Genomic DNA, 108,430 nt, shown 5'->3' with positions numbered 1-108,430 from the left:
ACCGTCGACGGCGCCAGCGACTCCGCGGTGCTCTCGCGGACCGCGGCGAGTTCGTTCACCCCTTCGACGCCACCGATGACCAGCAGGGCGGCCGCGACGACGTACGTGATGAGCGTCACACGGCCCGTATATAGCCCCGAGCGCACGCGCTCGACGCCGGCGTCCACGGTCGATTCGAGGCCGAGGCCGCGGAACAGCGCGTACAGTCCGACCGCTGCCGAGGAGACGCCGAGGACGGCGCCCGGAAGTCCGAGCACGTCCGCGAGCACCGCCAGCGGGTAGATGAGCAACAGGATTCCCAGCGGCACCAGCAGCGTCCCGCGGGTCTCGGGGTCGTTCATCACCTGCTTGAGCGTGTAGTACATCGATTCGAGGTCCTGGGCCTGCCGCACGACGACGCGCTTGACGGCGTCGATGGGCACGCGCGAGCGGATGACCGGGACGACGGACTCGTCCTGCGCGCCGTCCGTGACGACCACCGCGCGGACGGGGTCGTCGCTCTGGACGCTCGCGAGCACCTCGTCGACTTCGCGGCCGACCTTACGGTTCGCGGCGACGTCGCCGCGTTCGAGGCCGGTGACGGCGGCGACCTCCACGTCTTCGTCGGTGCTGTACTTGTCGTGGAGGTGGACGCCCTCGAAGAGGACGTTCACGTCGCTGTCCTCGGGGTCGGCTTCCGCCAGCGACACCGCGGCGTGCTCGACCTCGTTGCGACCGACCACGGGCGTCGGCACGCCGGTCTTGCGACCGAGGTCGTCGTCGAGGTCCACGCACAGCACGAGCAGCATTCGGTGGAGGGTACGTGTGGGCGGTATAACTGTTTTCGGGACACCTCAGCCGAGCGGACGTTCGTCCACCCCGATTCGCACAGTTTTTCAGCCTTCGGGGAGTAGACGCGTTTCAACGAATGATTTCGAAGGGCTGCGAGCAGTGCGCGAAGGGCGGCAAGATGGTGCTCTTCGTCTACGGGTACTGCGACCAGCGTGACTGCTTCTACTGCCCGTTGGGCGAGAACCGGAAGAACGTCCAGCAGGTGTACGCCAACGAGCGTCCCGTCGAGGACGACGAGGACATCGTGCAGGAAGCGAAGCTGATGGACGCGCTCGGCACCTCGATCACGGGCGGTGAGCCGCAGGAAGTGCTGGACCGCACGTGTCGGTACCTCCGCCTCTTGAAGGACGAGTTCGGAGAGGACCACCACACGCACCTCTACACGGGCATCACGGGCGGCCGCGAGAACATGCGCCGCCTCTCGGAGGCCGGTCTCGACGAGATTCGCTTCCACCCGCCGTACGAGCAGTGGGGCGACCTCCACGGCACCGAGTGGGAGGAGATTCTGTACATCGCGCGCGAGGAGGGCCTGACCCCCGCGTTCGAGATTCCCGGCATCCGCGCCGAGCAGGAGTTCTTGGACTTCCTCGACGAGGGCGCCGCTGACTTCTGCAACGTCAACGAGTTCGAGATGAGCGACGGCAACTACGAGCGCATGCAGGACGCCGGCTACGAGCTCCAAGAGGACCACATGAGCGCCGTCGACGGCTCGAAGGACGCCATCCTCGAGGAGATGGCCGACCACGAGAAGGTGTACTTCTGCACGAGCGTCTTCAAGGACGCCGCCCAGCACCGCTCGCGCCTGAAGCGCATGGCGCGGAACGTCCGCCGGGAGTTCGACGACGTCACCGAGGACGGCACGCTCGTCTACGGGAAAACGACCGTCAGCCCCCAGCGCATCCGGGAACTCGGCGTTCCCGACGAGTTCTACACGGTGAAGTCCGACCACGTCGAGGTGGCGTGGTGGCTCCTCGAAGAGATGGTCGAGGACGGCGACGTCGACAGCGGCGAAATCGTCGAGCAGTACCCGACGTACGACGGGCAAGTGGTCGAGCGGACGCCGCTGGCGTAGCTACGACCGTTCTTTTCTTCGACAGCAGCCGGGAAGTAGGGTGGCTGGGCCGCGTCAGGTCGAGATTGCGTCACGGTGCCAGCCGGGGTCGTGGCCCGTGCGCTCGATGCGCTCCGAGCGGCAGGCCGGACAGAAGTCGGGGGTTCCCGAGGCGCCTCGGGGGACGTACACCGCGCCGCCACACTCCACGCACGCGTCGTCGACGACCGTGACACAGTCGGCGCAGACGTTGAAGTCGTCGACTGTGAGGTCACGCAGGGGTTCGAGTTCTTTGTCCAAGATGTACTCGTCGATGACCGCCTGACAGTTTTGGCACGGTTTCATAGCGATGCGTCTTGGTCCATGTGACCGAGTAACAAGTACCTGTCCCTGTCGGCGAAACGGCGGTTGCTCGTGAGCCACTACATCAACGAAGAACAGCATCCGCGAGCCGAGCGGTCTGAAAGACCCGAGGCGAGCGGTTCACTCGCGGCGAAGCCGCGAGGCCGACGAGCGACCGTAGGGAGCGAGGAGTGCTTTTTCCGCAAGTTTTTGCCAGCGAGCGGCGCGTAGCGCCGCTCGCGCAGCAAAAAGTGCTTTTACACGCCCGTGCCGTAGCGCAGCAGCCCGGCAATCCCACCGAAGGCGGTGAGCAGTTGTTCGCCTTTCTCGAAGTCGGTGGAGATGAAGTGGGTGTCGGTGCCGCGCTGGTCGGCAATCTCCATGAGGTGGTCGATGGCGTCGTCTCGTTCGGCGTTCTCGGCGTCTTCGCCGCACTCCGAGCAGGTGTGTTCGGGGGTGTCGGCGCGCTGGCTGATGAGTTCGCGTTCTTCGTGGCCGTTGGGGCACTCGTAGGTGACGACGTCCTTGCGGAGGTCTTCGGAGATGAGCAGTGTCTCGACGGAGCCCATGACGAGGTTCTTCCGCGTGGGTTCGAAGCCGTAGGTGGCGAGGTCGCCGCCGTTGAGCTCTTTGAAGAACTCCTCCATGTCGGACTTGTCGTCCATCAGGTCGGCTTCCGCGAGCGTTTCCTGCGCGCGGTCGACCAGTTCCTTCAGGCCGGACTCGTCGGTGTAGGAGACGTCGAACTTCCCGAGGACCGTGTCTTGGAGCTCGTGGTGGAGGTAGTCGCCGTCGAGGAACTCGTCTTTCGTCGGGGAGGGGCCGCCGACGAGGATGCCGTCGATTTCGTGGCGCCGCGGGACGAAGAGGTCGTCGGCCATTCCGGCGACCTCCTGGTAGAAGTTGTCGATGGCTTCCAGTCGGAGGCGGGCGAACCGCTGTGCGGACTGTCCGCCTTTGCGCTGTTTGCCGGGGACGAGGCTGGACGCGGACTTGACGGCCTCGATGCGTTTGCCCTTCAGCCAGCCGACGTTGGCTTCGCGGCGGTCGAGGACGATGAGGCCGTAGAGGCCCTTGTCCCCGAGCATCTCTTCGAGGGGTTCGGTGAGGAACGCGTCGTCGCAGTGGTAGCGGAACGACTCGATTGGCTGGGGTGGTGACTCCAGCACTTCTGTCACCATGTCGGTGCGGCCGCCGCCGCTGTCGATGGCGCCGGAGAAGACGACGAGGCCGTTGTCCGGCGGGAACGTGTCGTAGTACCGCAGTCGGTCCTTGATGGACTTGAGTGCGTCCTGGACGTTCGTTCGGGTCTGCTTTGACTTGATGTTGGAGGCTTCGGAGTGTTCCTGCGTGACGTGGGCGACGACGTCCGAAATCTGCTTGTCCGGGGGGATGTAGATGGTCACCAGTTGGGTGCCGCTCCCGGTGTAGTCCTTGAGGTCCTCGATGACCTTCTGGAACTCGTACTTTCGGCGGTCCTCGGACGGTGCGCCCTCCTGCTCGCTCATTACCCCGAGATAGCCGTCGTGCGCGTAAGTAACCTTTGACCTCCGGGGTGGCGTCGCGCTCGGTGGGTTCTCGGCCGGTCGCGCCCCAAATCCCGCCCAACGCTTTAAGGGCCACTCTACGTACGCCGGAGTATGACTGGACGCGTGTTCGCCGTCGCATCCGGGAAGGGCGGCGTCGGCAAGACGACGACCGCCGTGAATCTCGCGGCGGTGATGGCCGAAGCCGACCGCTCGGTCGTCCTCGTGGACTACGACCTCGGGATGGCGAACGTCGGCGCCGTCCTTGATGTCGAACCTGCGGAGGCGACGCTGCACGACGTGCTCGCGGGCGAGGCGGACACGCTGGACGCCGTCGGGGCGGCGCCCGGGGAGTTCGACGTGATGGTCGGCGGCACGCACATCGAGGACTTCGGACGCGCGGACCCCTCGAAGCTCCGCGAGGTCGCCGAAGACCTCCGCGCGGAGTACGACGTCACTATCGTGGACACGGGCGGCGGCCTCAGCCACGACACGACCGTGCCACTCGGGCTCGCCGACGACGTGTTGCTCGTGTCGACGCCGCAGGTCGCCGCGCTCGAAAACACCGCGAAGACCCTCGACCTCGCCGAGCGCGTCGGCGGCGAGGTCACGGGGCTGATTCTGACGCGCGTGGGCGGGTCCGCAGTGGACGTCGACGAGGCCGTCGACCGAATCGACGCGCCGCTGCTCGGGTCGATTCCCGAGGACGGCGCGGTCCCCGATAGCGAGGAGGCCGGGGAGCCGCTGGTCGTCTTCGCGCCCGAGAACCCCGCGGCGCAGTCGTACCGCGAACTCGGCTACGAGCTACTCGGTGAGTCGCCGCCGGTGTCGTTCCGGGACGGCGAGGCCGACGGCGAGGTGTCGGCGGGCGCGGCGTTCGCGGAAGTCGCGGACGACGAGACGGACGCCAAGAATCGGTCGCTGCTGTCGCGGCTGACGGGCGGTCGCCTCGGCTGAACGGGAACAATTAAGCGAGTACGGCCGCCGAGTGTCGACTATGGCAAACGAGAACTCCGTCTCGACCGGCTGGCTGCTGGTCTACGTCGTCGTCGCACTGCTCATCGCCTACGGGTCGCTGGTGTTCGTCGGCGCGCTGTAGCTGTTCTTCCGGCCTACATCGACTCCGGCGCTTCGATGCCGAGTACGTCCAGCGCGTTCGCCAGCGTGTGCCGCGCGGCGTTCACGAGCGCGAGGCGGGCGGCCGCCACGTCGTCGTCGACGTCCTCGCTGAGGACGTGCCGGGTGCGGTAGAACGCGTTGAACGTGTCTACGAACTCGCGGGCGAACGTCGCGACCTGGTGAGGTTCGCGGTCCGCCGCGGCTTCCTCGACGACGCCCGGGAACCGCGCAATCGCCTTCAGGAGGTCGCGCTCCTCGGGCGTGTCCAGCAGGCCGGCGTCCAACTCGGCGTCGAGGCCGTCGGCTTCCGCCGCGATGCCGCAAGCCCGGGCGTGCGCGTACTGGATGTAGGGCGCACTCTGCCCCTCGAAGTCGAGGGCGTCCTCCCAGTCGAACGTGATCGCTTTCGTGGGCTGCTTGGAGACGATGTCGTAGCGCACCGCGCCGATGCCGACCTGCCGCGCGATGCGTTCGACGTCCTCCTCGGTGAGGTCGTCGCCGCGGATGCGGTCGTCCAGCCGGGAGCGCACGGCTTCCTCGGCACGTGCGACCGCTTCGTCGAGCAGGTCGTCCATGTCCACGCCCGTGCCCTGCCGCGTACTCATCGACTCGCCGCCCGGGAGGTTCACCCACGCGTAGAACACCTCTTCGAGTTGGTCGGTGTCGTTGCCGAGGATGTCCAGCGCGGCGTTGAGCTTGTTCGCGTGCAGTTCCTGGTCCTCGCCCAGCACCGTGATGGCTTGGTCGAAGGTGTCGAACTTCCACTCGTGGTGCGCGAGGTCGCGGGTGGTGTAGAGGGTGGTGTCGTCCGAGCGCAGGAAGACGAACGACTGCTCGATGTCCCAGTCGTCGAGGTCGAGTTGCCACGCGTCCTCCTCCTCGAAGGCGTACTCCGAGTCCTGGAGGCGTTCGACGACGTCGTGCGTGGCGCTGTCCCGGAGGAACCGCGTCTCCTTGACGAACTCGTCGAAGGTCGCGGGGAGGCGGTCGAGGGTCTGCTTCATCCCGCCGAGCACCTGGTCGACGACCTCGCCGACGCGCTCGTAGGTGTCCTCGTCGCCGGCGTCAAGTCCCTCGATGATGGACGCGATTTCGGCTTCGGCGTCCTCGACGGCTTCGGGGTCGCCGTCTTCGAGGAATGCGTTGCCCTTCCGGTAGTAGCGCACGAGTTCGTAGTCGTCCTTCTCGCGCCCGGGTTCGGGGAGGTCGCTCTCGTCGAAGGTCTCGTACGCCCACGTGAACACCGCCATCTGTCGGCCGGCGTCGTTGACGTAGTACTCGCGGGTGACGTCGTAGCCGGCGTAGTCGAGGACGCGAGCGAGCGCGTCGCCGAGAATCGGGTTGCGGGCGCGCCCGACGTGGACCGGCCCCGTGGGGTTCGCGCTCGTGTGCTCGACGACGACGGAGGTGTCGGTGTCGGGGAGTCGACCCCACTCGGTCTCCTGTGCGTCAGCGAGCGTCCCCTCGAAGTACGCTTCGCTGGGCGTGAAGTTCACGTACGGGCCCTGCGTGGACACGCTGGCGACGTACTCCGCGTCGGAGAGGTCGATGGCGTCGGCGATTTCGGCGGCGACTTCCGGCGGCGGCGCCTGCGCCTCGCCGGCGAGTCGGAACGCCACGCTGGACGCGAGCACGGCGGGCACGTCCGCTGGCGGTTCCTCGATGCCGAGGTCCTCGGTCGGGTAGCCGAGGTCGTCGAGCGCGGCGTCGAGCGCCGCCTCGACTTCCCGGCGGAAAGCGATGAACATGCTCGCCCGTTCGACGCGACGGCTAAAGGGATTTCCGAAGCGGGCGAGCGGCGCGGCCGCGGGGAACCGCGTCGGTGGGGCGTAGCGCCACGTTTTTCCACGCGCTCGCCGAATCCCGGGGTATGCCCAAGCAGGTGGACGACCCGGACTACCACCACGACAACCACACCGCCGCGCAGACGTGTGGCTGGACGGCGAACTCCCTGCGCGGCGAGGGCACCTGTTACAAGCACGCGTTCTACGGCATCCGCTCGCACCGCTGCATCCAGATGACGCCCGTGGTGCGCTGCAACGAGCGCTGCGTGTTCTGCTGGCGCGACCACGCTGGCCACACGTACGAGCTGGACGGCGTGGAGTGGGACGACCCGGAGGCGGTGGTGGACGCCTCCATCGAACTCCAGAAGAAACTGCTCTCGGGGTTCGGCGGCAACGACGAGGTGCCCCGCGAGCGCTTCGAGGAGGCGATGGACCCGCGCCACGTCGCCATCTCGCTGGACGGCGAACCGACGCTGTACCCCTACCTCCCGGAGCTACTGGAGGAGTTCCACGACCGCGGACTGACGACGTTCCTCGTCTCGAACGGCACGCGGCCCGACGTGTTGGCGGAGTGCGACCCGACGCAGTTGTACGTCTCCGTGGACGCTCCCGAGCGCGCGACGTTCGACGACGTGGTGGGCGCGACGGAGGACGACGCGTGGGAGAAGCTCGTGGACACGATGGACGTGCTCCACGACAAAGACGACACGCGGACGGTCCTGCGGACGACGCTGGTCGGCGGCGAGAACATGCAGAACCCGGACTGGTACGCGGGCTTCTTCGAGCGCGCGGACCCCGACTTCGTGGAGCTGAAGGCGTACATGCACGTCGGGGACTCGCGGGACCGCCTCGACCGGGACGCGATGCCGAATCACGAGGACGTCCTCGAATTCGCCCGCGAGGTGCAAGCGCACATGCCCGAGCACACGGTGTTGCGCGACCAAGAGGTCTCGCGGGTGGCGCTGCTCGCCCGCGAGCAGGACACGTGGGTGCCGAAGCTCCGCGCGGACTCGGAGTTCTGGGCGGGCTCGACGGCGGACTGACCATCCCTCACACTTTCGGGACGCGTTCCACTTCCGGTATTCTTATGCGGCGCGCGCCCGAATCTCGTGGTATGTCGCAAGCAACGGGCACGAGCGAGGTCGGGTTCGACGAGCTCGCCGTGCTGAAGCTGCTCGCGCTCGACGGCGCGCGCCGCGGCGAAGTCAAGGTCTCCTGCGGGGACCTCGCGGGCCGCCTCGACGCCTCCAACCAGACCGCCTCCCGGCGCCTCCAAGCGCTGGAGGACGCGGGCCTCGTCCGGCGGGATCTCGTCAACGACGGCCAGTGGGTCGCCATCACCGACGACGGCGAGCGCACGCTCGAACGCGAGTACGAGGACTACCGCCGCATCTTCGAGGACGCCGGCGAACTCGCCCTGGAAGGGACCGTCACCAGCGGGATGGGCGAGGGCCGCCACTACATCAGCCTCCCCGGCTACATGCGCCAGTTCGAGGAGAAGCTCGGCTACGAGCCGTACCTCGGCACGCTCAACGTCGACCTCAGCGCGGAGAGCCAACGCGCCCGCTCCGCGCTGGAAGCGATGGACGGCGTCCGCATCGAGGGCTGGGAGGACGAGGAGCGCACCTACGGCCCGGCGACGTGCTACCACGCCACCGTCGAGAGCGACGACGGCACGTTCTCGCCCGCGCACGTCATCGTCCCGGACCGCACCCACCACGACGAGACGCAGGTCGAACTCATCGCGCCGGAGAAGCTCCGCGAGGAACTCGGCCTGCTCGACGACGACGAGGTGACTGTCCGTGTCGAAGAGCAGTAACGCCTCCCGCGTCGAAGCGGCGGTCGCGGCGTTCCGCGCCGGCGAGCCTGTGCTCGTCCACGACGCCGCCGACCGCGAGGGCGAAGTCGACCTCGTCTACCCCGCGGCGGCGGTCACGCCCGCGGACGTCGCGCGCCTCCGAAACGACGCCGGCGGCCTCATCTGCGTCGCCGTCGACGACGCCGCGGCGGACGCCTTCGACCTCCCGTTCCTCGGCGACGTCATCGACCACCCCGCAGCGGACCACGGCCACCTCGGGTACGACGACCGCTCGTCGTTCTCGCTGCCCGTGAACCAGCGCGACACGTACACGGGCATCACCGACGACGACCGCGCGCTCACCATCACGGAACTCGCCGACGCGGCCGCCGACCCCGCGAGCGTCGACTTCGCGGCGGAGTTCCGCGCGCCCGGCCACGTCCACGTCCTCCGCTCGGCGCCGTCGCTGTCCCACCGGAAGGGCCACACGGAACTCGCGGTCGCGCTCGCCGAGGAAGCCGGCGTCGCGCCCGCCGCGGTCGTCTGCGAGATGCTCGACGACGAGACGGGCGAAGCGCTCTCGGTCGCGGACGCGAAGGCGTACGCCGACCGCGAGGGCCTCGTCTACGTCGAGGGCAGCGACCTGCTGGCGGCGTTCGAGAACTGAACTCGCACTCTTCTCCCCGCTGTTCGCGCTCGTCGCTCTCTACCCGAACCCTTCCGAGAGAATTCGCTCCGGCGGGACGCCGAGTTTCTCCGCCGCGGTCACGAGGCTGTGGACCATCGCGTTGATGCCGCAGGCGTACACCTCCGCGTCGTTCGGGTCCAGTCGCTTCGACACGCCCGACCGGGGCTCCTCGCGGAGCCAGGCTTCCAGGCGCTCACCCAGCGGCGCGGTGACAGTGGCCGGGTCGGTGTGTTTCAGGAGCGCGTGCTGGACGTAGTCCGTCTCGCCGTCCCACTCCGAGAGCGTGAGCTCGCGACTCAGACAGGGGACGAAGTGGAAGTTGTCGCGGGTGCGGTCGCGCTCCCGGAACGCCTCGCGGAACGGCAGGTCGTCGGCCCACGCGGCGCCGAGGAACAGCCAGACGTCGCGCTGCTCGCCGCCGTACTCGTCGCGCCCGGTCTCGAACACGTAGTCTATCATGCTCTTCAGCGGCGTGACGCCGGTGCCCGTCGCGAGGAAGACGAGGTCGCGCGGAGAGTGGTCCTGGAGCACCAGGTCGCCGTACGGCCCGCGGACGGTCACCTCGTCGCCGACCGAGAGGTCGTCGCAGATGAGCGGCGAGAGCCGGCCGCCCGGTACCCGCCGGACGCAGATTTCGAGTTCGTCCTCGGTCGGCGAGTTCGAGAGCGAGTACGCGCGGGAGGTGCCGTCGTACCGGAGGCCGACGTACTGGCCGGCGACGAAGTCGACGTCGTCGTCGGTGGCGAAGCGGGCGCGGGCGAGCATCGGTTTCGGGCGGTCGTAGCGCTCGGCGAGCGACGCGACCCGGCGCGCGAGGTCCGCCGGCCCGTCTCTGGAGAGTCGTTTCCGAACCGCGGCGAGGTCGCCGTCGCGCTCGACGGCGCCGTACTCGTCGAGGAGGCCGTACTCGTCGAGCCAGTCGGTGACGGCGGCGCGGACGGCGGGGCGGCGGTCCTGGTCCATCGTCTCCACCTCGGTCACGCGAGCGGAGCGCGTGATGAGCGGGAGGTCCGCGATGGCGTCGTGCTGGGACGCGTGCTCGCGAACGACGGTGTTGGACATACGGGAAAGGGGGCCGCCAGCCGCTTCACCCTGTCGGGGCGAGGCGGCAACAGTGCGTGCGCCGTGTCAGTCGTCCGCGGCGGGCGCGGCGTCGCCGCGGTCGGGGTTCCGCGTGTAGCCGTGGCCGGTCAGCGCCATCGCGAACAGCACGAGCGGCGAGAGGATGCCGAAGAAGTAGAACGGCACCCACAGCCAAGAGATGGCGCCCGCGGTGTTCGGGTAGAGCTGACTCGTCATGAAGACGGCGCCGGCGTGCCACGGGAAGAACGGCCCGGTCGGCGTGCCGGCGGCCTCGACGGCCCGCGAGAGGTCCGTCTCGGGGAGGTCGTACTCGTCGTAGAGGTTCCGGAGGCTCATCCCGGGGACGACGATGCTCATGTACTGCTGGGCGGAGAAGGCGTTGGTCACGATGGCCGCGACGCCGGTGCCGGCGACCAGCGACCCCGGCGACCAGACGGCCCGCGTGAGGTAGTGGGCGAGCGTCGCGAGGATGCCCGTGCGTTCGAGCAGGCCGCCGAGGGACAGCGCGGCGACGACGACGGAGATGGTCCACGCCGACCCCGAGATCCCCTCGACGTCGAGCAGCCCATTCACGAGTTTGCTCCCCGTGGCGGGGTTGGTGCCGTTGAGGAAGATGTTCCACGCGGCGGTGAAGCCGACGCCCTGCGCGACGACGGTGGTGAGCACGCCCGCGAAGATACCCGCAATCAGCGAGGGAAGCGGCGGGTAGCCGCGGAGCGCGAGGCCGAAGGTCACCACGAGCGGCAGGAACACGAGCGGGCCGAGCGCGTACGAGTCAGCCAGCGGCCCGCTGATGGCCGCGATGTCGGTGGTGCCGCCCTCGATGAAGTAGACGCCGAGGACGGCGTACGCGAGCACGGAGAGGCCGAACGCGATGGCGGTGCCGTTGCGCATCGCCTTGATGTGGTCGTAGAGGTCGGCGTTCGTGACGGCGGCCGCGAGGTTCGTGGTGTCAGAGAGGGGGCTCTGCTTGTCGCCGGCGTACGCGCCGGAGACGATGGCGCCCGCGGTCATCGCCAGCGGGACACCGAGTCCCTCGCCGATGCCGACGAACGCGACGCCGAGCGTCCCCACGGTCGTCCACGAGGAGCCGATGGCGAACGCGACGATGGCGGCGAGCACGGCGGTCACAGGTAGGAAGACCACGGGCGTCAGGGTGCCGAGCCCGTAGTACATCAGGCCGGGGATGGTGCCGGCGCTGATCCACGTGGCGATGAGCCCGTAGATGACGAACAGGATGAGAATCGCCTGCAGCCCCATCTTGAGGCCGGAGGCGGCGGCGTCGTAGACGCCGTCCCAGTCGTAGCCGAGCCGGTAGCGCGCGAACAGGCCGGTGAATGCGATACTCCAGAGGAGCGGCGCGTGCGGTGCGAGGCCGAGGTAGCCCGAACCGACGCCGAGCGAGACGACGACGGCCGCGATGGGCACGAGCGCCTCGACGAGGCTGGGGCGGCGGGCCTCGTCGATGTCCTCGTACGTGAGGGATTCGGTGTCGCTCATCGTCCCATTGTAATTCTCTACAGTAATTAAACACCTCGGTTGAATTATTGCGGGACATTCACAATGTATATCGGACTGACAACAAACCACTACCGGTGGCCGGCACTCGTGGTTTTATGATACGGCCCGTCCTTCCCGGGAGTATGAGCGGCTTCGAAGACATGGACGTCGACACCATCTGGATGAACGGCGACTTCGTGGACTGGGACGACGCCCAAGTCCACGTGCTCACGCACGCGCTCCACTACGGCAGCGGCGTCTTCGAGGGCGTCCGCGCGTACGACACCGACAACGGCCCCGCGCTGTTCCGCTGGGAGGAGCACCTAGACCGGCTGTTCGCGTCCGCGAAACCGTACGACCTCGAAATCGACTTTACCCGCGAGGAACTCACCGAAGCCACCGTCGAACTGCTCGACCGGCAGGACCTCGCGTCGTGTTACGTCCGCCCCATCGCGTACTTCGGCTACGACTCGCTGGGCGTCTCCCCGAAGGACTGCCCGACAGACGTCACCATCGCCGCGTGGCCGTGGGGGACGTACCTCGGCGAGGAAGCGCTCGAAGAGGGCGTCGAAGTGATGGTCTCCTCGTGGCGCAAGCACGCCTCCAGCCAGATTCCGACCAACGCCAAGACCACCGGCCTCTACGTCAACTCCATGCTCGCCGGCGAGGAAGCCCGCCGCAACGGCTACACGGAAGCCATCGTTCTCAACAAGGAGGGCAACGTCGCGGAAGGCCCCGGCGAGAACCTCTTCCTCGTGCGCGACGGCGAAATCTTCACGCCCGGGCTCTCCGAGAGCATCCTCGACGGCATCACCCGCGACACCGTCATCACGCTCGCCGAGGAGCGCGGCTACACCGTCCACGACGACGTCTCCATCTCGCGGGGCGAACTCAACACCGCCGACGAACTGTTCTTCACCGGCTCCGCCGCGGAAGTCACGCCCATCCGGCAGGTCGACAACGTCGAAATCGGCGCCGGCACCCGCGGCCCCGTCACCGAGGAGCTACAGCAGGCGTTCTTCGACGCCGTCGAGACCGGCGACCGCGAAGAGTGGTTCCACTACGTCTAACTACTCGTCGTCCTCGCCCGTGAACGGCTCGGGGACGTCGCGCTCGTTCTCCCCGAACCCCGCCGACAGCACTCGCGTGAGCGCGTCCTCCGTGGACTCGTCGGCGTCCTCGATGTCCTCGGGTTCGAGCTCCATCACGAACCCCGAAGTGATGTTCGGCGCGGTCGGCATGAACACCACCTCGCGGCCGTCCGGGGTCGTCTTCCCCGTCTTGAACGCGGTCAGGCGCATCCCGTCCCACGGCTCGACTTTCACGGGCTTCTGGAACTCCGCCTCGTTGCCCGACAGCACCGTCTCGACGGCCATCTTCGAGGCGTTGTAGACGATTCGCAGCCCCGGCAGTCGGTTGACGAGGCTGTCCAACACTTCCTCCGCGAACGTCCCCAGCGCGGTCCGCATCAGGTAGCCCACGGAGAACACCAGCAACACGAAAATGACGACGGTCAGACTGACCGCCACGACGGGATCGTCGACGTTCGTCGCGAGCAGCGAGAACCGCGCGATGAGCGAGAACAGCCAGTAGAGGACGTACAGCGTGACCAGAATCGGGGCGAGTACCACGAGCCCGCTCGCGAAGTCCCGCTTCCACGAGGTCATACTGGCTTCCACTGAGCGCCGACGTATAGGGATTTCGAGACGACCGGCCTACCGCCCCAGAACCGCCCGCAGCGCGAACAACAGGTTCTCCTTGCGCTCCATCGCGCGCCGGTAGAAGTACGAGACCCACTTGCCGCCGTAGGGCACGTACTGGTAGACGTCGACGCCGTCGGCCGCGAGGTCGAACTGCGCGTCGCCGCGCACGCCCATCAGCATCTGGACCTCGTAGTCCGTGCCGTACTCGTCGTGGAGGTCGCGGGCGTACGCTATCATTTCGGGGTCGTGGCTGCCCACCGCGACGCCGCCGTCGAACTCCCGGAACGCGTATTCGAGGTAGTCCCGGTACGCCTCGTTCACGCGCTCCTTGCGCTTGTACGCAAGCGACTTCGGCTCGTCGTAGGCGCCCTTCACGAGTCGCACTTTCCCCGGGAGGTCAGCGAGCCGTTTCAAGTCGTCCTCCGTGCGCTTGAGGTTCGCCTGGATGCAGAGACCGACACCGCCCCCGTACTCCGTCGTCAAGTCCTCGTACGCGTCCAGCGTCGCGTCCGTCGTCTCGTGGTCCTCCATGTCCACCCACGTGAACACGTCGTGTTCGTCCGCGACCTCGACGATGCCCGCGAGGTTCTCCCGGAAGACGTCCTCGCCGACGTCCAGCCCGATTTGGGAGGGCTTCACCGACACGCAGGCGTCGACGCCGCTCTTCGAGACGTCGCGCACGAGCGCCTCGTAGGCCGCGGCGTCCTCGTCGGCCGGCGGCCGGCGCTCGTAGTGTTCGCCCAGCAGATTCAGGATTGCCTTCACGCCGCGAGCGTTCAACGACTCGGCGTACTCGATGGCTTCCGCGGGCGTCTCCCCCGCGACGAAGTTGCTCGCGATGGGCGGGATCATACCCGAATCTGCGGCGTCGCGCCCCATAAACGACGCGCCTCCCCCGGCGGAACCCGCGGGTTTTTCCGCCGGCCGCGTCCACCCCCACGCATGGGTCTCGTAGCGACGGTCGCGACTGCGGTGTGGGTGATGCTGCCCGCGTACGTGCCGAACAACGCCGCGGTGCTGGCGGGCGGCGGCCGCCCCATCGACGGCGGCCGCACGTGGGGCGGCAAACGCGTGCTCGGCGACGGGAAGACGTGGCGCGGCACCGCCGTCGGCGTGCTCGCCGGCGTCGCGCTCGCCGCCGTCCTGAACGCCATCGGACCGTCTGTCAGCGACGCCATCGGCGTCGCACTCCCGTCGTTCCCGGCCGCCGCGATGGTCGCGCTCCCGCTCGGTGCGATGCTCGGCGACATCCTCGCCTCGTTCCTCAAGCGCCGCACCGGCCGCGAACGCGGCGCCGCCTTCCCCCTCCTCGACCAACTCGACTTCGTCGTCGTCGCGCTCGCCCTCGCCGCTCTCGCCGCCCCCGCCTGGTTCGGCGCCACCTTCACCCTCGACGTCGTCGTCGCCATCCTCGTGCTCACGCCGCTGCTCCACGTCCTCACCAACGGTATCGCCTATCTGCTCGGCCTGAAGAACGAGCCATACTAACGCACTTTTTGCGCTGCGCGAGGCGCGCTCCGCGCGCCTCGCTCGGCAAAACCTGCACTAAAAGCACTCCTCCCTCCCTACGGTCGGTCGTCGGCCCGCGCTCACTCCGTTCGCGCGGTGAACCGCTCGCGCCTCGCGGCGCTCGCGGATGCTCGTCTCGGCTCGGTAATCGCACCGCTTTTGGTCGGGTGGCCCGCCAACTCTGGTAATGACCGACGACCTCGTCCAGCTGCTCCGCGACGCGGACGCCGTCAAATTCGGGGAGTTCGAGCTCTCCCACGGCGGCACCTCCGAATACTACGTGGACAAGTACCTCTTCGAGACGGACCCCGACTGCCTGCGCGCCATCGCCGAAGCGTTCGCCGAGCGCCTCGACGCGGACGCGAAACTCGGCGGCGTCGCGCTCGGCGGCGTGCCGCTCGCGGCCGCGACGTCCGTCGAAGCCGACGTGCCGTACGTCATCGCGCGCAAGCAAGCCAAGGAGTACGGCACCGGCAACCGCATCGAGGGCCGTCTCGAAGACGGCGAGGAGGTCGTCGTCGTGGAGGACATCGCCACCACCGGGCAGTCCGCCGTCGACGCCGTGGAGGCGCTGCGGGACGCGGGCGCGGAAGTGAATCGCGCGCTGCTCGTGGTCGACCGCGAGGAGGGCGGCCGCGAACTGCTCGCCGAGCACGGCGTCGAGATGGAGGCGCTCGTGACGGCGACCGACCTGCTGGACGCCGAGTAATCCGGGACGCAGCCCTCGAAATGGGCGCGTTTGTGATTTCTTCGCACGCCGACGGTTCCGGGATATTCAAGTTTGTGGAAACTTGTGGGTCTATATGAACCGAGCAGAGAAGGCCGCCCTCCAGTTGCGGGCCGTCGACGTGCTGCGCACGCTCAAGGAGACCCGGACGTACGACGAACTCTCCACGGAAACCGGGCTCCCCGCCGGCGACCTCAACCGCTACGTGAACGGCCACGTTCTCCCGAGCGCTGAGCGCGCCCGCGAAGTCGTCGAAGAGGCCGGCGCCGGCCTCCTCCGTGAGGAACTGGAAGCCCGCGTCCGCCTCGACGACGAGGGCTACGTCGACAACTCCGGCGTCGTCTTCGACCAGTCGTTCCTCGACCTGGTCGCGCCGGTCGCCGCCGAGACGTTCGACTTCGAGCGCCCCGACGTCGTGCTCACCGCCGCCACCGACGGCATCACGCTCGCGGCGTCGCTGGCCTCCTACTACGGCGCGCGTTGCGCGTACGCCAAGAAGTCCAAGGAGACCGCCGTCGAGGAGTTCATCGAGGCGCGCAAGCGCTTCGCGTCGGGCATCGAACTCACGTACTACCTCCCCGCCTCGGCCATCGAGGCCGGCGACACCGTCCTCGTCGTCGACGACCTCATCCGGTCGGGCGAGACCCAGGAGATTCTGCTGGACATCGCCGGCGCGGCGGACGCTGACGTCACCGGCGTGTTCACGCTCATCGCGGTCGGCGACGACGGCGTCGAGCGCGCCCGCGAACTCACCGACGCCCCCGTCGGCGCGCTCGCGAACCTCGAATAGCGGTCGAGACGCCCGATTTTGGGCACGTACGTGAGTATCCTTGCCGATTCTTCACCGGTAGCGGGCACGGACTACCAACGTGCATAACAACGCTTAAGCGGGCGGTGTAGTTATGCCCGAACGTGCATCGTTAATGGGGCTCGCTGACTACTTCGCACTCGACGAACACGACACGGACGTCCGAACGGAAGTGCTCGCGGGCGTAACGACCTTCTTTGCGATGTCGTACATCGTGCTGGTCAACCCCGCGACGCTCGGCCAAGCAATCTCCATCCCGGGGTACAGCGGCGACCAGGTCCAGCAGATGCTGGCGGTCGTCACCATCCTCTCGGCGTTCGTCGCGACGACGGTGATGGCGCTGTACGCCAACCGACCGTTCGCGCAAGCGCCCGGTCTCGGCCTCAACGCGTTCTTCGCGTACACCGTCGTCATCGGCCTCGGCATCCCGTGGCAGGTCGCGCTCGCCGCGGTGTTCGTCGAAGGCATCATCTTCATCCTGCTGACCGCCGCCGGCGCGCGCAAAGCCATCATCCGCGCGTTCCCCGAACCCGTCAAGCTCGCGGTCGGGGCGGGTATCGGCGGCTTCCTCGCGCTCATCGGCCTCCAGGAGATGGGCGTCGTCGCCGCCGACCAGGCGACGATGGTCACGCTCGGCCAAATCGCGACCGACCCCGCCGCCACGCTCGCTGTCGCCGGCCTCTTCTTCACGCTCGCGCTGTACGCCCGCGGAACACCGGGCTCTATCGTCGTCGGCATCCTCGGCACGACAGTCGCCGCCTACGTCATCGAGTGGCTGGGCGTCGTCGCGCCGGGCACGCTCACCACGTCGATTACGGGCGCGCAGTACGACATCACGCCGCTGGCGGGCGCGTTCGTCGACGGCCTCGTCGGCACGCCCGCTCAAGGCATCGACGTGTTCGCGTTCGCGCTCATCGTGTTCACGTTCTTCTTCGTGGACTTCTTCGACACCGCCGGCACGCTCGTCGGCGTCGGGCAGGTCGCAGGGTTCCTCGACAAGGACGGCAACTTCCCGGACATCGACAAGCCGCTGATGGCCGACGCAATCGGCACCACCGTCGGCAGCATGCTCGGGACGTCGACGGTCACCACGTACATCGAGTCCGCGACGGGCGTCGAGGAGGGCGGCCGCACCGGCCTCACCGCGCTCGTCGTCGCCGTTCTGTTCCTCGCGAGCCTCGCAGTCGTCCCGCTGGCAGCCATCGTCCCGCTGTACGCCAGCCACATCGCGCTCGTCGTCGTCGGCGTCATCATGCTCGCGAACGTCACCGACGTCGCGTGGGACGACACCACGTACGCGATTCCCGCCGGCCTCACCGTCTTCGTGATGCCGTTCACGTACAACATCGGCTACGGCATCGCCGCCGGCATCATCTCCTACCCGGTCGTGAAAATCGCGGTCGGCGAGTACGACGACGTCTCCGCGGGCCAGTGGCTGCTCGCGCTCGCGTTCGTCGTCTACTTCTACGTCCGCACCAGCGGCACGCTCGCGGCCGCGGTCTGAGCGCCGCCCGCCGCATCCACCGCTTCTTTGCGTCGTCGGCGCCTACGTCCCGGTGTGACACTCGAACTGTACAAGCTTCCGGGCTGCCCGTACTGCGCGAAAGTCGAGACGAAACTCGACGAACTCGGCCTCGACTACGTCGAACACGAGGTTCCGAGTTCGCACGACCAGCGCGACGAAGTCCAGGAAGTCAGCGGACAGACCGGCGTCCCGGTCCTCGTCGACACCGACCACGGCATCGACGGGATGCCCGAGAGCGACGACATCGTGGAGTACCTCGAAGAGACGTACGGCGGGTAAGGCGTTTTTTGGTCCAGGTTTTGCCGCGAGGAGCGCGGTGTGCGACGAGCGGGAAAAGGTGGGCGACCTGACATCGTGGAGTACCTCGAAGAGACGTACGGCGGGTAACGGTTCTCTCCGTTCAACTGACGGTGTAGTTGTCGGGGTCGTCCTGGGTGATAACGTGCCCACAGCGCAGGCAGCGCCACGCGTCCGAACCGATGCGCTGGTGGCCGTCCCGGAGGCGCGGCCCGTGCCAGGTCGCCCAGTCGAGCGAGCAGTCCGGACACGACGCCGGGAGGCCGCGGACCGCGGGGCCGGGACCGCGTCTGGCGTCGGCGGCGAGGTCCGCGAGGCGCTCCTGTCGATTCTTGATTGCGTCGATGTCCTCGTGGTCGAGTCGGCCGCGGAGCCGCGAGAGGGACTCACCCATCACCTGCTGGGCGCGGCGGAGGCGTTCGAGGCGCGCGTCCTCGGGGTCGTCGACCTGGAGTTCGCGGCTGCGAGCGGCGGCCCCGATTTTGTAGAACCGTTCGAGGGTGACCGAGTAGTACGCGCGGACGTAGAGCCGTTCGACGAGCGCGAGGAACTTGTCGTGGGCGACGGGCGTGCGGACTTCTTCGTCGCGGGGGACCTCACAGTCCCGGAGGCGCTCGCTCGTGGACGCGAGCAGGCAGATTCGAGCGGGCGGGGACGCCGCGACGGTGCGCTTGACCGTCTCGCGGAGGCGGTCGTCGTCGACGGCCGTCGAGAGCAACGCGACGGCGACGTTCCCGGAGACGGCGCCGTCGAACGCTCCGGCGCTGGTGAACGTCCGCACGTCGAGGGCGTCGGGGAGGGCGGCGGCGATGGACGCGTTCCGGGACGCGCCGGCGAGGACGAACACGCTGCCTTGGAGCGACAGGCCCGGGTCGCGGTCCCGGCGCTCGTCGGTCGACGAGTCGCGGTCGACGGCCGAATTCTCCCACGGCGTGGCCATACTCGCGCGTTCGACCGCCAACGGTTAAGCGTTCACCCGCGAGTATCAGTCGCGAGAAGAGTTCACACGGTCAGGCTTCCTGCGGAGCGCCGCGGTCCGTGAGCAGGTCTCGGAGGTCGTCGGAGTCCTCGACGTCTTCGAGTTCCTCGCGCTCGACGATGGCGGTGTCGTCGACGGACTCGCGGGACGCCTCGTCGACGACGTAGACGGCGCGGGTGTGCGTAATCTCGCCGAGCGAACTCATGATGCGGGCGCGTTTGACCGCGGCGTCGGTAAAGGAGGAGTGCCCGGTGAGCAGGCGGTCGGCGCGCGAGGCGTCCTCGCTGACGGCCTTGAACGGCGCGCGGTCCGTCGGGTGGACCTCGAAGCCGACGCGCGCGAGCACGGAGAGCACGGGCACGTCTTCGGGGTCGGCTTCCGGGTCGTCCGGCGTCGGTTCGGCGTCCCGGACTTCCTCGGCGCCGTCCATCACGGAGACGGGCGAGGTGAGGTCGCCGCCGAAGAGGTCTTCGAGTTCCATCGCGACCTCGATGCTTGCGTTCATGCCGTCCTCGTACTTCGAGACGGTGCGCCGGGAAACGCCGAGTTGGCTCGCGAGTTGGCCGAGGCTGAGGTCCTCGTTCTGCCGGCGGTCCGCGAGGATGTCGCCATCGATGTTCACGTAGAGGCCGCCCGGCGCCGCGTAGATGAGCGGCGGGACGCCCTCGACGAAGAACTCCATCGCTGTGTCGGGGCTGAACACGGGGACGCCGTGCCGGAAGTAGACGACGCCGGGCTTGAGCTCCTTGTCGCGGGTGCGCAGGCCGATGACCATCGGCGTGGCGTCGAGGTGGGTGCCGAGGCGCCGCATCTCCGCGCCGGTGGGCGCGTCGAAGGCGTCGATGTTGCCGAGAATCTTCACGAGGATGACGTCTCGCTCGCGGCGAGCGGCCACGTCGAAGCTCTTGGGTCGCGTCGCACAGCGGTCGCTCACCGTGAACCCCGCGTCCGCGAGCATGGCGGTGACGTTCTCGATGAGTACCGACCGTGACATACTCCGTGATAAGCCGGTGGCGACATATATGCGTTTTGCCGATACGGCGCCGCTTCCCGGCGGTTTCGGTCATTCGACCGCCACTATCCGTCGGCCGCCGACCGGAAGCGCGAAAAGCGTCGGCCGCCTACCCGCGAGGCGATGACGGTCGTCGCCCTCGACGACACGGACTCCCGCGAGCGCGGGATGTGTACGACGTACGCCGCGCACCTCGTCGCCGAGCGACTGCGCGACCGCGGCGCGAGCGTCGAGCGCGTGCTGCTCGTGCGCTTGAATCCCGCCGTCGAGTACAAGACTCGCGGGAACGCCGCGCTCGCGGTCCACGCCGACGTCGACCCCGCTGTCGGACTCGCCGTCGCGGAGGACGTCGTCGGGGAGGCCGCCGAGACCGACGACCCAAGAACGAACCCGGGTGTGGTGGTCGCGCCCGAAAAGAACACCCCAGAACCAGTCGCCGCCTTCGCGGAGCGCGCGATGCGCGAACATCTCGACCCCGGCGAGGCGGAGTCGCTGGCGGCCGCGCACGGCTACGAGACCGCGCAGTGGGAGAACGGCCGCGGCGTCGTCGGCGCGCTCGCCGCCGTGGGCGCGTGGAACGCCTTCGAGGACTGGACGTACGAGCGCATCGACTACCGCGAACCGGAGCGCTGGGGGACCGAGCGCGACGTGGACGCGGAGAGCGTGTTCGCCGCCGCGGACGCCGCCTACCCCGACGCGTGGGACACGGTGGACCGCGCGGAGGACGAGTTGGTCTGCGTGCCGCACACGCCCGGCCCAATCCTCTACGGGATTCGCGGCGACGACGCCGAGACGGTCACCGACATCGCGGCCGCAATCGACAGCGAATCCGTCCACGCCAGCGAACTGTTCGTCACGAATCAGGGGACGGACGCGCACCTCCGCGCGGCCGACCTCGCGGCCCTCGAAGACGGCCGCGCGTACTGCACCGACGCGACGGTCGTCGGGGAGCCCGAGACGCGGCGCGGCGGCCACGTCTTCGTCCCCGTCGAGGACGACGGCGTTCGCGTGGAGTGCGCGGCGTTCGAGCCGACCAAGCGGTTCCGCGACCGCGTGCGGGCGCTCCGGCCCGGCGACCGCCTCACCGTCTGCGGGGAGGTCGCGGACGGCACGCTCAAACTGGAGAAGTTCGCGGTGCGCGACCTCGACGAGACGAAGCGAGCGACCCCGCGGTGCCCGGACTGCGGCGCGGCGATGGAGAGCGCCGGCGCGAATCAGGGCTACCGCTGCCGGGACTGTGGCACGTCCGCACCCGGGAAGGTCGAGCGCCCTGTCGACCGCGATCTCGATGTCGGCTGGTACGAGGTGCCGCCCTGCGCGCGGCGCCACGTCGCCAAACCCCTAATTCGGGGCGACTGGGACGCTTCCGTCCACCCCGAGCGGTAGTCAGGAGTTCCCGAAGCCGTCGGTTTCGGTGGTTGTCACTCCATGACATGCAGCCGCAACACTTTATTCCAGTGCGCGCCGTAATTGGAACCATGCGCCCCGACCGCCGCACCCCCGACGAGGTTGGCGTCGCCAGCGAGACGACCGACAGCGACACCGCTGCGGGACGACTCGCTGCGCACGTCGAAGTGCAGGACGGCGAGCGGGCGTGCACGCTGTTCCCCGCGAACGCGGACGGCGACGAACTCGTCACCACGTGGGTGACCGCCGAGGACGACGCGTTCGTCTCGCTGGCCGACTGGCGGTAGCCTACTTCTTCAGTCCGCTGCCGGTCAGCCCGACGACCACGTCGTCGTGCGCGTCGAGGACGCCGCGCTCGCGGTACGCTTCTAGGCCGGCGACGCCGACGGCGCTCGTCGGCTCGACGTAGAGTCCGCGCTCGTGGAGCGCGTCCAGTGCGTCCTCGGTCGCTTCGGCGTCGCACGCGATGGCGTCGCCGTCGGTCGCGTCGATGGCGTCCAGCAGTTGGTTCTGGCGCGCTGGTTCGCGAATCTGGATGCCGTCCGCCACGTCGTTCGTCCCCGCTTCTTCGGAGCCGTGGAGTGCCTCGACGACTGGCGCGACGCCCGCCGCCTGCACGCCGAGCAACTGCGGGACTGAGTCCGTCCAGCCCGCCGCCTCGAGCGCCGCAAAGCCGCGGTACGCGCCGAGAAACAGGGTGCCGTGACCGAGCGGGAGCACCACCGCGTCCGGGACGGTCCAGTCGCGTTGCGCCGCGAGTTCGAGCGCGAACGTCGACGTCCCCGCGTAGAACGCCGGGTTCCACGCGTGACTCGCGTACCACGCATTGCCACCGACTGCTTCGTCTCGCGGCTCGTCGCCGCTCGACCGTTCCGTGGAGCGTCGTTCCACGCGCTCCACGCAGGCGTCGGTCACGTCCTGCCGGCTCCCTTCGACGCGGACCGCCGTCGCGCCCGCGGCCTCGATGGCGTCGAGTTTCGACTGCTTGGCGTCCGCCGGCACGTAGATGTCGGCGTCGATGCCGGCGCGCGCGGCGTACTGCGCGATGGCCGCGCCGGCGTTCCCCGAGGAGTCCTCGACGACGCGCTCGACACCCAACTCCGCCGCCCGAGAGAGCGTCAGCGCCGCGCCGCGGTCCTTGTAGCTCCCCGACGGAAACACGTAGTCCAGTTTGAACTCGGCGTCCCAGTGGGGCGCGTCCGCCAGCGGCGTCCACCCCTCGCCGAGTGTCACTTCCTCGCCAATCGGGAGGAACTCAGAGAACGCCCACAGGCCATCGCGGGGGTCGACGTCCGGCTCGTCGCTGTCCGGCAGCGGCCGCTCGGCGAAGTCGAGCGCGTGCCCGCACTCGCAGCGCCACGGCTCCTCGGGCCCGGACTCGTGGGTTCGACCGCAGGAACGGCATTCGAGCATACTCCCGAGAACGAGGACGGGCTACCTGAGCGTGGCGATGAACGAGTATTCGCGCGAGCGAAGCGAGCGCGATTCACTCGCGGCGCAGCCGCGAGGCCGACGACCGACTAACGCGAACGAAGTGAGCGGCAGTCACGTGAGTGAAGCGAACGTGACCTCGGCAGAGCTCCGCTCTGCCGGCAGGAGCGAGGAGTGCTTTTTCCGCAAGTTTTTGCCAGGGAGCGGCCGCAGGCCGCTCCCACAGCAAAAAGTGCGTGTTTAGTATTTGTCGACGTCCGTGCCGACCGAGCAGACGTACTCGCCGGTGGCGACCTGCGGGAGGCGGCGGGAGCGCCAGAAGACGCCGCTGTTGTCCGCGGTGACGGTGGCCTTGAGGGTGCCGAACACGTCGGTGACTTCGAAGAGGGTGTCACCGGCGCGCACCTCGTCGCCGAGGTCCTGTTTGTACTCGACGATGCCACCTACGGGGGAGCCGTAGCGGTCGAAGTCCTTCGCGCGGGTCTGTCGCTCCGTCTCGACGTCGCCGTCGAGGAACCCGTAGTAGCGGAGGACGTTGAACACGCCGTCGACGCCGTACTGGATGGACTCCTCGTCGAAGCCGACGCTCCCGCCGAGTTCGGGGTCGACGGTGGGGATGCCCTCGGCGGGGCCGGCGCGCGCGAGTTGGCCCTCGGGCCCCTTCTGGTCGAGGACGTGCCCGCAGCCGAACACCTTCGCGAGTTCGAGGCAGTCGCCGTGCAGGCGGTGGTGGCGGCCACAGCGAACGCGCACCTCGTTGAGCATCCGGGAGGTCGACCCCTGATGGAGGTCGAGGATGAGGTCGGCGTCCTCGGCGGCGGCGAACGTGGCGTGGGCGATGCGCTCGGAGGAGGAGCCGTTCGCGCTGCCGGGATACGCGCGGTTGAGTTTCGTGTCGTCGATGGGGTTGCGGTGTTCCGCGACTTGGAACGCGTGGAAGTTCGTGACGCCGACGACGCGCACTTCGCCCGCGAGTTCGGCGGGGTCGAGTTGCGGGACGACGCGGCGGAGCACGCCGACGCCGTTCAGTTCGTCGCCGTCGCTTGCGGCCTGCATGTAGAGGGTTTTGCCGTCGCGTTCGCCGTTCACGACCGCGACCGGGAGGCCGACTGCGGTGCCGTCCCGCATCTCGCCCACGGTGAGTCGACCCGTGTCGAACTCCCCGGGGTCCGCGGACGCCGTGCCGAGCGTAGTCATTACAGTAATCCCACGCACGCGTAGCCTTGAGCGGTTCGGTCCCGGAATCGGCGCTGTTTTCACGCGCCACAGCCAACCCCCGCGTATGTCCGAGCGGTCCGAGCAGCCGGCCGACGCGGCGTCCGACCGCCCCGGCGTCGACAACTTCGTGCGCGCGCTCGGCGTCGTGACGCAGGCGAAACGCGGGTTCGCGGTCGGCCTGCTGGTCGCCGTCGCGACGTACTACTTCTTCGTCGTGGCGTCGGGCGGGTCGCCGTACTCGACGCTGTACCTCGCCGCGTTGGCGGCCGTCCTCGCGTTCACGGTCGGCTTGCTCGCGACGTTCGCGTTCACCGCCGGCGCGGCCTACCGGCTCTACCGCCGACTGGAGTAGTTGGCTGCGCGAAGAAAACCTATTGTGGGCGGGTCTGTTCGGTTTCGAGGATGGCCGAAGACGACTTCCCCACCCGCCTTGCCGCGTACACGGGTGACGACGCGGACGGCGGTGAGGGCCTCCCGTCGCCGTCCGCCGTCGTCGCGGGCCTGCTCGCGCCGCTGCGCGGGGCGGACAAGTCGCCGGGCGGGAAGCGCTTCGACGTCGCCGAGACCAGCCACGCCGACAAGCGCTACGCGTTCGCGTGCCCGGTCGAACTCGCGGGCACCGACTGCACGGCCCGGCTCGTCGTCCGTCGCGAGGACGGCTACGTCTACGCGAAACACGGCGTCCACCCGCCGGAGAGCGGCGGCCTGCTCTCTCGCGTGCGCGGACCGAGTACCGGCTACACCGCGCTCGACGTGAATTCGGACCGCGTCGCGGCGCTCGCGAAGCGCCGCCGGAAGGTAGTCGCCGACGGCACCGACTCACGGGTGGTGACGCCGCGGCTGACTGACGACCCGGTCGGCTTCGAACTGCGCTTCGAAACCGCCGAGACCGCGGTGCTGTCCGTGACCGGGTACAGCGACGGCACGGACTACCTCGGCGTGGCGCTGCCGGACCTCGCGCTCCGAGCGGTCGCTACTGAGCGCGCCGTCTTGGACTGACTCACGCCGCTGCAAGGCCGCGGAGGCGTTCGGCGCTCGCGCGCGTCCCTTTCGCCAACAGCACGTCCCCGGCGCCCACTTCCGTCTCGGGGCCGGGCTGGACGACCCACTCGTCGGCGTCCGCGTCCGGCCGCCGCACCGCGATGACGCGCATCCCGGTCTCGGTGGCGACCGCTTCGCCGCCGAGCGTCGCGCCGTCGAGCGAGCTCCCCGTTTCGACGGTCTCCCGGACGATGACCTCGTCGGACTCCTCGACGGCCTCCTGGACGACGACGTGGGTGTCGAGGCCGCGGAGCACGCCCTCGCTGATTTCGACCGCGGCGTCGCTGATGACCTCCGTCGCGGTGGCGATGTGGACGAGCCCGCGCAGCGACACCGGGTCCTCGACGCGGCTCGCCGCCCGCAGCGTCCACGCCTCGAAACGGGACTTCAGCGCGTCCACCTCCGCCTCCAGTTCGACGACTTCCGCCGCGAGGTCCGTCGAGTCGAAGAGGACGGCGCCGTACGCGAGGTCGACGGAGAGTTCGCTCATGTTCTTCATCGTCACCACGGAGTCGACGGCGCGCCCGAGGTCGTCGATGCTCGGTTCGGGGACTGCCGGCGGCTCGTAGGACTCGCCGGTGGCCGTCTCGTAGACGCCACCGATGCGGTCCTCCGGCCCGCGAAGCAACAGCACGTCTCCTGTGGTCAGTTCCGTGTCGCGGTCCGGGTTCAGCAGCCAGTCGCCGCCGCGCCGAATCGCGAGCACGCGCACCCCGGTCTCGGTCTCTAGGTTCACGTCCAGCAGCGTCCGACCGGCGTACGCGGAGTCGGCGGCCAACTCCGCGCGCTCCAGCGACTCGACGGCCTCCGGGAGCGCCGCGCGGATGGCGTCGGGCACGCGGATGTCTTCGAGGACGACTTTCGCGATGTCGCCGGCGGCGTCGCTGATCTTCTCGGCGGCGCCGACGACGCCGAGGACGGGCGCCAGCGTCTCCGCGTCCTCGGGGTTGCGCGCCGCCATCAGGAGGCTCATCCGCGCGCGCAACTGGAGGACGTCCATGCGCTCTTCGAGTTTGAGGACTTCCGCCGCCACGTCGTCGCTGCCGTGCAGCACCGCCGAGTAGGAGAGGTCGATGAGGAGTTCGGCGGTGTCTTTCATCTCCGCGAGGAGGTCTTTCACGCTCGCGGGCTCGTACTCGACGCGGCCGCTCATGCCCCCGGATTCGCCCCCGCCCCCGAAAAACGTTCGCGTGAGGCGTGGCGCGCGCTCGTTCCGCCCCGAATTCGTGCCACTCGTTCACACGAAACGCCCGATATTTGTTCCCGCGCGCAATATTTTCGTAGACGACCGTGAAGGAAACCGACACACATTAGGTAGAACCGTCAAGAACCCACGCACATGGCCGACGAACTCAAGAAGGGTTTGGAAGGTGTGCTCGTCGCGGAGTCCGAGTTGAGCTACATCGACGGCGACGAGGGCAAACTCGTCTACCGCGGGTACACCATCGAGGACCTCGCGCGCGGCGCGAGCTACGAGGAAGTCCTCTACCTACTCTGGCACGGCCGCCTCCCCAATCGGGAGGAACTCGAAGCGTTCAGCGAGGAGATGACCGCCCACCGCGACCTCGACGAGGACGTGCTGGACCTCGTCGCGGACCTCGCTGCCGCCGACGAAGACCCGATGGCGGCGCTCCGCACGGCGGTCTCGGAGCTCTCAGCCTACGACCCGGACGCCGACGCCGACCCCACCGACCGTGAGGCGAACCTCCGGAAGGGCAAACGCATCACCGCGAAGATTCCCACTATCATCGCGGCGTTCACGCGCCTCCGCGAGGGCGACGACCCCGTCGCGCCCCGCGACGACCTCGGGCACGCGGCAAACTTCCTGTACATGCTCAACGACGAGGAGCCCGACGACGTGCTCGCCGACGTCTTCGACCAGGCGCTCGTGCTCCACGCCGACCACGGGCTGAACGCGTCGACGTTCTCCTCGATGGTCACGTCCAGCACGCTCGCGGACCTCCACTCCGCGATTACGTCGGCCGTCGGCACGCTCGGCGGCAGCCTCCACGGCGGCGCGAACGCGAACGTCATGCGCATGCTCGAGGAAATCGACGCCTCCGGGAAGGAACCCGTCGACTGGGTCGCCGACGCCCTCGAGAACGGCACGCGCGTCGCCGGGTTCGGCCACCGCGTCTACAACGTCAAGGACCCGCGCGCGAAAATCCTCGGCGAGCGCAGCGAGGAACTCGGCGAGGCCGCCGGCGACACGAAGTGGTACGAGATGAGCGTCGCCATCGAGGAGTACGTCAAAGAGGAGAAGGGCCTCGCACCGAACGTCGACTTCTACTCCGCGTCGACGTACTACCAGATGGGCATCCCCGTCGACATCTACACGCCCATCTTCGCGATGAGCCGCGTCGGCGGCTGGATCGCCCACGTCCTCGAACAGTACGACGACAACCGCCTCATCCGCCCGCGCGCTCGCTACATCGGCGAGGAAGACCAGGAGTTCGTGCCCGTCGACGAGCGGTAAGCAGTTCACTCGCGTCTTCTAGCTGTCCGCTCGCTCCGCCATCATCGAACCCGCGCGGCTCGCCCAGTCGCCGTAGTGGAAGCCGACGGTGACGACGGCAGCCATCCAGACGTTCGAGAGCGCGACGCCCCAGTACGCCGCGAGTGGTCCGTAGTCGAGCGTGCGGCCGGCGAGCCACGAGAAGCCGACGAAGAAGCCGAGCATGCCGGTGGCGCGCGCGACGAACGGGACGCGGGTCTCGCTGGCGCCCTGCAGCGCGCCGGAAAGCCCGACGAACGCCGCGAGGAACGGCGCGCTCAGGCCGTACGCGCGGGCGAACCAGACGCCGTGGCGGATGGTCTCGGGTTCGTCGGCGAGCAGCGCGACCAGCGGCCGCGCGAAGTACGACAGGAGGAGGCCGACGGCGCCGACCGTGAGCACGCCGAGCGCGGCGACCGCCCAGCCGTCGAAGCGCGCCGTCTCGGGGTCGACTTCGCCGAGCGCTTGGCCGACGACGACGTTCGCGGCGACGTTGTACCCTCTCGATAGCGGGCCCGTGACCTGCTGGTAGACGCGGCGGCCGATTTGGAACGCGGCGTTGACGTTCGTGCCGAACGACAGCAGCAACGCGTTGAACGGGAACTCCGCGAGCGCGGAGACGGCTCCCTCAGCGATTTTCGGGGCGCTGACCGCGAACAGCTGTTTCGTGATGGTCCGCGACTGCGGGCGCGCGAACCCCGCGGTGGTGTACGTCGAGGCGATAGCGAGGGTGAGCGCGACGGCGGTGAAGACGTTCGCGGCGGCGGTGGCAGCGCCGACGCCGACCACACCGAGTTCGGGGAGGCCGAAGTAGCCGAGACCGAGGCCGACGCTACCGGCGACGTTCCCGAGGTTGGAGACGGCGTTGACGTACATCGGCGTGCGGGTGTCGCCCGTTCCCTGGAGGGCGCGAGCGGCGATGAGGGCGACGTGGCGCGCGGGCGCAGTGAGAAGGATAACTGCGAGGTACGTGCTACTGAGCGCGACGACATCTGGCGCGGCGCCGAGCAGGCGGATGGCCGCCGGGCCGAATCCCACGCCGAACGCGGCGAACGGGACGCCCGCGAGCGCGCCGACGAGGACGGCTTGCGTGATTGCTTCGTCGCGGGTGGCGGTGGCGTCGCGGCCGGTGTCTTGACTGGAGAGGCTGATGGCGCCGCCGCCGAGTCCGAGGCCGACGCGCAGCGGGAACCGTGCGTAGAGGTCAGCGAGGCCGACGGCGACGACGGCGGCCGGCGAGATGGCGGCGGTGACGACAACGTCGACGGTCCGCATCAGCGTGCGGAGCGTCTGCTCGGCCATCACGGGCCACGCGAGCGCGAACACCCGCCGCCACACCGCGCGGAGTCGGGAGCGCACGGTCGGAACTCGTCGCGCCCCGAGAAATCGCTACCGGTCCGCGGTGGCGCCGCTGGCCCGGCCGCAGTCTGCCACTTTCACTTTCACTGCGCTTTGGTCGGTTTTATGATTATCCGGGTCGTCGCTGCAACTGTCACACGCTCCGTTCCCCGTTTCTTGGAGCGCCCGTACCACCAACCGTTAACAGCGACTGCGTCGTAGCCGCGAGCATGATCGGACTCGACGACGTGCTCGACGCCCGCGAGCACGTCGCTGACGTCGCCCGCCACACCCCGCTGGACTACTCAAACACGTTCTCCCGGATGACCGGCGCGGAAGTCCACTTGAAACTGGAGTGCTTCCAGCGGACGGGCTCGTTCAAGATTCGCGGCGCGACCAACCGCATTCGTACGCTCTCGGACGCCGAGAGCGACGCCGGCGTCGTCACCGCGTCGGCGGGCAACCACGCGCAGGGCGTCGCGCTCGCGGCGTCGCGCTCGGGCGTCGACTCGAAGGTCGTGATGCCCGAGACCGCGCCCATCTCGAAAATCAAGGCGACGAAGAGCTACGGCGCCGAGGTCGTCCTCCACGGCGTCGACTACGACGCCGCCCAAGCGTACGCCCACGAACTCGAAGCCGAGGAGGGCCGCACCTACGTCCACGCGTTCGACGACGAGCGCGTGATGGCGGGTCAGGGGACTATCGGCCTCGAAATCGTCGACGACCTCCCCGAACTCGACACCGTCGTCGTCCCAATCGGCGGCGGCGGCCTCATCTCGGGTGTCGCCACCGCCGTGAAAGCCCACGACCCGGACGTGCGCGTCGTCGGCGTGCAGGCCGAGGGTGCCTCGACGGTCGCGTCCTCGCTCCGGAAGGGTCAGCCGCAGTCGGTGGACTCCGTGGACACCATCGCGGACGGTATCGCGGTGCGGCGGGTCGGCGAGAAGACGTTCCCGGTCATCCGCGAGCGCGTCGACGAAGTGGTCACCGTCTCCGACGACGAAATCGCGACCGCGCTCATGCTAATGCTCGAACGCGGGAAGACGCTCGTCGAGGGCGCGGGCGCGACGCCGCTGGCGGCGCTGCTGGAAGGCAAGTTCGTCTACGACGAGAACGAGGTCATCGTGCCCGCGCTCTGCGGCGGCAACATCGACCTCAACCTCCTCACGACGGTCATCATGCGCGGGCTGGTCGACCAAGGCCGCTACGTGAAAGTGCGGACCGTGCTGAAGGACCGTCCGGGAGCCCTCGACGACCTCATCGACGTCATCGCCGACGAGCGCGCGAACATCTACGCCATCCAGCACGACCGCACGAACCGCGACATCGCGATGAACGCGGCCGAGGTCGAACTCGACCTCGAAACCCGCGGCCCCGAGCACGTCGACGCGCTCCTGGAGCGCATCCGCGAGGCGGGCTTCGAGGTGACCGTGCTCAACGGGCCACGTCCCCAGAACTGACTACGCGGGGACGACCGCGTACTCGACGGTGAGGAACTGCGCGCCACAGAGCCACATCTCGTGGGTCGCCAGCGCCACCGCGTCGCCCCCGGTCGGGTCCTCGACGCCGGGCGCCTCCACCGACCCGTCGGTCGGCCACACGCGGAACCGCTGGTCGGCGGGGAGCGCGACCCCGACCGGCGGGGTGACCCAGTAGAGGCCCGGGTCGCCGGGCGTCCGCGTCGTCAATTCGACGCCCGTCGCGTCGCCAGCGCCGAGGTGGCCGATGCGCAGCACCGTTGAGAGGTTGCCGCCCGGCAGCGGCGCCGCGATGTTCACGAACCGCTCGCCGTCGGCCTCGTGGCTGGCGTACAGCGCTACGAACACCGCCTCGCCGGTTTCGTCCGTCCGAATCCACGCTCGCGCGCCGTCCCGCGGGTCGGCTTCCGGGTCGAGCGCGACGAACTGGTTCGACAGCCGGTGCCAGTCCTCGTCGCTGGGTGCCGGGAGGTTCAACTGGCGGAGCCTGGACGTCACGGGCGAAGCGACTTTCGCCCCCGTTCGGAACGGCCGGTGCCAGCGCGCGCGGAACCGCATCTCGTAGTCGGTCGTGCGCTCGTAGAACCGCCTGACAGCGGGGGCGACCCGTTCCGGGTCGAAGTCCGGGCGCGCGAACGCAGCCATGTCGTCCATCTCCCCGGCCAGCTCTCCCTCGGCGGCGAGTCCGCGTCGCTCGACGAACGCTGAACCGATGTGGCTACCGCCGGTGACTGGGCTGAACGGCACATCGCGCGCTCGCCACGCGCCGACGCTGGCCAGCGACGCGACGACACCGGCGGCGACTGTTCGGCCACGCATACGCATGCTTGCGCGCGAGCGGACACGAATCTGGTGGCTCCGCGACGCCCACGCTGTTGACGCCGGTTTTTAATACGTGTGACTGCGACTCACTGGACATGAAACGCATCATCGACACCCCCGACGCCCCCGCCGCGGTCGGCGCATACAGCCAAGCGACGACGGACGGCGACCTCGTGTTCACCGCCGGGCAGATTCCGCTGACGCCCGAGGGCGACCTCCTCGACGACGAACCCATCGCCACACAGACCCGACAGAGCCTCGAGAACGTCAAGGCCATCCTCGAAGCCGAGGGCCTCACGATGCAGGACGTGCTGAAGGTCTCGGTGTTCCTCGACGACATCGACGACTTCGACGAGATGAACGAGGCGTACAAGGAGTACTTCCAAGACAACCCGCCCGCGCGCTCGGCGCTCGAAGTCTCGGCGCTCCCGAAGGGCGCGGCAATCGAAATCGAAGCCGTCGCCGCACAGCGCGACTAGATGCGTCGGGCCACGCTGGACACGCTGGCGTGGGGCGCCGTCGGCGCGCTGGGGTTCCTCGTGCTCGCGCAGGCCTACAGCGCGTTCGCCGACGAGGGCGTCGGCTTCCTCGCGCTGCTCGGCGTCGCTGTCGTCGTTTTCGCGGCGTCCTCGCTCGTCGCGCACCTCGCCGCCACGCGCCTGCGCTAACTCGAAAAGAAGGGTTTAAACGACAGACCCGGGTACGTTACGACGGGCCGGGATGGCCGAATGGCAAAGCGCACGCCTGGAAAGCGTGTCCCCTTACGGGGTTCAGGGTTCAAATCCCTGTCCCGGCGTTTTTCGTGACGCAGCGACTCCGAGCGGCGCGTCTCGTCGCGCCGCGAGAGTCTCCGTCGAGTGAACGCGAGGGATTTGAACCACGGCAGACCGAACACAGTGAGGTCTGGCATCGGGTTCAAACCCCGGCGCGGCGAAGCCGCGCCGACCCTCGCGAACGCTCCGCGTTCGCTCAGTCCCTGTCCCGGCGTCTTCGTACCTTTTTACTCCTCGGGTGCGCTCGCTGCGCTCGCACACCACTCGTCGTAAAAATCTACGCTAAAAACGTCCCGCGACTCGCTGCGCTCGCCGCGGTGAAACGCGCGGCTTCGCCGCGCGTATGCTCGCTTTACTGGCGGGAATTTCGGGCGTCTATAGCTTGAAGCGTAATCGAGTACTTCGAGTTTTCCGACGAACGGCCACAGCGCCTACTTGGGGCCTGGCCGGAGTCGTCGGTATGGAACTCCGAACATCGACGCGGACACCACGCGGAAGGTGCTGGAGCTGGGGTACCACGAGTTGGGCGAGAGCGTCGAGTACGGCGACCTCTTGTTGGAGAAAGTCGAGGAGGAACGCGAGGACGGCGACGTCGTGCGCGAGTACTACGCGCTGGTCGACGAAGAGACCGGCGAGCAGCTCGGCGAGCAGCTCGGTGCACACCACTACGCGGTCAACGAGTTCCACGACTTCCGCGACGACCTCGAAGCGGTGTGGCGCGCGCACCACGAGTCCTGACCGGCTCGCGTTCGGCCCCAGCGCTCTTTTCGCCGGGTTGGGAACGAGAGTGTATGCGCGAATCAGACACACCCGTACCGGTCGAGGAGGACGGGGAGTATGTCGTGGACGTCGAAGACATCGGCGACGAGGGCGACGGCATCGCACACGTCGACGACTTCGTGGTGCTGGTTCCCGAGGGCGAAATGGGCGACCGCGTGCGGGTGCGCATCGACCGGGTCGAGCCGGAGTTCGCGACGGCGGAGCTGGTCGAGCACGAATCCGACGTCGAGTAACTTAAACCCCGCTTCACCTCATCCTACTCGTGTGAACGGATAACACACTATTCGGGTCCTGTAGTGATTTTCCACGGGACTCAGGGCGTGTCCCGCGTCCGCCGGCGCAGCCACCGCGACGACGAATAGAAGCCTTTATATAGAATCACAATCAATCCTTCAGGTACCTATGGCTCAACAACAGCAGCGGATGCAGGGTCAGCCCATGATCATCATGGGTGACGACGCACAGCGCGTGAAGGACAAGGACGCTCAGGAACACAACATCTCCGCGGCGCGAGCCGTCGCGGACGCCGTTCGGTCCACACTCGGCCCGAAAGGCATGGACAAGATGCTCGTCTCCTCGATGGGCGACGTCACCATCACGAACGACGGCGTCACCATCCTCCAGGAGATGGACATCGACAACCCGACCGCGGAGATGATCGTCGAAGTCGCCGAGACGCAGGAAGACGAAGCCGGCGACGGCACGACGACCGCGGTCGCCATCGCGGGCGAACTCCTCAAGAACGCCGAGGACCTCCTCGAGCGAGACATCCACCCGACCGCCATCATCAAGGGCTACAACCTCGCCGCAGAGCAGGCCCGCGAGGAAGTCGACAACGTCGCTATCGACGTCGACCCCGAAGACGAGGACCTCATCCGCAGCGTCGCCGAGACTTCGATGACCGGCAAGGGCGCGGAGCTCGACAAGGAGCTCCTCTCCGGTATCATCTACGAAGCAATCAATCAGGTCTCCGTCAAGGCCGCCGACGGCAGCACCGTCGTCGACGCCGCCAACATCAACGTCGAGACCCAGACCGGCCGCGCGGTCGGTGACTCCGAACTCCTCGTCGGTGGCGCCATCGACAAGGACCCGGTCCACGACGAGATGCCCACGAACGTCGACGACGCCAAAATCCTCCTGCTGAACGAGGCCATCGAGGTCGAGGAAGCCGAAGCCGACACCTCGGTCAACATCGAGAGCCCCGACCAGCTCCAGTCCTTCCTCGACCAGGAAGAGGAGCAGCTCAAGCAGAAGGTCCAGCAGATTGTCGACACCGGCGCGAACGTCGTCTTCTGCCAGAAGGGCATCGACGACATGGCCCAGCACTACCTCGCGAAGGAGGGCATCCTCGCGGTGCGCCGCACGAAGAAGTCCGACATCGAGTTCCTGACGAACGTCCTCAACACGACGGTCGTCACGGACCTCGACTCCGCGACCGAAGCCGACGTCGCCAGCGGCTCCGTCTCCCGCGACAGCGAGGACGAACTCTTCTACGTCGAGGGCCACGACGAGAACGCCCACGGCGTCACCATCCTCCTGCGCGCGTCCACCGACCACGTCGTCGACGAGCTCGAACGCGGCGTCACTGACGCGCTCGACGTCTCCGCGCAGACGCTCTCGGACGGCCGCGTCCTCCCCGGTGGCGGCGCCATCGAGGTCGAGGTCGCAGACCGCCTCCGCGACTTCGCGGACTCCGTCTCCGGCCGCGAGCAGCTCGCTGTCGAGGCGTTCGCCGACTCGCTGGAGCTCGTGCCGCGCGTGCTCGCCGAGAACGCCGGCCTCGACTCCATCGACACGCTCGTCGACCTGCGCTCCGCGCACGAGTCCGGCGAGGAGCGTACCGGCCTGAACGTGCTCACTGGCAACCTCGAGGACACCTTCGAAGCCGGTGTCGTCGAGCCCGCACACGCCAAAGAGCAGGCCGTCACCAGTGCTTCCGAGGCCGCGAACCTCGTGCTCAAAATTGACGACATCATCTCCGCCGGCGACCTCTCGACCGACAAGGGCGACGAGGGCGGTGCCGGCGGCCCCGCAGGTGGCATGGGCGGCGGCATGGGCGGGATGATGTAAAATCGGCCCTGCCGATTTTACAGCAGCCGACGGAGCTCCGCTCAGTCGGGAATGATGTAGTACCTTTTTCCTGCACTCACTCGCGGCGCTTCGCGCCGCTCGTTCGTTGGGAAAAAGCTACGCTAAAAAGCCCCGTCGGACCCCACTTCGGGGGTCCTCGGGGCCCGCGCCTGACGGCGCGGTGAATCGGCGGCCTACGGCCGCCGAATGCTCCCGCTCCGCGCTGCACCGCCTGTTGACTGCTCGCGATTTTCTTTCGGCGCTTCGTCGGTTAGCGGCGGCTCCGCGTCAGCGTGGTCGCAGAAAGGGGTGGTCGCGTTACTCGTCGTCGACGTCGAGTTCGAACTGCTCGTGTTCGGCGGCGGCGTTGAGCACGACGCTGGTGTTGGACTCCTTGATGTCGGCGTCCGAGAGCAGCTCCTTGATGAGCGCGTTCATGTCGTCGGTGTCGTGGAACTTCCCGACGGCGATGACGTCGTGGTCGCCGGTGACCTCGTAGACGGAGACCATCTGCTTGTGGTCGCGGAAGCGGTCGGTGATGCCGGGGAGCGCGCCACCCTCGACTTTGAGTTGGATGATGGCGGTGACGTCGTAGCCGAGTTGGTCGTAGTCGACGATGGGGACGTACCCCTCGATGACGCCCTCGTTTTCCAAGTCTTTGAGGTGGTTGGAGACAGTAGTGACCGATACGTCCAGTTCGTCGGCGAGACTGCGGAGGCTCGCGCGGCCGTCGGCGAGGAGTTCGTTGACGAGGTGCGCGTCGAGGTTTTCGTACGTCATACACTCCCCTACCGTCTCGGGGGTATAGAAGTTTACGAATGTGCAGTTATCGGGGCGTCGCTCAAAATTACGCTAACCGCTACTGCTTTAATGGTGGATGTAGTCGTCTGCAGTGTCCACAGATATGACGAACGGGAATCCTAGTGAGGGCCTCGGCCCGAGCGAGCAGGCGGTACTCGAGAAGATAGAAGAACAGAACATCGACTTCCTCCGTCTCCAGTTCACGGACATCCTCGGCACCGTGAAGAACGTCTCCATCCCCGCCACGCAGGCGGAGAAGGCGTTCGAGGACGGCATCTACTTCGACGGCTCCTCCATCGACGGCTTCGTGCGCATCCAGGAGTCGGACATGCGTCTCAAGCCCGACCCCGAGACGTTCTCCGTGCTCCCGTGGCGCACCCGCGAGGACTCTGAGGAGGGCGGCGCTGCGCGTCTCATCTGTGACGTCATCAACACCTCGACCGGCGAACCCTTCGAGGGCGACCCGCGCTACGTGCTCCAGCAGGCCCTCGACCGCGCCGAGGAGATGGGGTACAAGGTCAACGCCGCGCCCGAACCCGAGTTCTTCCTCTTCGAGGAGGACGAGGACGGCCGCGCCACCACGAAGACCAACGACGCCGGCGGCTACTTCGACCTCGCGCCGAAGGACCTCGCCAGCGACGTCCGCCGCGACATCATCTACGGCCTCGAAGACATGGGCTTCGAAATCGAGGCCTCCCACCACGAGGTCGCGCAGGGCCAACACGAGATCAACTTCGAGTACGACGACGCACTCACGACGGCCGACAACGTCGGGACGTTCCGGACGGTCGTGCGCGCCATCGCCGCACAGCACGACCTCCACGCGACGTTCATGCCCAAGCCCATCCCGCGCATCAACGGCTCCGGCATGCACACGCACATCTCGCTGTTCACCGAGGACGGCGAGAACGCGTTCCACGACGGCGACGACGAGTTCGACCTCTCGGAGACGGCCAAGCAGTTCACCGCCGGCGTCCTCGAACACGCGCCCGCGCTGGCCGCGGTCACGAACCCGACCGTGAACTCCTACAAGCGCCTCGTCCCCGGCTACGAAGCGCCGGTGTACGTCGCGTGGTCGGACCGCAACCGCTCGGCGCTCATCCGGAAGCCGGCGGCCCGCGTGCCCGCCGCCAGCCGTATCGAAGCGCGCTTCCCGGACCCGTCGTGTAACCCGTATCTGGCGTTCGCGGCGCTCATCCACGCCGGCCTCGACGGCATCGAGAAGGGGCTGGAGTGCCCGGACCCGGTCCGCGAGAACATCTACGAGTTCGACGAGGCCAAACGCGACGAGTACGGCATCGAGACGCTGCCGTCGAACCTCGGCGACGCCCTCGACGAACTCGAGGACGACGAGGTCGTGCTGGACGCGCTCGGCGAGCACGTCTCCGAGAAGTTCCTCGAAGCGAAGAACGCCGAGTACGACGACTACCGCGTCGACGTCTCCGACTGGGAGCTCGACCGCTACCTCGAGAAGTTCTAATCGGTCACGCTCCGACTTTTTCTTTCGCGCCGCGCGCCGACCAGCGACGGCGTTAGCGCCGCAGCACCGGGAGTGCGACGAACGCGACGCCCGCGGCGGCGTGCGCGACGCCGACCACCGGGAGCGCCGCGCCCAGGTTCAGTGTGAGCGCGGCGCCGCCGCCGAGCACGGCGAGCACGGGCACGGCGGTCTTCACCGAGACGTCGTTCGGGAGTGCGCCGCGGCGGGTCACCAGCCACCAGCCGACGAGCGCGCCGAGGGTTCCGCCGAGCGCGGCGACCGGGTCTTCGGTTGGGCCGACGAGCACGAGGGCCGCGACGGCTGTGAGGGTCGCGACGACGAACCCGTAGCCGACGCGGCGGTGCGTGAGCGCGAGCAGCGCCGCGACGAACGCCGTTCCGAGGAGCGCGCCCGCCGCGACGTCCGCGAAGTAGTGGACGCCGAGCGCGAGCCGCGTGAACGCCACGAGCGCAATCATTCCGGCAGCCGCGGCGTACCGCCGTGCGCGGTCGCCGACGTCGAGGAGCGCCGCGAGTCCGCCGTAGAACGCCGCCGCGCCGGTGGCGTGACCGCTCGGGAAGCCGTTGCCGTCCTCGGCGATGCGCATCACCGACGCTGTGGGTCGGGGCTCCGCGAACAACCCCTTCGCGAGCACAACGAGGGCGAGCGCGCCGATGCTCACCGCGAGCAGGCGCGCTCCGTCGCGGCGGGACAGCCAGTCTCGTCGCGGGCCGAACAAGTAGACTGCGGGGCCGGCGGAGACCACGAACCACGTGCTCCCGAGGAACGTCAACACCACGAACACCGGCACCAGCGCCTCGGGGATGCTCCCCGCTATCGCCTCGGTGACGCCGGCGTTCCGGTCGAGTGCAGTCACTGTCGCCACGACCGCACGCGGTCGGCGACCCGGCCCGGTAGTCCGACGGCGCTGACGCTCAGGCCGAACAGCACCATCACCACGTACAGTCCCAGCGTGGACAGCCACACCACGAGCATCGCCAGTATGGACCACCCGCCGCCGAGGTAGTGGAACGCCCCGACGGTCATCAGGGTGCCGTACAGCAACACGAGGTACGGCCCCCAGCCGCGGGCTTTCCCGCGGCGCAGGCGCTGGCGGACGTACTGCTTGAGGTCCGCCTCCAGTTCGGACTTGCGGACGGTCTTCTCGTCTAGCTCCGCGCGCAGCGCCTCGACTTCTGCGCCGAGTTCGGCGACGTCCGGCGCCTCGTCGGGGGGCTCTCGCTCGGGCGTCTCGTCGTCGTCAGGTCGTCCCGACAGCACGGCGTTGAGTACCGCGCCGAGCGTGATAACGATGCCGCCGAAGTACAGCCACGTCACCAACAGCAACGCGCCCCCGAGAATCCCGTACAGTTCGCCGCCGCCGACGTACGCGGCGTACCCGCGGAACCCCTGCGCGAGCAGCGCCCACCCGACCGCGGCGAACGCCGCGCCCGGCAGTGCCTCTCGCACGGACATCTCGACATCCGGGAAGACGTAGTACGACGGCAGGAACACGAGCGTGAGCGCGACGGGCAGCGTCAGCGCGCTGGCGAGGTCCAGATACGGCACGATGTCGAGGTACGGCACCAGCACGGTCACGACGATTGCCGCGCCGACCGCCAGTGGCAGCGTCAACAGGACGACGACACCGTCGATGACCTGTTCGAGCAGCGACTCGGGCTTCTGCACGCCGTACACCTGCGAGAACGCCACGTCGAGGCCGCGGAACAGTTTGAGCGCGGACCACGTCAACAGGAGGAGACTGACGACGGTCGCGCTCGTGCGCCCGCGGCCGTCTGTCATCGCGTCTCGGAGGGCCGTCTCGCCGGACACCGTGAGGAACGCGTCGAGCGCGCCGACGACGCTATCGACGAGGCCGATGCCGCCGAGCGCCGTGCCGACCGCGACGGCGAGCACTAGTAGCGGAATCAGGGAGACGAACGCGTAGTAGGCGACGGCCGCCGAGAGGAACGTCACTTGCTCGTCTCTGGCGGTGCCGGCGACGCGTCGCGCAACCGCGACGGCGGACCCGATTCGTGTCACGTCACCGGCTTCGACGTGGTGGGTCATAAATCGGGCTACTGCGCGACGCCTACTCGCGGACCGCGGCCTCGACGTCGGCGAGCGTGCCGTCGGTCTTGAACGTCGTGCCGCCGTACTGCGTGCGCGAGGCCGCCAGGCCCGCCTCGCGGAGTTCGTCGAGGAACTCGTCCATGCCGACGGCGGGCTCTCCCCACTGCTTGTAGAGGCGGTGCTGGTCGAAGTGCGTGGGCTCGTGAAGTTCGCCCGCGATGGTGTCGAGGAGCTTCCGCGCGCGCTTGGCGGTCCCCATGTAGTCGGTGACGTGCTCGCGCACCGTGTCGACGAACGCTTCCTCGTGGGCGGGGCCGAGCCACAGCGGGCCCGCGGGCAGCACCTGTCGGCCGCCGCAGTGCGCGCACGTCTCCGGCGGGTGCGCAGTCAGGCCGTACTCGTGCTCGCGGTGGAGACACTCCTGGCAGTGGTAGACGTAGCCGAGCTCGTCGATTGTCTCGTTGGCCTCGGTCGCGGTGTGGGAGAGGTCCAGATACGTGCGGACGTAGTGGTCGCTGACGTGACTGAAGATTGGCGTGACGCCGACGTCGTAGCGCGCGGCGGTGCGGGCGAGCGCGGACAGCAGCACGCGCAGCCCCATCTCGGCGTGGTACTCGGTGTTCCGGGGGACAGCGGCGTACTTCCGGACGCCGGACTCGAAGTGCGCGCCACACAGCGGCGCGGTGTCGGTCGCGGTGACGCAGACGAGGTTGCGGGCGTTCGCGAACGCCGCGTCCGCGAACGGAATCGGCGTGCCGAACGGGTCGAGGTCCACCACGTCGAAGAACTGGCCGTCCTCGTGGAGGAGGCTGTTGACGTTGCGCTGGACGACCTCGCCGTCGAGGCCGTTTCGCGCGAGGTTCTCGCGCGCGAGTTCGACAGCGTCGGGGTCGAGGTCCGCGAGCGTGGTCGTCCAGTCGTTTTCCGCCGCGCGCACCCCGCGGATGCCGCTGGCGGCCATCGCGTCGAGGTACGTCTCCGCGCGCGGTTCGCGCTCGCGGTACGCCGACAGCGCCGCGACCGTCAGGTCCCGGTTGAGTTCCTGCGTCGGGTTGAAGAACACGCCTTCGCCGGCGCCGTCGCCGCCGCCGGCCTCCCCGGGCACTTCGACGGTCACGCCGCCTTCCTCGACGAGCATACCGCTACTCGGGGGGACGTGGAAAAAAGGCCGACGGTTGCGAGGGCGCTTTGCGCCCTCGGAAATGCGAACGGCGAACGCAGTGAGCCGTGAGCCGCGAGAGACGAAGTCTCTCGGGCCAAGCGAGCGGTGAGCGAACGACAACGCTCACCGCGAAAGAGTGTCGCCGTTGATGCCGACGGCGAGCGACGCGGCGGGCCGCGGGCGGGGGTGAGCACGTCCGCGTGCGGCCCGGCGTCGTTAGTTTCCGACGTTCGTCGCGCGTTCGACGACGTCCGAACCGTACTTCGCCTCTAAGTCGTCGTGTTGGTCGGGGCGGTGCTCGTAGACGTCCTGGAACAGCGTAATCGGCGTCTGCGCGGCCTGATAGGTGGCCTCGTCCCACATGCGGTCCTTGCTGAGGTCCACGGTGACGCCGTCGATGTCGAGGGTGGCGGACTGGGCCATCGCGATGGCGCCCTTGCCCGCCTCCTTGGCGGCCTCGAACTCCTCCATGGAGTCGACGATGTCGTTCATGCTGGGGACGTACGACGTCCGGTCGAGCAGTTCCTCGCGGAGTTCCTCCGCGTCGAGTTCGCGTTCGTCGCCGCCCGCGCGGAGCACGTAGCCGCCGTCGGTCTCCGAGAGCGAGAGGTCCTCGCCGTCGTAGAGTTGGCGGCCGTCCTCCGCGTCGAGTTCGACCTCGCGGCTGCCCACGTCGAGCAGCCAACTCCCGGTCTCGGGCGGGAGCGGCGCGGTGTTGGCCGCCTCGACCTGTGCGGGGGTGAGCGACCAGATGCCGGTCATTCCCTTCGCGCGGTTGTCGCGCATGCGCTGGCGGTACCCCTCGACGTCGCGGATGTCGTCGTAGGGGCCGTCGACGGCCACGAGGCCCGCGGCGCTGGCGCCGCGCGAAGTGTTGTGGCGTAGCTCCGGCCACGGCGGCAGCTCCCCGGTGGGCGTCATCGCGCGCATGTCCTTCGTGTAGTCGACTTCGCCGTCGACGAGCAGGAACATGCGTTCGAGGTTGTTCGACGGCTTGCCCATCTCCTCGCGGAGGTCGCCCATCGCGAGTTCGGCTTCGCCGCTCTCGACGATGACCGACATCGAGATGCTGCCCTCGTCGAGGCCGTGTTCGTGTTCGACGACGGTGATGGCCTCGTCGGCCTTCTTCCAGTCGTCGATGTCGCCGACCTCCGGAATCACGAAGCCGTCGATGTGCTCGACGGCGCCGCCCTCGGGGTCGGCGATGGTGAGCATCTGCTGGAACCCTCGGTATCGCGTCCCGGGGCGCTCGCGGTGCCAGACCACTCGGGGATGGATTTCCCCGGGGAAGTCGGCGCCGTGCTCGCTCACCACGTCGACGATGTTCCGCGCGCCCTCCGCGCGCATCGACGGCGCGGTGGCGTCCTCGTTGTCCGGCACCCAGACGTCGGGCGCCTCGATGCCGCGCAGTTGCGCCGCTCGCCGCAGCATCTTCGCGGAGTCGTCCTCGCCCTCGACCGCCGTCGGGGACGTGAAGAACGTCCGCACGAACTCGCGGTCGTAGTGGCGCGCGGTCGGGTCAGTCATCCTGTGCTGGCGTGGTCTCGCCGTCGGCCGAGATGGGGTCGCTCTCGTCCTCGCTGTACCCCTCGGACTCCTCGATGCGGCGGCGCGCCTCGGGGTCGAACTGGGTCTCGATGTCCTGGTAGCGACTGACCAGCGAGAGGTCGTGGTGGGACTCGGTCTCGTGGCCGAGGTAGCGGTCTTCGAGGTCGAACTGGGCTTGCTCGGCGTTGTTCGCGATGTTCTCCATGTCCTCGTACACCGCGTGGGCGCCCGAGTGGAGGCCGTAGAGGGTGATGAAGATGTACTCGTAGCCGAGGTCGCCGAGCTCCTCGAAGGTGAGCGGGTCCTCTTCCTCGCTCCACGCGAACGACGACGAGTAGTTGAACGCCAGGTCGAGGTCCGGGTGGGTCTCGTGGATGGTCTCGGCGTACTCGACGGCGTCCTCGCGGGACGGGTCGGGCATCTCGGGCCACACGAGGTCGACGCCGGCGTCGGCGTAGATGCGGCCGCGTTCGAGGTGTTCCTCCCAGTCGCCGTTCGCGGAGCCGTAGGCGTCCGTGCGCGCGATAATCACGGTGTCCTCGGACTGCTTGGCGTCGACGGCGGCCTCGAAGCGCGCCTGTGCCTTCTCGCGGGAGACGATTTCCTTCCCGGCGATGTGGCCACAGCGCTTCGGGGTGGTCTGGTCTTCGATGTGGATGGCGGCGACGCCGGCCTTCTCGTACTCGCGGACGGCGCGTCGGACGTTGTGGACGCCGCCGTAGCCGGTGTCGGCGTCGGCGACCACGGGGAGGCTGGTGGCGTCGACGATGCGCTTGGCGTTCTCGACCATCTCGGTCATCGACACCATCTCGAGGTCCGGGAAGCCGAACTGCCCGAGGACCGTCGAGTAGCCGCTCATGTAGACGGCGTCGTGGCCGGCGCGCTCGGCGAGGCGCGCGTCGAGGGCGTGGTAGAGGCCGGGCGCGAACACGTAGGGGTCGTCGTCCGCGAGCAGCTCGCGGAACTCGCGCGCGGCGGCGTTGTCGATGTCTCGGTGCGTGTAGTCGGGGTAGTCGTCACTCATCAGTAGGCTCCGTGTGTCGGTGGCTCCAGACGGTCTCGGATAGCGATTCTTCTGTGTCGGCGTCGCCTCGGAGGTCCGGGACGACGGGGGCGCCGGTGTTCTCTATGTCGGTGTAGGTGGGCATGGTGGTGTGGTGGTCTGTCGCGTCGGTCGGGAAGCGGTGCGAGCGGGCGTGTCCTTCGGTGCTACGTGCATTGCGATTGGTGACGGGACGGCAACCCGCATAAAGTTAATGAATAATAATGTAATATGGGTCGAATGGCATTAACAATAATTAAAGACTTATTTTGATACGTCAATCCATACCACGATTGGCACCGAACCTGCTAAACCACGCCCCGCCGAAATGCCGGTGTGCCCGAGGTCGACGACTGGCGGGCCGCACTCGCCGACACCGGCGAACTCACCGCCCCCATCACCCAACGCATCCTCGCCGAACACGGCGACCGCGGCCAACGCGCCATCGAAGCCGCCAGCGAAGGCCGCGTCAAACAGTACAACGACTTCACCGTCGTCGTCGGCCACGAAGACGAGTACATCGTCGAAGCCGGCAACTGCAACTGCCAAGACAGCCAGTACAACCTCGACCCCGACGAATCCTGCTGGCACGCCATCGCCGTCGACGTCGCCGAACGCGTCGGCGAAGTCGACCACCACGACATGTACTACAGCGAAGTCCGGGATTTTCTCTAAGACGCACTTTTTGCTGCGCTCGCGGCCGCAGGCCGCTCGCTTGCAAAAACTTGCGGAAAAAGCCAGCGTCACCCCCTCCGGGGGTTCCTCGGCCCGCGCTCACTGCGTTCGCGCGGTGAACCGCGTCGCTCGGGTTCTACGAACCGCTCGCTCGCGGATGCCCGTTGTCGGTTGGTCAGTACGCCGTCCTCTTCCTCACGAACCTACGCTACAGTGGTCGTACGCTCGCTGTCGACGGAGCGGGAGGAAAATGCTGTTCGGGTCCGAGAATCGCTGACGGCTACTGGTCGGCGCAGATGTCCACGAAGTTCCGGAGAATCTGGAGGCCGGTCTCCCCGGACTTCTCGGGGTGGAACTGCGTGCCGAAGACGTTGCCCTCGTCGTTGGCGACGATGGAGGGGAACGCCTCGCCGTAGTCGGTTTCGGCGACGACGTGGTCGTCGCTGTCGGGCTCGGCGTAGTAGGAGTGGACGAAGTACGCGTACTCCCCATCGACGCCCTCGACGAGCGGGTGCTCGCGCATGACGTCGAGCTCGTTCCAGCCCATGTGCGGGACCTTCACGTCGCCCGTGAATCGGCGGTTGCGCCCCGGAATCAGATCGAGCCCCTTCACGTCGCCCTGTCCCTCGCGTTCGGCCTCCTCGCTCTCCGTGAGCAACATCTGCATCCCGAGACAGATGCCGAACAGCGGGCGGCCCTCGTCGGCGGCGTCGACGAGCGCGTCGCGAAACGGTCCCGCGTTCTCCATGCCGTCCCCGAACGCGCCGACGCCCGGCAACACGATGCCGTCGGCGTCGTCGAGCGCGCCCGGGTCGTCGGAGATTGTCACGGCCGCGTTCGCGCGTTCGAGCCCGCGCGTGACGCTCCGGAGGTTCCCCAGTCCGTAGTCCACGACGACGACCGAGGCCGTCGTCTGGTCTGCCGACGAGATACTCATGTTCGTGACTTCGCCCCCCAGTTGCAAGTGGGTTTCCCTCCACCGTTTGGTACATAGTAATGGGTACCTCTCGATATAGTTGAAGGACAAACCTTTTCATCGACCTCTCATATTCACAAACGAATTCCCCATGGCGGGACGACGCAAATTCCTCAAAATCGCAGGCGCGACAAGTATCGCTGGACTCACTGGACTCGCTGGCTGTACGGGCGGCGGCGACGGTGACGGCGGCGGCACCGAGAGCAGCGGGACGACGACGGGCACGACGAGTAGCGGCCCGGCGGAACTGACGTTCACGCTCACACCCGCAGAATCCGATGTCGATGTCCAGCAGCAGTACCAGCCGATGTTCGACTACCTGGAGTCCGAGGCAGATGTCTCCATCTCATCGAGCGTCGCCGCGGACTACGCGGCGGTGTACTCCTCGCTGGAGGCTGGACAGACTGACGTTGCGGACGCTGCGCCCGCAATCGCCATCCAGAGCGCCGACAACGACGTCGCGGAAGTCGCCGGCATCCGCATCGCGTACGGCGCCGCGAAGTACTTCTCACTCATCACGACGCTGCCGGACAGCGACATCGAGGAGCTCGCAGACCTCGAAGGCGAAACGGTCGCGTTCGCTGACCGACTGTCGACCAGCGGCTCCGTCTTCCCGCTGTACATGCTCAAGAAGGCTGGCCTCGACACCGGTGGCGCGCCGAACGGCACGCCGAACGACTTCGACGGCCAGTGGTCTGACCACTCGCAGGCGCGTGAGACCCTAATCAACCGCGACCCCGTGAAGGCCGCCGGTACCGGCGCGTTCTCCACGGCCCCCCACGTGCCGAAAGACCAGTTCCCGGAGCAGTTCCTTGAGATGTCTGCGGAGAACGACGGCGACCTCGGCACTGAGAGCCCCGAGCTCCAGTTGCTGTCGTGCTCGAACCCGATTCCGCGTGCGCCCATCCTCATCCGCTCGGGACTCGATTCGACGGTCAAGTCGGACGTGACGGATGCGCTACTGGCGGCCACCGAGGAAGACCTCATCAACGAGGACCTCGGTGACGACCAGCAGCTCTGGTTCACGGGACTCAACGAGGGCTCCGTCGAGGACTACCAGCCGGTTCGCGACGCCTTCGACGAGCTCGGCGTCGAACTCGGGAACGCGTAACGGCGACGCTGCTAATCGATTAACCTATTTGTTCCCCGTGATGACCCCCTACAAGCCCGACAGTCGGGTCAGGCGGCCGTACGACCAATGATTGAAGTTTCAAACCTGAGCAAATCATACGGCGAAATCCAAGCTGTCGACGATGTCTCGTTCACCATCCCCGACGGCGAGTTCGTCGTCGTGCTCGGTGAGTCTGGCGCAGGGAAATCGACGCTCCTGCGCTGTCTCAACGGTATCACCGAGCCGACGGAGGGTACGATTACTATCAACAACGACCCTGTAGAAGGACCCCGGGACGATGTCGCGATGGTGTTCCAGCAACACTATCTCATCGAGGAGATGAGCGCGTACAACAACGCCCTCACGGGCGCACTCGGTCGGACCTCGTTCCTCAATAGTCTCTTCGGGAGATACACTGAAGAGGATAAGTACGAGGCGTTACGCGCCCTCGAAACCGTTGGACTGCTCGATGAATCCGGGCAGTCGGTCGGCCAGATGAGCGGCGGCCAACAGCAGCGAGTCGGTATCGCTCGTGCGCTCGTCCAGAAGCCGAACCTCCTCCTTGCCGACGAACCCGTCGCGAGTCTCGACCCGGCTTCCGCCGAGCAAGTGATGGCGTACGTCCGTCAGGCCGCCAACGAGCGCGGCTTGTCGACGCTTGCAAGCCTCCATCAGGTGAACATCGCCCGTGAGTTCGGGGAGCGCTTCATCGGGATGAAGGACGGTGAGATGATCTTCGACGGCTACCGCGATGACCTCACGGTCGATGTCATCGACGAAATCTACGGGAATATCGAGACTGAAGCCATTCGTACGGAGGCCGAAGCATGAGCACGGACGCAGAAAACGCGGAATCCTCGATTTCGGAGTCGGTTCAAGAGCAGTTCACTCGACTACGCATCAACAAGCGTGCGCGACAGGTGTTTGCCGTATTCGCGCTCGTGGTGTTCGGGTGGCTGTTCTCGCTGGCGCTCGGCCAAGTCGGGTTCTCCATCTCGGAAATTATGGAGTACTTGCCGGAGTTCCAAGACGCGCTCGTTCAGTTCTTCCCGCCGGGCGAACTGTTCGGTCTCCCGTTCGTCGACACGGGCGCGTACTGGTCATTCATCCAACAGAACAACCTCCTCTTCCAGGTACAGACGAACGGCGCCGGCGTCGCGTTCTGGAACTGGACGTTCATCCCTGGCCAGATGTTCGTCACGCTCGCGATGGGATTCGCGGGCACTGTGCTCGGTCTTCCGGGCGCACTTCTGTTGGGCGTGCTGGGTTCCGAGCGTGTTACTCCGTACCCGTTTAATTTCATCTTCCGCGGGACGATGAGCGTCATCCGCGCGATTCCCGCGCTCGTCTGGGCGCTCATCTACATTCCGCTCGGTGGTGTCACGCCATTTACAGCGACGCTCGCGATTGGCACTGACACTATGGGGAACCTCGGTCGTCTGTTCACGGACGCCCTCGAAGAAGTCGAAGACGGCCCTATCGAGGCAATCGGTTCCACGGGCGCAAATGGACCGCAGCGTGTCGTCTTCGGAATGCTGAGTCAGGTATTCTCGCCGTTCATCGCGTGGACGATGTACATCCTCGAAATTAACACGCGCATCGCCGTCACCATGGGTCTCATTGGCGGTGGCGGGCTCGGTTACGTGCTCCTGACCCAGCGTGGGCTGTTCAAGTACACGAATATGATGGCGACGATTCTGGTCATCTTCGTGCTCGTCATCTCCGTGGAAATCGTCAGCCAGCGCGTCCGGTCCTACATTCGGGGTACCGAGCAGTCCGACGGTCTCATCTCGCTCATCGTGGAGTTCCCCCAGCGGATGGTCCGCACGCTCTGGCAGTAACTCAGTAATCTCCGAGACGCGACTGGCCGCTCCCCTCCGCGCCCGCCATCGTCGCCGCTTTCGCTATCGTCTCCGTGAACGCGTCCCGCTGACTGGCGTCGTACAGCGTCGCCGCCGGGTGCAGGCAAATCAACACGTCCCGGGGTTCGCCGCCGAGTTCGACGCGCTCGATGTCGCCTGCTTCGCTGGTCACCGCGACGTCCCGCCCGAGCAGGTGTTCGCCGGGCACTTTCCCGAGCGTGACGACAACGTCGGGGTCGACGAGTTCGATTTCGCGCTCGAGGTACGGCCGGCAGTTCGCTAACTCTTCGTTGTTGGGGTCGCGGTTCTCGGGCGGTCGACACCGCACGCAGTTCGTGATGCGGACGTCCGCCCGCGAGAGCCCGGCGTCCCGGAGTTCGTCGTCGAGCACGTCGCCGCTGCGCCCGACGAACGGCACGCCCTCCTCGTCCTCGTTCGCGCCCGGCGCCTCCCCGACGAACAGTACGCCTGCGTCCTCGGGGCCGTCGCCGTCGACGATTCGGCTACGCGAGTCGACGAGCGCCTCGCAGCGCGTGCACTCCGTGACTTCCAAGCCCTCCATCCCGTCGGTGTCGCTCATGCGTGTGCCGACCACGGCCGCCGGGTTAAGCGTTACAGACCCGGACGGCAGCTCGCGCTCAGCGGCTGCGCGGCTCACTACGTTCACCCCTCCTCAGTCACCCGTCTCACTTCGTTCGACCGCTCGCGCCGCCAGTCGGGCGACTCGAAGCGGCTCCGGGCGGCCGCCCTCGGGCGTGAACGCGCGCACGACCTCTGCAGGATTCTCGCAGCCGACCGCCCGAACGAATACTCGCTCGCCGTTCACGTCGACGGGCTGGCGTTCGGGCTGGCGGTCGTAGATTTCGAGTCGCTCCTCGCGGGCGTCCCCGGAGAACTCCTCGCGGATGGTGTCCGCGAGCCCCTCGCTGTCCTCGAAGGAGACGGAGAGCACGGGCCGTTCGACGGCGTCGTGGACGGCGTGGAGGTCCACGACGTTGAACCACGCGGGCGCGATGCCCGAGACGAGGACGTACTGGACGTCCTCGCGGTCCAACTGCCGGTAGCAGTCGGCGACGGCCGCGGTGCTGTCGAGGCCACCGACCGCACAAGAAGCGAACGAGAATCCGTCGACGACGCGAGACGCGCGCACGACGGCGCCGCCCAGCGTGGACTCCTCACCCCGGTAGGACTCCGCCACGCCGAGCGCCCGCGTCCCCGATTTCATGCTGTCCCCCCTCGCAGTCCCGCGTCACTCACGCGTCGGCCACGCGGATCGCGGCTGTGCCGCTCGCAACAACGTGACCTCACTGCGTTCGGTCACGCAACTCGCGAGTCGTTCCTCCCCGTCTTCTCGCGGGCTTCGCCCGCTCGAACGGTCCGAGGGACTCCGTCCCTCGCCACTCGGTCGTTCCGTGGACTCCCTGCGGTCGTCCACGCTACTCGCCTTTGATGTCTTCCAGCCGGTCGAGGAGTTCGTCGTTCGACGCGCCGATTTCGTAGCTCACGTCGCCGCTGTGCTCGTACTCGGCGGTGTCGATGCCGTCGTCGGCGTCGATGTCGTCTGAGTCGAGAGACTGGTTCTCCTGCTCGGATTCGTCGTAGCTCCCGAAACCCATAGCCGGGTAGACGTACGTCTCCCTCCCTCAAAAATTCCTCGCCAATTTGACCGCGAAGCGTGAAAAAACCACGCCGTTTTACCACGCACGCGGGCCTCTGTGTACACATGGACGTAGTCAACGTCACCCGCGACGCCGAGACGTTCACGTGTAACGCCTACCTCGTGCCCGGCGACGAACCGACGCTCGTGGACGCCGGCGCCTACGACGGCGTCGTCGACGAGATTCGGCGCCACGTCGACGACGTCGAACGCGTCGTCCTCACGCACCAGCACGGCGACCACGTCGAACAACTGGACGCCGTCGTGGACGCCTTCGACCCGGACGTGTACGCGTTCGCTGACCACCGCCTCCGCACGCACGAACTCGGCGACGGCGACCGCGTGCGCGTCGGCACCGAGGACTGCGACGTCGTGTTCACGCCCGGGCACGCTTCCGACCACGTGTCGCTGGTTTCGGACGCCGCGCTGTTCTCGGGGGACGTCGTCGTGCACGACGACGGCGCGTTCGACGACGGGAGTTTCGGCCGCACCGACATGGCTGGCCAGTCCCGCGAGCGTCTCATCGGGAGCGTCCGCGAACTGCTCGACAGAATGCCCGATTCGGTCGAACACATGTACGCCGGCCACGGCAGCGTCTTCGACGGCGATGTCCGCGCGGTCGTCGAGCGCGCGCTCGAACGCGCCGAGCGCCGCGAACCGAAGTACGACGAGTAGCGTGTAACTGCCTGTCACACCACGAGAACGCTTTTTCCCGGCGGTCGCGTGCGTTCTTCCCATGCCCGGGAGACCATTCGTGGAAGGCGACGCCGTCGACCTCTGTGCGGTCGCCGAGGACGACTTGCCGTTCCTCCGCGAGACGCTCAACGACCCCGCCGTCTGGCCGTCGCTGTCCGCGCGCACGCCGCTGACCGAGAAACAGGAGCGAGAGTGGTACGAGGAACACGCCAGCGACGACAACGGGGACGTGAACTTCGTCGTCGCGGTGGACGCTCGGAAATCGCGGAGCGATTCCGAAGTTCATCAGAACGCGTCGCGTTCTGAGGGTAAGCAGCCAGTCGGCAGCGTCGGCGTCCACGGCGTCGACGATGTCAACGGCAGCGCCGAGGTCGGCATCTTCCTCGCTGAGGAGTTCTGGGGGAACGGCTACGGCACCGAGGCCGGCCGCCTCATCACGAACTACGCGTTCGCCCAGCACCGCCGCCACCGCGTCGTCGCGCGCGTCTTCGAGGGCAACGAGGCGTCCGCGGGCATCTGGGAGCGCCTCGGTTTCGAACTGGAGGGGACCCACCGCGACGAGGTGTTCGTCGATAACGCGTACCGAGACGTGCGTTACTACTCGGTGCTCGAAGACGAGTGGGACGGCGAGAAGAACTGATTACGTCGAACGGGACTCCTTGGCCTTCGGGCGCAGGTTCTTGTACCCGCACTTGCGGCACTCGGAGGCGCGCTTCGGGTTCCGGGCGTTACAGCGCATGCAGATCTGTTTCTCGAGCAGTCGGGCCTCGATGGACTCGCTCATGCGCTCCCGTTCGCCCGGGGCGCGTTTAAGCGGTTCGAAACCAAGCCCTCCCTCGCTCGCTGCTCGCGGCTCCTTCCAGTCGCCGTTCGCTCATTCCGAGGCGCGGAGCGCCTCGCGCCGCTCGCTCGGTCGCCCTTGGTGATTCTTCCGAAAATCGCAGAGCGATTTTCGGCGTCTCGGGAGAGCGCAGCTCTCCCGGCGACCGCCAGGCTACCGGCTGACGAACCTTGCACTAAGATACCGGGTGTTCAATCCGGCACGAGGATGCCGGAAACTCAGTCCTCGTCGGCGAGGTAGTCCTCCTGTACCGCGACGACTTCGGCGGAGTCCGCGCACTCACTGTAGCGCCGGAGCGGCTCCTCGTTGAGTTCGAGGAACGTGTGCCCCCACGTGAACTTCGAGAGAATGCGCTCGGCGTGCTCGCGCTCGCCGAGGATGCACAGCCCGGCGGCGAACGCCTCCACGGTGTTGAGCTGGAACGGCTGCCCGTAGTTCACGGGGTTGGCGGCGACGAGGAACGGGAGCGCGCGGTGCTCGCCGTCGATTGTAAACATCGCTTCGCCCGCGGTCTCCCACGAGCAGTCCAGCGCCACCAGCCGCCCGTGGTCGGCGTCCGCGGGCGACAGCGCGGTGTCGGCGTGCGGGTTCAGGACGACCCCGTACGGCGTCGCGCGCGCCGTCTCGTGCAGGACGGCCTCGTCGAAGCGCGCGAGCTTGCGCGCCGTACACTTCTCGGGGTCGTCGTCGCCCTCGTACCGGACGTGCAGGTCCACACCTCGTGTAGTCCGTCACGGAGGAAAAACACCCCGTTCGCCGGGTGGCGGCTGTGCGTCGCTCCACCGGTTTCTTATCCGGGCGAATCCACTATCGGGTATGGACGACGACGCGCTCGCGGAGGCGTACTACGACGCCATCGACGCCGGGGACTACGACGCACTCGGCGCGCTGCTCGCGCCGGAGTTCGAGCACGTACGCCCGGACATGACGCTGTCCGGGCGCGAGGCGTTCGTCTCGTTCATGCGTGAGGACCGCCCGCGAACGGACACCCGCCACGTCGTCGACGCGGTGTACGACGGCGCGGGCGGCGTCGCGGTCCACGGGCGCCTGCTGGCCGAAGACGACGGCAGGGAGCTGTTCGCGTTCGTGGACGCCTTCGACACCGAAGCCGGCGAAATCGTGGGACTGACCACTTACGCCGGAGATATCGACTCGACGGCCGGCAGCACCTCTTCCTCGTAGAACTCGAAGAATCCCTCCTGGTCGGGGCCGACCTGGTGGACGTACACGCGGTCGTAGCCCGCGTCCACCGCATTCTCGAGGGCGGCGACGTGAGCCTCGGGGTCGGGACTGGTAACGAGCCCGGACTCCCTGATGTCGTCTCTGGTGACCATCTCGCAGGCCTGCTCGAAGTGCGCGGTCGTCGGCAACTGCGAGGCGAGTTCGCCCGGGAGCGCGGTGTTGGGCCACCACTCGTAGGCTGTCTCGATTGCTTCGGCCTCGCTGTCGGCGTAACAGACGCTCAACTGCGTGTACCGGGGGCCTTCGCCGCCGTGTTCTTCCCACCTCCGAACCGCGTCCTGCGGGCCGACCGACCAGAAGCCGTCCCCGATTTCGGCGGCGCGCTTCGCCGTCGCGGGGCCGTACGCGGACACGACAATCGGCGGGGTCTCCTCGGGGCGCGTGAACAGTCGCGCGTTCTCGACGGTGAAGTGCTCGCCGTGGTAGCTTCGCTGGCCGCCCGCCCAGAGTTTCCGGATGATTTCGACGGCCTCTTCGAGCATGTCGAGGCGGACGGCGTGTTCGGGCCAGTGCTCGCCGACGATATGCTCGTTGAGCAGTTCGCCCGTGCCGACGCCGAGGAAGAACCGGCCGTCGAGCATCGACGCCACCGACGCCGACGCCTGCGCGACGATGGCGGGGTGGTAGCGCATGATAGGGCAGACGACGCCGACGCCAACCGGGATGTCGTCGGTGGCGTGCGCGACGCCGCCGAGCGTCGACCAGACGAACCCGCTCTCGCCCTGCTGGCTCACCCACGGGTGGAAGTGGTCCGAGATCGAGAGGAAGTCGAACCCCGCGTCCTCCGCGCGCGCGGCGTGCTCGACGAGGTCGTTCGGTTCGTGCTCCTCGCTGGAGAGCGTGTACCCGAGGTCCACCATTCACTCGCACCTCCGCGTGGTCGCGTGCATACGCGACGGGTCGGAGCGAACGAGGAAAAGCCTACTCGCCGACCTACTCGCGGTCGCCCGCGCCGAGCGCCGACTCGCCGACTTTCCGCGACCCCTCGACGACTTCCTGGCCGTTCATGTACGGCTGGAGCGCCTCGGGCACGTCGACGGTGCCGTCGTCGTTCTGGTAGTATTCGAGGACGGCGACGAGCACGCGCGGGACGGCGAGCCCCGACCCGTTCAGCGTGTGGAGGTACTCCGCGCTCTCGTGGCGCTCGGGGCGGTACTGGATGCCCGCGCGCCGGGCTTGGAAGTCCTCGAAGTTCGACACCGACGAGACTTCCAGCCAGCGGCCGCCCTCCTCGGGGCCGTCGTCCATGTCGTCGCCGGGCGCCCAGACCTCGACGTCGTACTTCTTCGCCTGCGTGAACCCGAGGTCGCCCGTACACATCTCCAGAATCCGGTAGGGGAGGTCGAGGCGGCGCAGCACTTCTTCGGCCTCGTCGACGAGGCCTTCGAAGCGCTCGTCGCTGTTCTCGGGTTCGACGAAGTTCACCATCTCCACCTTGTTGAACTGGTGGACGCGCACGATGCCGCGGGTCTCGGTGCCGTGCTCGCCGGCCTCCCGGCGGAAGTTCGGCGAGTACGCCTGCACCTTGTGCGGGAGGTCGTCGCTGAGCAGAATCTCGTCGCGGTACATGTTCGTCACCGGGACCTCCGCCGTGGGGAGCAGCCAGAGGTCGTCGTCCTCGTAGTCGGCTTCGTTGACGTCGCCGATGCGGTAGGCGTCCTCGACGAACTTCGGGAACTGGCCGGTCCCCTCCATCGACTTCGAGTTCACGGGAATCGGCGGGAAGACGTCCTCGTAGCCCTGCTCGCGGTGGACGTCGAGCATGAACTGCACGAGCGCGTGTTCGAGGCGCGCGCCAGCGCCCTTCGCGAAGTAGAAGCCGCCGCCCGAGACCTTCGCGCCGCGCTCGAAGTCCAGGATGTCCAGTTCCTCGCCGAGGTCGTAGTGGGGCGTCACCGCCTCGGGGAGGTCGCGGAGGTCGTCGAAGCCCTCGCGGCGGCGCTCGACGTTGTCGGACTCGTCGACGCCCACGGGCACGTCTTCGTGGGGGACCATCGGGAGCGTGAGCAGTTTGCGCTCCAGTTCGGTTTCGAGTTCGTCCGCGCGCGCCTCGACGTCTTCGAGTTCGTCCTTGAGTTCCTGCGAGCGCTCGATGGCTTCCTCGGCCGCCTCCTCGTTGCCTTCCTGTTTGAGTTCGCCGATTTTCGAGGAGACCTCGTTGCGCTCGTGGCGGAGTTCGTCGCCGCGGGCTTTGAGTTCCCGCCACTCCTCGTCGACTTCCAGAATCCGGTCGAGGTCCGCGTCCACGCCCTTCTTCTGTAGGGCCTCGCGGACCTCCTCGGGGTGTTCGCGGACGTACTGTCTGCTCAGCATTTGCCCGAGTTTGCGGGGGCGGCGGCAAGAACGTATCGCATCCCCGGCAGCCGCTCACACGCCGCGCGTCGCTGCGCTATCCCGAATCTATACCACACCCAGTCGCGTACGCAACGCCACATGAGTTCGGCGCTCCTGTTCGTCGGCCTCGCCGCCGCGGCGTTCGTCGGATTCAACGTCGGCGGGTCGTCGACCGGTGTCGCGTGGGGCCCCGCGGTCGGCGCGGGTGTCACGAAGAAGACCACAGCAGCGGCGCTGATGAGCGTCTTCGTGCTGCTGGGCGGGTGGACGGTCGGCCGGAACGTCGTCGAGACGCTCGGCAGCGGCATCGTCGCGCCGAGCGCGTTCACGCTCGAAGCCAGCATCGTCGTACTCGCGTTCATCGGTCTCGGGATGGCGGTGGCGAACGGCTACGGCGTCCCCATCTCGACGTCGATGACGGCCGTCGGCGCCATCGCCGGCCTCGGCATCGCGACGCACACCCTCGACTGGGCGGTGCTCGGGGAAATCGTCGTCTGGTGGCTGGTCGCGCCCGTCGCCGGCTTCTGGTGTGGCGCGGTCGTCGGACGCTACCTCTACGTCCGCCTGCAGCGAGCGGTCGCCATCGAGCAGTCCGACGGCGCGCTCGTCGTCCTCGACCGCTCCGGCGCGCTGCCAGTGCCCGCGCTCGGTCCCGGGACGACGCCCCGGGAGGTCGCCAGCACCGCGCTCGTCGTCGTCGTCGCGTGCTACATGTCGTTCTCCGCGGGAGCGAGCAACGTCGCGAACGCGGTTGCGCCGCTGGTCGGCGGCGGCCTCCTCGACCCCGGACCGGCGGTCGTGCTCGCGGCGGCGGCCATCGGCGTCGGCGCGTTCACCATCGCGCGCCGCACGATGGCGTCGGTCGGGAGCGAACTCACGGACCTCCCGCTGCTGGCGGCGATGGTCGTGACGGTGGTCGCGGCGACGATTACGACCGCCGCGTCGTGGCTCGGCATCCCAATCAGCCTCGCGCTCTCGACGGTCATGACCATCGTCGGCCTCGGCTGGGGGCGCGCGTCGCGTACCGCGACCGCTGCGGACCTCGCGCGTGGCGACGTCGAGGGTGGCGTCTCCGTGAGCGCGGTGGCCGTCGGCGCGGACGACGGCGTCAGCGAAATCGGCGGGGCGCCCGACGACGACCTCGGGGACGCGGCGGCGCTGTTCGACTCCTCGACGGTCGCACGCTTCGTCTCCTTCTGGATTCTCGGCCCGAGCGCCGCCACCGTCCTGTCGTATCTGGCGTTCTCCGCGCTGCCGGTCGCGGGAACGCCGTGACTCACGCACGCGAAATCTTTTGCGTGCGGGCCGCCCCACTCTCTGTATGGCACCCGGCGACGTTTTCGACGTCGAACAGTGTAGTGACATCTCGTACGTCGACACCGGCATGTACGACACCGGCGAGTACGGCTCCGTCTACGTCGTCGACGCCGACCGCCCGGCAATCGTCGACACCGGCATCGGCACGAACTACGAGCGCGTCCTCGACGCCCTCGCGGAGTGCGGTATCGAGCGCGAGGACCTCGAAGCGATTCTGGTCACGCACGTCCACCTCGACCACGCGGGCGGCGCGGGATTCATCGCCGAGGAGTGCCCGAACGCGGACGTCTACGTCCACGAAATCGGCGCGCGCCACCTCGTCGACCCCTCGCGGCTCGTCGAGGGCACCAAGGAGGCGGTCGGCGACCAGTGGCAGTATTACGTCGAACCCGAACCCGTCCCCGAGGACCGCGTCGTCGAACTCGAGGACGGCGACACCGTCGACCTCGGGTCGCGGGAACTGACCGCGCACCACGCGCCCGGGCACGCTCCCCACCAGGTCGTCTTCGAGGACCACGCCGACGACGCCGTCTTCACCGCGGACGCCGCCGGCATCTGGGTCCCCGAGCAGGACCGCGTGCGGGAGACGAGCCCGCCGCCGAACTTCGACCTCGAACAGTGCGTCACCGATGCCGAACTGATTCGGCGCCTCGACCCGGACATCCTGCTGTATGCGCACTTCGGCCCGGGGCCGGACGACGTCGACGCGGTCCTCCGCCAGTACGAGCAAGTGCTGCGGGAGTGGGTCGAGACCGTCGAGCGGGAGGTCGTCGAGCGCGGCAGCGAGGAAGCCGCCGCCGACCACCTCGCCGGTACGAACGAGGTCTGGCAGGTCTGGGGCGACCACAAGGCCGAAGCGGAAACTAAAATGAACGTTCGTGGAGTTCTCCACTACCTTAAGACCCGGGAGACCCATTAGGGCGTATGAACTTCCGCGAGGCGGAACGGGACTACGAGGACGAGGTCACCGGTCAGACCACCCTCGCCCGCATGTTCGAGGACGCCGCGGAGCGACACGCAGACCGCCCCGCGCAGGGATACAAGGGCGGCGTCTACGACCGCACGCTCACGCCCGACGTGCTGCCACCAGCGCCCGACGGCGAGTTCGCCGACATCACGTACAGCGAGATGCGGGACATTGTCCGCAACCTCGCGGCCGGCTTCCGCGACCTCGGCGTGGAGGCCGGCGAGCGCGTCGGCATCTTCGCGCACACTCGCATGGAGTGGGCGCAGTGTGACTTCGGCGCGCTCGCCGCCGGCGCCGCCGTCACCACCGTCTACTCCAGTTCCAGTTCGCGGCAAGTGAAACACCTCCTCGGCGACAGCGACGCGGTCGGCGTCGTCGTCGAGGGCGAGACCGAACTCGAACGCGTCCGCGAGGCGGAGGCCGACCTCGACTTGGAGTTCGTCGTCACGATGGACCGCGTCGCCGACGACGACGCTATCCCGCTCTCGGACGTGTACGAACGCGGCCGCGAGGCCTTCGACCGCGACACCTACGAGTCGTGGATCGACGCCGCCGACTACGACGACCTCGCGAGCCTCATCTACACGTCCGGCACCACCGGGAAGCCGAAGGGCGTCGCGCTCACCCACGAGAACTTCCGGGAGAACGTCAACCAGTGCCGCAAGCGCTTCGGCCCGCGACCCGACAAGGACGGCCGCCCCGCTATCACCGCCGAAACTCGGGTCGTCTCGTTCCTCCCGCTGGCGCACGTCCTCGAACGGCTCTCGGGGCACTTCCTGCTGTTCGCGTCGGGCGCACACGTCTGCTACGCCGAGTCCTCGGACACGCTCCGCGAGGACTTCTCGCTGTGCGAGCCCTCGGTCGGCACGAGCGTCCCCCGGGTCTACGAGAAGATTTACGCCGCCGTCCGCGAGCAGGCCGCCGAGTCTCCCACCAAAGAACGCATCTTCGAGTGGGCGACCGACGTCGGCCGCGAGGTGTACGAAACCGACGACCCCGGACTGGTGTTGCGCGCGAAACACGCCGTCGCGGACAAACTCGTCTTCCAGCAGGTGCGGGACGCCCTCGGCGGCAACATCGACTTCTTCATCTCCGGTGGCGGGTCGCTGTCCCCGGAACTGTGCGCGCTCTACCACGGCATGGGTCTCCCGATTCTGGAGGGGTACGGGCTCACCGAGACCAGCCCGGTCGTCTGCGTGAATCCGCTGGAAGCCCCTCAGACCGGCACTATCGGCCCGCCGGTCGTCGGCACGGAGGTTCGCGTCGACGAGACCATCGCCAGCCCCGAGCAGCGCGCGGCCACGGACGGCGCCGCCGGCGAACTGCTCGTGCGCGGCCCGCAGGTCTTCGACGGCTACTGGGGGCTCGACGACGCCACCGAGCAGGCGTTCACCGAAATCGAAGGGCGGGAGTGGTTCCGCACCGGCGACGTCGTGGAACTCCACGACGACGACTACGTTCGCTTCCTCGAACGCGCGAAACAGATTCTCACGCTGTCGACCGGGAAGAACGTCGCGCCCGGCCCCATCGAGGACGCGTTTGCTGCGAGCGCGCTGGTCGAGCAGGCGATGGTCGTCGGCGACAACCGGAAGTTCGTCTCCGCGGTCATCGTCCCTGACTTCGGCGCTATTCGCAAGTGGGCCGAGAGCGAGGGCATCGACCTGCCCGAGGACAAAGCGGGCGTCTGTCGGAACGGCCGCGTCGAAGCCCGTATCCAACAGGAGGTCGACGCCGTCAACGAGAACTTCGAGGACTACGAGCAGATCAAGCGCTTCCGGCTCGTCCCCACGGAGTTCACGGAGGACAACGACCTGCTCACGCCGACGATGAAGAAGAAACGCCGCAACATCCTCGACGCGTTCGCCGACGAAATCGGCGACATCTACGCGGAGTAGCTCGCGGTGTCGGGGGTAGCTGCCGGCATCCGGGCGCTTTAAGGAGAGCGCCCCTGAATCACGGGACGATGCCGGTACTGGAGGTGCTCCTGTGAGCTCCGAACTCATTCCACTGGTCGCCACGATTATCGCCCTCGGAGTGGCGTCACAAGTCATCGCAGACCGCCTCCAAGTGCCGAGCGTGCTGTTCCTCGTCATCGCGGGGATTCTCGTCGGCCCGGAGGTGTTGGGCGTCGTCACGCTGGAGACGTTCGGCGGCGCGGAGACGCTGTCCGGCATCGTCGGGCTCTCCGTCGCCATCATCGTCTTTGAGGGCGCGTTCCACCTGAAGCTCCCGAAGCTCCGGGAGGCCCCGGGGGCGGTGTTACGCCTCACGACGATTGGCGCCGCCATCTCGCTGGTCGGTACCGCGCTGGCGGTCCGGTTCCTGCTCGACGCGAACTGGGACATGGCGTTCCTCGTCGGCAGCCTGCTGGTCGCCACCGGGCCGACGGTCATCACGCCGATTCTGGACATCGTGCCCGTGCGCAACCGCGTCGCCGCCGCGCTCGAAACCGAGGGCGTCGTCAACGACGTCACGGCGGCCATCCTCGCAATCGTCGTCTTCGAGGTCGTGAACAACCCCGGACTCACGCGGATGCAAATCGTCGAGGAGTTCACGATTCGGCTGGGCATCGGCGTCCTCTTCGGCCTCGCCGTCGCGGGCATCGTCTGGTACTTGCTCCGCCACGTCGACCTCTCGCGGGGGAACGCGCCGCAGAACGCCCGTCTCATCGTGCTCGCCGGCGCGCTCGTCGCGTACGGCGCCGCCGACTTCCTCCGCGGCGAAGCGGGCATCGCCGCCGTCGCGACCGCCGGCATGGTGCTGGGGAACGCCGACCTCCCCTACGAGGAGGAGATAGAGGCGTTCAAGGGCGACGTGACGCTGGTCGTCCTCTCGTTCGTGTTCATCGGACTGGCCGCGCTGCTGTCGTTCGACAACCTCATCCAACTCGGCGTCGCCGGACTCGCGGTCGTCTTCCTCATCGCGCTCGTCATCCGGCCGCTGGGCGTCTTCCTCTCCACCCGAGGGGACCGCTACACGCTCTCCGAGCGGACGTTCATGAGCGCCGTCGGCCCGCGCGGCATCATCCCCGCGTCGGTCGCGACGCTGTTCGCGGTCCAACTCCAGAGCAGCGGGATGGAGGAAGCCGCCAGCCTCTTGGTCGGCATCGTCTTCCTCGCCATCCTGCTGACCGTCGTCTTGGAGGGTGGGTTCGCAAGACACATCGCACAAGCACTTGATGTAATTCCAATGCGTGTCATTATTGTCGGCGGCGGCACCGTGGGTCGGGCGCTCGGTGAGCGCCTCGAAGACCGCGGTGAGAACGTCGTCCTCGTCGAGAAGGACGTAGAGATGGTCGAACGAACGCGCAACGACGGGTTCACCGTCCACCACGGCGACGGCACGGACACCGACGAGTTGCGGTCCGCGGGCGCGGAGAACGCCCGCATCGTCGTCGCCGCCACTGGGGACGACGACGCCAACTTGCTGATCTCCCAGCTCGCGGACTCGAAGTTCGACGTCGAAACCATCATCGCCCGGGCGAACAACCCGGACAACGTCGACGCCTTCGAGGACCTCGGCGTCCGCACGGTCTCCTCGTCGCTGGCGACCGCGTGGGGCATCGACAACATCATCGAGCGGCCCGCGCTCGCCAACTGGATGACCGAAATCGGGCGCTCGGGCGACGTGCAGGAGGTCGAAGTCACCTCCGAGGAACTCGTCGGGAAGACCATCGAAGAACTAGACACGGAACTCCCGAACGGCTGCATCATCGCGCTCGTCGGCCGCGACGGCGAGAATCAGGTGCCCGCGGGCGAGTTCACGCTCCAGCGCGGCGACCACCTCACGTTCCTCGGGCGGAAGGAATCGGTCCGGGAGGCCCTCGAATGGTGTCACCCCCGCGACTGACGACGGATTACTGATTACTCGTCGGCGTGGACGCGCCACGTGAACAGACTCTCGAAGACGTAGTTCACGAGCATCGCGACGCCGATTGCGCCGCCTTTCACGACGACCAGCCAGAGGTCCACGCCCGCGACAGAGAGGTCGACGGCGACGTTGTAGAACACCGCGACGAACAGCACGTACTGCAGCGTCGACCCGCCCGCGCGGACGAGGTGGGAGCGAATCAGCCGCCGGCCGACCGAGCGCGCGTCGGTATCGCCGTGGTCCGCGAACGTCCAGCGCTCGTTGACCGCGAACATCACGAGAATCGCGGTTTCGATGCTGACGACGTTCGCGACAGCCGCCGCCACGCCGAACAGTTCGGTGAGCACGACCAGGGTCGTGATGTCGAAGACGGCGCCGACGGCGCCGACGGAGACGAACTGTCCGAACCGCACCGTCGAGACGAGCGCCGCGAGCCGGTCGGGCAGCGCCTCGCGAACGCGGTCGGCGCGGCTCATCGGTGCTGTTCGACGAGCGCGGCCTGTTCGTCGCGGCGCGCCGCGATGGCTTCGTGTAGCTGGCTGTCCCGCAGGAGCTTCGACCGGTGGCGCGACGCCACCAGCGCGCGGAACAATGCTATCGACGTCTCCACCGGCGACACCGTCGACCCCGGCTGGTCCTCCCACTCGATTGGGACTTCCCGCACGCGGAGGTCGAGGGCGCCCGCCATCGCCACGAGTTCGACGTCCCACGCGAACCCGCCCTCGTAGAGGTGGTCGCGGACGTTCTCCCACCCCTCGGCCGTGATGGCTTTCGCGCCGCACTGGTAGTCGTAGAGGTCGACGTCGAGGAACCGGCGCGCGAGCCACGCGAACCCGTCCCCGAGGAAGCGCCGCACGAGCGTCTGGTGGCCGGTCACGGCCGCGTCGGGATGCCTGCGCGACCCGACCGCGAGGTCCGCGTCGCCGTCACGCACGGGCGCGACGACCTGCGCCAGCGACGCGGCGGGCGTGGCGCCGTCGTCGTCCGCGAACGCGAGGACGTCCGTGTCCAACGCCTCGAACCCCGCGGTGATGGCGGCGCCCTTGCCACGGCGCTCGCTCGCGTGGTTCACGGTCGCTCCCGCCTCCCGAATCGCGGCGGCCGTCTCCGCCGAACCGGCGTCTAACTCCACGTGCAGACGCTCGGGGGTGACTACGTCTTGGAGGGCGCGGAGGTACGACACCAGCACCTCGACGTTCGGGTCGTACGCGGGGACGACGATGCCGACGGAACGCATTGCGTCGAGAGAAACGAGGCTCCGGTATCAGTTTCGTGGTTTCGGCGCGGGCGCCGCGTCCCGCGCCGCGCCCGAGCGCTGCGCGCTCGGTGAACCACTCCAGCTATCGCCGCTCGAACGTGATGGCCGCACCCTGACGCGACGACCTTTTGCGCTGCGTTCGCTTCGTTGTACGGGCGACCCGCGAGTCGCCCGTACCGCGTTGCTCACTCGGCAAAAGCTCGGCCAAAAGCGCCGTCGGACCCCCGTCAGAGCGAAGCTCTGACGTGCTCTCGTTCGCTCCGCTCACGAGAACCCTACGGGGGTTCTCGGCGCCCGAGCGCTGCGCGCTCGGTGAACCACTCCAGCTATTTCCGCTCGAACGTGATGGCCGCACCCTGGCCGAAGCCGACGCAGAGCGTCGCCAGCCCCTTCTCGGCGTCGCGCTTCTCCATCTCGTGAATCAGCGTGACCGGGAGTCGCGCGCCGCTCGCGCCCAGCGGGTGGCCGACGGCGATGGCGCCGCCGTTGACGTTGAACTTCTCGTTGTCGATGCCGAGTTCGTCGCGGGCGTACAGCGTCTGGGACGCGAACGCCTCGTTGAGTTCCACGAGGTCGAAGTCCTCGATGTCCTCGCCGGTGCGCTCCAGCAGCCCGCGCGTCGCGGGGACTGGGCCGATGCCCATGACGCGCGGGTCGACGCCCGCGACGTTGTGGTCGCCGACGTACGCGAGCACGTCGAGGTCGTGGTCCTCGGCGAACTGCTCGCTGGTGACCAGCGTCGCGGCCGCACCGTCCGAAATCTGGCTGGCGTTCCCGGGCGTCACCGTGCCGTCGCCCTTGAACACGGTGGGGAGTTGGCCGAGCGCCTCCAGCGAGGTGTCGTGGCGGATGCCCTCGTCCTCCTCGACGAGACCGTCCTCTGTCTCGATGGGGACGATTTCGTCGTCGAAGCGCCCGGCGTCGGTGGCTTCGGCGGCGCGCTGCTGGCTCTGGAGCGCGTACTCGTCCTGTTCCTCGCGGGTGACGTCGTGGCGCTCGGCGACCTCTTCGGCGGTCATCCCCATCTGGAGTTCGGGGACGTTGTAGCGCTCGGCGAGGCCCGGGTGGAGGTGCTCGTAGGAGTCGCCGTCCATCGGCACCCGGCTCATGTTCTCGACGCCGCCCGCGATGATGGCGTCGCGCTGTCCCGCGCTGATGGAGTCGGCCGCGCGCATGATGGCCTCCATCGAGGACGCGCACCAGCGATTCACCGACGCCGCGGGCACGTCCTCGCCGAGTTCCGAGAGGAGCGCGATGACGCGCGCGACGTTGTTGTCCTGCTCGCTGCGCTGCTGAGCGACGCCCCACTGGAGGTCGTCGATGTCGTCGCTGGTCAGGTCGTGTTCGTCGAGGATGTGGTCGATGAGCGGAACCGAGAGGTCCTCGCTGCGCGTGTCCGCGTACACGCCGCCTTCCTTGCCCTGCGGGGTTCGGTAGGCCGCTGCGATGACCGGAGTGGTGTCGCTTGCCATACGTCCACTGGCGGGCGACGGACCATAAACCTCCGACAACGCGTCGCCCGCCGCTCGCGGTTTACCGCGCTGGTTTTGACGCGACGACTAACTTTAATTATCGACCGTGTGGAATTCGTGGTGTGACTTCCGAGGGAACCCACTCGACGTGGTCGTCGCAGGCGCTTGACGTCGACCGGCCCGAGGCCGCCGAGTACCGGGCGCTGGCGAGTGACCTCCGCTCGCGCGTCGACGGCCGCGTCGCGTTCGACGAGTACGCTCGCGTCCTGTACGCGACGGACGGCAGCATCTACGGCGCGCAACCTGCGGGCGTCGTCTTCCCCACTGACACCGAGGACGTGCGCGCGGCCGTCGAGGTAGCGACCGACCACGGCGTCCCGATTCTCCCTCGCGGCACCGGGTCGTCGCTGGCGGGGCAGACCGTCGGCCCGGGCTGTGTCGTCCTCGACGTCTCCCGGCACATGGACGGCGTGCTCTCCGTCGACCCGGACTCGAAGCGGGCGCGCGTCCAACCCGGCGTCGTGCAGGACGACCTCGACGACCACCTCGCGGAGTACGGCCTGAAGTTCGCGCCCGACCCCGCCTCGTCGAACCGAGCGACCGTCGGCGGCGGCATCGGGAACAACTCTACGGGCGCACACTCCGTGCGCTACGGCATCACCGACGCGTACACGGAGGCGGTGACAGCCGTCCTCTCGGACGGCTCCGTCATCGAGGCCCGGGAAGTCGTCATCGACTCCCCGGAGTGGGAGGAAATCGTGGAGGGCGACGACCGCGAAGCGGAACTCCACCGGACAGTCCGCGCGCTCGTCGAGGAACACGCCGACGAAATCGAGGCGCGCTACCCGGACCTGAAACGCCGCGTCTCCGGGTACAACCTCGACCGCGTCGTCTACGAGAACGACGACGGCGAGCGCGTGCTGAACCTCGCGAAACTGTTCGTCGGCGCGGAGGGCACCCTCGGCGTCGTCGTCGAAGCCGAACTGTCGCTCGTGACCGTCCCCGAGGAGACGGCGCTGGCGCTGTACTGCTTCGAGAATCTCGCGGACGCGATGCGGATGGTTCCCGTCGCGCTGGAGTACGACCCGAGTGCGGTCGAGTTGATGGACGACGAGGTGTTCCGGCTGGCCGCCGACTCGGACGGCTACGCCGAGTACGTCGAACCGATTCCGGACGGCGCCGAGGCCGCGCTCATGCTGGAGTTCGACTCCGAACTCCACGACGACTTCGAGGACGCCATCGCGGAGACGAACGAGCGCTTCCTCGACGAAGGGCCGGCGTTCGACGCCGTGGAGGCGTACAGCGAGTCCGCGCAAGACGACCTCTGGAAGCTCCGGAAGGCCGCGATTCCCCTGTTGATGTCGCTGCCCGGCGACCCGAAGCCGTACCCGTTCATCGAGGACGCCACGGTGCCCCCGGAGGAACTCGCGGAGTACGTCCAGAAGTTCGAGGCCGTCCTCGACGACCACGACACGTCCGCCGCGTACTTCGCGCACGCCGGCTCCGGCACCCTCCACATCCGGCCGATTCTCAACCTCAAGGACGAGGCCGGCGTCGAGGCCCTGCACTCCATCACGGAGGACGTCACCGACCTCGTGCTCGACCACCACGGCTCGTTCTCCGGCGAGCACGGCGACGGCATGGCGCGCACCGAGTTCAACCCGAAGATGTACGGCGACGACCTCTGGCGGGCGTTCAAGGAGGTGAAGACCGCCTTCGACCCCGAGTGGTCGCTCCACCCCGGCAACGTCGTCTACCGCGACAGCGCGGCCGACGTCGGCCCCGACAGCGACCGCGGCGTCGGCGCGGACAACCGCGACCACCTCCGGTACGGCCCCGACTACGAGTCCGTCGAACCCCAGACCAGCCTCGACTTCTCCGAGGAGGGCGGCTTCACGGACCTCGTCGAACTCTGCAACGGCTGCGGGACGTGCCGGCAGACGGACTCCGACGTGATGTGCCCGACGTACCGCGCCTCCGAGGAGGAAATCCAGACGACCCGCGGCCGCGCGAACATGCTCCGCGCCGCCATCAGCGGCGACCTCCCCGAGGACGAGATTCACTCCGAGCGCTTCCAGTCCGAAGTGTTGGACCTCTGCGTGGGCTGCAAGGGCTGCCAGAGCGACTGCCCGACGGGCGTCGACATGGCGAAACTCAAAGCCGAGACGAAACACCAACACCACCAACAGGAGGGCGCGACGCTGCGCGAGCGCCTGTTCGCGAACATCGACGCCGCCTCCCGGCTGGGCTCGATGCTCGCCCCCATCTCGAACTGGGCGACCGACCTGCCGGGCGCGCGGACCGTCATGCAGTCCGTGTTCGGCATCGCGCCCGAGCGCGACCTCCCGCCGTTCCGCCGCGAAACCCTCCGAGACTGGTTCGACGCGCGCGGCGGCTCCACGGTCCCCGCCGCCGACGCCGACCGCCGCGCCCTCCTGTTCCCGGACACGTACACGAACTACTCGTACCCGGCCGCCGGGAAGGCCGCCGTCCGCGCGCTCGAAGCCGCCGGCGTCCACGTCGAAATTCCCGACGACACCGCCGCCTCCGGCCGCGCCGCGTTCTCCACCGGGATGCTCGACACCGCCAGCGAGCGAGCGCGCGCCAACGTCGACCAGTTCGCCCCGCGCGTCGCCGACGGCTGGGACGTCGTCTTCGTCGAACCCTCCGACGCCGTGCTGTTCCAAGACGAGTATCTCGACCTGCTCGGCGACGCCACGAGCGCCGACCATGCCAGCGCCGCCGCCGACGGCGGCACATCCCCTGTCGAGCGCGTCGCCGACAGCGCCTACGGCGTCTGCGAGTACCTCGACACCTTCCGCCTCGACGAAGCCCTCCGCGTCGACGACCGCTCGCCCGGCGCCGCCGGCGCGCTCAGCTACCACGGCCACTGCAACCAGAAAGCCACGAACAAAGACCACCACGCCGTCGGCGTCCTCCGCCGCGTCGGCTACGACGTCGACCCCCTCGACTCGACGTGCTGCGGGATGGCCGGGAGCTTCGGCTACCACGACGAACACTACGACCTCTCGCAGGCCATCGCCAGCCGCCTCTTCGAGCAAGTCGACGAAAGCGACGCTGACCGCGTCGTCGCCCCCGGCGGCTCCTGCCGCAGCCAACTCGGCGACCGCGACGGCGTGGACGACACTCCACCCCACCCAATCGAAGCAATCGCCGACCGAATCGACGGCGCGTAGCTCGGGCGGTCGTTCACTGTTTCGAGGGCCGGCGCGTAGCGCCGCCCCTCGCTGTTCGCGGGTCACTTCGTTCCCCGCTCACTTCTCGAGAGCCCTCACTCTGTTCGGGCTCTCGCTATCCGGAAAGCGTTTATCCACCCCGTCGCAACCGCGTGGTATGCCCCCCTCCAGTGACGAGCGCGCCCCGCGACGCCGTGTCGCCGCCGCGCTCGTCGCCGTTGCTGTCGTCGCCCTCCTCGCGCGCCTCTGGGACCTCGGCTGGCGGGTCGCCCATCAAGACGAGTCGCGGGTCGCGGACTGGATTCTCCACTACATGGACGCCGGCGCGTGGCAGTACCGCCCCATTATCCACGGGCCGTTCCTCCCGCACGTCAACGGCGTCGTCTTCGACCTGCTCGGCCCCTCGGACTTCACGATGCGACTCGTCGTCGCCGTCGCCGGTGCGCTACTCGTGGTGGCGCCGTGGCTGCTGCGCGAACGCCTCTCGAACGCCGAAGTCGTCGCGGCGAGCCTCTTCTTCGCCGCCAACCCCGTATTGTTGTACTACTCGCGGTTCATGCGCAACGACCTGCTGCTGGCGGCGTTCATGTTCACCGCCTTCGGGTTGTTCGTGCGCGCTCTCGACACCGGGAAGGCGCGGTACCTCTACGCCGCGGCGCTCCCGTTCGCGCTCGCGTTCACGACGAAGGAGAACGCGCTGTTGTACCCGGTCTGCTGGCTCGGCGCGCTCGCGCTCGTCCTCGACGGCCGCCTCGTGCTCGCGAAAGCCGGCAGCGAGAGCCGGTTCGCCGTCGCGCGGTCGCACGTTCGCCGCGCAGCACGCGCTGCGTGGCAGTACAAACTCCACCTGGGCGCCGCGCTCGTCGAGACCGCCGTCGTCGTCGTGGCGTTCTACGCGCCCAAGCCCGACCTCTACGAGGCGCTCCGCGACCCCACGCTGCTGCCGGGCGTCCTCGAAGACGCCACCCTCGGGTCGTGGAACGAGTTCATGAGCCTGTGGGGGTCGACGGGGATGCAGGAGCACTCCTACGTCGCGTTCCTGAAACACGACCTCACCGTCCTCGGCGTCGCCTCTACCGCGCTCGTCGTGTTCGCCGCGCTGGGCTTCCTCTACCAGCGCTACGCCACCGAGGAGCCGCGGCCGGTGGTCGAGGTCTGTTTCTACTGGGGGCTGTTCTCGGTGTTCGGCTACCCCGCAGTCGCGGACATCTCCGCCGCGTGGACGATGATAAACGCTATCGTGCCGCTGGCAGTCCCGGCGGCGGTCGGCGTCGCACTCGTCTACGACCACGGCCGCGCGGCCGCCGCGTCGGGGAACTCTGCGGGCGCTCGCGCCGTCGCGCTCGCGCTTCTGGTCACCGCCGCCGGCACGGGCGCCGTCGCCGCGCAGACGACGTACGCGAACCCGCAGGGGCCGGACAACGTGCTCGTCCAGTACGCCCAGCCCGCCGGCGAGATGCAGCCCACGCTGCAGGAGATTCGGCGTATCTCCGCGAGCAACGACGGTATCGACGTGATGTACTACGGCAACGAGTTCAATCACCCCGACGACCTCACCGAGAAACCGCGATTGAACCTCACCACGGGCGCCCCGGACGGCTGGTTCGAGCGTCTGCCGCTGCCGTGGTACTTCCACCAGTACGGCACGAACACCGCCAGCACGCTCGACAACGAGACCGTGACCGAATACGAGCCACCCGTCGTCATCGCGCTCGACGACGAGGACGCGGCGCTCGAAGATAGCCTCCCCGACCGCGGCTACACGCGAACCGTCTATCAAGGCTACCAGTACGGTCGCCCGCTCGTGTTCTACGTCCGCGCGAACGCGACAGCGTGACGGAGGGTGGACTGAAAGGGGCGGGACGCTCGCGCTTCGTTTAGTCGTCTCGGCGACCCCTATCCGCGGCCGGAGGGAGCGGATATGTCGCCGAGCGACCGCGAGCACGCCGGGGCTTTCGAGGCGTCTTCCGTGCTGTCGTAGTCAGCAACGTTCGCAGAGACGACTCCCCACGACGACTGCGACGCGCTTATGCGCCCCGAGGTGGTAGGTCAGTGGTAGTGACTGAGGCGCTCGACGTCGTCGAATTCCTGTTGTCCGCTCGCGTCTACGACAAGCACCGGGAGCTCGACGAGAACGACCTGCCGCCCGCGTACCGCACCGCGCTCTGGGGAGACGACGGCGTCCCGAGACCACCGCAGACCACCGAAACAGCCGTCACCGAGGGGTCCGGCGTCGACGAGCCGTGGGACGCCATCTCCGGGCTGATGTTCACGGACCGCGACACGTTCGCGGGGAGCATGAGCCTCGTCGACGACGAGATGGCGATCGACTGGTTCGTCGAGAACGCCGACGCCGAGCGCGTCCGCGACAACCCCGTGCTGGCGTACGCCGTCGGCGACGAGTTCGGCGTGGACTACGAGGCCGCCCGCGAGGACAACCGGCCCGTGCAGGCCGACCCGCAGTGGATAGACGGCCTGCTCTCGGAGTACTTCGACGAGGACGACGAGGAGATGCTGGACCTCGTGGAGGTGCGCTCGCCCGCGGAAATCGACGTGACCCTCGACGACATCGTGCTCACCGAGGAGCAGGAGAACGAGATTACGAAGGTCGCGAAGGCCATCGAGCACCGCGACTACCTCGCGACCATCGGGCTCAGCGAAATCGGGAAGCTGCTGTTCGTCGGCCCGCCCGGCACCGGGAAGACGTCCACTGCTCGCGGGCTCGCCCACCAACTCGACCTGCCGTTCGTTGAGGTGAAGCTCTCGATGATTACGAGCCAGTACCTCGGCGAGACGGCGAAGAACGTCGAGAAGGTCTTCGAGGTGGCCAAGCGGCTCTCGCCGTGCATCCTCTTCATGGACGAGTTCGACTTCGTCGCCACGACGCGGACCGGCGACGAGCACAACGCCATCAAGCGCGCGGTGAACACGCTCCTGAAGAGCATCGACGAGGTGAGCCTCGTCAACGACGACGTGTTGCTCATCGGCGCGACCAACCACCCCGACGAGCTCGACGCCGCGGCGTGGCGGCGCTTCGACGAGATTCTGTCGTTCCCGCGGCCCGACGAGGGGATGCGCGCCGAGATTCTGGAGGTCGTCACCCGCGAACTCGCGGTCGACGACTTCGACGCCGAGGAGCTCGCCGCCGAGACGGAGGGCCTGACCGGCAGCGACCTCCGCCTCGTGCTCCGTGAGGCGGTCCTCGACGCGCTCATGGAGGACCGCCGGACGCTCACACAGGACGACCTCGTGGCCGCCGTCTCGGACTTCGAGGACCGCGACCACCTCCGCAACCTCGACACCCTCGAGGAAGCCATCGACGACCCCGACGAACCCGACCACGAGGACACCCCGCACGCCGGCCACGACCACGCATGAGGGTCACGCTGCTCGGCACGGGTGACACCACGGGCACGCCGACGCCCGGGTGCGACTGCGAGACCTGCCGAGCGGCCCGAGACCGCGGCGTCGAACGCACGCGATTCGCCGTCCACGTCGAGGACGAAACCACGGGCGACGCGCTCCTCCTCGATTTCAGCCCGGACTTCCGGACGCAGTTCCTCCGCGAGGAGGTCTCGCTGCCGGACGCGGGCGTCGTCTCCCACATCCACTTCGACCACCTCGACGGCCTCGGGAACTCGTATCGCCTGTTCGACGAACTGCCCGTGTACGCCGCCGACGAGACCGACCCGAAGACCGGCGAGAGCGTCGCGGAGACCGTCGCCCGGAAGTACGACTACCTCGACAACGTCGACCCGCGAGCGGTCTCGCCCCACGAGTCGTTCGAGGCCGCCGGGTTCGACGTGACGCTCGTGCCCGTCGACCATCCCCCCTTGCTCTGTTACGGCGTGGCCGTCGAGCGCGACGGCGCGAAGCTCTCGCTGTCCGGGGACACCAGCTACGACGTTCCCGACGCCTCTCGCGACGCGCTCCGGAACCCGGACCTCCTGCTCGCGGACGGCATCGTGCCCGCCCACCGCGCGGAGGCCCACCCCATCGGCGGCCGCCACGAGGACGACGACGGCGTCCCGCGGACGTTCGGCACGAAACACATGACCAAGGAGGGCGCGCTCGCGCTCGGCGACGAACTCGACGCCACCGAGACGCGCGTCGTCCACGTCTCGCACTTCTACCCCGCCGACGAGGCCTTCGACGACGCGCTCGCCGTCGACGGCGAGACGTTCACGCTCTAAGCGCCGTCTTCGCTTTCGGCTCGCGCCCACGCGACGCCCACCGCGAACCCGAAGGTCGCGAGTCCGAATCCGTAGACGTACAGCCACAGCGGCGCGTCTACCGCCGTCAGTCCGACCAGTCCGAACGCCAGTCCGCCGCCGAGCGCGCCGGCGGTCCAGTCGGGACTCGGGCGGTCCGAGCTACTGCGAACCACGTCCGGGTGCCGAGCGGTGTAGTAGCCGGCAGCGGCGTACAGCACGCCGATTTGTGGCAGCACCACTGGCGGCGCGTCGAATAGCACGGCGACGCCGACCGCCGCGAGAGCGGCGACCACCGCGCCCGCCCGTTCGCGTTGATGCATCACTCGAAGCCTCGTCTCGCCGGCACTTGAAACGAGAGGCGCGTTCGCCGGCGCTGTGGTCAGAACTGGTCGAGGCCGGACTGCCGCCGGCGGCCGCCCGCGTTCGCGTTCCACGGCGTGTTCCGCTCGCGTTCGGCGTCGAGGTCCGCTTCGGGTGCGTCCGCCGGCTCGTAGCCCGGGCAGTCCGCGCCGCACTCGCTGGCGGGGTCGACGAGTCGCTCCTTGTACGCACAGAACGGCAGGGCGGCGGCGTCGCCCTCCGCACCGCGAGCGGCGCGTGCGCAGTCCGGGAACTCGTACATCCGCCAGCCCTTGCCGTACGCGCGCTCCGCGACGCGGCGGCGCTGACGTGCCTTCTCGGCCGCCCCGACTGGTCGCACGTCCGTCTTTCCGGGTTCCGAGTCGAGCACTTCCAGCTCGGGGCCCGCCGAATCCAGTGGCTCCGGCTCTCGCACCACCTCGATTGAGTCGCTCGCCTCGAAGTCCACTCTCCAGACGCCCACCTCGTCGGGGAGCCGGTTCAGGTGGGCGCGCGTGACGTGGGAGGCCGTCGCGACGACGGCGTAGTCGAGGACGCCGAGGCTGGCGTCGTGGCGCATCTGGGCTTCGAGGTCGCCCGGCCGCCCGAGGTCCGGCTTGTTCTCGACGCCGACCAGTCCCCCCACCCAGTCCGGGTAGCGGGCGTGCTGGCGGACGACCGTCTGGCCGCCGCGGCGGTCGAGGTCCAGAAAGCCGGTGTTGGCACCCCGCTCGGCGAGGCTGCGGGCGCGCTCCGGCGGGCCATCGAAGACCCGCGTGACGCGCTCGTACTCCCCGACCGGCACGTCGGCGTCGAGGACGGCGGGCGGAATCGTCTCGCTCGTGAGTTCGGTTCGGGCGTCGAACTCCGGGCCCGACAGCACGCAGACGGTGTCCACGATGCGCCCGCCAGCGGCGTGGACGCTCGTCCCGAGTTGCCGGGAGACGATACCCGCGTCGCCGACGCTCGGCACGCCGTCGGCTTCGAGATGGGCGCACAGCCGGAGTTCGAATCCGAACTCTCGCACGCTCCTCCGTTCGTCGTTGACGGGGTTAAGCACCCGGTTCGCTCGCGTCGCGGGCGGCGCTGTATCGCGCCAGCGAACGGCGTTTCGGGGCTCGTTGACCCGGCGCCTCTGTAACAGTAGGTTTATCAGTCGTTCGGGGCGAAATTCACGCAAGATTACTCTGTGAACATGGCAGACAATCACCGACAACCGGAGGTGAACATCGGACTGGTCGGTCACGTCGACCACGGAAAGACCACGCTCGTCCGAGCGCTCAGCGGCGAGTGGACGGACCAGCACTCCGAGGAGATGAAACGCGGCATCTCCATTCGCCTCGGGTACGCCGACGCGACGCTGCGGCGGTGTCCAGACTGCGACGAACCCGAGTGTTACACCGTCGCCGAGGAGTGCCCCGAGCACGGCACCGAGACGGAGGTGCTGCGCACGGTCTCGTTCGTGGACGCACCCGGCCACGAGACCCTGATGGCGACGATGCTCTCGGGCGCCGCAATCATGGACGGCGCGGTGCTGGTCGTCAGCGCCAACGAGCCGGTCCCCCAGCCCCAGACGGAAGAACACCTGATGGCGCTGGACATCATCGGCATCGAGAACATCGTCATCGCGCAGAACAAAGTCGACCTCGTGGACGCCGAGCAGGCCCGGCAGAACTACGAGCAGATTCAGGAGTTCGTCGAGGGCACGGTCGCCGAGGGCGCACCCATCGTCCCCATCTCCGCCGAACAGGAGATCAACATCGACCTCGTCATCGACGCGCTCGAATCCGAGATTCCGACGCCGGACCGCGACCCGGACGCCGACCCCCGGATGTACGTCGCGCGCTCGTTCGACATCAACAAGCCCGGCACGAAGTGGGACGGCCTGCTGGGCGGCGTGCTCGGCGGCAGTCTCGTGCAGGGCGAACTCGACGTCGACGAGGACATCGAACTCCGGCCCGGCCGCGAGGTCGAGGAGGGCGGGCAGACGGAGTGGCGGTCGGTGACCACGACCGTCCGCAGCCTCCAAGCCGGCGGCGAGAACGTCGACGCGGCGTCACCCGGCGGACTGCTCGGCGTCGGCACCGGCCTGGACCCGAGCCTCACGAAGGGTGACGCGCTCGCCGGGCAGGTCGCCGGCCCGCCGGAGACGCTCCCGCCGACGTGGGACTCCTTCACGATGGATGTCGACCTCCTCGAACGCCTCGTCGGCGCCGAGGAGGGCGAGACCATCGACGAAATCAGCACCGGCGAACCGCTGATGTTGACCGTCGGCACCGCGACCACCGTCGGCTCCGTGACGAGCGCTCGCGACGGCGAGTGCGACGTCCAGCTCAAGCGGCCGGTGTGCGCGCCCGAGGGTTCGAAAATCGCCATCAACCGCCGCGTGGGAGCGCGCTGGCGGCTCATCGGCGTGGGTACGCTCACGGAGTGATGCGGGTCGCCATGGACGCCAACGCGCTGATGATGCCGGTCGAGAACGACGTGCGGGTCTTCGACGAACTCGACCGGCTGTCCGAGGAGTACGACGCCGTCGTCCCCGAGACGGTCCGCGCCGAACTGGAGAAGCTCGGCGCGGGCGGCGGGGAGGAAGCGACGGCAGCCAGCGTGGCGGCGGACTTGGCAGACCGCTGTGAGACCGTGGAAGCAGAGGAATCGTACGCAGACGACGCGCTGTACGCGCTCGCCGTCGACGGCGACGCGGACGCAGTCGTTACGAACGACGCCCCCCTCCGACAGCGCCTGCTCGACGCGGGCGTGCCGGTAATTCATTTAAGGGGCCGGAATCAATTGACTATCACTCAACCATAAATGTACAAGCGAGCACGCCTGAAGGACACGATTGAGGTTCCGCCCGAGCACCTCGGGGACGTGAGTCCGGACCTCGTGAAGCGGCTGCTGCAGGACAAACTGGAAGGACGAATGGACGAAGACATCGGGAGCATCGTCACCGTCACTGAGGTCCACGACCTCGGCGAGGGCGCGGTGTTGCCGAACCGTCCCGGCGTCTACTTCGAAGCGGAGTTCGACGCCGTCACGTTCGACCCCGAGATGCAGGAAGTCGTCGACGGCGAAATCGTCGAAGTCGTGAGCTTCGGCGCGTTCGTCGGCATCGGCCCCGTCGACGGTCTCCTGCACGTCTCCCAGATCTCCGACGAGTACCTCGCGTTCGACGAGGAGAACCAGCAACTCGCCTCCCGGGAGTCCAACAGCGTCATCGGCACTGGCGATTCGGTGCGGGCCCGCATCGTCACGAAGAGCATCGACGAGCGCAACCCCCGGGAGTCCAAGATCGGGCTCACGGCGAAACAGCCCGGTCTCGGGAAGCACGGCTGGCTCCGCGAGGAGCGCGAGCAGAGCGAGGAGGCCGAGTAGATGGCGTCGAACCGCCTGGCCTGCCACGACTGCCACCGCATCGTCGAACCCGACGAGGAGATGTGTCCGTACTGCTCGTCGACGAGCCTCACGGAGGACTGGGCGGGGTACGTGGTCATCACTCACCCCGAGGAGTCCGAAATCGCGGAGAAGATGGAGGTCTCCGAGGCGGGCGAGTACGCGCTGAAGGTCCGGTAGCGTGACTCGTGCGGCCGCGACGCTCCCACCGGACGCCCGCGGGGCGTTCAAGGAGCCACTCGGCGACGTCTACGAGGACGCCCATCGACTGCTGGCGGACGCGGGCGACCCGGTCGTGGCGGTCGGGGACGTAGTGACCTACCACCTCGTTGCGGCAGGCGCGCCGCCGAAGGTCGCCGTCGTGGACGGGAAGACCGAGCGCGAGGCCGTCACCGAGGAAGTCGCGGGCGGGCGCCCCGATGCCGACCGCACCGTCGAGGTCGCCAGCGACCCGGGCACTATCTCGGAGGAGTTACTCGAAGCGCTCGTCGACGCAATCGACGCCGAGGGGTCGACGCTGCTGTCCGTCGACGGCGAGGAGGACCTCGCGACGCTGCCCGCCGTCGTCGCCACCCCTATCGGCGCGAGCGTCGTCTACGGCCAGCCCGGCGAAGGAATGGTGTTGGCGAACGTGACGAGCGCGCTCAAGGAGCGAGCCCACGACCTCTGTGACCTCTTGGAGACAACGGAAGCGTTCTGGGCGCTGCTGGAGTGAGGGGGCCACGCGGCTCGCGGGCGCAATCAGCCCTTCGAAATGCTTTTACTGATTTCGCGTTCATATACGAACAACTGACCATGGAAATCGAGATTCTGGAGCAGGAAGACAACCCCCTGCTTCACCGGACTGAGGTCAAATTCGAGATCGAACACGAGGACGCCACGCCGTCGCGGCTCTCCGTTCGCGACAGCCTCGCGGCGAAACTCGACAAGGACTCCGAGGAAGTCGTCGTTCACGAACTCGACACGAAGTTCGGGATGCGAAAGACGGTCGGCCGCGCGAAGACCTACGACTCCCCGGAGGACGCCGCGGAAGTCGAACACGAGCACATGCTCGACCGCAACAAGATCGGCGCCGAGGAAGACGCCGAAGCGGAGGAGGCTGAATGATGGCTCGGAACGACTACTACAACGACGACGGCACGACGGACAAGGAAATGTGCCCGCGCTGCGGGGACACGTTCCTCGCGGACCACGGCGACCGGCAGTACTGCGGGAAGTGCGGCTACACCGAGTGGGACTGACCCGGTAGATGCGGGTTCTCGGAATCGAGGGCACTGCGTGGTGTGCGAGCGCGGCGCTGTACGATTCCGAGACTGATTCTGTCGTCATCGAGTCCGACGCGTACGCGCCCGACAGCGGCGGCATCCACCCGCGCGAGGCCGCCGAGCACATGCGGTCGGCGATTCCCGCGGTCGTGGAGACCATCCTCGACGAGAGTGACGGCCAGATAGACGCAGTCTCGTTCTCCCGTGGCCCCGGCCTCGGCCCGTGCCTGCGCATCGTCGGCTCCGCGGCGCGCGCGCTCGCCCAGACCTTAGACGTCCCTCTCGTGGGCGTCAACCACATGGTCGCGCACCTCGAAATCGGGCGCCACCGCTCGGGTTTTTCGGCGCCCGTCTGCCTGAACGCCAGCGGCGCGAACGCCCACGTGCTCGCGTACCGGAACGGCCGCTATCGCGTGCTCGGCGAGACGATGGACACGGGCGTCGGGAACGCCCTCGACAAGTTCACGCGCCACGTCGGCTGGAGCCACCCGGGCGGCCCGAAAGTCGAATCTCACGCGAACGAGGGCGCGTACACTGAACTTCCGTACGTCGTGAAGGGGATGGACTTTTCGTTCTCGGGCATCATGAGCGCCGCCAAGCAGGAGTACGACCAGGGGACGCCGGTCGAGGACGTCTGCCGGGGGCTCGAAGAGACCGTCTTCGCGATGCTCGGTGAGGTCGCCGAGCGCGCGCTCTCGCTGACCGGTCGCGACGAACTCGTCTTGGGGGGTGGCGTCGCGCAGAACGACCGGCTGCGTGGGATGCTCGACGCGATGTGCGAGCAGCGCGGCGCGGACTTCTTCGCGCCCGAACCCCGCTTCCTGCGGGACAACGCGGGGATGATTGCGGTGCTCGGCGAGAAGATGGCGCGCGCCGGCGACACGCTCGAAATCGAGGACTCCGCCATCGACTCGAACTTCCGGCCGGACGAGGTGCCGGTGACGTGGCGTGAGCCCGAGCCGCCCGCGCGCCCCGACAGCGACGTGCTGCAGGGCGCGGAGGCGACGGTCACGTTCGCGGATGACCACGTGACGAAGGCGCGGCTCCCGAAGGAGTACCGCCACCCCTCGCTGGACGCGCGCCTGCGGCGCGACCGCACCGTGCTCGAAGCGCGCTTGACCAGCGAGGCGCGCCGACACGGCGTTCCCACGCCGCTCGTCTGGGACGTGGACGTGCCGGAGTCGACGCTGACGCTGCAGCGCGTCGGCGACACCGACGTCCGTGACGCGCTCACCGAGTCCCGCGTGCGGGACGTGGGCCGCCACCTTGCGACGATTCACGACGCCGGCTTCGTCCACGGAGACCCGACGACCCGGAACGTACGCGTGACCGCGAGCGGAGACGACGACCGTACGTTCCTCATTGACTTCGGGCTCGGCTACAACACGGACGACGTGGAGGACCACGCGATGGACTGCCACGTCTTCGAGCAGAGTCTCGCGGGCACCGCCGACGACCCCGAGCCGCTGACGGCGGCCTTCGAGGCCGCGTACCGCGAGGCGGGCGACGAGTCGGTGTTCGCGCAGTTGCGCGCCATCGAGGGGCGCGGGCGCTATCAGTAGGTAGTGTTCAGATAAGCTGATTCCATGCGAAGCTGAACGATCTGAGCCAATCGTCGGCGGTATCTGCTGCGGCGTTGCTGAAACAGTTCGAGAACGATGAGGTTCGTCGTTTTATCTCTCGAAAGACACGTTCGACAGCATTCCGATTCCCGTGTTTTTCATATTGGAATCGGAGGCCGTGTCGTTGACAGGCGTCTTTCAGCGTGGGTGCACCATCAACGAGAAACACGGCATTATCGACATCATGTTTCTCGCGGAGGTCGGCGAAAAACGAGCGAGCAATCACGTTCGTACGCGTCGGCTCAAGCTTTGTATGGAGCAATTCGTTTGTTTCTGGATCGACAGCAGCGTACAGCCAGTACTGCTCGTTATTGAGTCGGATCACGGTTTCATCAACGGCAACGTGATCCGGACTCCGTCCTGACTCGGGCTGTAGGTCGGCTTTGTGAACCCAGTTATGGACGGTGGAGCGTGCTCGTTCGACACCGAATATCTCAAGTATAGAGACAGTATTTGAAAGTGAGAGTCCAGCAAGGTGGAGCTGAATACTGAGCTTCATCAGCAGCTGCGGTGTCGCTTCTCGTTCAACAAACTCTAAGTCGATCTGGTCTAAACAACCGCTGAGGCGGGCGTTTTCTGGCATGGACACCTGAAAACCGCACCGCCTCACCTTTCAATCCTTATCTGAACACCGCCTATCAGTAGCCCCAAACTGATTTGGGGGCTGGCGCCGAACGAACGTGTATGGTCGAGAAACCGTCTAGTGGCGAACTGTTCGGCGTGCCGTACAACTTCGAGCGCCCGAAACTCAGCGGGATGCTGGAGTCCTACTGGCAGCCCGGCGAGGGGATGCTCGTGGAGAAGCCGTTCGGCATCGGCTACACGCTGAACCTCGCGAACTGGCGGTCGTGGGTGGTGCTGGCGGTGGCTGGCGTGCTGCTCTGGCAGCAACAGCAGAGCGGGGACGAAGACGACGACGGCGCCGTCGAGGAAGCAGTCGAAGTCGTCGTCGACGAGTAATCGACGCATCCAACTCGGTGCGCGCCGACGCGTCGGTATGCGCACGCTCCGGTTCGTGACGACCAACCCCGGGAAGGTCCGGGAGGCCGAACAGTACCTCGCCGATGTCTACGACGTCGTCCAGTACGACTACGACTACACCGAGATTCAGAGCGACGAGCTCGCCGACATCGCGGCCCGCGGCGCGGAGGACGCCTACGAGGCCCAAGACGCCGACGTCCCCATCATCGTCGACGACGCTGGGCTCTTCGTTCGCGCGCTCGACGGATTCCCGGGCCCGTACTCCTCCTACGTCGAGGACACGCTCGGTATCGAGCGCGTCTGGGACCTCGCCGAAGACCTAGAGGACCGCCGCGGCGCGTTCCGCTGTACGGTCGCGTACACGGACGGCGACGTGACCGAAACGTTCTCCGGGGCCGTGCAGGGCACCATCGTCGCGCCGCGCGGCGACGGCGGGTTCGGCTACGACCCGATTTTCGAGCACGACGGCGAGACGTTCGCTGAGATGGACACCGAACGGAAGAACGCGCTCAGCCACCGCGGTCGCGCGCTCGCGAAGCTTGCCGACTGGCTCGCGGAACGCCAGGACTGAGCTATTCGCGCGGGTCGCGGTCCGGACCGGGGTAGTCGCCGCCGACGACCGTCGGATACAGTTTCTCCGGGTCGAACAGCCGCGCGAACGCGTCCGGGGCCTTCACGCTGACGTCCACGCGCCCCTTCAGTTCCATGCCGGTGCGCGCCGAGCGCAGCGTCTCGTCGTACGTGAGGACGTGCGCCGCGTCGCCGGCGTGTGCGGCACCGAGCGTGGGCTGGTCGCCCTCGGGGTGGCTCACGAGCGTCGCCTCCGCCTCGATGCGCTCGCGCCAGTCAGCGGCGAGGGCGGGGTCGCCGAGCGCCGCAACCACGGCTTCGGCGTCGTCCAACAGCGGGTCGCTGGCGACGAGGTCGACCCACGAGTGCGAGCGCACGTGGTCGAGCGCAGCGCGCGCGTCGCCGTCCACGAAGAGGTCAGCAGCGAGCACGTCGGCGTCCGCGGCGACTCGCGCGGGGCTCACGTCACTCATCGTCGCGCTCTCGGTGGTCGGTAAGCGCCGCGCGCACGTCTTCGACGCTGCCTTCGTAGTCAGCGCTACGGTCGAACAACTCCCGCCACGTCGTCATTCTGTGGCGGCCATCAGCCCGCGGATTTCCGTCCGGTACTCCTCGGGCGTGAGACCGAGGTCGACGTCGACGGTCACCGAGATGGCTTCCGAGAGTTCTTTCTGGGTGGTCGTCGCGAAGTTCTGCCCGGGGTACGCGCCGCCGGCGACGACTACGTAGTCGCCCTCGTTCCACACCGCGAGGTCGCCCGCCACCTCGATGGCGCCCGCCTCGATGGTGAACGTCTCGCCGCCGGCGTCGTACGCCAGCGTCCCGACCGGGTAGTCCGCGGTGAACGTCGTGATGCCGGGGCTGGCGCCCGAGTCCGTCTGGAACTCCGCCTCGCCGGTCTTCGTGACGTTCTCCAAGCCGGTGTCCCGCATCCGCTGCTCGAACTGGGCCTCGGCTGCGGACTCGACCTCCGAGAGCAACTCCGAGAGGCCGGCGCCGCCCGGGAGGTTGTTGAGGTCCGGCGAGAAGTTGATGTGCGACGCCGAGTAGATGGCCAGCGTGCCGTCGATTTGCCCGAGCGTCTTCTCGCGGACGTCGGCCGCGAGCGCCTCGTCCTCGTAGGTCACCGTCGTGGACTTCCCGGTGACGGTGACGGGGCCGTAGCTCTGCTCGAAGACGGTCTCCTCGCTCTGGTCTGTCTGCGTCCACCCGCCCTCCGAGAGTTGGTCTGCGGGGACGCTCGGCGGCGCGACGGAGCCGACCGCGCCCGAACAGCCCGCGAGCGCACCCAGCCCCACCACGCCGGCGGTGCCGAGGAATCTGCGTCGGTTCATGGGACAGTTTCGGGCGCTGCGCGCTAATGGGTCTTCCGACGCGCGTAACGTCGTTGACGTGAACTGCGGGAGCCCTGCCCGACGAACACGGCGCGTCTGACGAATCTTTATAACACCCGAGGAAACACCAACCGAGTGGACGCGCGTTCGACTCTCCCCCACTCCCCCGCGCGTCCGGCACTCCCCCACTCCCGTTTTCGCCTCGTCGCGTGACCCACAGCGAGGCGTCCGTCGACGCTGACGGGCGCAGAGACGTTTGTACGGCCGACCCACCAGTCGAGTCTCTCGACGCCGTCTATCCCGCCCACCCGCCGGGAACGTCGTCGGCGACGCGGTCGCGCCACGTCTCGAAGTCCGCGTCGCAGTCGGGGCTCTCCTCGATGTGCAGCATGAACCCCTTCCCCGGCGAGGCGACGTACTCCCCGCAGAACGGGCACTCGTGGGGGTCCGATTCGTGTTTGGTCGGTTCGCGTGCGTCCGCGCTCGGGTTCTTCGTTGCCATGCGAACACGTCCACCGCGAGGAAATATAACGCTGTTCCGTATACAGATTATTTTGATAAAACGTGGTTATATGCCAATAAGGTCTCTCGTCGCGCCGCGAAACTGTCGACGAGCCAAACGCCTTTGGGGGTTTCCGCGCAACGATGCGACGATGACACCACCGACGAAGACGCTCCCGAGTGGCGACGAACTCCCCGCAATCGGCGTCGGCACGTGGGACATCGGCGGCGACACCGTCCGCGACGCCGTGCGCGCCGGCCTCGACGCCGGCTACGCCCACGTCGACACCGCCGAAGGCTACGGCAACGAAGCCGAAATCGGGGACGCGCTCGCGGAGTACGACCGCGACGACGTCTTCCTCACGTCGAAAGTCCTCCCGAAACACCTCGACTACGAGTCCGTCATCGAGTCCTGCGAGGCGACCCTCGACCGCCTCGGCACCGACTATCTCGACCTCTATCTCGTCCACTGGCCGAACCCCGCAATCTCGCTGCGGGAGACGATGGACGCGATGGCGACGCTCCACGAACGGGGCAAGATTCGGAACGTCGGCGTCTCGAACTTCAGCGCCTACCAGCTCAGCTGCGCCCGCCACGTCAGCGACGTCCCCATCGCCGTCAACCAGATCGAGTACCACCCGTGGAACACCCAAGACGACGTCGTCGACTACTGCCGGGAGACCGACACCGTCGTCGAAGCCGCCGCGCCGCTCGCGCGCACCGAAGTGTTCGCCGACGACACGATTCAGGCGGTCGCCGAGAAGTACGAGCGCTCGCCCGCGGAGGTCGTGCTCCGGTGGGCCGTCGAGAACGACGTCGTCCCGCTCCCGAAGTCCTCGACGCCCGACCACGTCCGCGCGAACCTCGACGTCCTCGACTGGGAACTCGACGACGAGGACCGCGCCCGCATCGACGACATCGACCACCACCAGCCCGTCTACGACTTCCCCGCGCGAGACTGGACCGGCGACACGTACGGCATCTCCGAGTAGCCACAGCGCTACTCGATTAGGGTCGAGAGGAAAGAGCCTAGGCCGGAATTTGAATCCGGGGTCTCGTCCTTACCAAGGACGCGCTTTACCGCTAAGCTACCCAGGCACGCATTCGTATGAAGGCACGAGGACTTCTTTATGAGTTTCGATTCAGCGGTCCGCAGCCGACGTGGGACTGACCCGTTCGTCGCTCTGCTGCTCGCCGACGCGCGCCATCACGTCCTCGATTTCGTCGGGGAGCGCGTCGCCCGCGCCCGGCAGCGGGACGGCCGCGTTGTCCGCGAGACCGACGACGTACTGGCGCAGCGCGACCGGCGTCTCGCCGCCCGCCGCGGTGCCGCCCGCGATGGCCGCGAGTTCGAAGACGTTCGACTCCAGCGAGCGCGACGCCGACGCCCGGCCCTCCTGTTCGTCGGTCTGCTGGCGGCCGAACTCTCGGACCGTCTGGACGGCGTGTCCGGCGGCCTCGGTGCGCGCGAGCAATCGGAACCCCCGCGCGACGAGCACGTCCGCAGCGAGCACGTCGAGGTCGTCGGCGGGGTCCTGTTCGTCGGTGTCTGCCCACGGCTCCTCGGCGACGAGGTCTCTGGTGGTTCGCAAACCCTCGTAGATTAGCTGGACGCCCGCGGCCCGCCGGGTCACCGCGTCGTCGTCGACTGAACCGTCGACGACGCGGGCGCTCAGCACCGTGAGCACTCCGGGGAGCATCGAGGACGACGCGACGTAGTCGTCGATGACCGCCCGGAGGCCGTCCGGTTCGATGTCCGCGACGGCGTCCCGGGCGGCAGCCCGCGCCTGCTCGGCCTCCTCCATCGACCGAAGGTAGCGGCTTGAACGGCAAAGACCTTTGGAAACCACCGCCACGGTCCGGTATGCTCCGCGTCGAAGCCGACGACGGCGTCCGCGTCGTCACCCTCGATCGCCCCGCCGCTCGGAACGCGCTCACGCCGCAGGCGCTCGACGACCTCCGGGAGGCCGTGACGGACGCCGACCAGCCGGTCGTGTACGTTCACGGCGCCGGCGACGCGTTCTGTGCGGGCGCCGACCTCGACGTTGTCGGGGACCTCGACGGGCCCCGCGGGGAGGCGTTCGCGCGCCGCGGCCAGCGCACGATGAACGCGATCGAGGACAGCGACAGCGTCGTCGTCGCGGGCGTCGACGGCGCGGCCCGCGGCGGCGGCGTCGAACTCGCGCTCGCCTGCGACGGCCGCGTCTGCACGCCCGACGCGACGTTCGCCGAACCCGGCGTCTCGCTCGGCGTGTTCGGCGCGTGGGGCGGCACGCGTCGACTCCCTGCGGCGGTCGGCGCGACGCACGCCGCGGACCTCTCATTGTCTGGTCGCACCGTCGATGCCGAGACGGCGCGCGAAATTGGACTGGTCTCGAGAATCGTCGCGGAACCGCGGCGTGTCGCGGACGAAATCGCGGCCAACGACCCTGCGGCGCTCCGAGAACTCGGGGGCCTGCTCGCTGCGGGCGACGACCGCGAGGCCTCGGACCGCGCGGAAGCCGACGCGTTCGCGCGACTACTCGCCCGCAAGCCGTTCGAGAATTAGGGCGTCGGCGGCACCGCGCGCTTGTGCTCGCTGCGCTCGTAGAGCCCGCGCACCGTCTCGACGACGCCGTCCGGAATCCCGAGGTGGTCGGCCGTCGCGCTCGCCGGGAGGCTCCCGTCGACGTGGAGCGCGAGCACCGCGTCGATGGTGTCGTAGTCGATGCCGAGTTCCTCCTCGTCGGTCTGGTCGGCCCACAGCTCCGCTGTCGGCGTCTTCGTTACGAGGTCTTCGTCGACACCGAGGTCGCGGGCGAGCTGGCGCACCTGCATCTTGTAGAGGTTCCCGATGGGGTGGCAGTCGACGGCGCCGTCCCCGTACTTCGTGAAGTAGCCCACCAGCGCCTCCGTACGGTTGCCGGTGCCCAGCACCACGGCGTTCTCGTGGTTCGCGACGAGGTAGTTCAGCACCGCGCGAGTCCGCGCTCGCGCGTTCCCGACGGCGAGTTCGTCGCCCTCCGCTGCCGGGTACAGGTCCGTCAGGAGGTCGACGAACGGGTCGATTTCGACGACGTCGTACTCGATGTCGAGGTCCTCTGCGACCCGCTCGGCGTCGCTCATGTTCTGCTCGCTGGACACCTCGCCCGGCATCACGAGGCCGTGGACGGCGTCGGTCCCCAGTTCATCGACCGCGAGGTGTGCGACCGTCGTCGAGTCGATACCGCCCGACAGCCCGAGCACGCAGCGGTCCGCGCCCGCGTCCTCCATCGTCTCCCGCAGGAACGACTGGATGCGGTCGCGGCGCGCGGCCAACTCCGACTCCGAGAACCGCAAGTCCAGCGGCTGTATCGTGTCTGGCGCAGTCATCGTGTGCGTGTTCGGCGGCGTCCGACTAAAACCCACTCCACCCCCGAGATTCGTGGACGTGTGCCCACTCCGGGAAACGCTACGTTCAAGTGGGGCGGTCAGTTACTCGCAGACGCCGAGCGCGCTGGTGGTCTAGTGGTAGGACATGAGCTTCCCAAGCTCATAGCCCGGGTTCAATTCCCGGCCAGCGCACTTCTCGTACACTCGAACCGGACAGCGACTGCTGTGTCGCTGTCCGTTCGATACTGCAGTGGATGCGCGAGGGAATTGAAGCCTATCAGCCGCAGCCCGCGCAGCCGAGCGCCGCGAGGCGAGCAGGACCGTCTGATTTCGGTTCAATTCCCGGAAGACGCGCAGCGTCTTCCGATGTTCGCAGTCCTGCGGACTGCTCACTCCCGGTCGGCGCACTCCTCTGACACTCGAACCGGCCAGCGACGGCTGTGTCGCTGTCCGTTCGATATCTCGTGGATGCGCGAGGGAATTGCACTCTGTCGGCGGCCTTCTCGCAGCGCTCGAACAGCCCAAAGTGCTATTCCGCAGCGCGTCGAAGCCGGCGACGTGACCGAGTCAGACGAGGAGTTCGACCCGCCGACGTGGACCCGCTGGACCCTCTTGACCAGCGTCGTCGGCGCCGCGGGCTCGTGGTGGTTCGACGGTCCGGCGCTGCTCACGGACCTGCTCGCCGTCGTCGCGGGCCTGACGGTCGTCTACTTGCTGTACCTCTGGGGCCAGCACCGCGACCCGCCCGGCGGGAACGGCGGCGGGAAGGACCGGAAGGAGGGCGAGCTGGACGGGAAGGCGGGCGGCATGGGGTACGCCTGACGCCCTCGATTCGCAGCGCCGGACGACCGCGCGGAACGACCGCTCTATCAGGCGTAGTGTTCGTCGAGGTACTCCACGATGTCAGGTCGCCCACCTTTTCCCGCTCGCTCCGCTCGCGGGAAAATCTGGACCAAAACCGCTACGCGTAGTGTTCGTCGAGGTACTCCACGATGTCAGGTCGCCCACCTTTTCCCGCTCGCTCCGCTCGCGGGAAAATCTGGACCAAAACCGCTACGCGTAGTGTTCGTCGAGGTACTCCACGATGTCGTCGCTCTCGTAGAGCGCTTCCTCGCGGGCGGTGTCGACGAGGTACGGAATCTGGTCGGCGCCGCCGTTCTGGAGTTCCTCGTAGGTCTGTTCGTTCGTGACGTCGCCGCCCGCGCCGCCCGGGAGCCGGGGGTTGTGGGTGACGTAGGAGACGCCGAGCTCCGAGAGCTTCTCGCGGACTTTCGCGCAGTGCGGACAGCCTTCGGACTGGTACAGTTCCAGCATATCACCTCGTTCGTGCGCCGCCCACGTAAACGTCAGCGAACCGGCGGGTACGACTCCCGCTGCACCCACTCGCGGAGGCGCTCGTGGCCGGTGCCGTCGTAGCGCAGCGCGCGCCGCCACCACGGCCCCTTCCCGGAGTCGTCGGACCACTCCGTGACCGCGCGGTTGGCGTCGACGCCGTGCGCGCCGCTCAGCGGGACCGCGCGCTCGTAGAGCCGGGAGTCGTCGGTGCCCGCGAGCAGCACGGCGGCGTCGAAGGGGTCGCGTTTCAGGTGGGCGTTCCCCGCGAACGCCGCCTGCTCGGACTCGGGCAGATTCTCGAACGCCTCGCCGGTCACGGGGTCGCGGGCGAGCGTGAACTCACCGACGAGGTACGCGCCCCAGTCGTCGGCCATCCACGGCGCGGGGTCGGCGGGCGCGTCGAGCGTCGCGTAGAAGTAGACGCGGTCGCCGGCGTCGAGGTCCAGCAGCGGCCGGGCTTTCAGACCGTGCGGGTCGCCGTACGTGTAGCCGTCACAGCAGGGGTACTCCGCGAACGACGGGTCGAGGTGGACCGGCGTCTCCCGAATCTCCTCGGGAACCTCGATGGGGAGGTCGAGGTCCGCGTACGTCGGCGGCGGTTCGACAGTCGGTTCGCTCTCGGGAATCGGGACGTAGACGAACGAGCCGTCGGCGCGCAGCGGCCCGCGGAACCCCGGCTGGTTCGTGTTCGCCGCGACGTTGATTGCCACCGCGCGGGTCACGGCTGCAGTTGGGAGACGCACTCACAGCAGAATCGGTAGCCGGCGTCGTTCTCGGCGCCACACGACGGGCACAGCAGGCTCGCTGTGTCGTCACTCGTCGACGACGAGCCGTCCACCGGCGACGTGCCGTCCCCGAGGCCCGGGGAGTCGGACGCGCCGGCGTCCTCGCTCTGGAGGCGTCGCCACACGGCGAACTGCAGCGCCGCCACGAGCAGCACCGCGAACACGAACAACCCCCATTCCATGTGTTAGCGTAACACGGCGAGCCTATTCAGCCCTTCGCCCGTCCGAACGCCGCTGTCATCAGGCGTCGGGCGGGGTCAAATCCCGCTGGAACTCGTCGAAAGCGTCGAGGTCGTCGGGGGGTTCGTCGTCGAGGCGACGCTCGGCCTGCCGGTTCACGCCCGCGTCCTCGACGGGTTCGGCTTCGGACTCCCAGCCGGGCTTGATTTTGATGCTCTTCGCGGGCATCCCCACCGCGATGTGGTGGTCGGGGACGTCGTTCTGGACGACCGCCCGCGACCCGACGATGGCGTTCTCGCCGACGTGGACGCCGGCGCGGACGAGCGCGCCCTGCGTGACGCGCGCGTCGTCGTCGACGATGGTGTGGTAGTTCTCGACGACAGTCTGGTCGACGACGTCGTGGTCGTGCGTGTAGACGTGGACGGCGTCGCTGATGCTCGCGCGGTCGCCGATAGTGAGCTCACCGCGGTCGTCGAGGTGAACGTCGTCGTGGACGACGACGTTGTCGCCCATTTCGATGTTGTGGCCGTACGTCATCGAGATGCCCTTGAACAGCCGGACGCCCTCGCCGACGCTCTCGAAGAGGTGTTCGGCGAGCATCCGGCGGAACCGCAGCGCGAACTCCACGTTGTCCGCCAGCGGCGTGTTGTCGAACTGCCGCCACAGCCACTGCAGCGGCTTCGAGCGCGCGAACGCGTCTTCGTCCTTCTCGGCGTAATATTCGGCTTCGAGGGTGGCGTTCCGCGGGTCGAAGTTCGCCAGTCGAGCGGCCTCGGTCGGCGAGACGTGTTCGTCGTTCTGCCAGCTCTCGTAGGCGTCGCGGGCGCCGTGGAGGTCCACGAGCGTCTCCGTGACGGCGTCCGCGAGTTCGTCGGGGCCGCTCGCGGCCGCGAGTCGGTCGTCCACCTCCGAGAGGAACCCGCGGAGAGTCGCCTCCGCGTCGTCCGGGAGGGAGACGTGGCGCTTGGTCATACCCCTACTCGGCTGCGGGCACGGATATTGGTTTCCGTCCCGACGGCAACCCCCGGAATCGCGACGGAACCGGGCCGTGAGACGGTACAGAGGTTGGCCTCGCCGCTCGTGAATCCCCACCGGAACCGCACCCGCTAAGTGGGCGTCTCCCCAACACTGGCGTATGCAACATCGCGAACTCGGGAACTCCGGGGTCGAGGTCAGCGAAGTCGGGTTCGGCGCGTGGGTCGTCGGCACCGACTGGTGGGGCGACCGCGACGAGGACGACGCCCTCGAGATGGTCGAGTACGCCATCGAACAGGGAATCACGTACTTCGACACGGGCGACGTCTACGGCCACGGCCGCAGCGAGGAACTGCTCGGGGAGGTGCTCGCCGAGCGCGGCGACGAGATGACCGTCGCGACGAAGGTCGGCTACGACTTCTACAACAACCCGCAGGCGGGCCACGGTGAACTTCCGAAGGAGATGTCCGTCGACTACCTCCGGGACGCCGTCGAGCAGAGCCTCGACCGCCTCGGTGTCGACCACGTCGACGTCCTCCAACTCCACAACCCCGACGTCGCCGAACTCACGCCGGATGTCATCGAACTCCTCGACGAACTCCGTGAGGACGGCCGCGCAGACGCCATCGGCGTCGCGCTCGGCCCCTCCATCGGCTGGCTCGCGGAGGGCGAGAAGGCAATCGAGGAGGCGTTCGACTCCGTGCAGTACGTCGGGAACATCCTCGAACAGGACGTCCACAACCACTTCGTCGAGTACGTCCGCGAGCACGACGCCGCGACCTCCCTGATTCCGCGCGTCCCGCACTCCTCGGGTCTCCTGAACGAGCAGGTCACGCCGGAGACGGAACTCGGCGAGGGCGACCACCGCGGCTTCCGCCCGGAGGAGTGGTACGAGACGGGCTGGGAGAAGGTCGACGCGCTGCGCTTCTTAGAGCGGGATGGCGAGCGCACGATGGGGCAAGCCGCAATCCAGTGGCTCCTCTCCTTCGACGAGGTCGCGACCGTCACGCCGACGTTCCGCTCGAAGGCTGACATCGACGAGTGGGCGGCCGCCCCGGAGACGCCCGCCGTCAGCGACGAGGAGCAACAGCAGGTCGCGGACCTCTACGCGGACAACTTCGGCGTCGACCGCTTCGACGGCATGAGCCACGAGGACTACCGCACGAGCGTCGACGGCGAAGACCTGCAGGAAGCCGGCCTCATCGGCTCCGCGGACTGACGCCTCGGGGCTGACCTATCAGCTCTCATTATTCTACTCGTTCTCTAACGCATTTGCGTGAGCCAAACGAGGTGCTTCCCCGGGCGAATGTGTAGCCAAATTTGATAGCGGAACCTCCTAATTCGGCGGTGATCTATCCCCGAAGTTCGAATTTTGGCCCAGGAGCACTCAATCGGTTTGACGTAGCTCGTAAGCTAGTTGCAGCTACGGAACGGAGATTGTTGAACCGGCTTCGTTTACGTTGAGCCAAATTCCGCCATCCTGTTTGATGACCGCTTCGAACTGTACGGTATCGGATTCAACGCTGGGACCGTACGAGTTGAAGGCGACGACCTCGGATGCACTACCGCCTTCGGGAGAGACTGTGAGACTGTAGAAGCCGGGGTTGCCTTCGAAACCGTCGACAACGAGTTTGTCACCTGAAGCAGGGGCTTCGTAGACGCCACGAATCGGTCGTTCAGTGGCTAAGTCGCGCGGTGCGTAGACGAGTGTGAGTTCTACTCGCTCCGTTTGCCCGGTGTCACTCCGCACGACGATTCTGTCGAGTGCTGTGTCGTTGTCGTTGTCTCCCGTAAGGGATGAGCACCCTGCGAGGCCCGCCATCGATACTGCTCCAGCAGCCAGAACTTGCCGCCGTGATATAGGACCTTCCTCAAACATGGATTGACAGATAGTCTAAAACCAAATAAAGTTTGGGTATAAGATACTAATTATAATCTCTAATCACACCACAATTATCATAGTTGTGTGGTGTGCTCATACTACCGTGTCAAAATATGACACGAAAACGAAATCAACGAAGTGGTAGTCGACGCACATTCCTCAAGACAGTATCCGGAGTCGCCGCTGGTTTGGCTGTTCCAGTGACAGCCGCTGCAGCAACAGATGAAGACCAGCGACAAGACGAACGAGAAAAATTCGAGAAGATTTCGAAGAAGCGCCGCAATCTGAGTACCGAGGAGTTCCATACGGAACTCAAAGAAGCCGGTTTCGAGGTCTACTCAAGTTCCTACGAGTATGCGATCTCGGACAACGGTGAAACGGTCAAAGAGAAAAACGAAGACGAGATATCACCGGAAAGTTTCCCGGAAGGTGATTTGACGACGAATGTCTCTCTGTTCGTTGGAGGGGCAGGCAGCTATGCAGACCTTGATTGGACCGTCGATACAGGGTTTTGGGAAGATGGTGCTCCTCCCGTCGATAATATCACTCTCGCATGGTCTGATAACCAGTATCTGTACGATGGTGAGGCAAATCACGCAAGCGATGGGGACATTTCACTTCGAACACGCGATGCTGCAGGTGCGGTATGGCAATGGGATGACGAGAATGGAGTAGGTGAGACTGACTCAGCAGAAGGAAATGTCACGGCGTATCTTCAATCTCAAGGAGATTGTCACACGCGCCAAATCTACGGAACGTATGAGCACACGTGGGGGGATATATCCGTTCAATCCATCAGCATCGGTAGTGGCGGAGTCTCGATCGTGTACAGCGATGAAACCAAACGTTGGAAAGTATTCCCGTCCGACGAATTTGAGGGAACTTGCTAGGGAAAGAACTGTTCGCCTATCACCTCCTCTTTAATTGGCTGCTTCTCGGTACTGTATCTAGCGGCTTTTGCCCCTTCCGCTGAGAATAATCGGTGTTAAGTGGGAACACAACATTCATCAAGCATACGCCGAGCGAAGCGAGGCGTTTTCCCGTCAACGCGAAGCGTTGACGACGTCACGCTCGCTGACGCTCGCGTGACCACCGCGCGAACGGAGTGAGCGCGGCCTTTTTATCTGACTTTTTGGAAGAGGGTGCGCTCCGCGCACCCTCTTCGAAAAATTTAGGCTAAGAACACGTGCCGCGGGCGGTCGGCGAGCACGTCGCGGCCCCAGTCGACGGTGTCGGCGAAGTCGTCGCTGCGGAAGAACGCCATGGCGTCCTCCTTGGAGGCCCACTGGCTGGCGATGAACATGTCGTTCTCGTCTTCGACGTTGACCATGAGGTCGGTCTCGAAGTGGCCCTCCATGTCCGCGAGGACGTCGGCGACGGTGTCGAACTTCTCGACGAAGTCGTCGGTGTGCTCGGGCTTGGTCTCGTAGAACATCCCCATGGTGCCGAAGCCGGACTCCTCGCCGGCGCGGCTCGCGGCGTCGCCGCTCGCTCGTTCCGAGGGTCGTAGACCATCGCGGGAGACGATGTCGGGGAGTTCCGAGAGGAAGCCGGCGGCGGTGTCGGCGGCGCTGGCGGTGTCCCAGATGGAGACGACGGCGGCGCGGTCGGTCGTGCGGCCGTCGTAGACGGCGGTCTTGACGTGGGTGTCGTAGTGGTCGAAGTTGCTCCGGAGGCCCTCGACCTCCTCGAACAGCTCGTCGGTGTCCGCTTCGGAGTAGAGGACGGTGGCGTAGACGTCCTCGCCGTGGGGCTGGCCCGCGTAGATGTCGAGGTCTTCGAGTTCGCCGCGGATGCCGTCGCTGTCACTCTCCTCGTCGTCGCCGTGGTCGTGGTGGCCGTCGCTGCCGTGGTCGTGACTGTCACCGTGTCCATGGCCGTCTTCGCCGTGCGCGTGCGCGTGACCGCCGTCTTCGGGCGTCGGGACTTCCGCGCCGTCCATGTACGCCGCGAGGTCGCTCGGCGGGAACCGGCGGCCGACGAAGAAGTCGCCGAACTCGCCGTACTTCGCGGACACCTCGTCGAAGCGCATCTCGTAGACGATGTCCTTGATGTCCGTGAGGTCGTCCGCGAACAGCGTCACACCCCACTCCCAGTCGTCGAGGCCCACCGAGGACGCGATGACTTGGCTGACCCGGCCGGCGTACTGCTTGCCGAGTTCGCCGTGGACCTCCATCATCTCCGCGCGCTCCTCCAGCGGCAGGTCGTACCAGTTCTGCTCCGGCTGGCGGCGCTTGCTCATCGGGTAGAAGGAGACGTACGTGTCCTCGGGAATCTCCGGCGTGAGCTTGCTGTCGAAGTACTGCCGGAGACCCGCGTCGACGGACTCGGGGTCCTCGAAGTAGTCCGGCGCGGTGTACCCCGAGATTTCCACGACGGAGACGTACGAGTGGGCTTGCTCGACGTACTCCGCGAACGCGGTCTGCTCGAACGACCGCTCGATGCGGTCGAGTTCGTCCATCGTCTCCCGGAAGTGGACGAACATGAGGTCGGCCTTGTGGCCGGTGATGGAGAACGCCGCGGAGTCGCCCTCGTCGGCGTCCACGAGCGCCTCCCTGTTCGCGAGGAACGACTCGGCCTCCTCCAGCGCCGCTTCGCGGTCCCGCTCGGGGGCGTCGCGCCACGCGTCCCAGTCCACGGTGTAGAAGTCGTGGAGCACGAACCAGCCCTCGTCGGTCGGTGGAGCGTCTGCCATGCCCCGGTGTTGGGATTCGCCGTAGAAGGGTTTTCCTAACCCGGGCCGGCGGGTGCCGCGACCGAAACGCTTTCCGTGCGAACGGCGAAACGTCGGTCCGAATGCGCAAGAGCGGTCCGCCGAAGGGACTCGTCTCGTATCTGGTGCTGGAACTCCTCGACGAACAACCCCGGTACGGGTACGAGATTCTCAAGGAAATCGAGGACCTCAGCGGCGGTCACTGGGAGCCGTCCTACGGCTCGGTCTACCCCATTCTCTACAAGTTCGAGGACGAGGGGTACGCCCAGCGAATCGAGGTCGAGGACGAACCCGACCGCAAGTACTTCGAAATCACCGACGCGGGCCGCGAGGAACTCGCGGAGAAACGCGACGAGGTCGGCACCACTGCCGAGGACGTCACGGACGTCATTCTGGGGTTCTACCACGTGTTCGCGGTGCTGGCGACCGACGAGCGCTTCGACGTCGACAACCCCGAGGCGGGCGACGGGTGGCGCTTCGACGAGGCGTTCTCGGCGTGGATTGCCGAACAGCTCATCCGCCACCACGAGTACTACTTCGAGGAGTTCGAGCGCGTGCCGGACACGCCCGAGGAGTTCGCCGAGCGGATGGGTTTCGACGACTAACCCAGTAGCTGCGGTCCGAAGAACATTATCACGAGGCTCGCGAGCATCGTCAGCCCGATGCTCGTGGTGATAGCGCGGGTGAGCGTCTGCCGGTCGCTGACAGGGAGCCGCGACGTGACGGCCTGTGCGACCGTCCGAAGCAGGTGGCCGCCGTCCAGCGGGAACGCGGGGATGCAGTTGAAGAAGGCGAGGTTGAGGTTTATCCACCCGGTCCACAGCAGGACGTTCGCGACCACGAACACGGCGGCCGCCGGCAGGGGGCCGTCGACGACGTAGAAGTTCGTGTTCACGCCGGCGAACCCGGGGAAGTTGAACGCGAGCGTCGGGTCGATGATGCTCAACAGCGGGAGGAACAGTGCGGCCGCGATTCCCTGCAGGAACCCGACGAGGCCGCCGGCGGCGCCGCCGAGCAGCACCCCCAGTCCGGTGCCGCCGACGTTCCCGGAGGCCAGCGACAGGAACGCGTCGGCGGGGTACAGTTGCGCGCCGAACCCGGACGCGGAGAGGCCGCTGACGCCGGTGGCGATGACGCCGCCGAAGTAACTGGAGCCGTCGCTTTGCTCGCCGAGCGTGACCTCGTAGGGCTGCACGCTCCCGTTCACGTACGCTTCGACGGTCACCGTCTCGCCGGGGGCGTGCGCGTCGAGCGCGTCGCCCATGTCGGCGCCGCCGGTGACGCGCTCGTCGTCGATTCGCGTCACGATGACGTTACCTTCCGCGGGTAGACCGGCCTCGTCGGCCGGGGTGTCCGGGACGACGGTGACGAACGCGCCGGCGGGCGCGGTGACGCTCGTGCCGTTGGCCGTCTCGAACGTCGCGATAGTGCGGTTCTCGACGGCTGCTTCGAGACCCGCTTCCGTGTACACCGGGGTTCCGTTCACTTCCGCGAGGACGCTTCCGGTGCCGAGGGCGGCCAGCGGCGAGTCCGTCGCGACGCCGGTAACGAGGAGGTGGCGGTCGACGGGGACAGTGTCACCGCCCGCCAGCGTCACTGTCACCGCTCGGCTCTCGGCGTCGGCGAGCGCCTGCTGGAACTCCGTGTTGTTCGCGACCGGGACGCCGCCGACCTCGGTGATGCGGTCGCCCGCGCCGATGCCCGCCGCGGCGGCCGCGGAGTCGTCGTGGACGTCGCCGACGAGACCACCGCTGGCGACGCCGACCGCGCCCGCGACCGGCCCGAACAGGAGCGCGAACGCCACGATGACGACGAGGAAGTTGTTCGTCACGCCCGCCGCGAACATTCGCGCCTGCGACCCGCGGTCGGCGCGGCGCTGGCTCTCCTCGTCCGGTTGGACGAACGCGCCGATGGGGAGCACGGCCAGCAGTACGGCGCCCATCGAGTCCACGTCGATGTCCTCGACGTAACACATCAGGCCGTGGCCGAACTCGTGGACGACCATGCCGATGAACAGGCCGGCGACGATTTCCGGGGCGACCGACAGCGGCATGAAGTCGCTGACGCCCGGAATGACCAGCGCGTTCCGCGGTTGGTTCACTGCGGTCGGCGCGGGCGGGTTCGCGAGCGTCGACAAAGCGGACGTCACGAGCATGAACAGCGTGCCCGCGGCGACGACCAGCGCGACGCCGAGCCCGAAGTTCCCCCACGCGCGCCAGAACCGCTTCGGGGTCGCGGCCCACGCCAGCAGCCGCTTCCCGCGTTTCGTGTGGAGGGTGAGAACGGGACCGGTCGCGGAGACGAACGACGGCAGCAGGTTGCGGGCCTTCGCCCACGACACGCCGGCCCAGTACGCGAGCAGGGCGACGCCGAGAACCGTCCAGATATCCATTACGGGGAACTCAGGGGTCGCGCGGCAAAAGCCGTTGGGTATCCGAAGGGGTCAGCGCCGCCGACGGAGCCGTCCGAGTACGAATTCGCGGTCGAGTTTCGCGAGGAACGGCCCGAGCTTCGGCCCTTGGTCCTCGTCGAAGAACAGCCGGTAGCCCGCCGAGAAGAACGCGCCGATTTCGACGTCGTGGCGCTTGGCGGCCTCGTAGATTTCGCCCTGCAGTTCGTCGCCGTCGGGGTCCTCGGCTTCGAGGAAGTCCGCGAGTTCGCTCAGCGCGTCGGCGGTGGCGTCGTCGAAGTCGTGGTCGGGCATCTCGGTGCGCTTGAGGTCGTAGTTGAACTCGTTGTCCGTGCGTCGCGCCCACTCGCGGGCGCGTTCGACGCGTTCGAGCGCGGCATCGACCGCCCACTCGGGGGCGTCGTCGGGAATGTGGCCTTCGCGGCGCGCGATTTCCTCGCGGAGTTCGGGGTCGTCGGTCATCCCGAGCACGGCCGCGAACGTGTACGGGATGCGGATGCGCTCTTCGCGGGGGTCGTCGACGACGAGCGGGTAGACGCGCTCGGCGCGCTCTTGCTCGTCCTCGTCGGCGTCGATTTCCCCGAAGTAGACGGCTTCCATGCGGTCGAACTCGTCGACGAGCTGGTCGAGGCGCTCGATGGAGAAGTCCCGGGCGCGCTGGGGGTCCTTGCTGAAGAAGAACCGCACCACTTCGGGCCCCAGCAGCCGGAGCACGTCCTGCACGAGGACCACGTGGCCCTCCGAGGAACTGAAGGGTTCGCCGTCCAGCGTGAACCACTCGTAGACCATCGGGACCGGGGGCTCGTTGCCGAGGACGTTCCGGGCGACGTCCGTGCCGGAGGGCCACGAGCCCTCCGCGTGGTCCTTCCCGAACGGCTCGAAGTCCACCCCGAGGGTCTGCCACTGCGCGGGCCACTCGAAGCGCCACGGGAGCTTCCCGTCGCGGAAGCTCGCGGTGCCCTCGTGGCCGCAGCCCTCGATGGTTCGGTCGCCGGCCTCCACGTCGCTGCACTCGTACTCGACGACGCCCGCGTCGAGGTCGATGTCGGTGATGGCGTCGGTCTCGGTGACGTGCCCGCAGTTCTCACAGATGGGCCGGAACGGCACGTAGTCCTCGTCGACTTTCTCTTGGTACTCGCCGAGCACCTCGCGGGCGGTGTCCGCGTTCTCGAGGAGGAACTCCGTGACATCTTCGAGGTTGCCGTCCTCGTACAGTTCCGTGTTCGACACCATCTCAACGTCGATGCCCAGCAGTTCCGCGGACTCCTCGATGAGGTTCGAGAAGTGCGCGCCGTAGGACTCGCAGCACCCGAACGGGTCCGGAATCGCGGTGTACGGTGCGCCGAGGTTCTGCCCGAGCGCGCCCGCGTTCACGTCCCCGAGGTCCACGAGGTTGCCGTTTAAGTCCGCGAGCTTCCGGGGGAGTTTGCGGAGCGGGTCGCGGTCGTCGCTCGTGAAAATCTGGCGCACCTCGTAGCCGCGCTCCCGGAGCGCCTCCGCGACGAAGTAGCCGCGGACGATTTCGTTCATGTTCCCGAGGTGGGGAACGCCCGAGGGCGAGATGCCGCCCTTGATGACGATCGGCTCCTCGGGGTCGCGGTCGAGGATTCGGTCGGCGGCGGTGTCCGCCCAGAAGCCGCGTTTGTCGCCGAGAATGTAGGGGTCGTCGTCGGCGTGCATCGCTACGCGTTGTCCGCCCAGTAGGTCATCTGGTCGGCGGTGCCCTCGGGGATGATGTCCGTCCCGTCGTGTTCGCCGTGCAGCACGGCGTCGACGATGCGGGAGGGGTCGGTGCCGTCGAGGACGATGGTGCGCACGCCCGAGCGCTCGATGAGTTTCGCGGCGAGCAGGTCGACGGGCGCCGAGGACCCCGCGTTCATCTCGATGTCGGCGATGATGTCCACGAGTTCGCCCGCGGTCATCTGCTCGAAGTGCTCCGCGTCGTCGTCCTCGTTCGGGTCCGCGCTGAACACGCCCGGCACACTGGTCGCGTACACCAGCAGGTCGGCGTTCGTGTACTCCGCCAGCGCCGCGCTGACGGCGTCCGTCGTCTGTCCCGCGACGACGCCGCCCATCACCGCGACGTCACCGCGGCGAATCGCCTCGCCCGCCTTCTCGTAGTCCTCGGCGGGACTGGGCGCCGCCATCCCGTCCAGCGCCGCGATGAGCAGGCGGGCGTTCAGGCGCGTGACGTCGACGCCGATGTCGTCGAGTTCGATCTCGTTGGCGCCGAGCGCTCGCGCCGTCGTGATGTAGTCCCGCGCGACACCCCCGCCGCCGACGACGGCTCCGATCTCGCAGCCGGCGTCGGCGAGTTCTTCGATGGCGGCGGCGTGCTCCTCGACCCGCTCGTGGGCGAGGCCGGGCGCGAGGACGCTACCGCCGATAGAAACCACGACACGCATACTACACCGGAATACCCCTGTGGCGTCCTTAAGGGTTGTCAACTGCACAGCAGCGCCTGCGAGCGCGACGAACTGTTATCCGGGCGGCACGCGTATTCCCGGTATGGTCTCGGTTACCGACCCCGCGGTCCTCCTGTCGCTGGCGTGGCTGCTGGTGCTGTTCGGGACGGCGTGGCGCTACCAGTTCGGCTCGCTGCCGCCGCTGCGGACGCTCGCGCTCATGGCCGCCGGGCTCCTCTGGCTGGCGTACTCGCTGCTCCAGCTCGGCGACCTGCTCTCGCCGCCCTACGACGACGTGGTCAACGTGGTCGCCCTCCTCCTCTTCCTCGCCGGCCTGTCGGTGGGCTGGCGGTGGTGGCGGGCGCGGTAGCTGGCGACACCTACAAGCCGCGAGCAGCCCCACGTGCGAGTATGCAATTACACGGCATCGTCGGCGACGGCGCCGACGGCGTCGCGGACCGCCTCGCCGACCGCCTCGCCGAGCGCGGCCGCGTCGGCGTCGTCCGCGCCGGCAACCCCGACACGCCAGCGCGAACCACGTACACCGTCGGCGACGGTTGGACGGGCGCGGGCGAGGACCGCTCTCCGGACGAAGTCCTCGACGACCTCGCGCGCGACCACGATTACGCCCTCTTGGTCGGCTTTCCCGACGCCCGCGTCCCCCAGATTGCCGTCGGTGACGCCGACATCGACGACCCCGCGCTTCGTGTGGACGCCGAGAACCCCGACCTCGACGCCGCTGTCGAGGCAGTCGAAGCTGCCGACCTCTTCGAGACGCTGTCTTCGCTGGTCGCGGACCTGAAGCGGTCGCCGCGCGCAGACTACTCCGGTGCCATCGCAACGTTCACGGGCCGCGTTCGCGCCCTCGAAGCCGACGACGACGAGTGGACGGAGTCGCTGACCTTCGAGAAGTACGACGCCGTCGCCGCCGAACGCACCGCGACCATCCGCGAGGAACTGGAAGCCCGCGACGGGGTCCTCGACGTGCGCCTGCACCACCGCGTCGGCCGCATCGAGGCCGGCGAGGACATCGTCTTCGTCGCGGTGCTGGCCGGCCACCGTGGCGAGGCCTTCGAAGCCGTCGAGGACGGCATCGACCGCCTCAAGGACGAAGTCCCGATTTTCAAGAAGGAGGTCACCGTCGAGGACGAGTTCTGGAAGCACGAACAGTAGCCACTCCGGCTGTCGCGCGCCGCGCGCTCGCCGCCAGTACCGGTAGCGAACCACCGCTCGACCCCCGATTTCGACTGCCGCTCGTCCGACGCTCTCCTCTGGTCGGGGATGTAGAAAGAAGTTCTCTAAGCCGTCTATAAAATGTCTAAAGATTTCTCGAACGTTCGTAAAACGTCAACCGAGCTCGATTTACGGGTGAAATCGCTCGAATCAGCCCGAACGTTCACCCCTTTATAACCTCCCGTAGCCGGTAGGGTGAATCGAAGATGAGCGCAACCCAATCCCCCTCCACCGACGCCGACGAACCGCAGGACAAGGAAACGCGGCTCGAGGCGTACCTCCGCGAGAAGGCCGCCGACGGCGAGGTGTACTTCAAGAGCAAGTTCATCGCCGACGACGTCGACCTCTCCCCCAAGGAAATCGGCGCGCTCATGGTGAAGCTCTCGAAGTCCGCGACCGACCTCGAAGTCGAGAAGTGGTCGTACACGAGCGCCACCACCTGGCGCGTCCAGTCCGCGTAACCCCGCTCGCGCTCGCATCGCCCGCCCTGACCAACCGCCGCCTCCGCTCCGTCCCCCGTTTCTCGCCCGGCAGCCGCGGGTACCGCCGACTAAGTACTTAACCCGCTGGAACGGGTACACGTCGGTGATGTCGGCTCAGCCGCCCGACGGTGCCCCCAATCCTGATTCGTTCGCGTCGGTGTTCGACGTCTACGAAGTGCGCCGCGACGACGGTCGCGTGCTCTACTTCGGCGACCCCGAGACCGACCGCGAGACCCTCATGGAGACCGTCTGGCCGGCGTTCCGCGAGCGCGGCTACGAGGTCAGTCTCACCCGCCGCACCGGCGAGATTGTTCTCGTCGCGGAACCCCACGACGCCACCACCGACGACGGCGGCTTCCCGTGGACGAACCTCGCGCTGTTCGTCGCCACGATAGCGTCGACGCTGTTCGTCGGCGCGAACTGGTACTACGTCGACCCGTTCTCGCCGGAAATCCTGCGCGCGCTCCCGTTCACGCTCGCCGTCGTCGGCGTGCTCGGCGTCCACGAACTCGGCCACTACGCGATGAGCCGCTACCACGACGTCGACGCGTCGCTCCCGTACTTCATCCCGTTCCCGTCGCTGTTCGGCACCATGGGCGCGGTCATCCGGATGCGCGGCCGGATTCCCGACCGCAGAGCCCTCTTCGACATCGGCGTCGCCGGGCCGCTCGCGGGGCTCGTCGCTGCCATCGGCGTCTCGGCCGTCGGTCTCGTCCTCCCGCCGGTGACTGTCCCGCCGGAAATCGTCAACTCTGCGGACGCCGTCGAAGTCCAGTTCGCGTACCCGCCGCTACTGCGCGCCATCGCCGTCACCCTCGGCGAACCGCTGTCGTACAGCGACCCGTCGCTGTCCATCAACCCCGTCGTGATGGGCGGGTGGATTGGGATGTTCATCACGTTCCTCAACCTCATCCCGGTCGGCCAACTCGACGGCGGCCACGTCCTCCGGTCGCTCGCCGGCGAGCACGCCGAGCGCATCGCGCCGCTGGTGCCGACGGCGCTGTTCGCGCTCGCCGGCTACCAGTGGTTCGTCGCGGACGCCGGCAACGCCGCCGGCATCTGGGTGCTGTGGGGCATCATCGCCACGGTCATCTCGTTCGCGGGCAGCGTCGACCCCGTCGACGACTCGCCGCTCGACCGGCGCCGAATCGCGGTCGGCGTGCTCGCGTTCGTGCTCGGCGCGCTCTGCTTCATGCGCGTCCCCATCCAAATCGTCGGCTAGTGCGTCCAGCCCCGGTCCGCCAGCGCCTCGCCGTCGAGCGTTATCTCTCCTGTCGAGTCCGTCACCTCACCGACCACCGAAACGGGGACGGCTGTCGCCGCACGCACTGCGCCCACCGCGTCAGTCGGCACGGTTGCAACGAGTTCGAAGTCCTCGCCGTACGTCACCGCCGCGTCGAGCGGGTCCTCGACGGCGCCGCGGAGTTCTTCGGCGACGGGAACGCTGTCGCCGTCCACGGTGAACCCGCAGTCGCTGGCCTCGCTTAGCTGGTGCAGCGAGCGCGCGAGGCCGTCGCTGGAGTCCATCATCGCGGTGGCGTGCCCAGCGAGCGCGCGCCCCGCGGCCACGCGCGGTTCGAACCGGAACAGCTCGTTCGCCTCCTCGATGGCCCCGGAGTCGAACCGCTGCATCGCCGCCGCAGTCCTGCCGAGCGTCCCCGTCACGACGAGCGCGTCACCGGGCGTCGCGCCGCTCCGGCGCACCGGGTCGTCGGTGTGGCCGACCGCGGCCGTCGCCACCGTGAACTCGTCGTGGCCGTCGAGGTCGCCGCCGACGTACTCCGCGTCGACGGCCTCGCAGACGTCGAGCGCGCCGGTCACGTACGCCCGGAGGCCGTCTTCGTCGAAGTCCGGCGCGCCGTAGACGCCGACGGCCGCCGTCGCGTCTGCGCCCATCGCTGCGACGTCCGACAGGGACGCGCCTACGGACCGCCATCCCGCGGTGTACCGCGTCGTCCCCTCGGGGAAGTCGGTCGTCTCGTGGAGCATGTCGATGGTGAACACCGTGTCGTCGACGACTGCGGCGTCGTCGCCGGCGCCCGCGACCAGCCCGCCGACCACGTCGAGGGCCGCCCGTTCGTTCATGTCACCGAATTCGCAGTCCCCGCCTAAAACGCCCCGGATGCGTCCGCGCTCGCGTCCGCCGCCGCGGGCTGGACGGCCACCACGACGCCGCACGACTCCCTAACGATGGCTTTAAACGAATCCGCCGTGAATTCCGCGTAATGGCAACCCTCTACGACGCTCCCGCTGACGAGCTCGTCGACGAGCTCGCGAGCGAGCTCGAAGACCGACTCGACGAACCGGACTGGGCGCAGTTCGCGAAGACCGGCGTGGGCCGCGAACTCCCGCCGGAACAGGAAGACTTCTGGGCGCGCCGCGCGGCCAGCATCCTCCGAAAGGTCGCCGTCGACGGCCCCATCGGCGTCAAGCGCCTCGCGACGGCCTACGGCGACACCACCGACGGCTCCAACCGCTACGGCGTCTCCCCGCCGGACAGCGCGTCCAGCTCCCGGAACATCGTCCGCAGCGCGCTCCAGCAGCTCGAAGACGAGGGGCTCGTCGAGCAGCAGCACAACCGTGGTCGCGTCGTCACCGCGGACGGCCGTAGTCTCCTCGACGAGACGGCCGGCGACGTCATCGAATCGCTCGACCGCCCGGAACTCGAACGCTACGCGTAACGCCGCCGCCGCTTTTCCGCAGTCTCCGTCCCGGTAGCCGCGGTACTACCACCCCGTTGCGTCAGAATTATCTGGATTCGTCGACTACTGGCGAGTATGAGTGGGAGCCCGGACGACGACCGGCTCGAAGAACTGCGCCAGCAGAAGAAAGAACAGCTCAAGCAGCAGCAACAACAGCAGGGCGGCGGTGACGCCGGCGCGGCCCAGCAGGCCCAGCGCGAGCAGGCCGAACAGCAGAAGCAGGCGCTGCTCAAACAGCACCTCACCGACGGCGCGCGCAAGCGCCTGAACACCATCAAGATGAGCAAGCCGGAGTTCGCCGAGAAGGCCGAACAGCAGATTCTCGCGCTCGCCCAGTCCGGCCGCCTGCAGGACCAGATCGACGAGGAGCAGATGAAAGACATCCTCCGCGAACTCAAGCCCGACGACCAGAGCTACAACATCAGTCGCCGCTAGGCGATGCGACTGGGCCTGCTCTACAGTGGCGGGAAAGACTCCACGCTGGCGGCGCTGCTCGTCGACCGCTTCTACGACGTCACGCTCGTCACCGCGCACTTCGGCGTGACCGACGAGCACGAGCACGCCGAGCGGGCGGCCGACGCCGCGGGCTTCGAGTTCCGCGCGCTGGAACTCGACCGCGAAGTCGCCGAAGAAGCCGTCGAGCGGATGCGCGAGGACGGCTACCCGCGGAACGGCATCCAGCACGTCCACGAGCAGGCGCTGGAAGCCGCCGCCGCCCTCGACTTCGACGCGGTGGCCGACGGCACCCGCCGCGACGACCGCGTGCCGACGGTGTCGCGGGCGCAAGCCCAGAGCCTCGAAGACCGCCACGACGTCGACTACCTCTCGCCGCTGGCGGGGTTCGGCCGCGGCGCTGTCGACCGCCTCGTGGACGCCGAACTCGACGTGGAAGTCGGCCCCAGCGAGGAGATTCCGCGCGCCGACTACGAGGCCGAGTTGCGCGCGATGCTCGCCGACGAGCACGGCGAGGACGCAATCCGCGACGTGTTCCCCGACCACGACCAGACGTACGTTCACGGCCTCCGCGAGTAGCGGTCGGCGCTCCGCAACCGAACCACTCTTCTCTCGGCGCGGATTCCGTTCGCGTGAATGGAGTCCGGGTTACTCTACGCGCTCGCCGCCGCTGGCCTCTGGGGGACGTACCTCTTCGCGCTGAAGCGCTACTTCGTGGGCGTGCACGGCGCCGTCCTCACGGTGTTCGTCAACGCCGCCGCAATCGCGTGGTACCTCCCGTTCGCCGTCGCGACTGGCGGGAGCGGCCTACCGGCGTTCCCACCGATGGACGTGTGGTCGATTGCGGTGTTCGCCGGCACCGCCGTGTTCGGTGGGCTCGCGTTCGTCGTCTCCGTGCAGGCGCTGGCCGTCGGGGACGTCTCCTACGTCGCGCCCATCGCGAAAATCGTCCCCGTGTTCGTCGTGCCAATCGAGGTGTTCGTGCTCGGCGCGTACCTCGAACCGACGGCCGTCGTCGGCATCGTCGTCGCCACCACGGCGGTCTACCTCGCGAACTACGAGGGCGGTGACGTGCTCGCGCCGTTCCGGCGCGCCATCCACTCTCGGGCCGCGCAACTCGCGCTCGTCTCCGCGGCGCTGTTCGCGGTCAGCGACGTCGGGCGCCGCGTCGTCCTCGACGGGTTCACGTTCCCGACGCGGCTCTGGGTGCCGGTGTACCTCGGCACCGTCGCTGTCGTCGTGCTCCCGCTGGCGCTCCGTCGCTGGCCGACGACGGGAATTCGGCCGTTCCTCGGGAAGTTCGCGGTGACGGGAGCCGGGGTCGCGGTGGCAGAGCACGTGACCGCGCTCGCGTTCGCTAGCGCGCCCGCGAGCATCGCGTCGACGCTCGTCAACGGGCAGGCCATCGTCGCCGTCCTGCTCGGCTGTCTCCTCCTCGGCGAACCCGGCCTGCGCCGCCGCTTCGGCGCGGCGTGTCTGGCTGTCGTCGGCGTCGGCCTGATTGCGGTGTAGGTCGGCAGCCGGCCGCCCGACGAAACTGTTAATGGTTACGAAAACTCTTTGGCGTTCTCGGATAAGGTTACGTCAGTGCCGCAGACGCGCCGACAGTTCGTCGCCGGGGCCGCCGCGACCGCCGCCGTGGCGGGCAGCGTTGCGACCGGCCTCGGCGCCGGCGGCGAGTCCACCGCGTCCGCGCTCGTCGCCGGGAGCCTGCTGTCAGTTGCCAGCGACGTTCCCGACGCGAGCGTCGAAGCCCACGGGAGCCTCGCCGCGCGGCGATTGGTCACCAGCGGCGCGCGCTCCCCCGACGCACTCGCGCTCGCCGACCCCGCGCTGTTCGCTGGCGTCGCCGAGTCGCCGACGCTGTTCGCGACGAACGCCCTGACGCTGGCCTACGACCCCGAGTCGGCCCACGCCGATGCGATTCGGGACGACTGGCCGACCGCGCTCCGCGCGGACGGCGTTCGCGTCGGCCGGACCGACCCCGCTGTCGACCCGCTCGGCTACCGGACGCTGCTCGCGCTCCGACTCGCAGCACGGCGCGGCCTGCTGGACGACGCCGACCCAGTGGTGGCGAACACGCGCGTGTTCCCCGAGACCCAACTCGCGCGGGTGTTGGACAGTGGGAACGTCGACGCCGCGTTCGTCTACCGCAGCATGGCCGTCGAGTACGACATGCCAACCGTCGACCTCCCGCCAGCTATCGACTTCTCGGACCCGGCCCGAGCCGACACGTACGCCTCTGTCTCCCTCGATCTCGGGGGCCGCGTCGTCACCGGCGCGCCGATTCGGTACGGCGCGGTCACGCTCACCGAGCGCGGCCGTTCGTGGGTGCAGGAGTTCACCGAGGACGCCGACCGGCTGCGCGACCACGGCTTCCGCGTTCCCGACGCGTACCCCGTCACAGAGCGCGAGTCGACCGCGACCCCGAGCGGTGACTGAACGGAAGCTTTCAAGCGCGCGTCGGGCGAACTACGGTGTATGTACGACCGACTCAAGGGATTCCGGGACTTCTACCCCGAGGAGATGGGGCCGCGCCGCGAGGCGATGGACGCCGTCGAGGACGCCGCGCGCCGGTACGGCTTCCGCGAAATCGGGACGCCCGCGCTGGAATCGACGCAGATGTACGTCGACAAGTCCGGCGAGGGCATCGTCGACGAACTCTACTCCTTCACCGACCAGGGCGGCCGCGACGTCGCGCTCACGCCCGAGCTGACGCCGACGGTCGCGCGCATGGTCGTCGCCAAACAGCAGGAACTCTCGAAGCCCATCAAGTGGTACTCGACGCGCGCGTTCTGGCGCTACGAGGAGCCCCAGCAGGGCCGCTTCCGGGAGTTCTACCAGACGAACGTCGACATCTTCGGCTCCCGCGACCCGCGCGCGGACGCCGAAGTGCTTGCGGTCGCCGCCGACGGCCTGACGGAACTCGGCTTGACGGGCGAGGACTTCGAGTTCCGCGTCTCCCACCGCGACATTCTCGGCGGCCTCCTGAACGCCTTCGACGCCGACGTCGACACCGAGGACGCCATCCGCGTCGTCGACAAGCGCGAGAAAATCGAGCGCGCGGAGTACCTCGACGGCCTCGCGGACGCCGGCCTCTCCTACGACCAGGCCGAACGCTTCGACGAACTGCTCGCGGGCGACGACCTCGACGCACTCGTCGAGTTCGCCGGCACGGAGCGCGTCGAGGACGCCGTCCAGAACCTCCGCGCGGTCCTCGACGCCGCCGAGAACCTCGGCGTGCGCGAGTACTGCGACATCTCGCTGACGACCGCTCGCGGCCTCGACTACTACACTGGCGTCGTCTTCGAGTGCTTCGACGCCACCGGCGACATCGGGCGCTCCGTGTTCGGCGGCGGGCGCTACGACGACCTCATCGAGGAGTTCGGCGGCCAGCCCACGCCCGCGGTCGGCGTCGCGCCCGGCCACGCGCCCCTGAACCTCCTGCTCGAACGCGCCGGCGTCCGGTCCGACGGCAACCTCTCGACGGACTACTACGTCCTCCAAGTCGGGGACACCGAGGCGGAGGCCGCGCGCGTCGCCAGCGACCTCCGCGCCCGCGGCCACGTCGTCGAGACCGACGTCGCCGACCGGAGCTTCGGCGCGCAGATGAACTACGCCGACGGCGTCGGCGCAGAGACAGTCGTCATCGTCGGCGAGCAGGACCTCGCGAACGGCGAAGTCACCGTCAAGGACATGGTCAGCGGCGACCAGACGACCGCGAACTTCGAGGACTTCCCCGGCGACCGGGACGAACCCCGCTACGAGGACTTCGCCTGAGGGGTGCCCCGCCGCGCGTTCCGCGTCGCCTACGACGGCCGCCCCTACTACGGCTTCCAGCGCCAGCCCGACGTCACGACCGTCGAGGGCGAGCTGTTCGGCGCGCTCCGGCGGCTGGATGTCTTCGAGGGCGAGAAACCCGTGGGCTACGCGGCCGCCGGGCGCACGGACGCCGGCGTGTCGGCGCGCGCCCAGACCATCGCCTTCGACGCGCCCGAGTGGCTGACGCCGTCCGGGCTGAACAGCGAACTCTCCGGGCCGCTGCGCGCGTGGGCGACCGCCGACGCGCCCCCGGACTTCCACGCGACTCACGACGCGAACTGGCGCGAATACCGATATTTTTGGCTCGCTGGAGACGCCGACGACCAGTGCGCTCGCCGCGCGCTCGACCGGCTGCTCGGCGAACACGACTTCCACAACCTCACGCCCGACGACACCGACACGGTCCGCGACCTCTCGGGCGGCGTCGAACGGCGAGGGGACTTTCTGGTAGTGACTCTGCGCGCGAACGGGTTCGCCCGCGAACTCGTGCGCCGCGTCGTCGCGCTCGTGCAGGTAGTCGCCGACGGCGCGAGCTTCGAGCGCATCGACCGACTGCTCGCCGCCGAACCAATCGAAGGGCCGGAGGGCGTCGCGCCCGCGCCACCGGGGCCGCTCGTGCTCCACGACGTCGACTACGACATCGAGTTCGACCCCGAGGCGAACGCCGCGGACGCCACCCGAGAGATGTTCGAATCGCTGCGCGAGGAGCGCCGCGCGAGAGCGCGCGCCGCCGGCCACGTCGCGGACTCGCTGTAGGTTTCTTTCGCGGCCGGGCGCCGGCAATCGCCCCGCCGTCCATCAACGTTTAACCCGCCTGCGCCGAACGAATGCGGCATGAGCAGCGTTCCCGAACGCAGCGAGCGAGCCGAGAAACACACGTGGGACTTAGAGAGCATCTACGCCACCGACGACGACTGGGAGGCCGCCTACGAGGATGTCGCGTCGCGGCTGGAGAACCTCGAAGCCTACGAGGGGCAACTCACGGCGTCCGGCGAGACGCTGCTGGAAGCCCTCGAACTCCGCGACGAGATTCACCGGGAGGCCGCGAAGGTGTCGGCGTACGCCCGTATGCGCTCGGACGAGGACACCCGCGACCAGCAGTATCAGGCGCTGCGCGCGCGAGCGTCCAGCCTGATGGCCGACGTCTCCAGTGCGACATCGTTCTTCGACCCGGAACTACAGGACTGCACGCGCGAGGAACTGCAGGGTCTCGTCGAAGACGAACCGGAACTGGCGACCTACGAGCACTACTTCGACGACGTGCTGCGGATGAAACCGCACACGCGCTCGGCGGAAGTCGAGGAACTGCTCAGCGACCTCGGTGACGTGCTCGGCGCGCCGAGTGACGCGTACAACATGCTCACCGACGCCGACCTCGAGTTCCCGACCGTCGAGGACCCCGAGGGCGAGGCCGTCGAAATCTCGCAGGCGAACTTCACGAAGCTCCTGAAAGACCCCGACCGGGAGTTCCGACAGACCGTCCACGAGTCGTTCTTCGAGACGATAGGCGACGTCCGGAACACCATCGGCGCGACGATGAAAAATCAGGTGAAAAAGGACGTCAAGCTCGCGGAGGCGCGCAACTACGACACCGCCCGCGAGGCCGCCCTCGACGGCGCGAACATCCCGACGGAAGTCTACGACAACCTCGTGGAGACCGTCGACGACAACCTCGACAAACTCCACCGCCACGTCGACCTCAAGCGCGAAGCGCTCGATGTCGACGAGGTCCAGATGTGGGACCTCTACATGCCCATCGTCGACTCCGAGAGCCCCGAAGTCCCCTACGAGGAGGCCAAAGAGCACGTCGTCGAGGCCGTCGCGCCGCTCGGCGAGGACTACCAGAACCGCGTCGCGGAGGGCCTCGAATCCCGCTGGGTGGATGTCTACGAGAACCGCGGGAAGCGCTCGGGCGCGTACTCCGGGGGAACCTACGACACCCAGCCGTTCATCCTGATGAACTACCAGGACGACATCTCCTCGATGTTCACGCTCGCGCACGAACTCGGCCACAGCCTCCACAGCCAGTACACGAGCGAGAAGCAGCCCTACGTCTACTCGGACTACGAAATCTTCGTGGCAGAGGTCGCGTCGACGGTCAACGAGGCGCTGCTCGTCAACCACCTCCTCGATACTGTCGAGGACGACCACTTCCGCAAGCACATCCTCAACGAGTACCTCGAACGGTTCCGGTCGACGCTGTACCGACAGACGCTGTTCGCGGACGTCGAACAGCGCCTGCACTCGCTGGCCGAGGACGGCGAAGCGCTGACGCCCGACCGCATCGACGAAGTGTACGGCGAGCGCAAGGAGGCCTACTACGCCAACGCCGTCGTCGACGACGACATCCGCCGCGAGTGGATGCGCATCCCGCACTTCTACTATAATTTTTATGTTTACCAATATGCGACTGGAATAAGCTCTGCAGTTGCAATTGCTGACCGCATCCTAAATGAAGGTGGTAATGAAGCTGCGACCCAGTACCGTGAGGCTCTGCAACTGGGCGGCAGTGAGTACCCCATCGATATCCTCGACCACGCCGGGGTCGACGTAACTAACTCCAAGTTCATCGAGACCGCTCTCGATGTTTACGAAGAACACCTTGATGAGGCGGCTGAACTGCTAGAATAGCGATACCTGTGGTTTGACCGCTTATCATCTATCTCTCTGCCAAACAAATATTAAGTACTTCAGTATCTAAGCAAATTGTGTGAGATGACGAAGCGATTGACAGTGGACTTCGAGGATGACGTGTACAAGGAGTTCTC

The 108,430-nt window shown here is 67.7% G+C and carries 118 protein-coding genes and 3 tRNA genes (2 of these 121 running past the window's edge); 69 read left to right on the top strand and 52 right to left on the bottom strand.

Annotated elements, in window-relative coordinates:
• Window positions 1-788: the 5' portion of a DUF373 family protein gene (locus AVZ66_RS11770; RefSeq protein ID WP_058984266.1), read on the bottom strand. It extends 310 nt beyond the left edge of the window; the window shows 788 of its 1,098 coding nt (coding positions 1-788); its start codon is at window positions 786-788; its stop codon lies off the left edge, out of view.
• Between the two features lie 119 nt (window positions 789-907).
• Between AVZ66_RS11770 and AVZ66_RS11765 the strand changes: the two genes are divergently transcribed.
• Complete coding sequence (locus tag AVZ66_RS11765; protein WP_058984265.1) at window positions 908-1,903, top strand: radical SAM protein; 996 nt, start codon at window positions 908-910, stop codon at window positions 1,901-1,903.
• 54 nt (window positions 1,904-1,957) lie between these two features.
• Here the strand turns inward: AVZ66_RS11765 and AVZ66_RS11760 are convergent, their stop codons facing one another.
• Together AVZ66_RS11760 and prf1 are read right to left on the bottom strand one after the other, a co-directional pair.
• Window positions 1,958-2,227, bottom strand: coding sequence for a hypothetical protein (locus AVZ66_RS11760; RefSeq protein ID WP_058984264.1), 270 nt, complete (start codon window positions 2,225-2,227; stop codon window positions 1,958-1,960).
• Window positions 2,228-2,481: 254 nt separating this feature from the next.
• Entirely contained in the window at window positions 2,482-3,732 is a 1,251-nt protein-coding gene (gene prf1, locus AVZ66_RS11755) for a peptide chain release factor aRF-1 (protein WP_058984263.1), read from the bottom strand.
• A 132-nt stretch (window positions 3,733-3,864) separates the two neighbouring features.
• Here prf1 and AVZ66_RS11750 point away from each other — a divergent pair, with 132 nt between their 5' ends.
• Window positions 3,865-4,707: a MinD/ParA family protein gene (locus tag AVZ66_RS11750; protein WP_058984262.1), complete on the top strand. Its 843-nt coding sequence runs from the start codon at window positions 3,865-3,867 to the stop codon at window positions 4,705-4,707.
• A 155-nt stretch (window positions 4,708-4,862) separates the two neighbouring features.
• Here the strand turns inward: AVZ66_RS11750 and argS are convergent, their stop codons facing one another.
• Window positions 4,863-6,617, bottom strand: coding sequence for an arginine--tRNA ligase (argS, locus tag AVZ66_RS11745; RefSeq protein WP_058984261.1), 1,755 nt, complete (start codon window positions 6,615-6,617; stop codon window positions 4,863-4,865).
• Between the two features lie 122 nt (window positions 6,618-6,739).
• On the opposite strand from argS, the gene twy1 reads away from it, so the two are divergent.
• From twy1 to ribB, 3 genes are all read left to right on the top strand, one after another.
• Complete coding sequence (gene twy1 / locus AVZ66_RS11740; RefSeq protein WP_058984260.1) at window positions 6,740-7,696, top strand: 4-demethylwyosine synthase TYW1; 957 nt, start codon at window positions 6,740-6,742, stop codon at window positions 7,694-7,696.
• A 71-nt stretch (window positions 7,697-7,767) separates the two neighbouring features.
• A complete protein-coding gene (locus AVZ66_RS11735) occupies window positions 7,768-8,472 on the top strand; it encodes a DUF120 domain-containing protein (RefSeq protein ID WP_058984259.1) in 705 nt (234 codons plus the stop codon).
• The gene (gene ribB / locus AVZ66_RS11730; RefSeq protein ID WP_058984258.1) at window positions 8,456-9,118 is read left to right on the top strand and encodes a 3,4-dihydroxy-2-butanone-4-phosphate synthase; all 663 of its coding nucleotides are present in this window, start codon (window positions 8,456-8,458) and stop codon (window positions 9,116-9,118) included. Before AVZ66_RS11735 ends, ribB begins: the two co-directional genes overlap by 17 nt.
• 39 nt (window positions 9,119-9,157) lie before the next feature.
• Here the strand turns inward: ribB and AVZ66_RS11725 are convergent, their stop codons facing one another.
• Complete coding sequence (locus AVZ66_RS11725) at window positions 9,158-10,201, bottom strand: ferredoxin--NADP reductase (protein WP_058984257.1); 1,044 nt, start codon at window positions 10,199-10,201, stop codon at window positions 9,158-9,160.
• A gap of 66 nt (window positions 10,202-10,267) precedes the next feature.
• Window positions 10,268-11,722, bottom strand: coding sequence for a Na+/H+ antiporter NhaC family protein (locus tag AVZ66_RS11720; protein WP_058984256.1), 1,455 nt, complete (start codon window positions 11,720-11,722; stop codon window positions 10,268-10,270).
• A gap of 143 nt (window positions 11,723-11,865) precedes the next feature.
• Between AVZ66_RS11720 and AVZ66_RS11715 the strand changes: the two genes are divergently transcribed.
• Window positions 11,866-12,792, top strand: a complete 927-nt coding sequence (locus AVZ66_RS11715) for a branched-chain amino acid transaminase (RefSeq protein WP_058984255.1) — start codon at window positions 11,866-11,868, stop codon at window positions 12,790-12,792.
• On the opposite strand, the gene AVZ66_RS11710 is transcribed toward AVZ66_RS11715, so the two are convergent.
• The gene (locus AVZ66_RS11710) at window positions 12,793-13,389 is read right to left on the bottom strand and encodes a DUF502 domain-containing protein (protein ID WP_058984254.1); all 597 of its coding nucleotides are present in this window, start codon (window positions 13,387-13,389) and stop codon (window positions 12,793-12,795) included.
• 48 nt (window positions 13,390-13,437) lie between these two features.
• Complete coding sequence (locus AVZ66_RS11705) at window positions 13,438-14,277, bottom strand: proline dehydrogenase family protein (RefSeq protein ID WP_058984253.1); 840 nt, start codon at window positions 14,275-14,277, stop codon at window positions 13,438-13,440.
• A 90-nt stretch (window positions 14,278-14,367) separates the two neighbouring features.
• On the opposite strand from AVZ66_RS11705, the gene AVZ66_RS11700 reads away from it, so the two are divergent.
• The 5 genes from AVZ66_RS11700 to AVZ66_RS11680 all read left to right on the top strand — a co-directional run bounded on the left by AVZ66_RS11700 (window position 14,368) and on the right by AVZ66_RS11680 (window position 18,273).
• Window positions 14,368-14,913: a CDP-2,3-bis-(O-geranylgeranyl)-sn-glycerol synthase gene (locus AVZ66_RS11700; RefSeq protein ID WP_058984252.1), complete on the top strand. Its 546-nt coding sequence runs from the start codon at window positions 14,368-14,370 to the stop codon at window positions 14,911-14,913.
• A gap of 202 nt (window positions 14,914-15,115) precedes the next feature.
• Window positions 15,116-15,643, top strand: coding sequence for an orotate phosphoribosyltransferase (pyrE, locus tag AVZ66_RS11695; protein ID WP_197407795.1), 528 nt, complete (start codon window positions 15,116-15,118; stop codon window positions 15,641-15,643).
• Between the two features lie 94 nt (window positions 15,644-15,737).
• Window positions 15,738-16,451 carry a phosphoribosyltransferase family protein gene (locus tag AVZ66_RS11690; RefSeq protein WP_058984250.1) on the top strand — a complete coding sequence of 238 codons (714 nt, stop codon included), beginning with the start codon at window positions 15,738-15,740 and terminating at the stop codon, window positions 16,449-16,451.
• A gap of 133 nt (window positions 16,452-16,584) precedes the next feature.
• Window positions 16,585-17,973 (top strand): NCS2 family permease, encoded by a 1,389-nt coding sequence (locus AVZ66_RS11685; protein WP_058984249.1) that lies wholly within the window; start codon window positions 16,585-16,587, stop codon window positions 17,971-17,973.
• A gap of 54 nt (window positions 17,974-18,027) precedes the next feature.
• Window positions 18,028-18,273, top strand: a complete 246-nt coding sequence (locus tag AVZ66_RS11680) for a glutathione S-transferase N-terminal domain-containing protein (RefSeq protein WP_058984248.1) — start codon at window positions 18,028-18,030, stop codon at window positions 18,271-18,273.
• Between the two features lie 121 nt (window positions 18,274-18,394).
• Here the strand turns inward: AVZ66_RS11680 and AVZ66_RS11675 are convergent, their stop codons facing one another.
• The gene (locus AVZ66_RS11675; protein ID WP_058984247.1) at window positions 18,395-19,231 is read right to left on the bottom strand and encodes a hypothetical protein; all 837 of its coding nucleotides are present in this window, start codon (window positions 19,229-19,231) and stop codon (window positions 18,395-18,397) included.
• A gap of 70 nt (window positions 19,232-19,301) precedes the next feature.
• Window positions 19,302-20,264, bottom strand: coding sequence for a transcriptional regulator (locus tag AVZ66_RS11670; protein ID WP_058984246.1), 963 nt, complete (start codon window positions 20,262-20,264; stop codon window positions 19,302-19,304).
• Window positions 20,265-20,405: 141 nt separating this feature from the next.
• On the opposite strand from AVZ66_RS11670, the gene AVZ66_RS11665 reads away from it, so the two are divergent.
• Both AVZ66_RS11665 and AVZ66_RS11660 read left to right on the top strand, forming a co-directional pair.
• Window positions 20,406-21,668: a tRNA(Ile)(2)-agmatinylcytidine synthase gene (locus AVZ66_RS11665; protein WP_058984245.1), complete on the top strand. Its 1,263-nt coding sequence runs from the start codon at window positions 20,406-20,408 to the stop codon at window positions 21,666-21,668.
• A gap of 92 nt (window positions 21,669-21,760) precedes the next feature.
• Window positions 21,761-21,976 carry a hypothetical protein gene (locus AVZ66_RS11660; protein ID WP_058984244.1) on the top strand — a complete coding sequence of 72 codons (216 nt, stop codon included), beginning with the start codon at window positions 21,761-21,763 and terminating at the stop codon, window positions 21,974-21,976.
• A gap of 1 nt (window position 21,977) precedes the next feature.
• Here AVZ66_RS11660 and AVZ66_RS11655 read toward each other — a convergent pair whose 3' ends face one another.
• The gene (locus tag AVZ66_RS11655; RefSeq protein ID WP_058984243.1) at window positions 21,978-23,102 is read right to left on the bottom strand and encodes a pyridoxal-phosphate dependent enzyme; all 1,125 of its coding nucleotides are present in this window, start codon (window positions 23,100-23,102) and stop codon (window positions 21,978-21,980) included.
• Between the two features lie 258 nt (window positions 23,103-23,360).
• Window positions 23,361-24,317: a succinylglutamate desuccinylase/aspartoacylase family protein gene (locus AVZ66_RS11650; RefSeq protein ID WP_058984242.1), complete on the bottom strand. Its 957-nt coding sequence runs from the start codon at window positions 24,315-24,317 to the stop codon at window positions 23,361-23,363.
• Between the two features lie 85 nt (window positions 24,318-24,402).
• Here AVZ66_RS11650 and AVZ66_RS11645 point away from each other — a divergent pair, with 85 nt between their 5' ends.
• Complete coding sequence (locus tag AVZ66_RS11645) at window positions 24,403-24,690, top strand: hypothetical protein (protein ID WP_058984241.1); 288 nt, start codon at window positions 24,403-24,405, stop codon at window positions 24,688-24,690.
• Window positions 24,691-24,740: 50 nt separating this feature from the next.
• Complete coding sequence (locus AVZ66_RS11640) at window positions 24,741-25,337, top strand: hypothetical protein (RefSeq protein WP_058984240.1); 597 nt, start codon at window positions 24,741-24,743, stop codon at window positions 25,335-25,337.
• 1 nt (window position 25,338) lies between these two features.
• On the opposite strand, the gene AVZ66_RS11635 is transcribed toward AVZ66_RS11640, so the two are convergent.
• Window positions 25,339-26,532: a potassium channel family protein gene (locus AVZ66_RS11635; RefSeq protein WP_058984239.1), complete on the bottom strand. Its 1,194-nt coding sequence runs from the start codon at window positions 26,530-26,532 to the stop codon at window positions 25,339-25,341.
• A gap of 186 nt (window positions 26,533-26,718) precedes the next feature.
• Between AVZ66_RS11635 and citZ the strand changes: the two genes are divergently transcribed.
• Complete coding sequence (citZ, locus tag AVZ66_RS11630) at window positions 26,719-27,855, top strand: citrate synthase (protein WP_058984238.1); 1,137 nt, start codon at window positions 26,719-26,721, stop codon at window positions 27,853-27,855.
• A gap of 18 nt (window positions 27,856-27,873) precedes the next feature.
• Here citZ and AVZ66_RS11625 read toward each other — a convergent pair whose 3' ends face one another.
• Entirely contained in the window at window positions 27,874-29,175 is a 1,302-nt protein-coding gene (locus tag AVZ66_RS11625; protein WP_058984712.1) for an MATE family efflux transporter, read from the bottom strand.
• 266 nt (window positions 29,176-29,441) lie between these two features.
• Here AVZ66_RS11625 and ilvA point away from each other — a divergent pair, with 266 nt between their 5' ends.
• A complete protein-coding gene (ilvA, locus tag AVZ66_RS11620) occupies window positions 29,442-30,671 on the top strand; it encodes a threonine ammonia-lyase (protein ID WP_058984237.1) in 1,230 nt (409 codons plus the stop codon).
• Here ilvA and AVZ66_RS11615 read toward each other — a convergent pair whose 3' ends face one another.
• Window positions 30,672-31,508 carry a hypothetical protein gene (locus AVZ66_RS11615; protein WP_058984236.1) on the bottom strand — a complete coding sequence of 279 codons (837 nt, stop codon included), beginning with the start codon at window positions 31,506-31,508 and terminating at the stop codon, window positions 30,672-30,674. It lies immediately after the preceding gene.
• A 98-nt stretch (window positions 31,509-31,606) separates the two neighbouring features.
• Here AVZ66_RS11615 and AVZ66_RS11610 point away from each other — a divergent pair, with 98 nt between their 5' ends.
• From AVZ66_RS11610 to thsB, 6 genes are all read left to right on the top strand, one after another.
• A complete protein-coding gene (locus tag AVZ66_RS11610) occupies window positions 31,607-31,990 on the top strand; it encodes a Rid family detoxifying hydrolase (RefSeq protein ID WP_058984235.1) in 384 nt (127 codons plus the stop codon).
• Window positions 31,991-32,179 (top strand): hypothetical protein, encoded by a 189-nt coding sequence (locus AVZ66_RS11605; RefSeq protein ID WP_058984234.1) that lies wholly within the window; start codon window positions 31,991-31,993, stop codon window positions 32,177-32,179. It begins immediately after the preceding gene.
• A 46-nt stretch (window positions 32,180-32,225) separates the two neighbouring features.
• A tRNA-Ser gene (locus tag AVZ66_RS11600) sits at window positions 32,226-32,307 on the top strand.
• A 475-nt stretch (window positions 32,308-32,782) separates the two neighbouring features.
• Window positions 32,783-33,022 carry a hypothetical protein gene (locus tag AVZ66_RS11595; RefSeq protein ID WP_058984233.1) on the top strand — a complete coding sequence of 80 codons (240 nt, stop codon included), beginning with the start codon at window positions 32,783-32,785 and terminating at the stop codon, window positions 33,020-33,022.
• Between the two features lie 53 nt (window positions 33,023-33,075).
• Window positions 33,076-33,297: a TRAM domain-containing protein gene (locus tag AVZ66_RS11590; RefSeq protein WP_058984232.1), complete on the top strand. Its 222-nt coding sequence runs from the start codon at window positions 33,076-33,078 to the stop codon at window positions 33,295-33,297.
• A 169-nt stretch (window positions 33,298-33,466) separates the two neighbouring features.
• Window positions 33,467-35,134, top strand: coding sequence for a thermosome subunit beta (thsB, locus tag AVZ66_RS11585; RefSeq protein WP_058984231.1), 1,668 nt, complete (start codon window positions 33,467-33,469; stop codon window positions 35,132-35,134).
• Between the two features lie 318 nt (window positions 35,135-35,452).
• Here the strand turns inward: thsB and lrp are convergent, their stop codons facing one another.
• Window positions 35,453-35,914: an HTH-type transcriptional regulator Lrp gene (lrp, locus tag AVZ66_RS11580; protein ID WP_058984230.1), complete on the bottom strand. Its 462-nt coding sequence runs from the start codon at window positions 35,912-35,914 to the stop codon at window positions 35,453-35,455.
• Between the two features lie 124 nt (window positions 35,915-36,038).
• Between lrp and glnA the strand changes: the two genes are divergently transcribed.
• A complete protein-coding gene (glnA, locus tag AVZ66_RS11575) occupies window positions 36,039-37,415 on the top strand; it encodes a type I glutamate--ammonia ligase (protein WP_058984229.1) in 1,377 nt (458 codons plus the stop codon).
• A gap of 52 nt (window positions 37,416-37,467) precedes the next feature.
• Here the strand turns inward: glnA and AVZ66_RS11570 are convergent, their stop codons facing one another.
• From AVZ66_RS11570 to AVZ66_RS17070, 6 genes are all read right to left on the bottom strand, one after another.
• Entirely contained in the window at window positions 37,468-38,292 is an 825-nt protein-coding gene (locus AVZ66_RS11570) for a phosphatase PAP2 family protein (RefSeq protein WP_082678876.1), read from the bottom strand.
• The gene (locus tag AVZ66_RS11565) at window positions 38,289-39,458 is read right to left on the bottom strand and encodes a YihY/virulence factor BrkB family protein (RefSeq protein ID WP_331456484.1); all 1,170 of its coding nucleotides are present in this window, start codon (window positions 39,456-39,458) and stop codon (window positions 38,289-38,291) included. Before AVZ66_RS11565 ends, AVZ66_RS11570 begins: the two co-directional genes overlap by 4 nt.
• A 49-nt stretch (window positions 39,459-39,507) precedes the next feature.
• Window positions 39,508-40,626: a tRNA (guanine(26)-N(2))-dimethyltransferase gene (locus AVZ66_RS11560; RefSeq protein WP_058984227.1), complete on the bottom strand. Its 1,119-nt coding sequence runs from the start codon at window positions 40,624-40,626 to the stop codon at window positions 39,508-39,510.
• Window positions 40,627-40,866: 240 nt separating this feature from the next.
• Window positions 40,867-42,177, bottom strand: a complete 1,311-nt coding sequence (gene aceB / locus AVZ66_RS11555) for a malate synthase AceB (RefSeq protein WP_058984226.1) — start codon at window positions 42,175-42,177, stop codon at window positions 40,867-40,869.
• On the bottom strand, window positions 42,170-43,222 hold the full coding sequence (gene aceA, locus AVZ66_RS11550; protein ID WP_058984225.1) for an isocitrate lyase: 1,053 nt from the start codon (window positions 43,220-43,222) through the stop codon (window positions 42,170-42,172). The genes aceB and aceA overlap by 8 nt, the downstream gene beginning before the upstream one ends.
• Entirely contained in the window at window positions 43,215-43,346 is a 132-nt protein-coding gene (locus tag AVZ66_RS17070; protein ID WP_269432488.1) for a hypothetical protein, read from the bottom strand. Before AVZ66_RS17070 ends, aceA begins: the two co-directional genes overlap by 8 nt.
• 230 nt (window positions 43,347-43,576) lie before the next feature.
• Here AVZ66_RS17070 and AVZ66_RS11545 point away from each other — a divergent pair, with 230 nt between their 5' ends.
• Entirely contained in the window at window positions 43,577-43,915 is a 339-nt protein-coding gene (locus tag AVZ66_RS11545; protein ID WP_058984224.1) for a hypothetical protein, read from the top strand.
• Window positions 43,916-44,195: 280 nt separating this feature from the next.
• On the opposite strand, the gene hisH is transcribed toward AVZ66_RS11545, so the two are convergent.
• A complete protein-coding gene (hisH, locus tag AVZ66_RS11540; RefSeq protein ID WP_058984710.1) occupies window positions 44,196-44,852 on the bottom strand; it encodes an imidazole glycerol phosphate synthase subunit HisH in 657 nt (218 codons plus the stop codon).
• 130 nt (window positions 44,853-44,982) lie between these two features.
• On the opposite strand from hisH, the gene AVZ66_RS11535 reads away from it, so the two are divergent.
• The 3 genes from AVZ66_RS11535 to phnE all read left to right on the top strand — a co-directional run bounded on the left by AVZ66_RS11535 (window position 44,983) and on the right by phnE (window position 47,843).
• On the top strand, window positions 44,983-46,002 hold the full coding sequence (locus tag AVZ66_RS11535) for a phosphate/phosphite/phosphonate ABC transporter substrate-binding protein (RefSeq protein WP_058984223.1): 1,020 nt from the start codon (window positions 44,983-44,985) through the stop codon (window positions 46,000-46,002).
• Between the two features lie 87 nt (window positions 46,003-46,089).
• A complete protein-coding gene (phnC, locus tag AVZ66_RS11530; RefSeq protein WP_058984222.1) occupies window positions 46,090-46,833 on the top strand; it encodes a phosphonate ABC transporter ATP-binding protein in 744 nt (247 codons plus the stop codon).
• Window positions 46,830-47,843 (top strand): phosphonate ABC transporter, permease protein PhnE, encoded by a 1,014-nt coding sequence (phnE, locus tag AVZ66_RS11525; RefSeq protein WP_058984221.1) that lies wholly within the window; start codon window positions 46,830-46,832, stop codon window positions 47,841-47,843. The genes phnC and phnE overlap by 4 nt, the downstream gene beginning before the upstream one ends.
• A 1-nt stretch (window position 47,844) precedes the next feature.
• On the opposite strand, the gene AVZ66_RS11520 is transcribed toward phnE, so the two are convergent.
• From AVZ66_RS11520 to AVZ66_RS11510, 3 genes are all read right to left on the bottom strand, one after another.
• Window positions 47,845-48,444 carry a uracil-DNA glycosylase family protein gene (locus AVZ66_RS11520; RefSeq protein ID WP_058984220.1) on the bottom strand — a complete coding sequence of 200 codons (600 nt, stop codon included), beginning with the start codon at window positions 48,442-48,444 and terminating at the stop codon, window positions 47,845-47,847.
• A 93-nt stretch (window positions 48,445-48,537) separates the two neighbouring features.
• Window positions 48,538-49,089 (bottom strand): DUF99 family protein, encoded by a 552-nt coding sequence (locus AVZ66_RS11515; RefSeq protein ID WP_058984219.1) that lies wholly within the window; start codon window positions 49,087-49,089, stop codon window positions 48,538-48,540.
• 211 nt (window positions 49,090-49,300) lie between these two features.
• On the bottom strand, window positions 49,301-49,480 hold the full coding sequence (locus AVZ66_RS11510) for a DUF5786 family protein (RefSeq protein WP_058984218.1): 180 nt from the start codon (window positions 49,478-49,480) through the stop codon (window positions 49,301-49,303).
• A 107-nt stretch (window positions 49,481-49,587) separates the two neighbouring features.
• Here AVZ66_RS11510 and AVZ66_RS11505 point away from each other — a divergent pair, with 107 nt between their 5' ends.
• On the top strand, window positions 49,588-50,196 hold the full coding sequence (locus tag AVZ66_RS11505; protein WP_058984217.1) for an MBL fold metallo-hydrolase: 609 nt from the start codon (window positions 49,588-49,590) through the stop codon (window positions 50,194-50,196).
• Window positions 50,197-50,257: 61 nt separating this feature from the next.
• A complete protein-coding gene (locus tag AVZ66_RS11500; RefSeq protein ID WP_058984216.1) occupies window positions 50,258-50,857 on the top strand; it encodes a GNAT family N-acetyltransferase in 600 nt (199 codons plus the stop codon).
• On the opposite strand, the gene AVZ66_RS11495 is transcribed toward AVZ66_RS11500, so the two are convergent.
• Both AVZ66_RS11495 and AVZ66_RS11490 read right to left on the bottom strand, forming a co-directional pair.
• Window positions 50,858-51,001, bottom strand: a complete 144-nt coding sequence (locus tag AVZ66_RS11495) for a 50S ribosomal protein L40e (RefSeq protein ID WP_058984215.1) — start codon at window positions 50,999-51,001, stop codon at window positions 50,858-50,860.
• Between the two features lie 275 nt (window positions 51,002-51,276).
• Window positions 51,277-51,774 (bottom strand): DUF367 family protein, encoded by a 498-nt coding sequence (locus AVZ66_RS11490; protein ID WP_058984214.1) that lies wholly within the window; start codon window positions 51,772-51,774, stop codon window positions 51,277-51,279.
• A gap of 100 nt (window positions 51,775-51,874) precedes the next feature.
• Between AVZ66_RS11490 and AVZ66_RS11485 the strand changes: the two genes are divergently transcribed.
• A complete protein-coding gene (locus AVZ66_RS11485; protein ID WP_058984213.1) occupies window positions 51,875-52,240 on the top strand; it encodes a nuclear transport factor 2 family protein in 366 nt (121 codons plus the stop codon).
• On the opposite strand, the gene AVZ66_RS11480 is transcribed toward AVZ66_RS11485, so the two are convergent.
• Window positions 52,192-53,160 carry a TIGR03557 family F420-dependent LLM class oxidoreductase gene (locus AVZ66_RS11480; RefSeq protein ID WP_058984212.1) on the bottom strand — a complete coding sequence of 323 codons (969 nt, stop codon included), beginning with the start codon at window positions 53,158-53,160 and terminating at the stop codon, window positions 52,192-52,194. The genes AVZ66_RS11485 and AVZ66_RS11480 overlap by 49 nt on opposite strands.
• 73 nt (window positions 53,161-53,233) lie before the next feature.
• Window positions 53,234-54,613 (bottom strand): serine--tRNA ligase, encoded by a 1,380-nt coding sequence (gene serS / locus AVZ66_RS11475; protein ID WP_058984211.1) that lies wholly within the window; start codon window positions 54,611-54,613, stop codon window positions 53,234-53,236.
• A gap of 120 nt (window positions 54,614-54,733) precedes the next feature.
• Here serS and AVZ66_RS11470 point away from each other — a divergent pair, with 120 nt between their 5' ends.
• The 4 genes from AVZ66_RS11470 (at window position 54,734) to AVZ66_RS11455 (ending at window position 60,767) form a co-directional block, all read left to right on the top strand.
• Window positions 54,734-55,909, top strand: a complete 1,176-nt coding sequence (locus tag AVZ66_RS11470) for an inorganic phosphate transporter (protein WP_058984210.1) — start codon at window positions 54,734-54,736, stop codon at window positions 55,907-55,909.
• 46 nt (window positions 55,910-55,955) lie between these two features.
• Window positions 55,956-56,870, top strand: coding sequence for an MBL fold metallo-hydrolase (locus tag AVZ66_RS11465; RefSeq protein ID WP_058984209.1), 915 nt, complete (start codon window positions 55,956-55,958; stop codon window positions 56,868-56,870).
• Window positions 56,871-56,875: 5 nt separating this feature from the next.
• Window positions 56,876-58,813 carry a long-chain fatty acid--CoA ligase gene (locus AVZ66_RS11460; RefSeq protein WP_058984208.1) on the top strand — a complete coding sequence of 646 codons (1,938 nt, stop codon included), beginning with the start codon at window positions 56,876-56,878 and terminating at the stop codon, window positions 58,811-58,813.
• Window positions 58,814-58,904: 91 nt separating this feature from the next.
• Window positions 58,905-60,767 carry a cation:proton antiporter gene (locus tag AVZ66_RS11455; RefSeq protein WP_058984207.1) on the top strand — a complete coding sequence of 621 codons (1,863 nt, stop codon included), beginning with the start codon at window positions 58,905-58,907 and terminating at the stop codon, window positions 60,765-60,767.
• 14 nt (window positions 60,768-60,781) lie between these two features.
• On the opposite strand, the gene AVZ66_RS11450 is transcribed toward AVZ66_RS11455, so the two are convergent.
• The 3 genes from AVZ66_RS11450 to AVZ66_RS11440 form a co-directional block, all read right to left on the bottom strand.
• Entirely contained in the window at window positions 60,782-61,264 is a 483-nt protein-coding gene (locus tag AVZ66_RS11450) for a GtrA family protein (RefSeq protein ID WP_058984206.1), read from the bottom strand.
• Window positions 61,261-62,025: a glycosyltransferase gene (locus tag AVZ66_RS11445; protein ID WP_058984205.1), complete on the bottom strand. Its 765-nt coding sequence runs from the start codon at window positions 62,023-62,025 to the stop codon at window positions 61,261-61,263. Before AVZ66_RS11445 ends, AVZ66_RS11450 begins: the two co-directional genes overlap by 4 nt.
• Before the next feature lie 347 nt (window positions 62,026-62,372).
• Window positions 62,373-63,518, bottom strand: coding sequence for a thiolase family protein (locus AVZ66_RS11440; RefSeq protein WP_058984204.1), 1,146 nt, complete (start codon window positions 63,516-63,518; stop codon window positions 62,373-62,375).
• A gap of 122 nt (window positions 63,519-63,640) precedes the next feature.
• Between AVZ66_RS11440 and AVZ66_RS11435 the strand changes: the two genes are divergently transcribed.
• The 4 genes from AVZ66_RS11435 to AVZ66_RS11420 all read left to right on the top strand — a co-directional run bounded on the left by AVZ66_RS11435 (window position 63,641) and on the right by AVZ66_RS11420 (window position 70,908).
• On the top strand, window positions 63,641-66,715 hold the full coding sequence (locus AVZ66_RS11435) for an FAD-binding and (Fe-S)-binding domain-containing protein (RefSeq protein ID WP_058984203.1): 3,075 nt from the start codon (window positions 63,641-63,643) through the stop codon (window positions 66,713-66,715).
• A 157-nt stretch (window positions 66,716-66,872) separates the two neighbouring features.
• The gene (locus tag AVZ66_RS11430; RefSeq protein ID WP_058984202.1) at window positions 66,873-68,552 is read left to right on the top strand and encodes a flippase activity-associated protein Agl23; all 1,680 of its coding nucleotides are present in this window, start codon (window positions 66,873-66,875) and stop codon (window positions 68,550-68,552) included.
• Between the two features lie 221 nt (window positions 68,553-68,773).
• Window positions 68,774-70,093, top strand: coding sequence for an ATP-binding protein (locus AVZ66_RS11425; protein WP_058984201.1), 1,320 nt, complete (start codon window positions 68,774-68,776; stop codon window positions 70,091-70,093).
• Window positions 70,090-70,908 carry an MBL fold metallo-hydrolase gene (locus AVZ66_RS11420; protein WP_058984200.1) on the top strand — a complete coding sequence of 273 codons (819 nt, stop codon included), beginning with the start codon at window positions 70,090-70,092 and terminating at the stop codon, window positions 70,906-70,908. The genes AVZ66_RS11425 and AVZ66_RS11420 overlap by 4 nt, the downstream gene beginning before the upstream one ends.
• Here AVZ66_RS11420 and AVZ66_RS11415 read toward each other — a convergent pair.
• Window positions 70,905-71,249, bottom strand: a complete 345-nt coding sequence (locus AVZ66_RS11415; protein ID WP_058984199.1) for a hypothetical protein — start codon at window positions 71,247-71,249, stop codon at window positions 70,905-70,907. The two genes, AVZ66_RS11420 and AVZ66_RS11415, sit on opposite strands and share 4 nt — an antisense overlap.
• 59 nt (window positions 71,250-71,308) lie before the next feature.
• Window positions 71,309-72,295: a DUF5787 family protein gene (locus tag AVZ66_RS11410; protein ID WP_058984198.1), complete on the bottom strand. Its 987-nt coding sequence runs from the start codon at window positions 72,293-72,295 to the stop codon at window positions 71,309-71,311.
• 168 nt (window positions 72,296-72,463) lie between these two features.
• Between AVZ66_RS11410 and AVZ66_RS11405 the strand changes: the two genes are divergently transcribed.
• The 8 genes from AVZ66_RS11405 to AVZ66_RS11370 all read left to right on the top strand — a co-directional run bounded on the left by AVZ66_RS11405 (window position 72,464) and on the right by AVZ66_RS11370 (window position 77,488).
• Window positions 72,464-73,702 (top strand): translation initiation factor IF-2 subunit gamma, encoded by a 1,239-nt coding sequence (locus AVZ66_RS11405; protein WP_058984197.1) that lies wholly within the window; start codon window positions 72,464-72,466, stop codon window positions 73,700-73,702.
• Window positions 73,702-74,079, top strand: a complete 378-nt coding sequence (locus tag AVZ66_RS11400) for a twitching motility protein PilT (RefSeq protein ID WP_082678836.1) — start codon at window positions 73,702-73,704, stop codon at window positions 74,077-74,079. The genes AVZ66_RS11405 and AVZ66_RS11400 overlap by 1 nt, the downstream gene beginning before the upstream one ends.
• Window positions 74,080-74,643: a DNA-directed RNA polymerase gene (locus tag AVZ66_RS11395; protein WP_058984195.1), complete on the top strand. Its 564-nt coding sequence runs from the start codon at window positions 74,080-74,082 to the stop codon at window positions 74,641-74,643.
• Entirely contained in the window at window positions 74,644-74,841 is a 198-nt protein-coding gene (gene spt4 / locus AVZ66_RS11390; protein WP_058984194.1) for a transcription elongation factor subunit Spt4, read from the top strand.
• Between the two features lies 1 nt (window position 74,842).
• Window positions 74,843-75,376, top strand: coding sequence for a GTP-dependent dephospho-CoA kinase family protein (locus AVZ66_RS11385; RefSeq protein ID WP_058984193.1), 534 nt, complete (start codon window positions 74,843-74,845; stop codon window positions 75,374-75,376).
• Between the two features lie 80 nt (window positions 75,377-75,456).
• Complete coding sequence (locus AVZ66_RS11380) at window positions 75,457-75,768, top strand: 30S ribosomal protein S24e (RefSeq protein WP_058984192.1); 312 nt, start codon at window positions 75,457-75,459, stop codon at window positions 75,766-75,768.
• Window positions 75,768-75,902 carry a 30S ribosomal protein S27ae gene (locus tag AVZ66_RS11375; protein ID WP_058984191.1) on the top strand — a complete coding sequence of 45 codons (135 nt, stop codon included), beginning with the start codon at window positions 75,768-75,770 and terminating at the stop codon, window positions 75,900-75,902. Before AVZ66_RS11380 ends, AVZ66_RS11375 begins: the two co-directional genes overlap by 1 nt.
• An 8-nt stretch (window positions 75,903-75,910) precedes the next feature.
• Window positions 75,911-77,488 carry a bifunctional N(6)-L-threonylcarbamoyladenine synthase/serine/threonine protein kinase gene (locus tag AVZ66_RS11370; RefSeq protein ID WP_058984190.1) on the top strand — a complete coding sequence of 526 codons (1,578 nt, stop codon included), beginning with the start codon at window positions 75,911-75,913 and terminating at the stop codon, window positions 77,486-77,488.
• A 7-nt stretch (window positions 77,489-77,495) separates the two neighbouring features.
• Here AVZ66_RS11370 and AVZ66_RS15720 read toward each other — a convergent pair whose 3' ends face one another.
• Window positions 77,496-78,131: an IS6 family transposase gene (locus AVZ66_RS15720; protein ID WP_082678726.1), complete on the bottom strand. Its 636-nt coding sequence runs from the start codon at window positions 78,129-78,131 to the stop codon at window positions 77,496-77,498.
• A 101-nt stretch (window positions 78,132-78,232) separates the two neighbouring features.
• Between AVZ66_RS15720 and AVZ66_RS11360 the strand changes: the two genes are divergently transcribed.
• Both AVZ66_RS11360 and rdgB read left to right on the top strand, forming a co-directional pair.
• Window positions 78,233-78,508 (top strand): DUF5808 domain-containing protein, encoded by a 276-nt coding sequence (locus AVZ66_RS11360; RefSeq protein ID WP_058984189.1) that lies wholly within the window; start codon window positions 78,233-78,235, stop codon window positions 78,506-78,508.
• A gap of 37 nt (window positions 78,509-78,545) precedes the next feature.
• A complete protein-coding gene (rdgB, locus tag AVZ66_RS11355; protein ID WP_058984188.1) occupies window positions 78,546-79,100 on the top strand; it encodes an RdgB/HAM1 family non-canonical purine NTP pyrophosphatase in 555 nt (184 codons plus the stop codon).
• A gap of 1 nt (window position 79,101) precedes the next feature.
• On the opposite strand, the gene AVZ66_RS11350 is transcribed toward rdgB, so the two are convergent.
• From AVZ66_RS11350 to AVZ66_RS11340, 3 genes are all read right to left on the bottom strand, one after another.
• Window positions 79,102-79,572, bottom strand: coding sequence for a hypothetical protein (locus AVZ66_RS11350; protein ID WP_058984187.1), 471 nt, complete (start codon window positions 79,570-79,572; stop codon window positions 79,102-79,104).
• Window positions 79,573-79,665: 93 nt separating this feature from the next.
• Entirely contained in the window at window positions 79,666-80,433 is a 768-nt protein-coding gene (locus AVZ66_RS11345) for a DUF6517 family protein (RefSeq protein ID WP_058984186.1), read from the bottom strand.
• Window positions 80,434-80,728: 295 nt separating this feature from the next.
• On the bottom strand, window positions 80,729-80,935 hold the full coding sequence (locus AVZ66_RS11340) for a hypothetical protein (RefSeq protein WP_058984185.1): 207 nt from the start codon (window positions 80,933-80,935) through the stop codon (window positions 80,729-80,731).
• Window positions 80,936-81,086: 151 nt separating this feature from the next.
• Here AVZ66_RS11340 and AVZ66_RS11335 point away from each other — a divergent pair, with 151 nt between their 5' ends.
• Window positions 81,087-81,926 (top strand): aldo/keto reductase, encoded by an 840-nt coding sequence (locus AVZ66_RS11335; protein WP_058984184.1) that lies wholly within the window; start codon window positions 81,087-81,089, stop codon window positions 81,924-81,926.
• A 34-nt stretch (window positions 81,927-81,960) separates the two neighbouring features.
• Here the strand turns inward: AVZ66_RS11335 and AVZ66_RS11330 are convergent.
• A tRNA-Thr gene (locus tag AVZ66_RS11330) sits at window positions 81,961-82,032 on the bottom strand.
• A gap of 44 nt (window positions 82,033-82,076) precedes the next feature.
• On the bottom strand, window positions 82,077-82,739 hold the full coding sequence (locus tag AVZ66_RS11325) for a hypothetical protein (protein WP_058984183.1): 663 nt from the start codon (window positions 82,737-82,739) through the stop codon (window positions 82,077-82,079).
• Between the two features lie 59 nt (window positions 82,740-82,798).
• Here AVZ66_RS11325 and AVZ66_RS11320 point away from each other — a divergent pair, with 59 nt between their 5' ends.
• A complete protein-coding gene (locus AVZ66_RS11320; RefSeq protein WP_058984182.1) occupies window positions 82,799-83,482 on the top strand; it encodes an enoyl-CoA hydratase/isomerase family protein in 684 nt (227 codons plus the stop codon).
• Here AVZ66_RS11320 and AVZ66_RS11315 read toward each other — a convergent pair.
• The gene (locus AVZ66_RS11315) at window positions 83,479-84,285 is read right to left on the bottom strand and encodes an NAD+ synthase (protein WP_058984181.1); all 807 of its coding nucleotides are present in this window, start codon (window positions 84,283-84,285) and stop codon (window positions 83,479-83,481) included. The two genes, AVZ66_RS11320 and AVZ66_RS11315, sit on opposite strands and share 4 nt — an antisense overlap.
• A gap of 121 nt (window positions 84,286-84,406) precedes the next feature.
• Here AVZ66_RS11315 and AVZ66_RS11310 point away from each other — a divergent pair.
• Both AVZ66_RS11310 and AVZ66_RS11305 read left to right on the top strand, forming a co-directional pair.
• Window positions 84,407-84,477 (top strand) — tRNA-Gly (locus AVZ66_RS11310).
• Between the two features lie 366 nt (window positions 84,478-84,843).
• Window positions 84,844-85,107, top strand: a complete 264-nt coding sequence (locus tag AVZ66_RS11305; protein ID WP_058984180.1) for a hypothetical protein — start codon at window positions 84,844-84,846, stop codon at window positions 85,105-85,107.
• Between the two features lie 231 nt (window positions 85,108-85,338).
• Here the strand turns inward: AVZ66_RS11305 and AVZ66_RS11300 are convergent, their stop codons facing one another.
• Genes AVZ66_RS11300 through AVZ66_RS11285 form a run of 4 tightly spaced genes read right to left on the bottom strand, consistent with a single transcriptional unit; the run spans window position 85,339 to window position 87,557 of the window.
• Complete coding sequence (locus AVZ66_RS11300) at window positions 85,339-85,599, bottom strand: glutathione S-transferase N-terminal domain-containing protein (protein ID WP_058984179.1); 261 nt, start codon at window positions 85,597-85,599, stop codon at window positions 85,339-85,341.
• Window positions 85,600-85,631: 32 nt separating this feature from the next.
• Window positions 85,632-86,342: a hypothetical protein gene (locus AVZ66_RS11295; RefSeq protein WP_058984178.1), complete on the bottom strand. Its 711-nt coding sequence runs from the start codon at window positions 86,340-86,342 to the stop codon at window positions 85,632-85,634.
• Window positions 86,339-86,587 (bottom strand): hypothetical protein, encoded by a 249-nt coding sequence (locus tag AVZ66_RS11290; RefSeq protein ID WP_058984177.1) that lies wholly within the window; start codon window positions 86,585-86,587, stop codon window positions 86,339-86,341. Before AVZ66_RS11290 ends, AVZ66_RS11295 begins: the two co-directional genes overlap by 4 nt.
• A gap of 58 nt (window positions 86,588-86,645) precedes the next feature.
• The gene (locus tag AVZ66_RS11285; RefSeq protein ID WP_058984176.1) at window positions 86,646-87,557 is read right to left on the bottom strand and encodes an acyltransferase; all 912 of its coding nucleotides are present in this window, start codon (window positions 87,555-87,557) and stop codon (window positions 86,646-86,648) included.
• 163 nt (window positions 87,558-87,720) lie between these two features.
• Here AVZ66_RS11285 and AVZ66_RS11280 point away from each other — a divergent pair, with 163 nt between their 5' ends.
• Window positions 87,721-88,779, top strand: a complete 1,059-nt coding sequence (locus AVZ66_RS11280) for an aldo/keto reductase (protein ID WP_058984175.1) — start codon at window positions 87,721-87,723, stop codon at window positions 88,777-88,779.
• Window positions 88,780-88,983: 204 nt separating this feature from the next.
• Here AVZ66_RS11280 and AVZ66_RS15715 read toward each other — a convergent pair whose 3' ends face one another.
• Window positions 88,984-89,439: a hypothetical protein gene (locus AVZ66_RS15715; protein ID WP_197407763.1), complete on the bottom strand. Its 456-nt coding sequence runs from the start codon at window positions 89,437-89,439 to the stop codon at window positions 88,984-88,986.
• 203 nt (window positions 89,440-89,642) lie between these two features.
• Between AVZ66_RS15715 and AVZ66_RS16295 the strand changes: the two genes are divergently transcribed.
• The gene (locus AVZ66_RS16295) at window positions 89,643-90,332 is read left to right on the top strand and encodes a hypothetical protein (protein ID WP_157575654.1); all 690 of its coding nucleotides are present in this window, start codon (window positions 89,643-89,645) and stop codon (window positions 90,330-90,332) included.
• Between the two features lie 281 nt (window positions 90,333-90,613).
• On the opposite strand, the gene AVZ66_RS11270 is transcribed toward AVZ66_RS16295, so the two are convergent.
• On the bottom strand, window positions 90,614-92,137 hold the full coding sequence (locus tag AVZ66_RS11270) for a heme-binding protein (protein WP_058984173.1): 1,524 nt from the start codon (window positions 92,135-92,137) through the stop codon (window positions 90,614-90,616).
• A 101-nt stretch (window positions 92,138-92,238) separates the two neighbouring features.
• Between AVZ66_RS11270 and AVZ66_RS11265 the strand changes: the two genes are divergently transcribed.
• The gene (locus AVZ66_RS11265; protein WP_058984172.1) at window positions 92,239-92,760 is read left to right on the top strand and encodes a PadR family transcriptional regulator; all 522 of its coding nucleotides are present in this window, start codon (window positions 92,239-92,241) and stop codon (window positions 92,758-92,760) included.
• On the opposite strand, the gene AVZ66_RS11260 is transcribed toward AVZ66_RS11265, so the two are convergent.
• Genes AVZ66_RS11260 through pyrH form a run of 3 tightly spaced genes read right to left on the bottom strand, consistent with a single transcriptional unit; the run spans window position 92,757 to window position 96,970 of the window.
• On the bottom strand, window positions 92,757-94,547 hold the full coding sequence (locus AVZ66_RS11260) for a site-2 protease family protein (RefSeq protein ID WP_058984171.1): 1,791 nt from the start codon (window positions 94,545-94,547) through the stop codon (window positions 92,757-92,759). The genes AVZ66_RS11265 and AVZ66_RS11260 overlap by 4 nt on opposite strands.
• Before the next feature lie 51 nt (window positions 94,548-94,598).
• Complete coding sequence (gene lysS, locus AVZ66_RS11255) at window positions 94,599-96,245, bottom strand: lysine--tRNA ligase (protein WP_058984170.1); 1,647 nt, start codon at window positions 96,243-96,245, stop codon at window positions 94,599-94,601.
• 2 nt (window positions 96,246-96,247) lie between these two features.
• Window positions 96,248-96,970, bottom strand: a complete 723-nt coding sequence (gene pyrH / locus AVZ66_RS11250) for a UMP kinase (RefSeq protein WP_058984169.1) — start codon at window positions 96,968-96,970, stop codon at window positions 96,248-96,250.
• Between the two features lie 103 nt (window positions 96,971-97,073).
• On the opposite strand from pyrH, the gene AVZ66_RS11245 reads away from it, so the two are divergent.
• The 4 genes from AVZ66_RS11245 to AVZ66_RS11230 all read left to right on the top strand — a co-directional run bounded on the left by AVZ66_RS11245 (window position 97,074) and on the right by AVZ66_RS11230 (window position 99,907).
• Window positions 97,074-97,340, top strand: a complete 267-nt coding sequence (locus AVZ66_RS11245; protein ID WP_058984168.1) for a hypothetical protein — start codon at window positions 97,074-97,076, stop codon at window positions 97,338-97,340.
• 41 nt (window positions 97,341-97,381) lie between these two features.
• Window positions 97,382-98,143 carry a molybdopterin synthase gene (locus AVZ66_RS11240; protein ID WP_058984167.1) on the top strand — a complete coding sequence of 254 codons (762 nt, stop codon included), beginning with the start codon at window positions 97,382-97,384 and terminating at the stop codon, window positions 98,141-98,143.
• A 266-nt stretch (window positions 98,144-98,409) separates the two neighbouring features.
• Entirely contained in the window at window positions 98,410-98,664 is a 255-nt protein-coding gene (locus AVZ66_RS11235) for a hypothetical protein (RefSeq protein ID WP_058984166.1), read from the top strand.
• A 127-nt stretch (window positions 98,665-98,791) separates the two neighbouring features.
• Complete coding sequence (locus AVZ66_RS11230; RefSeq protein ID WP_058984165.1) at window positions 98,792-99,907, top strand: site-2 protease family protein; 1,116 nt, start codon at window positions 98,792-98,794, stop codon at window positions 99,905-99,907.
• Here the strand turns inward: AVZ66_RS11230 and thiL are convergent.
• Entirely contained in the window at window positions 99,904-100,770 is an 867-nt protein-coding gene (gene thiL / locus AVZ66_RS11225; protein WP_058984164.1) for a thiamine-phosphate kinase, read from the bottom strand. The two genes, AVZ66_RS11230 and thiL, sit on opposite strands and share 4 nt — an antisense overlap.
• Window positions 100,771-100,910: 140 nt before the next feature.
• Here thiL and AVZ66_RS11220 point away from each other — a divergent pair, with 140 nt between their 5' ends.
• The 9 genes from AVZ66_RS11220 to AVZ66_RS15710 form a co-directional block, all read left to right on the top strand.
• Window positions 100,911-101,366 (top strand): 30S ribosomal protein S19e, encoded by a 456-nt coding sequence (locus AVZ66_RS11220; RefSeq protein ID WP_058984163.1) that lies wholly within the window; start codon window positions 100,911-100,913, stop codon window positions 101,364-101,366.
• A 96-nt stretch (window positions 101,367-101,462) separates the two neighbouring features.
• Window positions 101,463-101,822, top strand: a complete 360-nt coding sequence (locus AVZ66_RS11215) for a DNA-binding protein (protein WP_058984162.1) — start codon at window positions 101,463-101,465, stop codon at window positions 101,820-101,822.
• A 3-nt stretch (window positions 101,823-101,825) separates the two neighbouring features.
• Entirely contained in the window at window positions 101,826-102,419 is a 594-nt protein-coding gene (locus tag AVZ66_RS11210; protein WP_058984161.1) for an asparagine synthase-related protein, read from the top strand.
• A 57-nt stretch (window positions 102,420-102,476) separates the two neighbouring features.
• A complete protein-coding gene (locus AVZ66_RS11205) occupies window positions 102,477-103,352 on the top strand; it encodes an EamA family transporter (protein WP_058984160.1) in 876 nt (291 codons plus the stop codon).
• A 75-nt stretch (window positions 103,353-103,427) separates the two neighbouring features.
• Entirely contained in the window at window positions 103,428-104,282 is an 855-nt protein-coding gene (locus AVZ66_RS11200) for a substrate-binding domain-containing protein (protein ID WP_058984159.1), read from the top strand.
• Between the two features lie 39 nt (window positions 104,283-104,321).
• Window positions 104,322-105,620, top strand: a complete 1,299-nt coding sequence (hisS, locus tag AVZ66_RS11195) for a histidine--tRNA ligase (RefSeq protein WP_058984158.1) — start codon at window positions 104,322-104,324, stop codon at window positions 105,618-105,620.
• Between the two features lie 3 nt (window positions 105,621-105,623).
• A complete protein-coding gene (gene truA / locus AVZ66_RS11190; protein WP_058984157.1) occupies window positions 105,624-106,418 on the top strand; it encodes a tRNA pseudouridine(38-40) synthase TruA in 795 nt (264 codons plus the stop codon).
• 78 nt (window positions 106,419-106,496) lie between these two features.
• Entirely contained in the window at window positions 106,497-108,293 is a 1,797-nt protein-coding gene (gene pepF / locus AVZ66_RS11185; protein ID WP_058984156.1) for an oligoendopeptidase F, read from the top strand.
• 84 nt (window positions 108,294-108,377) lie between these two features.
• On the top strand, window positions 108,378-108,430 hold the 5' portion of the coding sequence (locus AVZ66_RS15710; protein WP_082678834.1) for a plasmid partition protein ParG. 85 nt of this gene lie beyond the right edge of the window; the window shows 53 of its 138 coding nt (coding positions 1-53); it begins with the start codon at window positions 108,378-108,380; the stop codon falls past the right edge of the window.

This window comes from Halobacterium sp. CBA1132 (genome assembly GCF_001485535.1).
Taxonomy (GTDB): Archaea; Halobacteriota; Halobacteria; order Halobacteriales; family Halobacteriaceae; genus Halobacterium.
The sequence above is the reverse complement of the archived record's forward strand: the minus strand, read 5'-3'. Positions and strand labels throughout refer to the sequence as shown.

What these genes read in the sequence shown, in the direction of transcription:
- AVZ66_RS11480 (WP_058984212.1), bottom strand. Translation starts at nt 53,160, where the DNA reads ATGGTGGACCTCGGGTACACGCTCTCCAGCGAGGAGCACGAACCGAAC.
- AVZ66_RS11640 (WP_058984240.1), top strand. Translation starts at nt 24,741, where the DNA reads ATGGCCGAAGACGACTTCCCCACCCGCCTTGCCGCGTACACGGGTGAC.
- phnC (WP_058984222.1), top strand. Translation starts at nt 46,090, where the DNA reads ATGATTGAAGTTTCAAACCTGAGCAAATCATACGGCGAAATCCAAGCT.
- AVZ66_RS11635 (WP_058984239.1), bottom strand. Translation starts at nt 26,532, where the DNA reads ATGAGCGGCCGCGTCGAGTACGAGCCCGCGAGCGTGAAAGACCTCCTC.
- AVZ66_RS11260 (WP_058984171.1), bottom strand. Translation starts at nt 94,547, where the DNA reads ATGGATATCTGGACGGTTCTCGGCGTCGCCCTGCTCGCGTACTGGGCC.
- pepF (WP_058984156.1), top strand. Translation starts at nt 106,497, where the DNA reads ATGAGCAGCGTTCCCGAACGCAGCGAGCGAGCCGAGAAACACACGTGG.
- AVZ66_RS11720 (WP_058984256.1), bottom strand. Translation starts at nt 11,722, where the DNA reads ATGAGCGACACCGAATCCCTCACGTACGAGGACATCGACGAGGCCCGC.
- AVZ66_RS11715 (WP_058984255.1), top strand. Translation starts at nt 11,866, where the DNA reads ATGAGCGGCTTCGAAGACATGGACGTCGACACCATCTGGATGAACGGC.
- AVZ66_RS11495 (WP_058984215.1), bottom strand. Translation starts at nt 51,001, where the DNA reads ATGAGCGAGTCCATCGAGGCCCGACTGCTCGAGAAACAGATCTGCATG.
- AVZ66_RS11245 (WP_058984168.1), top strand. Translation starts at nt 97,074, where the DNA reads ATGGTCTCGGTTACCGACCCCGCGGTCCTCCTGTCGCTGGCGTGGCTG.
- AVZ66_RS11325 (WP_058984183.1), bottom strand. Translation starts at nt 82,739, where the DNA reads ATGGAGGAGGCCGAGCAGGCGCGGGCTGCCGCCCGGGACGCCGTCGCG.
- AVZ66_RS11470 (WP_058984210.1), top strand. Translation starts at nt 54,734, where the DNA reads ATGAGTTCGGCGCTCCTGTTCGTCGGCCTCGCCGCCGCGGCGTTCGTC.
- AVZ66_RS11560 (WP_058984227.1), bottom strand. Translation starts at nt 40,626, where the DNA reads ATGCTCGTCGAGGAAGGCGGCGTGACCGTCGAAGTGCCCGGGGAGGCC.
- AVZ66_RS11625 (WP_058984712.1), bottom strand. Translation starts at nt 29,175, where the DNA reads ATGGCCGAGCAGACGCTCCGCACGCTGATGCGGACCGTCGACGTTGTC.
- twy1 (WP_058984260.1), top strand. Translation starts at nt 6,740, where the DNA reads ATGCCCAAGCAGGTGGACGACCCGGACTACCACCACGACAACCACACC.
- AVZ66_RS11700 (WP_058984252.1), top strand. Translation starts at nt 14,368, where the DNA reads ATGGGTCTCGTAGCGACGGTCGCGACTGCGGTGTGGGTGATGCTGCCC.
- AVZ66_RS11705 (WP_058984253.1), bottom strand. Translation starts at nt 14,277, where the DNA reads ATGATCCCGCCCATCGCGAGCAACTTCGTCGCGGGGGAGACGCCCGCG.
- AVZ66_RS11515 (WP_058984219.1), bottom strand. Translation starts at nt 49,089, where the DNA reads ATGAAATCGGGGACGCGGGCGCTCGGCGTGGCGGAGTCCTACCGGGGT.
- aceA (WP_058984225.1), bottom strand. Translation starts at nt 43,222, where the DNA reads ATGAGTGACGACTACCCCGACTACACGCACCGAGACATCGACAACGCC.
- glnA (WP_058984229.1), top strand. Translation starts at nt 36,039, where the DNA reads ATGACGAACGGGAATCCTAGTGAGGGCCTCGGCCCGAGCGAGCAGGCG.
- AVZ66_RS11735 (WP_058984259.1), top strand. Translation starts at nt 7,768, where the DNA reads ATGTCGCAAGCAACGGGCACGAGCGAGGTCGGGTTCGACGAGCTCGCC.
- AVZ66_RS11290 (WP_058984177.1), bottom strand. Translation starts at nt 86,587, where the DNA reads ATGGAATGGGGGTTGTTCGTGTTCGCGGTGCTGCTCGTGGCGGCGCTG.
- hisS (WP_058984158.1), top strand. Translation starts at nt 104,322, where the DNA reads ATGTACGACCGACTCAAGGGATTCCGGGACTTCTACCCCGAGGAGATG.
- ilvA (WP_058984237.1), top strand. Translation starts at nt 29,442, where the DNA reads ATGATCGGACTCGACGACGTGCTCGACGCCCGCGAGCACGTCGCTGAC.
- aceB (WP_058984226.1), bottom strand. Translation starts at nt 42,177, where the DNA reads ATGACTGACCCGACCGCGCGCCACTACGACCGCGAGTTCGTGCGGACG.
- AVZ66_RS11265 (WP_058984172.1), top strand. Translation starts at nt 92,239, where the DNA reads ATGCGCAAGAGCGGTCCGCCGAAGGGACTCGTCTCGTATCTGGTGCTG.
- AVZ66_RS11380 (WP_058984192.1), top strand. Translation starts at nt 75,457, where the DNA reads ATGGAAATCGAGATTCTGGAGCAGGAAGACAACCCCCTGCTTCACCGG.
- AVZ66_RS11610 (WP_058984235.1), top strand. Translation starts at nt 31,607, where the DNA reads ATGAAACGCATCATCGACACCCCCGACGCCCCCGCCGCGGTCGGCGCA.
- AVZ66_RS11655 (WP_058984243.1), bottom strand. Translation starts at nt 23,102, where the DNA reads ATGCTCGAATGCCGTTCCTGCGGTCGAACCCACGAGTCCGGGCCCGAG.
- spt4 (WP_058984194.1), top strand. Translation starts at nt 74,644, where the DNA reads ATGGCGTCGAACCGCCTGGCCTGCCACGACTGCCACCGCATCGTCGAA.
- AVZ66_RS11650 (WP_058984242.1), bottom strand. Translation starts at nt 24,317, where the DNA reads ATGACTACGCTCGGCACGGCGTCCGCGGACCCCGGGGAGTTCGACACG.
- AVZ66_RS11320 (WP_058984182.1), top strand. Translation starts at nt 82,799, where the DNA reads ATGCTCCGCGTCGAAGCCGACGACGGCGTCCGCGTCGTCACCCTCGAT.
- AVZ66_RS15720 (WP_082678726.1), bottom strand. Translation starts at nt 78,131, where the DNA reads ATGCCAGAAAACGCCCGCCTCAGCGGTTGTTTAGACCAGATCGACTTA.
- AVZ66_RS11375 (WP_058984191.1), top strand. Translation starts at nt 75,768, where the DNA reads ATGGCTCGGAACGACTACTACAACGACGACGGCACGACGGACAAGGAA.
- hisH (WP_058984710.1), bottom strand. Translation starts at nt 44,852, where the DNA reads ATGAGTATCTCGTCGGCAGACCAGACGACGGCCTCGGTCGTCGTCGTG.
- AVZ66_RS11660 (WP_058984244.1), top strand. Translation starts at nt 21,761, where the DNA reads ATGCGCCCCGACCGCCGCACCCCCGACGAGGTTGGCGTCGCCAGCGAG.
- AVZ66_RS11760 (WP_058984264.1), bottom strand. Translation starts at nt 2,227, where the DNA reads ATGAAACCGTGCCAAAACTGTCAGGCGGTCATCGACGAGTACATCTTG.
- AVZ66_RS11605 (WP_058984234.1), top strand. Translation starts at nt 31,991, where the DNA reads ATGCGTCGGGCCACGCTGGACACGCTGGCGTGGGGCGCCGTCGGCGCG.
- argS (WP_058984261.1), bottom strand. Translation starts at nt 6,617, where the DNA reads ATGTTCATCGCTTTCCGCCGGGAAGTCGAGGCGGCGCTCGACGCCGCG.
- AVZ66_RS11230 (WP_058984165.1), top strand. Translation starts at nt 98,792, where the DNA reads ATGTCGGCTCAGCCGCCCGACGGTGCCCCCAATCCTGATTCGTTCGCG.
- AVZ66_RS11370 (WP_058984190.1), top strand. Translation starts at nt 75,911, where the DNA reads ATGCGGGTTCTCGGAATCGAGGGCACTGCGTGGTGTGCGAGCGCGGCG.
- AVZ66_RS11430 (WP_058984202.1), top strand. Translation starts at nt 66,873, where the DNA reads ATGCCCCCCTCCAGTGACGAGCGCGCCCCGCGACGCCGTGTCGCCGCC.
- AVZ66_RS17070 (WP_269432488.1), bottom strand. Translation starts at nt 43,346, where the DNA reads ATGCCCACCTACACCGACATAGAGAACACCGGCGCCCCCGTCGTCCCG.
- AVZ66_RS11535 (WP_058984223.1), top strand. Translation starts at nt 44,983, where the DNA reads ATGGCGGGACGACGCAAATTCCTCAAAATCGCAGGCGCGACAAGTATC.
- AVZ66_RS11405 (WP_058984197.1), top strand. Translation starts at nt 72,464, where the DNA reads ATGGCAGACAATCACCGACAACCGGAGGTGAACATCGGACTGGTCGGT.
- phnE (WP_058984221.1), top strand. Translation starts at nt 46,830, where the DNA reads ATGAGCACGGACGCAGAAAACGCGGAATCCTCGATTTCGGAGTCGGTT.
- AVZ66_RS11215 (WP_058984162.1), top strand. Translation starts at nt 101,463, where the DNA reads ATGAGTGGGAGCCCGGACGACGACCGGCTCGAAGAACTGCGCCAGCAG.
- lrp (WP_058984230.1), bottom strand. Translation starts at nt 35,914, where the DNA reads ATGACGTACGAAAACCTCGACGCGCACCTCGTCAACGAACTCCTCGCC.
- AVZ66_RS11750 (WP_058984262.1), top strand. Translation starts at nt 3,865, where the DNA reads ATGACTGGACGCGTGTTCGCCGTCGCATCCGGGAAGGGCGGCGTCGGC.
- AVZ66_RS11400 (WP_082678836.1), top strand. Translation starts at nt 73,702, where the DNA reads ATGCGGGTCGCCATGGACGCCAACGCGCTGATGATGCCGGTCGAGAAC.
- rdgB (WP_058984188.1), top strand. Translation starts at nt 78,546, where the DNA reads ATGCGCACGCTCCGGTTCGTGACGACCAACCCCGGGAAGGTCCGGGAG.
- AVZ66_RS11440 (WP_058984204.1), bottom strand. Translation starts at nt 63,518, where the DNA reads ATGGCAAGCGACACCACTCCGGTCATCGCAGCGGCCTACCGAACCCCG.
- AVZ66_RS11345 (WP_058984186.1), bottom strand. Translation starts at nt 80,433, where the DNA reads ATGAACCGACGCAGATTCCTCGGCACCGCCGGCGTGGTGGGGCTGGGT.
- AVZ66_RS11450 (WP_058984206.1), bottom strand. Translation starts at nt 61,264, where the DNA reads ATGAGCCGCGCCGACCGCGTTCGCGAGGCGCTGCCCGACCGGCTCGCG.
- AVZ66_RS11505 (WP_058984217.1), top strand. Translation starts at nt 49,588, where the DNA reads ATGGACGTAGTCAACGTCACCCGCGACGCCGAGACGTTCACGTGTAAC.
- AVZ66_RS11520 (WP_058984220.1), bottom strand. Translation starts at nt 48,444, where the DNA reads ATGAGCGACACCGACGGGATGGAGGGCTTGGAAGTCACGGAGTGCACG.
- AVZ66_RS11395 (WP_058984195.1), top strand. Translation starts at nt 74,080, where the DNA reads ATGTACAAGCGAGCACGCCTGAAGGACACGATTGAGGTTCCGCCCGAG.
- AVZ66_RS11665 (WP_058984245.1), top strand. Translation starts at nt 20,406, where the DNA reads ATGACGGTCGTCGCCCTCGACGACACGGACTCCCGCGAGCGCGGGATG.
- AVZ66_RS11445 (WP_058984205.1), bottom strand. Translation starts at nt 62,025, where the DNA reads ATGCGTTCCGTCGGCATCGTCGTCCCCGCGTACGACCCGAACGTCGAG.
- AVZ66_RS11460 (WP_058984208.1), top strand. Translation starts at nt 56,876, where the DNA reads ATGAACTTCCGCGAGGCGGAACGGGACTACGAGGACGAGGTCACCGGT.
- AVZ66_RS11210 (WP_058984161.1), top strand. Translation starts at nt 101,826, where the DNA reads ATGCGACTGGGCCTGCTCTACAGTGGCGGGAAAGACTCCACGCTGGCG.
- AVZ66_RS11615 (WP_058984236.1), bottom strand. Translation starts at nt 31,508, where the DNA reads ATGCGTGGCCGAACAGTCGCCGCCGGTGTCGTCGCGTCGCTGGCCAGC.
- AVZ66_RS11420 (WP_058984200.1), top strand. Translation starts at nt 70,090, where the DNA reads ATGAGGGTCACGCTGCTCGGCACGGGTGACACCACGGGCACGCCGACG.
- AVZ66_RS11350 (WP_058984187.1), bottom strand. Translation starts at nt 79,572, where the DNA reads ATGAGTGACGTGAGCCCCGCGCGAGTCGCCGCGGACGCCGACGTGCTC.
- thiL (WP_058984164.1), bottom strand. Translation starts at nt 100,770, where the DNA reads ATGAACGAACGGGCGGCCCTCGACGTGGTCGGCGGGCTGGTCGCGGGC.
- AVZ66_RS11235 (WP_058984166.1), top strand. Translation starts at nt 98,410, where the DNA reads ATGAGCGCAACCCAATCCCCCTCCACCGACGCCGACGAACCGCAGGAC.
- AVZ66_RS11485 (WP_058984213.1), top strand. Translation starts at nt 51,875, where the DNA reads ATGGACGACGACGCGCTCGCGGAGGCGTACTACGACGCCATCGACGCC.
- AVZ66_RS11685 (WP_058984249.1), top strand. Translation starts at nt 16,585, where the DNA reads ATGGGGCTCGCTGACTACTTCGCACTCGACGAACACGACACGGACGTC.
- pyrH (WP_058984169.1), bottom strand. Translation starts at nt 96,970, where the DNA reads ATGCGTGTCGTGGTTTCTATCGGCGGTAGCGTCCTCGCGCCCGGCCTC.
- AVZ66_RS11270 (WP_058984173.1), bottom strand. Translation starts at nt 92,137, where the DNA reads ATGGCAGACGCTCCACCGACCGACGAGGGCTGGTTCGTGCTCCACGAC.
- AVZ66_RS11765 (WP_058984265.1), top strand. Translation starts at nt 908, where the DNA reads ATGATTTCGAAGGGCTGCGAGCAGTGCGCGAAGGGCGGCAAGATGGTG.
- AVZ66_RS11240 (WP_058984167.1), top strand. Translation starts at nt 97,382, where the DNA reads ATGCAATTACACGGCATCGTCGGCGACGGCGCCGACGGCGTCGCGGAC.
- AVZ66_RS11360 (WP_058984189.1), top strand. Translation starts at nt 78,233, where the DNA reads ATGGTCGAGAAACCGTCTAGTGGCGAACTGTTCGGCGTGCCGTACAAC.
- AVZ66_RS11465 (WP_058984209.1), top strand. Translation starts at nt 55,956, where the DNA reads ATGGCACCCGGCGACGTTTTCGACGTCGAACAGTGTAGTGACATCTCG.
- AVZ66_RS11710 (WP_058984254.1), bottom strand. Translation starts at nt 13,389, where the DNA reads ATGACCTCGTGGAAGCGGGACTTCGCGAGCGGGCTCGTGGTACTCGCC.
- thsB (WP_058984231.1), top strand. Translation starts at nt 33,467, where the DNA reads ATGGCTCAACAACAGCAGCGGATGCAGGGTCAGCCCATGATCATCATG.
- AVZ66_RS11300 (WP_058984179.1), bottom strand. Translation starts at nt 85,599, where the DNA reads ATGCTGGAACTGTACCAGTCCGAAGGCTGTCCGCACTGCGCGAAAGTC.
- lysS (WP_058984170.1), bottom strand. Translation starts at nt 96,245, where the DNA reads ATGCACGCCGACGACGACCCCTACATTCTCGGCGACAAACGCGGCTTC.
- AVZ66_RS11205 (WP_058984160.1), top strand. Translation starts at nt 102,477, where the DNA reads ATGGAGTCCGGGTTACTCTACGCGCTCGCCGCCGCTGGCCTCTGGGGG.
- AVZ66_RS11675 (WP_058984247.1), bottom strand. Translation starts at nt 19,231, where the DNA reads ATGGCCACGCCGTGGGAGAATTCGGCCGTCGACCGCGACTCGTCGACC.
- AVZ66_RS11285 (WP_058984176.1), bottom strand. Translation starts at nt 87,557, where the DNA reads ATGACCAAGCGCCACGTCTCCCTCCCGGACGACGCGGAGGCGACTCTC.
- AVZ66_RS11315 (WP_058984181.1), bottom strand. Translation starts at nt 84,285, where the DNA reads ATGACTGCGCCAGACACGATACAGCCGCTGGACTTGCGGTTCTCGGAG.
- prf1 (WP_058984263.1), bottom strand. Translation starts at nt 3,732, where the DNA reads ATGAGCGAGCAGGAGGGCGCACCGTCCGAGGACCGCCGAAAGTACGAG.
- AVZ66_RS11690 (WP_058984250.1), top strand. Translation starts at nt 15,738, where the DNA reads ATGAACCGAGCAGAGAAGGCCGCCCTCCAGTTGCGGGCCGTCGACGTG.
- AVZ66_RS11280 (WP_058984175.1), top strand. Translation starts at nt 87,721, where the DNA reads ATGCAACATCGCGAACTCGGGAACTCCGGGGTCGAGGTCAGCGAAGTC.
- AVZ66_RS11510 (WP_058984218.1), bottom strand. Translation starts at nt 49,480, where the DNA reads ATGGGTTTCGGGAGCTACGACGAATCCGAGCAGGAGAACCAGTCTCTC.
- AVZ66_RS11335 (WP_058984184.1), top strand. Translation starts at nt 81,087, where the DNA reads ATGACACCACCGACGAAGACGCTCCCGAGTGGCGACGAACTCCCCGCA.
- AVZ66_RS11725 (WP_058984257.1), bottom strand. Translation starts at nt 10,201, where the DNA reads ATGTCCAACACCGTCGTTCGCGAGCACGCGTCCCAGCACGACGCCATC.
- citZ (WP_058984238.1), top strand. Translation starts at nt 26,719, where the DNA reads ATGGCCGACGAACTCAAGAAGGGTTTGGAAGGTGTGCTCGTCGCGGAG.
- AVZ66_RS11590 (WP_058984232.1), top strand. Translation starts at nt 33,076, where the DNA reads ATGCGCGAATCAGACACACCCGTACCGGTCGAGGAGGACGGGGAGTAT.
- AVZ66_RS11415 (WP_058984199.1), bottom strand. Translation starts at nt 71,249, where the DNA reads ATGCATCAACGCGAACGGGCGGGCGCGGTGGTCGCCGCTCTCGCGGCG.
- AVZ66_RS11340 (WP_058984185.1), bottom strand. Translation starts at nt 80,935, where the DNA reads ATGGCAACGAAGAACCCGAGCGCGGACGCACGCGAACCGACCAAACAC.
- serS (WP_058984211.1), bottom strand. Translation starts at nt 54,613, where the DNA reads ATGCTGAGCAGACAGTACGTCCGCGAACACCCCGAGGAGGTCCGCGAG.
- AVZ66_RS11500 (WP_058984216.1), top strand. Translation starts at nt 50,258, where the DNA reads ATGCCCGGGAGACCATTCGTGGAAGGCGACGCCGTCGACCTCTGTGCG.
- AVZ66_RS15715 (WP_197407763.1), bottom strand. Translation starts at nt 89,439, where the DNA reads ATGTTTGAGGAAGGTCCTATATCACGGCGGCAAGTTCTGGCTGCTGGA.
- AVZ66_RS11220 (WP_058984163.1), top strand. Translation starts at nt 100,911, where the DNA reads ATGGCAACCCTCTACGACGCTCCCGCTGACGAGCTCGTCGACGAGCTC.
- AVZ66_RS11645 (WP_058984241.1), top strand. Translation starts at nt 24,403, where the DNA reads ATGTCCGAGCGGTCCGAGCAGCCGGCCGACGCGGCGTCCGACCGCCCC.
- AVZ66_RS11670 (WP_058984246.1), bottom strand. Translation starts at nt 20,264, where the DNA reads ATGTCACGGTCGGTACTCATCGAGAACGTCACCGCCATGCTCGCGGAC.